We start from the raw sequence: 112,320 nt of genomic DNA, 5'->3' as shown, positions 1-112,320 counted from the left end.
GCGGGGGCCGGATTTGAACCGACGACCTTCGGGTTATGAGCCCGACGAGCTACCAGGCTGCTCCACCCCGCGTCCGTGGATGCGCACTATACTCCGCTGAGCTTTTGTTGCAACCCTTTTTTCATATAAATCGCTAATTTCTCATGAATTGCGCAAATACACCGCAGATAGCGCGATTTTTAAACGAATTTACATAATGAGATCGCGATCGCATTTCATTACTTCGGACGGTTTGTTATCTTCACCGGGCACTTTCGATTACGCAGAAGACGAGACACCATGAAAGGACGTTGGGCAAAATATGTGGCGACAGGCGTAATGCTGGCAATGCTGGCTGCCTGTTCATCAAAACCGACCGATCGCGGTCAGCAATATAAGGACGGGAAATTTACCCAGCCCTTCTCCCTGGTAAACCAGCCGGACGCGGTGGGCGCGCCGATTAATGCTGGTGACTTTGCCGAGCAGGTCGACCAGATCCGTTCCGCGTCGCCACGTTTATACACCAATCAAAGCAACGTCTATAACGCTGTCCAGAACTGGTTACGTTCCGGAGGCGATACGCGCACTATGCGCCAGTTTGGTATCGATGCCTGGCAGATGGAAGGCACCGACAACTACGGTAACGTCCAGTTCACGGGCTACTATACGCCCGTCGTTCAGGCTCGCCATACGCGGCAGGGCGCGTTCCAGTACCCTATCTATAGTATGCCGCCAAAACGCGGACGCTTACCGTCCCGCGCTCAGATCTACGCAGGCGCGCTGAGCGATAAGTACATCCTGGCCTGGAGTAATTCGCTGATGGATAACTTTATTATGGATGTCCAGGGCAGCGGTTATATTGATTTCGGTGATGGTAGTCCGCTGAACTTCTTTAGTTATGCTGGTAAAAACGGCTGGCCTTATCGCAGTATTGGTAAAGTACTTATCGATCGCGGTGAAGTGAAAAAAGAAGATATGTCGATGCAGGCTATACGCGAATGGGGAGAGAAGCACAGCGAAGCGGAAGTGCGTGAATTACTGGAGCAGAACCCGTCGTTCGTCTTCTTTAAGCCGCAATCTTTTGCGCCGGTCAAAGGCGCCAGCGCCGTACCGCTGATTGGGCGAGCATCCGTCGCTTCCGACCGCAGCATCATTCCGCCTGGCACGACCTTGTTGGCGGAAGTACCGTTGCTGGATAACAACGGTAAATTTAGCGGTCAGTATGAGCTACGTTTGATGGTCGCGCTGGATGTCGGCGGAGCGATTAAAGGCCAGCACTTTGATATTTACCAGGGGATTGGCCCGGATGCCGGGCATCGTGCCGGATGGTATAATCACTATGGTCGCGTCTGGGTGTTAAAAAGCGCGCCGGGCGCCGGTAACGTGTTTAGCGGCTGATTGTGGTATTCTGCGACAACCGGATTGCCCGATAACGCGATCGCTATCGGGCCTGAAAATAGTGAGCAGGGGTGAGGAATAACCTCACCTTTTTTTATTCTGAGGTCATATGTCAGTGGTGATAAGTGATGCCTGGCGCCAACGCTTTGGCGGCACCGCGCGTCTGTACGGTGAAAAAGCGCTGCAGCGGTTTGCTGAGGCGCATATCTGCGTCGTGGGAATCGGCGGGGTGGGATCATGGGCGGCAGAGGCGCTGGCGCGTACGGGCATCGGCGCGATTACGCTGATTGATATGGACGATGTCTGCGTGACCAATACGAACCGCCAGATCCATGCGTTGCGTGATAACGTTGGGTTGGCGAAAGCGGAAGTGATGGCCGAACGGATTCGTCAAATTAACCCGGAGTGCCGGGTAACGGTTATCGATGATTTCATCACGCCGGATAATGTGGCGGGTTATATGAACGCGGGTTTTACCTATGTCATTGACGCCATTGACAGCGTTCGTCCAAAAGCCGCGCTGATTGCGTACTGTCGCCGATATAAGGTTCCTTTAGTGACCACTGGCGGCGCAGGCGGGCAGATCGATCCGACGCAAATCCAGGTCGCTGATTTGGCGAAAACCATCCAGGATCCGCTGGCGGCAAAACTGCGTGAGAGATTGAAACATAATTTTGGCGTAGTGAAGAACAGTAAAGGTAAGCTGGGCGTGGACTGCGTTTTTTCCACTGAAGCGCTGGTTTACCCACAGGCGGACGGTTCCGTATGCGCGATGAAAGCTACCGCAGAAGGGCCAAAACGGATGGATTGCGCCTCTGGCTTCGGCGCGGCGACGATGGTGACGGCAACGTTCGGTTTTGTCGCCGTTTCCCATGCGCTGAAGAAGATCATGGCTAAAGCGGCGCGACAAGAATAAAAGGACGGGGTGGAGTGTCACGCAGACGCGTATCCGGCCCTGCGCTCTTTGTTAGCGAAAGAAGCGCTGTACCCTGCCGAACACCGGTTTCAGACGGGCGCGGAGATAATGGGAATATAAATTTTCAGATATGCATAGAAACAACCCGAACCATACTGCACAAAAGCAGAGCAGTTCCGCGTAATTAATGTGCTCGCCAAATATCATAATGGCAAGTAAGAACTGTAAAGACGGCTCTATATATTGCGCCAGTCCGGTGACAATCAACGAGGTATGATTTAACGCGATGGCAAATAATACCAGTGGAATGATTGTCACTGGCGCCGTCATAACATACAAAAAGAAAGGAGTATTAGCGGATATAATTGGTCCAGTGTCGCTAAAGAGAAAAATTAATAGTGAGACAGGCAATGCCCATAATGTTTCAATCGTTATCGATGTCATCACATCATAATGTATAAACTTTCGCGCCAGACCATATAGCGCAAATGATAATCCCATGGTTAGCGCCAGCGCCGGGAAATGCCGTAGCATGATAATTTGAAAAGTCAGGCCACAGACACCAGAAAAAACGGCGATGGCCTGAAACAACGACAGTTTTTCTTTAAGAAAAATGCATCCCAGCGCAATAACAAATAGCGGGTTGATAAAATAGCCGAGGCTGGCATCAAGTACCAGATGATGGGTTAGCGCATAAATAAAAGATGACCATGAGACAATCATCAAAAGTCCGGCGATCATGCAGAAGAAAAAAGATTTTTTATCTTTCCAGGCATCATGAAATCGCGTTCGCTGCCGAAATAACAATCTTACTGCCAGTAATAATGGAATTGACCAGAACACCCGGTATATCAATATTTGTGCGAGATTTCCCCCTGATAAATATTGATAATATAAAGGTGTTAACCCCCATAATATAAATGCCAGTACCACAAACATGGTACCGCTACGCAGATATTTTTCCACTTATCCATATCCTGTTATAACTTCACCCGATGCGTATGAATTTTCCAGTTCTCCTGCTACGCTACATCGAGTGGCTTTATTTACTCTAAAATCTTCACGCCGTTTTAACATGGATTCTAACATTGTAATTTCATTGTGATAGCTGATAAAAATCAAAAGAATGTTTATCAGGGAAATCTGACGCCGAAACTAATAAAGTGACTGGATTATTTTATCTGCATCGCCTGACCGCCGCGGACGGCGCTGTCAGGCGACAGAATATTTACGCTATTTCAACCCTTATGCGTTGCGGCAACAATCGCTTCGCTCAGCGCGTTCAGCCCCTGACTGCGTGAGGCGCTAAGCTGGGCGCGTAAACCCAGCTCATCAAACAGCGCCAGCGGTGAACGAGCCTGTAATTCGGCGGCGTTTTTTCCTTCCACCGCGGTGAGCAATACCGCCAGCAGGCCGCGGACAATCCGCCCCTCACTGTCGCCGAAAAAGTGCATCGTTCCGTTATCTGATCGGGTAAAGCCCAGCCAGACGCGGTTCTCGCAGCCGGCTATCTCTTTCGCCTGCGCTTTGCATTCATCCGGCAGAGCGGGGAGCTGTTTTCCTAACAGAATCAACTGACGATATTTATCCTCCCACTGGGTCAGTGGGAGAAAGATAGCGCGTAACGTCTCTTCCGTTACCGTTGTGCCGAACGGGTGTCCGGTATAAAGAGGGTTTGTCATTAATCCACCAGCAGTTCCAGCGCGCGGTCAACGGCGTTAACCAACGCATCCACATCATGTTGGGTATTATACGGCGCAAAAGAGGCGCGCAGAGTCCCTGTGACGCCAAGTTCCGCCAGCAATGGCTGGGCGCAATGTTGCCCAGCCCGGAGCGCAATACCGTATTCCGCCAGTAGTGTCACCATATCGCCGTGGTGCACGCCGACAAAATCAAAGGCCAGCAGGCTGGAGTCCTGGCTGCGGAACGAACGAAAGCCCGGGCGTTTCGCCAGTGCGTCTTCCGCCAGCGTCGCCAGCCCCCGGCTCCAGTTTTCGGCCTGTTCAATATCGATATCGGACAGCCATTCCAGCGCAGCGCTCAGGCCGATGACCCCGGCGACGTTCGGCGTCCCCGCTTCCAGCTTCCAGGGAGCGCTTTGAGTGGTGAAGCCTTCAAAGCTAACGTCACGGATCATCTTGCCGCCGCCGAGCCAGGGCGACATCGCCTCAAGAAGCTCCGGCTTACCGTACAGCACGCCGATACCGGTCGGGCCATACAGTTTGTGAGCGGAAAAAGCATAAAAATCGATATCAAGCTGCTGGACATCCGCCGGGAAGTGTACCGCGCCTTGCGCGCCATCTACCATCACTACCATTCCCGCTGCGTGAGCGGCGCTGATAGCGCTTGTGAGATCCGGACAGCCGCCCGTTACGTTCGACATTTGCCCCAGCGCCAGAATCCGGCTGCGCGACGTGATCAGTTCCGGCAGACGCTCAACATCAGGAAGACGCCGGTCATTAAGCGGCAGTTTTATGACCTGCGCGCCGGTTTGTTGCGCCACCATCAGCCAGGGCACAAGGTTGGCGTGATGCTCGGCGACGCTAACGATAATTTCATCGCCGGGGCGCAGACGAGGACGGGCGTAACACTGCGCCACCATGTTGATCGCTTCGGTGGTGCCGCGTGTCCAGACGATACTTTTTTCATCGGGCGCGTTTAACAGTCGCGCCGCTTTTGCTCTGGCCGCTTCATATTGCGCCGTCAGGCGCTGCGCCTGCGCAAACTGGCTACGATGAACGTTACCGGCGCTCAAACAATAAAACTGGTGCGTGGCGTCAATGACTGCCTGTGGCTTTAATGCCGTGGCGGCGCTATCGAGATAAACACCCGCATCGGCTAGCGCGGGAAACTGCGCGCGAAACTGCGTGGGATTAAAAGCGTTCATGATATTCCTCGGTTCAGTTTACCGATCGTGGCGTAAAAGCGCGGCTGATACAAGGTTTGTCCTAACCATCGGAATCGTCTGTATATCCTGGCGAATTATGTAAAGGAGGTTATGCTGAATAATGTTAGGCGAATGTTTAAGCCTGTTACGGAGTCCGCTTTAAATAGCACAAACAGCTTTAAGGAGAAGAAGATGAAAAAGACTGCCGCAATTATCTCTGCATGTATGCTGACTTTTGCCCTGAGCGCCTGTTCCGGTCCTAATTACGTTATGCACACCAATGATGGACGTAGCATTGTGACCGACGGTAAACCCCAGACCGATAACGATACCGGTATGATTTCGTATAAAGACGCTAATGGCAACAAACAGCAGATCAATCGTACTGACGTGAAAGAGATGGTGGCTCTGGAAAACTAACCGTTTGTTATACAAAAAAAAGCACCGCAATATGGCGGTGCTACATTAATCACTATGGACAGACAGGGTAAATGTACAGGAAGTGAAAAAGGGTAGTCTCGCTACCGTGGTCTGAATCGCAGACCAATTGCAAACACAACAACACAACATCACAACCGTAAGCCAAAAGCCCATCAGAACACGCATTCCGATAAAACTTTTCGTTCCGGCTCAGGAAGTGCCGCCACTATAGGTATTTGCTGGTAGAACCTCAACGGACAATTTATAATGTCTCAGATTAAAAAAACTAATAGGTTACATATTGTTACCTATTTGTTAAATTCATTCGACATTAAGTCCAGAGGCCATGTCAAAACGATTACCTCCTTTAAATGCGTTACGCGTTTTTGATGCTGCCGCGCGCCATTTGAGCTTTACGCGAGCAGCGGAAGAACTTTTTGTGACGCAGGCCGCAGTAAGCCACCAAATTAAGTCACTTGAGGATTTTTTGGGGCTAAAACTGTTCCGCCGCCGCAATCGTTCGCTGCTGCTGACGGAAGAAGGCCAAAGCTATTTTCTCGACATTAAAGAGATATTTTCCCAGCTCACGGAAGCAACGCGTAAGCTCCAGGCGCGCAGTGCCAAAGGGGCGCTGACGGTGAGTTTACCGCCCAGTTTTGCCATCCAGTGGCTGGTGCCCAGACTCTCCAGCTTTAACTCAGCTTATCCGGGAATTGACGTTCGGATACAAGCCGTTGACCGTCAGGAAGATAAACTGGCAGACGATGTCGATGTCGCGATTTTTTATGGCCGGGGAAACTGGCCGGGCTTGCGCGTCGAAAAATTATACGCAGAATATTTACTGCCCGTCTGTTCTCCTTTATTGCTCACAGGCGAAAAACCGTTAAAAACGCCGGAAGATCTGGCGAAACACACGTTATTGCACGATGCTTCCCGGCGTGACTGGCAGGCCTATACTCGTCAGTTAGGGCTCAACCATATTAACGTTCAGCAAGGGCCGATATTTAGCCACAGCGCGATGGTGTTACAGGCCGCTATTCACGGACAGGGGATCGCGCTGGCGAATAATGTTATGGCGCAGTCGGAAATTGAAGCCGGGCGACTGGTGTGTCCATTTAACGATGTTCTGGTGAGTAAGAATGCTTTTTATCTGGTTTGTCATGACAGCCAGGCAGAACTGGGTAAAATAGCCGCCTTCCGTCAGTGGATTTTGGCGAAGGCGGCGACGGAGCAAGAAAAATTCCGTTTTCGTTACGAACAATAATTAACTTAGGGTATGACCATGACCAGCCGTTTTATGCTGATTGTCGCCGCTATCAGCGGTTTTATTTACGTTGCTCTGGGCGCGTTCGGGGCGCATGTTTTGAGTAAAACCCTGGGCGTGGTTGAAATGGGCTGGATTCAGACCGGCCTGCAATATCAGGCGTTCCATACGCTGGCGATCTTTGGCCTGGCGGTGGCGATGCAGCGCCGTATCAGCATCTGGTTTTACTGGAGCAGCGTTTTTCTGGCGCTGGGCACGGTGCTGTTTAGCGGCAGTCTGTACTGCCTTGCGCTTTCGCATCTGCGCTTGTGGGCGTATATCACGCCTGTCGGCGGCGTCAGTTTCCTGGTGGGCTGGGCGCTATTACTGATTGGCGCCATTCGTATGAAACGTAAGGGCGCGAGCCATGAATAAAGTTGTATTGCTCTGCCGTCCGGGGTTTGAAAAAGAGTGCGCTGCAGAAATTACCGATAAGGCGGGAAAACGGGAAATATTTGGTTTTGCACGCGTAAAAGAGAACGCAGGCTATGTCATTTATGAATGCTATCAGCCGGAAGATGGCGAAAAGCTGATTTCAGAACTGCCGTTCAGTTCGTTGATTTTCGCCCGCCAGTGGTTTGTGGTGGGTGAACTGCTGCAACATTTACCGCCGGAAGACAGAATTACGCCGATTGTCGGCATGTTGCAGGGCGTAGTGGAAAAGGGCGGCGAGCTGCGGGTTGAAGTCGCCGACACCAATGAAAGTAAAGAACTGATGAAGTTCTGCCGCAAATTTACGGTGCCGCTGCGCGCGGCTTTGCGTGATGCGGGCGTATTGACGAATTATGAAACGCCGAAGCGTCCGGTCGTTCATGTCTTTTTTATCGCGCCAGGATGCTGCTATACCGGTTATTCGTTCGCGCATAACAATTCACCGTTTTATATGGGCATCCCGCGTTTGAAGTTTCCGTCTGATGCGCCGAGCCGCTCAACGCTGAAACTGGAAGAGGCGCTCCACGTTTTCATCCCGGAAGATGAGTGGGATGAACGTCTGGCGAACGGCATGTATGCGGTGGATTTGGGCGCCTGTCCCGGCGGATGGACGTACCAGTTAGTGAAGCGCAATATGTGGGTCTACTCCGTAGATAACGGCCCGATGGCGCAAAGCCTGATGGACACCGGACAGGTGACCTGGTTGCGTGAGGATGGCTTCAGGTACCGTCCGAACCGGAATAATATTTCATGGATGGTCTGCGATATGGTGGAGAAGCCGGCCAAAGTCACCGCGTTAATGGCGCAGTGGCTGGTGAACGGCTGGTGTCGGGAGACGATTTTTAACCTTAAACTGCCGATGAAAAAACGCTATGAAGAGGTGTCGCATAACCTGGCGTATCTTCAGGCGCAGTTGGATGAGCATGGCGTTAATGCGCAGATCCAGGCGCGTCAGCTTTATCACGATCGCGAAGAAGTGACGGTACACGTGCGTCGGTTGTGGGCGGCTGTTGGCGGACGTCGCGACGAGCGGTAAAAACGCGCTGCCGTCATCCGGCGCGTCATCAGCGCCGGATGGCGCACGCTTATCCGGCCTATGACTGCGGCGCATCTGAAACAATATGCGTCACGTCATCCAGATGGCCGATGCGCGCCTCTCCTGAACGATTAAATTTACTTTTATCAATCAATAATAAAGACTGCGAGGCGCGCCTGAGCAGGATAGATTTAAAATCGGCGTTGATCGCATTGGAGTCCCACAGATCGCCGCCGCCGTCGATCCCCTCGCAGGAAAAGATGAACAGATCGATATCAAGCGATTTTAGCTGTGAGATAAGCGACGGATTAACGTAACAGCCATATTTACGTTCAAGCTGGCCGCCGGAACTTATCAGCGCAATGCGTTCGCGTTTTCCCAGCTCCTGACAGATAGGATGGCTATTGGTAAAAACCTGAATGGGAATATCCGGCAACTGGCGGGCCAGATACCAGCAGGTTGAACTGGCATCCAGCGCAATCGTCATTCCTTCTTCTATCCACGCTAACGCTTCACGGGCAATATCGGCTTTATGCGCATAATGGCTTTTCAGGCGGATATGGAATGGATCGCCGCTGTCCTGATTTTCACGATGAATATATTTAGCTCGTCCGTGATTACGCAGCACTTTTCCCTGCGTCTGTAGTTCACTGAGATCGCGGCGGATGGTCTCTTTACTGACGTTAAGCCGGGTGGCCAGCGCTTCGGTGGTCAGACTTTTATGATTGATCAGCAGATCGACTATCGCTTGTTGGCGTGCCGCTTTCATTTTTCTCACCCCATCATTCGATGAACGCCCGCGTTATGCGGGCGCACCGGCAAGAGATTACGGCGTTACCCCTTTTTTTAAAAGAATATTTCCGTACTTCGCGCACTCACCTGTGATAACGATCGCAAACGCTTTTTGCGCCCGCTCATAAAACGCATAGCGGTCGATACGAACGATATCCGGGCACGGCGCTTCTAATGACAAGGCATCGCGATAGCGCGCTTCAACGCTGGGATCGAGCGTGTCGCCTTCCACGGCGGCCATCATCACCAGCGGCGGGGCGTAGCTATCCAGCTCAAAGAGCGGAATAATTGCCCGCAGTAGATCGCTGACGCTAAGACCATCGGCGCGAATCACCTGCGGGCCCAGGCTATGCGCGGGAAAGTGAGCGTCGGAAAAAATGATTTCGTCCCCGTGGCCCATCTCGGCCAGCACTTTGAGCAGTGTCGGGGAAATTAACGGTGAAATGGTTTTTAGCATTTCATACTCCCTCAATAATTTCAGGTTCGGTTTGCGGCCAGAAATAGCGATACTGATAATTGACCTGCGCACGCGCCTGTTCCGGGCTATTAAATTCGCCTACGCCGTACCAGCCAAACATGGCAGCGCCGGCCACGGTGGTTTCCGCGTCGTCCAGCACTTTGATAGGGATATCAAGCTGATTCGCTTTAATTTGATTCCATAAAGCGTTGCGACTGCCGCCGCCAACCAGTAACAGTTCTGTGGCGTTAAAATGGCCGATTTTCTCCAGCGTGCGCAGATTACGCTGAAGTTGCGCCGTCAGGCCTTCCAGCGCGGCGCGATAGAAATGGCCGCGGGTGGTATTGAGCGTCACGCCCTGCCAGCCTGCATTTTGGCAGGCGAGCAGATCGCACTGCATCCGCACGCCTTCCGCGCCAGCGGGAATAGCGCGCGCTTCGTCGATCAGCGTTTGCCATGGCGTTTCCGGCGTCCACAGCAGTTTTCGTACCCATTCGAGTACGCCGGAGGCCAGCCACTGCATTCCGGGGTTATAAAGCCCCGACTGACTGTCCAGTTCACAGGTCGAGCCTGGATACTGGCTGAGCAGCGAGGTATCCACCTGACCGCTGCGCACCATCAGAATCTCCCATGTTCCTGAGGAGAGCACCGGTTCACCTTGCTGCGCGCCAGCGCCGAATAACGCGAACTGAGTATCGTGTCCGGCAGAGATCACCGGCACACCCGCCGGGAGACCGAGTAGCCTGGCCGCGTCTGTCTGTAGCGTGCCTATCTGGGCGCCCGCTTCCACGATACGCGGGAACAGGCGGCGCGCCAGGCCCGTCGCCTGCAGGATTTCCGGACTAAAGTCGCGCTGATGGATATCCAGTAGCTGGCTGGTGCCTGCCATAGTGATATCGGTCGTAAACTCGCCGGTCAGACGGTGGTTAATCAGCGACGAGATAAACAGCCAGCAGTGAGCTTGTTCCAGCAGGCGCGGATGATTCTCTTTAAGCCAGACCAGTTTATACAGCGTGTTAAAGCTGAACGCGCCGACGCCGGAGAGCGTCTGCAATTGCCGGGGCGAGATAAAGCGCCCAATCGTTTCCATCACGGCAGCGGTTCGCGGGCATTTCCAACTGATGACCGGGTAGAGCAGCTCGCCCTGCGCATCGACCAGCGCGCCATCGACGCCGAACGTAGTCACCGTAATACCGCGAACAACACACTCCGACAGGGCGCTGGAAAGTGACCTGCAACAATCGGCGAAACGTTGCAGGATGGCGTCCAGCGACCACTGATGCCAGGTGCTATTTTCTGCGGCAATGTCGCTGGCGTTAGCGGTTGAGGCGCGGGCGACAATTTTCCCCAGGCGATCAACGGCGATCGCCCGAACGTTAGTCGCACCGCAGTCGAGAACCAGGATAACGTCTTGTTTCATAGATAACTCCATAAACGCCGCCCGATGGCGCTACGCTTATCCGGCCTACGGTTCACGCGTCCGTAGGCCCGGTAAGCCTGCGCCACCGGGCTAAGCCGCATTAACGTTTATACAGCGGGCCATAATTCTGGCAGGCACGATAATCCTGGCCTTCGATATCCATACCGTGAGCCGCCCAGGCGGAAGGACGGTAGATCTTCGCCTCCTCCACGTTGTGCATACATACCGGGATACGCAGCATCGCGGCGAGAGTAATAAAGTCCGCCCCTACATGGCCGATGGTGAGTACGCCGTGGTTAGCGCCCCAGTTCGCCATCACCGAATAGACATCGGTAAACGGGCCTTTGCCGGTAAGACGCGGCGCAAACCAGGTGGTAGGCCAGGTAGAGTTGGTGCGGGCATCGAGCTGATCGTGCATCGCTTTCGGCAGTTCGACGCTCCAGCCCTCGGCGATTTGCAGTACTGGTCCCAGGCCTTTGATGATATTCACGCGGGTCATGGTGAATGGCACGCCGCCTTCGGTCAGGAAACGGGATGAGTAGCCGCCGCCGCGGAAGTATTCGTGAATCGCCGGGCACCATTCAGTGGCCGCCAGACACGCATCCGCCTCTTGTTGGCTGATTTCCCAGTGCGGTTTCATGGTCGGCTTGCCTTCGCTGTCGCGCTGTTTACAGGCACCGTCCAGAGCGGCAGAACCGGAGTTAATCAGGTGAATAATGCCGTGCTCCGCCAGGCCGCTAAGCGCCTGGCCGGTGACGCGTTCTACGGCTTCCGGCGACCAGTAGGTTCGCACGTCGGCGAATATCTGCGCGGTACCGGTGAGTTGATGGCCAAACAGCATCGCTACGCCGTTCAGACTGTCATTTTCGGTGGCGACGACAAACGGTTCGCGTACGCCGTTCCAGTCAAAAGAACTATTGAGCAGCGCTTCGGCGGTATCGCCGTTCGGGTATTGATCGGTCCAGTGGCGCTGACCCTGGAAGCCGGCGGCAATGGCGTTGTAGCCCAGCGATTCTTCAACTAACCCTTTGTCCGCCAGCGTCTTGTTGCCCTGCATCATGTCGCGAATACACATCGCCATCAGCAGGCTCTCTTTTAACACCGCGCGGTTCTGGGCTTCATTGCGCTTATACTGCGAGGCGTTCTGATCTTCGCCGTAGCGGAAGTTTTTATCCGCCCACGCCAGCGCCATCTCCAGTTCGGCCTCATCATAAATTTTTTGATCGATACGGCGGCGCAGTTCGGTCATATCTACCGCTTGCACCTTCATGCCCAGCCAGGATTCGAAGAAGTTATGATCGACAATGGAACCCGCGATCCCCATCGACACGCCGCCGACGGAGAGGTAGCTTTTGCCTTTCATACTGGCAACCGCTAACCCTGCCCGCGCAAAACGCAGCAGTTTTTCTTCGACGTCGGCAGGAATGGAGGTATCGTCGGCATCCTGCACGTCATGGCCATAAATGGAGAACGCCGGAATGCCTTTCTGGCTGTGCGCCGCCAGCGCCGCGGCAAGGTAAACCGCCCCAGGACGCTCTGTGCCGTTAAAGCCCCAGATGGCTTTCGGACGCATCGGGTCCATATCAATGGTTTCGCTGCCATAGCACCAACACGGCGTAACGGTAATGGTCACGCCCACGTTCTGGCTACTGAATTTTTCTTCACAGGCGGCGGATTCCGCCATTCCGGCAATACAGGTATCCGCAATGACGCACTCCACCTGTGCCCCGCAGGCGTGGCGGATTTTCTCGGTGATGAGCGCCGCCGTCGCTTTCGCCATGTTCATGGTTTGCTCTTCGAGCGACTCGCGTACGCCCATACGACGTCCATCAATCACCGGGCGGATACCGATTTTCGGTAAGCTGATTTTTTTCATGACAGATTCCTCACGTTATTCGGATAAATGTTCAGTTTGTCGCCGCTTGTGAACGGAAACGGGCAAAAATGAAGATGACGGCAAAGCACAATGCCGGAACCAGTTCGGCGGTCGGGATTTTGCCTGCGGCGTCGCTAACGAAGCCCATTACTGGCGTGACAATACCGCCGCCAATGATGGTCATGACGATAAAAGACGAGCCGTACTTAGTGTCCTGTCCCAGATTTTTGATACCCAGCGAGAAGATGGTCGGGTACTGGATTGACATAAATGCGCTACACAACGTCAGCGCCAGCAGGCCGATATGTCCGCCGCTAAAGGCGGAAATCAGACACAGGAGCATGGCAAACAGGGCGTAGGCGGCCAGCACTTTATGCGGCGCGAAGCGGCTGATAAGCCAGGTCCCGGTGAAACGGCCGATAAAGAAGCACACCATAGTGCCGGTCAGGTAATTGGCGGCGAAACCGGGCGTCATTCCAGGGATCTCCTCAATGGCGTAGCGGATCAGATAGCTCCAGCAGGCGGTTTGCGCCCCCACGTAGCAGAACTGCGCCAGCACCGCCCAGCGCCAGTGGCGGATACGGATGAGTCGGGAGAGAGAAGATAAGAAAGAGCTTTGTTTAGCATCGCTATGATCGTCACTTTGCAGGGCCGGAAATTTGGTCAGCATAATCAGCAGCGCAACTACTAATACGATGGCGACGATAATCATGTATGGCGTTTGTACCGATAACACCAGGCTGTGTTTATAGGCGCTAAGCTGATCCGGCGTCATTTTATCAAGCGCTTCTTGCGATTGATGCGGCACGTTAGACAAAATAAGGCTTTGCCCAAACACAACGGCGATAATAGCGCCAAAGGAGTTAAAAGTTTGCGCCAGATTAAGCCGGAAATGTCCGCCGCTTTCTGGACCTAATACCGTAACAAAAGGGTTGGCTGCAGTTTCAAGGCAGCCTAAACCGGCGGCGATGATAAACAGGCCAATTAAAAATAATGTGTAATTCATTATCTCGGCGGCAGGCCAGAATAATGCGGCGCCAACAGCATACAAAAAAAGCCCGGTGATAATCCCTGCTTTATAACTGAGTTTTTTCATCAAAATCCCAGCGGGGATTGGAATGACGAAATAACCGAAATAAAACGCTGACTGAATAAGCCCAGCCTGAAAGTTAGTTAGCGTAAAAGCTTGTTGAAACTGCGGTAATAAAATGTCATTCAGATTATTGGCGACGGCCCACAGAAAAAATAGCGAGCAAAGTAAGGCGAATGGAATAATGTAGCGCTTGCTCTTGCTTTGCTCTGCATCCACAGCACGAAAACTCTGCGTTTGTATTGTTGTGTTTCCCATAGCATCCTCATCGGTTCAGAAGCTTTTGCGTGCGGTCGGTTCTGGTCACCAGACCGTAAAATTAGGTGAGTTCGCTTTTCTTTCCGGTAATAAATTGGCGTCCGGAATGAACTCATGGATTCATTTTCAAATAAAAAAGGCCTTTTAATATGATGGCGGTCACATTTATACCTGAGAGCAGATCGTTCTGTGATTATCATCACTTTAATTTTCATAAAAAAATGACCGTTTGAGATGTTTAATTTAAAAAACCACAGACTGAATGCCCGAATTAAATTATTGCCACGAAAACGGGCAGTAGTAACTTATTCTTCATTTTTGCCCGTTTAAAAAAATATTATTAAGAGCGGGCATTTATCGGCGAGAGAAACGGTAGTCGTCTGGTTTATCGTGGCGAATTAATTGATGTGAATCACAAAATATCGTTATTTAAATTCCCTTCTCTTTATTCAGTATGATGATAGTTGCTAACTATTCGATTATTTCAACAGGACAGCAGTGCGATGCGAAAGGCGGTTTTGTTGTCTCATTTTGAATCACAGAGAGAGGTAAATAATGGAACGAAATAGACTGGCGCGGCAGATTATTGATACCTGTCTGGAAATGACGCGGTTAGGGTTAAATCAGGGGACGGCAGGTAACGTGAGCGTACGTTATCAGGGCGGAATGCTGATTACGCCGACGGGGATCCCCTACGAGAAGCTGACAGAGTCGCACATTGTCTTTATTGATGCAGACGGTCAGCATGAGCAGGGCAAACTGCCTTCCAGCGAGTGGCGTTTTCATATGGCGGCATACCAGACGCGCCCTGACGCCAATGCCGTGGTACATAACCACGCTGTCCATTGTACGGCAGTCTCGATCCTGAATCGCCCGATTCCGGCAATTCACTACATGATTGCCGCCGCAGGGGGAAACTCTATTCCCTGCGCGCCCTACGCCACTTTTGGCACCCGCGAACTTTCTGACTATGTTGCCGTGGCGCTTAAAAATCGTAAAGCGACACTGTTACAGCATCACGGGCTTATCGCTTGTGAAGACAATTTAGACAAAGCATTATGGCTGGCGCATGAAGTGGAAGTGCTGGCGCAGCTCTATTTAAGTACGCTGGCCATTGTCGATCCGGTACCGGTACTGGATGACGAGGCGATCGCTATCGTACTGGAGAAATTTAAAACTTACGGATTACGTATTGAAGAGTGATGTCAGGAGACAGGCGATGGCGAACAGAATGATTCTGAATGAAACGGCATGGTTTGGCCGGGGAGCGGTGGACGCATTAACCGATGAGGTGACGCGCCGCGGTTATCATAAAGCGCTGATTGTTACGGATGAAACGCTGGTACAATGCGGTGTGGTCGATAAAGTGACAAGCAGAATGGATGCCGCAGGGCTGGCGTGGGAAATCTATGCGGGCGTGATCCCTAATCCTACGATTTCCGTTGTCCAGGAAGGGCTTAAGGTCTTTACCCAAAGCGGCGCGGACTATCTCATCGCCATTGGCGGCGGTTCTCCGCAGGATACCTGCAAAGCGATCGGTATTATCAGTAACAATCCGGAATTTGCCGATGTGCGCAGTCTGGAAGGGCTATCGCCGACCCGTAAACCCAGCGTGCCGATTATGGCGATCCCGACAACGGCGGGAACCGCGGCGGAAGTCACTATCAATTATGTGATTACCGATGAAGAGAAACGGCGCAAATTCGTTTGTGTCGATCCACATGATATTCCGCAGGCGGCATTTATCGATGCCGATATGATGGACGGTATGCCGCCCGCGCTGAAAGCGGCAACGGGCGTGGATGCGCTAACCCATGCTATTGAAGGCTATATTACCCGGGCCGCATGGGCGCTGACGGATGCATTACATATCAAAGCCATTGAGATTATTGCTGGCGCGCTGCGCGGCGCCGTAGCCGGAGAAAAAGAGGCCGGTGAGGCGATGGCGCTGGGGCAATACGTTGCCGGGATGGGGTTTTCCAATGTGGGGCTGGGACTGGTGCATGGGATGGCGCATCCGTTGGGCGCGTTTTACAACACGCCGCACGGCGTCGCGAATGCTATTTTGCTTCCGCATGTGATGCGTTTCAATGCCGGGTCTACCAACGAGAAATTCCGTGATATCGCCCGGGCGATGGGGGTGAAGGTAGAAGGATTGAGTCTTGAAGAGGCGCGTAATGCCGCAGTGGAAGCCGTATTTACGCTAAATCGCGATGTGGGAATTCCGCTGTATTTGCGTGATGTTGGCGTTCGAAAAGAGGATATCCCGGCGCTGGCGCAGGCGGCGTTCGATGATGTCTGTACGGGCGGCAATCCGCGTGAAGCGAGTCTGGCGGACATTGTCGAACTGTATCATCTCGCCTGGTAATTTTGCCGGATGGCGCTGCGCTTATCCGCTCTACATTTCGTGCAGTCCTGTAGGCAGGATAAGGCGTTCACGCCGCCATCCGGCAACAAAACTACCGCGCCAGCCGTAGCTGCTGTAAGTTTCCGTCAATATGTAAATCGGTTTGCAGGCGTGCAATATCGCGGCAGAGAAATGCCATTTCTTTATGCGTCTCAAGCTTTTTGCGCCACTTTTCCGGCACCTCGTCCAGATGGGCGTAAATTCCCTCCAGATTTTGAAACTGAATCAACAGCTGGGTCGCGCTTTTGGGGCCGATACCGGCAACGCCGGGGACTTTCGAACTGCTGATTCCTGCCAGACCCCAGTAATCCGGCAACTGCCGGGGAAGTACGCCAAACTCTTTTTCAATAAACGGCGCGTCCAGCCAGCGTTTCTGGAAGTAGTCGCGAATGCGCAATCCCGGAGAGAGCAACTGGCAATAGCCTTTATCGGTTGACACAATGGTTGCCTGGTGTCCGGCTTCGGTAACTTTTAGCGCCAGCGTCGCCGCCAGATCGTCCGCTTCGTTACCGTCTGATGCCCAACAGCGTACGCCGCGCTGTTCAAACGCGGCGCGTAGGGTGGGCATTTCATTATGTAAATCGTCAGGCATCGGCGGACGTCCTGCTTTGTAGTCCGGCAAACGCTGATGACGCCAGCCGCTGCTGCGCGCGTCGTCATCAAATACCGCTACGGCATGGGTTGGCTGGCTGTGGATAATCAATTGATCGAGCGCGTGTTGGCAGGTTTCCACACAGGGCGATCCCTGAACGGCGTGAATACGGCGAATCAAATTGAGCGCGTCGACGATAAGCAGATGAGCAGCCACGGTGTTCTCCCTTACAAACCTGCGCGTAGGGTAACATTCACGGCGGGGGGAGGCGAGCATTGCGAAATAGCACTATCCGTAGGCCTGACAAGCGAAGCGACATCAGGCAACAAAGCCGGATGGCGGCGAGCGCCTTATCCGGCCTACAGATCCTAAAATGTGCTGAGAATTAATCGCAGGTAACGATCTTCATCGCCAGGCCGCCGCGCGAAGTTTCGCGGTACTTAGCGTTCATGTCTTTACCGGTTTCGTACATGGTCTCAATCACTTTATCGAGGCATACACGCGGTTCGCTGGTACGGCGCAGCGCCATACGCGCGGCGTTGACCGCTTTGACTGAAGCAATTGCGTTACGCTCAATGCAGGGAACCTGTACCTGACCGGCAACCGGATCGCAAGTTAACCCCAGATTATGCTCCATGGCGATTTCTGCGGCGATACACACCTGCGCCGGACTACCGCCCAGCAGCTCGGCCAGACCCGCTGCCGCCATGGAACAGGCCACGCCGACCTCTCCCTGACAACCCACTTCGGCGCCGGAAATAGAGGCGTTCATCTTATACAGCGAGCCAATCGCGCTGGCGACCAGCATATAGCGAGCAAGTGAGTTAGCATTTACTTCGCGGATAAACTTGTCATAGTACGCCAGCACCGCCGGAACAATACCACATGCGCCGTTAGTCGGCGCAGTGACTACTCGTCCGCCTGCGGCATTCTCTTCGTTCACCGCCAGCGCGAACATATTGATCCAGTCGACGACCGCCATCGGATCGGTGGTGGTCTTATCCTGACTGACCAGCACCCGACGCAGCGCCGCCGCGCGACGCGGAACGCGCAGTTTGCCCGGCAATACGCCCTCGGTGGTGATACCGCGCTCAATACCGCTGCGCATTACCTCCCAGACCCTGGCGAAGTGCTGCTCCAGCGCTTCTTTACTGTGCAGGGCCAGTTCGTTTTGCATCATCAGACCGGAGAGCGACAGACCCGTCTCCTGGCAGTGGCGCTGTAAATCCGCGGCGGTTTTGTAAGGGTACGGCACGTTAACAGGTTCGCTATTCGTCAAACCAAAGTGCTCTTCATCGACGATAAAGCCGCCGCCAATGGAGTAGTAGGTTTGGCTGTAGAGCACCTTATCGCCCGCCAGCGCGGTAATACGCATCCCGTTTTCATGCAGAGACAGGTTGTCGGCGTGGAAATTCATGCACTTATCGACCGGAAATTCGACTTCATGCTGCCCATTGGCCAGTAGTAAACGCCCATGGGTGTTCACATCCTGGATAAAGGACGGAATGGCGTCGATATCGACGGTGTCCGGCAGATTCCCCGCCAGGCCCATAATAATGGCGATATCAGTGTGGTGGCCTTTACCCGTCAATGACAGAGAGCCGTAGACATCCACCACGACGCGGGTGACATCTGTAAGGATATGGCGGGCAATCAGATCATCCGTGAACTGCTTGCCTGCTTTCATTGGTCCGACGGTGTGAGAACTGGAAGGGCCAATGCCGATTTTAAAAATATCGAATACGCTAATCATAGGGCATCCATTGCGGTTGTATCATAGAGAAGCGCCGCAGTAAGCGGCGCTAAAGGACTTAGCTGAACAGTGAGTAGAAAATAGCGGAGATGGCAATCAGGCCCATAATCACAACGAATACGTTGCTGATATGACCGCTGTACTTACGCATTGCCGGTACTTTCTGGATGGCATACATCGGCATCAGGAACAGAATCATCGCGATGATCGGGCCGCCCAGGGTTTCAATCATGCCCAGGATGCTGGGGTTCAGCGTCGCCACAATCCAGGTGGTGACCAGCATGAACAGCGCGGTAATTTTATTCAGTTTGTTGATTTCGATGGATTTACCTTTACCACGCAGCGATTTAATCACCATACCGTTAAAGCCTTCACGCGCGCCCAGGTAGTGGCCGAGGAAGGATTTGGTGATAGCAATCATCGCAATAATCGGCGCCATCCAGGCGATGATCGGCGCGTTAAAGTGGTTCGCCAGGTAAGACAGAATAGAGATGTTCTGCTCTTTTGCCGCCGCCAGATCTGCCGGCGTCAGGCTCAGCACGCAGCTGAAGACGAAGAACATCACGGTCAGCACCATCATGATGTGGGCGAAGGCCAGAATTTTAGAACATTTCTTCTCAGCGCCTTCACCGTACTCTTCACGCTTCGCAACCGCGAAGGAGGAGATGATCGGGGAGTGGTTGAAAGAGAAAACCATCACCGGAATCGCCAGCCACAGCGTCATCCACAGACCGTTACCGGTAGACGCGGCGGAATCAAAGGACAGCGTTTCCAGCGCCGCGCCGTTCCACTGCGGGATCAGGTACAAGGCCAGCAGCATCAGCGCAGCGACGAACGGGAATACCAGGATACTCATCGCCTTAACGATCATTTGCTCGCCGAAGCGCACGATGGTCATCATGCCAACAATCAGGATCAGGGAAAGAATCGCCCGCGGCGGCGGATTAATCGCTAACTGGTGGGTCAGGAAGCTTTCCACGGTATTAGTAATCGCCACGCTGTAAACCAGCAGGATGGGGTAAATCGCGAAGAAGTAGAGCAGGGTAATCAGTTTACCTGCGCCGATACCGAAGTGTTCCTCAACGACTTCAGTGATGTCTTCACCCGGGTTTTTACCGGACAGCACGAAGCGGGTTAAACCACGGTGTGCGAAAAAGGTCATCGGGAAAGCGAGAATCGCCATGATGATGAGCGGAATCATGCCGCCGACGCCTGCGTTGATCGGCAGGAACAGAACGCCCGCGCCGATTGCCGTGCCGTAAAGGCCCAGCATCCACATGGTATCCGTTTTGCGCCATGCGCTTCGAGAGTCAATCGAAGCAATAGTGCTGGTCTGAGTGGTTTCCATCTATTTCTCCTGGAGGATGCTAAAAATCAGGTTGCTGGTCTAATCCAATGAAAAAAGACCTGATCGTAAAATGAAATCTGCTTAGGGACGCTTTTTATATAATTTTTCGCCGTAATAATTTTCGGGCGGAAAGATACATTTAAGTGATGAATCTATCAGTGATCCCGATCTCAAATGCAATAATCCGCTTCTTACATGGATAAATTTGGACCATTAATCTATTAAAAAAACGTCATAACGAATTTCCGGGCGCGAAGGCTACCATTAACGATATAAGGCCGGAAAGATTGGGGCGCAAGATACGGAGGTTTGACTATAAAAATCAAGGTTTTTAGTGAATTCTGACGAAGAATAAGAGTTTGGACCGATAAATCACGGTAAGAGGAGTGAGGTAAACGTTTGCCTGGCAATCTATTTATGATGAATTATAAATGGTGTTTATAAAACAATGCGGGCTATGCCTCTGATGATCATCATAAAAAATGAAGGCATACGTTAATCGCCATACCGCAATGAAAGGAATGGGAGAAGCGCCCGGCTGCTGGCGGCAACCGGGCATAAGCGCTAAGCGCAGATCTCGTAACAGGGGATGTAGGCGGAACCTGGCAATTTCATACGATGCTGCGCGACGAATCCCTGCAGCAGATCGTCCATGCGACGCATCATCTCTCGATCGCCGTGGATTTTATACGGACCATTAGCTTCAATGGCGCGTATCCCGACCTCCTTCACGTTCCCCGCGACAATACCGGAGAAGGCGCGCCGCAGATCCGCCGCCAGAATCTCAACCGGTTGATCCGGGTACAGTTTCAGGTTGGCCATATTCTCATGCGACGGCTCAAACGGCACCTGCAGATCCGGTGCAATACGCATCGACCAGTTAAAACTATAGGCGTCGCCGGTATCGCGGCGATTCTCTTTCACTTGCGGCATCGCTTTCTTCATCAGCCGCGCTACCTCCGCCGCATCGTCAATGATGATGCGGTAATGACGGCGGGCCGCTTCGCCCAGCGTATGGGTAATAAACTCATCCAGCACGCGGAAGTAATCGGCGCTCTCTTTTGGTCCGGTCAGGATCAGCGGCAGCACCTGATTTTTATTGGCTGGATTCATCAGAATCCCCAGCAAATAAAGCAGCTCTTCCGCCGTACCCACGCCGCCCGGGAAGATGATGATACCGTGTGCGATACGGACGAACGCTTCCAGGCGTTTTTCGATATCCGGCATGATGATCAGTTCGTTCACCAGCGGGTTAGGCGGTTCAGCCGCAATAATGGAAGGTTCAGTCATGCCGATAAAGCGGCTGTCTTTATAACGCTGCTGCGCGTGACCGACCGCCGCGCCCTTCATGGGGGCTTCCATCGCCCCAGGGCCGCAGCCGGTGCAGATGTTCAGCTCGCGTAATCCCAACTGTGTGCCGACGCGACGGGCATACAGGTACTCGTTTTCGTTAATTGAGTGGCCGCCCCAGCATACCACCATGTTTGGCGCTTCGCCGACGTGCAGCGCCCGGGCGTTGCGCAAAATGGAGAACACCAGATTGGTGATATGTGTTGAGCTTTCAAGATCCAGATGCTGGAAACGACCGGCATTATGGATCTGCCCATTCACAAAGAGAATGTCGCGCAGCACCGCGAACAGGTTAGCCTGTAGCGCACGAATAATCCGCCCGTCAACAAAGGCGTCTTCAGGCGGATTAATCAATTCCAGCTTCACGCCGCGCTCGCGGCGCAGCACGTTAATATCGAAATTTTCAAAGCGGGACAGCAGCTCTTTGCTGTTGTCGGTCAGGCTGCCGGAGTTAAGAACGGCAAGTGAACAGTTACGAAACAGTTGATACAGGTCGCTACTGGCCGTGCGTTTCAGCATGTCCACTTCCAGTTGCGACAACATATCCATTGAGCCAAGCGGGCTAATATGTGTAATCAAGTAAACTCCTTATGGGACGCAACACGCCATTCCCTGTTGATTACAATAGCCCTGGCTGATGACCTTTCACAACCTTACATGCGCAATCCGGCACGCAAAATTGACAAAAAAGATTACTGACGCGCCAGCCTGCCCGTGGCGGGCACAAAATCGGCATTGCTGCGCCAGGGATTAATGTCCAGCCCGCCGCGGCGGGTATAGCGCGCATAAACGCTTAACGTTTCCGGCTGGCAGAAGCGCAGAATGTCATTAAAAATACGCTCTACGCACTGCTCGTGAAATTCATTATGGTGACGGAAGGAGACCAGATAACGCAGCAGTTTTTCCCTGTCGATTTTGCGCCCGCGATACTGAATTTGTATTGAGCCCCAGTCCGGTTGGTGGGTGATCAGGCAGTTGGATTTCAGCAGATGACTGACCAGCGTCTCCTCTACTTGCTTCTCGCCGCTGACCGCATGTTGCAGATAGTCGGTAGTAAACTGGTAGTTGTCGATACTGATATCCTGATCGTCAATACAGGTGCCGTGGAAATGGGCGACAGGCTGTCCTTCCAGCTCATCAAGACGATGAAGCCTCACGCTAACGTTGCCCTGCGCGCAGGCGCGCAGATCGCGCTCCAGCGTCTGGCGCACCGTCTCCCAGGTGTCAAAGCGCGTCTGGTTAAAGCTGTTCAGATACAGTTTAAAGCTTTTGGATTCGATTAAATTAACGCTGGTGTAATCCAGTTCGACATGCCCGACGGCGACCTGCGGAAGACCACGGCTGTTAAGCCAGGAAAGTTCATACAACGTCCAGATATCCGCGCCGTGGAACGGCAAATTATCGGCTGTTAATCCGAGCGGGTCGCGATTCAAACTGCGCGGTACGCCCTGCAGCAGGCTGGCGTCATAATTGTCCCGGTAATCCGTTGATTTTCCGAGAGTCAGGCCATCGAGAGCCTGATGGTTTTCATAAGAAGACATGTTTCACCGTCATAAACCAGATACACTATGCGCCAAGTGTATCCTGGCTTTTATGAAGAGAGAAACTGGTGGACGAACTGACAGCGCAGGCATTGAAAGCCTTTACGACGCGTTACTGCGACGCGTGGCAAGAAAAACACGGTAGCTGGCCGTTGAGCGAAGAACTGTATGGCGTACCTTCTCCGTGCATTATTTCTTCAACCCGCGATGCCGTTTACTGGCAGCCGCAACCTTTTGAAGGCGAAGAAAATGTAAACGCGGTTGAACGCGCCTTCGATATTATGGTACAACCTGCGCTCCACGCGTTTTACACCACGCAGTTTGCTGGCGACATGCCCGCGCAGTTCGCGGATGAAAAGCTTACGCTACTGCAAACCTGGAGTCAGGATGACTTTCGGCGCGTGCAGGAAAATCTGATAGGCCACCTGGTCACGCAAAAGCGGCTCAAGCTTCCTCCCACGCTTTTTATTGCGACGCAGGAAAATGAGCTTGAGGTCATTTCGGTCTGTAATCTGTCCGGCGAGGTGATTAAAGAAACGCTGGGCACCCGCAATCGTACCGTTCTTGCCGCAACGCTTGCGGAATTCCTTACGCAACTTAATCCTCTTCTGTAATCGTTTGCCCTAACAGGTGTGAGAGATCTCTTACAAAGTCTGTAGGAGATCGCCAGGATATCAGCGGATACTGAGTCCCGTTTTCTTATGTAAGTCTATATAAAACAACCTGTTAAAATGTTTTTGCGCACTTTCATATGAAAATTTACTTAAGGTATTGTCTGTAGGTGTCTTGTAAGACAAGGTGAAACAGGCGATTCTATCTTCGTCGACAGGGAGTCGTACAACGAAGCGAACGTCAGGATGATGGCGCTTCAGCAGGACACGCCAGGATGGTGTTACAAGGAAAGGCTTCAGGATGAAGCAAAGTGGAAAGCGCAGGATGCGTTAAAGGACACCTCCAGGACGGAGAACGAGAGCCGATCAGGATGTTCGGCGGGTCTGGATGACCAGGGACGCTTCAGGAAGAAGCTATCACATCGGGCGATGTGCGCAGGATGCAAACGTTCAGGATGAACAGGCCGTAAGGTCACAGGAAAAGTTGTCACGGATGAGCAGGGAGCACGAAAAGTAGCTGGAATGCTGCGAAACGAACCGGGAGCACTGTTTATACAGTGCTCCCTTTTTTTTGTTATTCTTCGCGCCAGATTTTCATCATTGAGGTTTTTAACATGACGACTCATGACCGTGTGCGTCAGCAGTTACATGCGCTTGAAACGCTGCTGCGCGAGCATCGCCACTGGCGGCTGGATGCGCCGCAGGCGCACCTGTTTACCAGCACCCAACCATTTTTTATGGATACCATGGAACCGCTGGAATGGCTGCAATGGGTATTGATCCCTCGTATGCATACCCTACTTGATAATGCGCAGCCGCTGCCCGAGGCGTTCGCCGTCGCCCCTTATTATGAAATGGCGCTGGCGGCGGATCATCCGCAGAGGGAGGCGATCCTGGCGGTTTTGCAGGATTTGGATGCGCTATTCGTCCGCGATAAATCCTGATGCTGGAGATCCTCTATCAAGACCCGTGGCTGGTTGCCGTGAATAAACCCGCAGGCTGGCTTGTTCACCGGAGCTGGCTGGATCGCGACGAAAAAGTCGTGGTCATGCAAACGGTGCGCGACCAAATCGGCCAGCATGTTTTTACCGCCCACCGTCTCGACAGACCCACGTCGGGCGTACTGTTAATGGGGCTGTCCAGCGAAGCGGGACGCCGTCTGGCGCAGCAGTTCGAGCAGCACCACATCCGTAAACGCTACCATGCCATTGTGCGCGGCTGGCTGATGGATGACGCAGTACTGGATTATCCGCTGGTGGAAGAGCGCGATAAAATTGCTGATAAATTCGCCCGCGAGGATAAAGCGCCCCAGCCGGCTGTAACGCAGTATCGCGGACTGGCGACGGTCGAAATGGCGGTGCCGACCGGACGTTATCCCACCACGCGTTATGGTCTGGTTGAGCTGGAACCAAAAACGGGACGCAAGCACCAGCTTCGTCGTCATCTGGCGCATCTGCGTCATCCTATCATCGGCGACAGCAAGCATGGCGATTTGCGACAAAACCGCAGCGCCGCAGAGCATTTTGCCTGTCGTCGCCTGATGCTTCATGCCAGTCGGCTTGAACTGACGCACCCCTTCACCGGACAGCCGTTGATGATTCAGGCCGGGTTGGATGAAACCTGGATGCAGGCGCTGACACAGTTTGGCTGGCGTGGACTTCTCCCTGACAATGAAAGGGTTGAGTTTACGGCGGCGTCCCGGCAGGATGAGACTCATCAGGCATAATTCAGGGAGATACGCATAATGGCGGAAATTGGTATTTTTGTCGGGACCATGTATGGCAACTCACTGCTGGTGGCGGAAGAAGCGGAAGCGATCCTCGCCAGACAGGGCCACAGCGCGACCGTGTTTGAAGATCCTGAACTGTCCGACTGGCAGCAATATCAGGATAAGGTTGCGCTGGTCGTTACCTCGACGACCGGGCAGGGCGATCTACCGGATAGCATTGCGCCGCTCTTTCACGGCATTAAAGATACCGTCGGTTTTCAACCAAACCTGCGTTACGGGGTGATTGCGTTAGGTGATAGCAGCTACCCCAATTTCTGTAATGGCGGCAAACAGTTTGATGCCCTGTTGCAAGAGCAAAGCGCGCAGCGGGTGGGGGAGATATTATTCATTGACGCCAGCGAACATCCGGAGCCGGAGAGCCAATCCAATCCCTGGGTTGAAAACTGGGGAACTTTACTTTCCTGAGGTAAATCCCTCCCCCCTACGGGAGGGTACCTTTTCGTTTGCTTGCGTTGCCAGTAAGCAAAATCACGACCTGTATACAGTATAAAGTAACTGAATCGTGTTAGCTTTGGGCATATGCCCGCAAAAGCGGCAGTTTTTTACGGGCGTTTTCATGTAATCAAGCGACCTGTTTCACATTCTTCTCTTTTTATTCCTCCTGCGTCGACGCCTGACGCCTTCTGATTTCATTTCCGTGAAGTGGCTTCCACTGTCCTGGGCTTTTGCCATAAACAGGCGTAATTCATCGCCAAAATACTGTGTTGTTGCACGGTGAGTGTGTGTGGCGCGCTTTTTATACTTCTCCTGCCAGTGAATAAAAGCATGCAGCGTGCAAAGCAAACGACCTAATAAAAGCTGCAACAAGGAAACGTTATCTCTGATTCCCTACCGGTTGTGCAGTTCAGAGTGAGCGTAGCTAACGCGAAATTTCAGGAGTGCAACAATGAGTTCATTAAGTCACGCGGCGAGCAGTGCGGAGAAACGCACGAACGCCCGCTACTGGATAGTGGTGATGCTGTTTATCGTCACATCCTTCAACTACGGCGACCGCGCCACATTGTCCATTGCCGGCTCAGAAATGGCCAAAGATATCGGCCTTGATCCGGTAGGCATGGGCTATGTTTTTTCTGCTTTTTCATGGGCCTATGTTATCGGGCAGATCCCGGGCGGCTGGCTGCTGGACCGCTTTGGTTCCAAACGCGTCTATTTCTGGTCTATTTTCATTTGGTCAGTCTTCACCCTGTTGCAGGGTTTTGTCGATATCTTTAGTGGTTTCGGCATTATTGTTGCCCTCTTTACGCTTCGTTTCCTGGTTGGTCTGGCGGAATCGCCTTCTTTCCCGGGCAACAGTCGCATTGTTGCAGCCTGGTTCCCGGCGCAGGAGAGAGGAACGGCGGTGGCCATCTTTAACTCCGCGCAATACTTTGCCACGGTTATTTTCGCGCCGATTATGGGCTGGCTGACGCACGAAGTGGGCTGGTCGCATGTCTTCTTCTTTATGGGCGGGTTAGGGATCATCATCAGCTTTATCTGGTTGAAAGTTATTCATGAACCAAATAACCATCCGGGCGTAAATAAGAAAGAGTTGGAGTACATCGCAGAAGGCGGCGCGCTGATCAATATGGATCAGAAAGACACCAAAGCGAAAGTACCGTTTAGCGTCAAATGGGGCCAGATCAAACAGCTGCTGGGCTCTCGTATGATGATTGGCGTTTACATCGGTCAGTACTGTATTAACGCATTGACCTATTTCTTTATTACCTGGTTCCCGGTCTATTTGGTTCAGGCGCGCGGCATGTCGATTCTCAAAGCGGGCTTTGTCGCCTCGGTTCCTGCGGTCTGCGGCTTTATCGGCGGCGTGTTGGGCGGCATCATTTCCGACTGGCTGATGCGTCGTACTGGCTCCCTGAATATCGCGCGCAAGACGCCGATTGTGCTGGGGATGTTGCTGTCAATGGTTATGGTGTTCTGTAACTATGTGAACGTGGAATGGATGATCATCGGCTTTATGGCGTTGGCCTTCTTCGGTAAAGGTATCGGCGCGTTGGGCTGGGCAGTAATGGCGGATACCGCGCCGAAAGAGATCAGCGGTCTTTCCGGCGGCTTGTTTAATATGTTCGGCAATATTTCCGGTATTGTGACGCCAATCGCGATTGGTTACATCGTTGGCACCACCGGTTCCTTCAACGGCGCGTTGATCTATGTCGGCGTTCATGCCCTGGTGGCCATCATCAGCTATCTGGTGCTGGTAGGCGATATTAAGCGTATTGAACTGAAACCTGTCGCAGGACAATTATCATGACAACGCAATCCAGTCCCGTTATTACGGACATGAAGGTCATTCCGGTTGCCGGACATGACAGTATGCTACTCAACATCGGCGGCGCGCATAACGCGTACTTCACCCGTAACATCGTCGTCCTCACCGATAACGCCGGGCATACTGGCGTCGGTGAGGCGCCGGGCGGAGAAGTGATTTATCAGACGCTGGTCGATGCTATTCCGATGGTATTAGGCCAGGAAGTCGCCCGCCTGAACAAAGTGGTGCAGCAGGTGCATAAAGGCAACCAGGCCGCTGATTTTGACACCTTTGGTAAAGGCGCATGGACGTTTGAACTGCGGGTTAACGCGGTGGCGGCTTTGGAAGCGGCGCTGCTTGATCTACTGGGACAGGCGCTTAATGTGCCGGTCTGTGAACTGTTAGGACCCGGTAAACAGCGCGATGCCGTCACCGTGTTAGGCTATCTCTTCTATATTGGCGATCGTACTAAAACCGATCTGCCGTATCTGGAAAGCACGCCGGGCAGTCATGAATGGTACCGTCTGCGCCATCAGGAAGCGCTGAACAGCGACGCGGTCGTGCGGCTGGCGGAAGCGTCTCAGGATCGCTACGGTTTTAAAGATTTTAAACTCAAGGGTGGCGTGCTGCCGGGCGAACAAGAGATTGATACCGTTCGCGCGCTAAAAAAACGCTTCCCGGACGCGCGTATTACCGTGGATCCGAACGGCGCCTGGCTACTGGATGAAGCCATTGCGTTGTGCAAAGGGCTGAATGATGTACTGACCTACGCGGAAGATCCGTGCGGCGCGGAGCAAGGATTCTCTGGTCGTGAAGTCATGGCGGAGTTCCGCCGTGCTACAGGACTGCCGGTAGCGACCAATATGATTGCCACCAACTGGCGTGAAATGGGACACGCGGCGATGCTCAATGCGGTAGACATTCCTCTTGCCGACCCGCATTTCTGGACTCTCACCGGCGCCGTTCGCGTGGCGCAACTGTGCGATGACTGGGGGCTAACCTGGGGCTGCCATTCGAATAACCATTTTGATATTTCACTGGCGATGTTTACCCATGTCGGCGCGGCGGCGCCAGGCAAACCCACCGCTATTGATACGCACTGGATCTGGCAGGAGGGCGATTGCCGCCTGACTAAAAATCCGCTGGAAATTAAAAACGGCAAAATTGCCGTTCCGGATGCGCCAGGACTGGGCGTGGAGCTTGACTGGGAACAGGTGCGAAAAGCGCATGACGCGTATAAAACGCTGCCAGGCGGCGCGCGTAATGATGCAGGCCCGATGCAATACCTGATCCCCGGCTGGACTTTTGACCGCAAACGCCCTGTTTTTGGTCGTCACTAATTCTGAATAAGGACACAGTTATGAGTACTCAATTTACGACGCCTGTAGTGACTGAAATGCAGGTTATCCCGGTTGCGGGCCATGACAGTATGCTGATGAACCTGAGCGGCGCGCATGCCCCGTTCTTCACGCGCAACATCGTCATTATTAAAGATAACTCCGGTCATACCGGGGTCGGCGAGATTCCGGGCGGCGAAAAAATCCGCAAAACGCTGGAAGATGCGATCCCACTGGTGGTGGGAAAAACGCTGGGTGAATATAAAAATGTCCTGACCGCCGTTCGCAACCAGTTTGCCGATCGCGATGCGGGCGGACGCGGTTTACAAACGTTCGATCTCCGTACCACTATCCATGTGGTGACTGGTATTGAAGCGGCAATGCTTGACCTTTTAGGCCAACACCTGGGCGTCAACGTCGCTTCGCTGTTAGGCGACGGTCAGCAGCGCAGCGAAGTCGAAATGCTGGGTTATCTGTTCTTTGTCGGCAATCGCAAGGCCACGCCACTGCCGTATCAGAGCCAGCCGGATGAGCCATGCGACTGGTATCGTCTGCGCCATGAAGAGGCGATGACGCCGGAAACGGTAGTGCGTCTGGCGGAAGCCGCCTATGAAAAATACGGCTTCAACGACTTCAAACTGAAAGGCGGCGTGCTGGCGGGCGAAGAAGAGGCCGAGTCAATCGTAGCGCTGGCGAAACGTTTCCCACAAGCGCGCGTCACGCTCGATCCAAACGGTGCCTGGTCGCTGAACGAAGCGATCAGCATTGGTAAATACCTGAAAGGTTCTCTGGCCTATGCAGAAGATCCGTGCGGCGCGGAGCAGGGTTTTTCCGGACGTGAAGTGATGGCGGAATTCCGTCGCGCGACCGGATTACCGACGGCCACCAATATGATAGCGACCGACTGGCGTCAAATGGGGCATACGCTGTCGCTGCAATCCGTCGATATCCCGCTGGCGGACCCGCACTTCTGGACTATGCAAGGCTCTGTACGCGTGGCGCAAATGTGTCATGAGTTCGGTCTGACCTGGGGCTCGCACTCTAACAACCACTTTGATATTTCGTTGGCGATGTTTACCCATGTTGCCGCGGCGGCGCCGGGCAAGATCACCGCGATCGATACCCACTGGATCTGGCAGGAAGGCAACCAACGTCTGACTAAAGAACCGTTTGAAATTAAAGGCGGCATGGTGCAAGTACCGACCAAACCGGGGCTGGGCGTTGAGCTCGATATGGATCAGGTGATGAAAGCGCATGAGCTTTATCAAAAGCATGGCTTAGGCGCGCGTGACGACGCGATGGGAATGCAGTACTTAATTCCTGGCTGGACGTTTGATAATAAGCGTCCTTGCATGGTGCGTTAAGTCAGAGCCGGTTCCGTAAGGAACCGGTCCTTCTCTGGGTGTATGCTTAACAGGATCAACATGCGTAAGGACGACTTATGAAAATAGTGATCGCACCAGACTCGTATAAGGAAAGTTTGAGTGCTCTTGAGGTAGCGACCGCCATTGAACAAGGATTTCGCGAGATCTGGCCTGACGCCGATTACCTGAAATTACCGCTGGCTGATGGCGGAGAAGGTACTGTCGAAGCGATGGTTGAAGCGACGGCGGGTCGAATCGTGCATGTTGAGGTCACCGGGCCGTTGGGGCATCGCGTCAATGCGTTTTATGGGCTTTCCGGCGATGCGCGTTCCGCGTTCATTGAAATGGCGGCCGCCAGTGGGCTGGAGCAGGTACCGCCCGCGCAACGCGATCCGTTGAAGACCACATCATGGGGAACCGGCGAGCTGATCCGTCATGCGCTGGATGCGGGCGTTGAGCATATCATTATTGGTATCGGCGGTAGCGCCACCAACGATGGCGGCGCGGGGATGGTGCAGGCGCTGGGGGCCAGGCTACGGGATGCGCAGGGCAATGATATTGTGCAAGGCGGCATTGGGCTGGAAACACTCGCCAGCATTGATATCAGCGGCCTGGATAAGCGTTTGTCGGCGTGTCATATAGAGGTCGCCTGCGATGTCACGAATCCCCTTACCGGCAAAGAGGGCGCGTCTGCGGTTTTTGGTCCGCAAAAAGGGGCGACGCCGGAAATGATTGAACGCCTGGATACGGCATTGACTCGCTATGCGCATTTGATTGCCCGCGATCTGCATGTCGATGTGTTGGATCTGGCAGGCGGCGGCGCGGCAGGCGGCATGGGGGCGGCGTTATACGCGTTTTGCGGCGCGCAGCTACGGCGTGGTATTGAGATTGTCACCGATGCGCTTCATCTGGAAGCGTGTCTTGCGGATGCTGATTTAGTCATCACCGGCGAGGGGCGCATCGACAGCCAGACCATTCACGGTAAAGTCCCTATTGGCGTGGCAAACATCGCCAAACGGTATAACAAGCCGGTAATTGGTATTGCGGGTAGCCTGACGGCGGATGTTGGCGTGGTTCATGAACATGGGCTTGATGCCGTTTTCAGCGTGATTTATACCATCTGTACGCTGGAGGACGCGCTGAAGAATGCGAGTGAAAACGTACGAATGACCGCGCGCAACGTGGCTGCAACGCTGAAAGCGGGGCAACAGTTACGCTGAGTTATAGGCCGGATAAGGCGGTCATGCCGCCATCCGGCGAATATCAGCCCAATATCTTCTTCGCTTCACGCGCGACATTATCCATCTCATCCAGCAGCTCCAGAAACTCAGGCTCCAGCTCCTCTTCGTGGACGCCGCTGCGAAGCTGTTGCTCAATAAGCTGGCAAAGGTTCTTCATCCGCGGTACGCCGCTATAGCCGCAGCTCCCGTGTAGCTTATGGATCAGATCGACCAGACCGTTGGGGTTTTCTCCCACCAGTTGTTCTTCAATTTTGTTGCGCACTTCCGGCAGAAAATCAATCAGCATTTGCAGCATATCCCGTGCCAGATCGGGCTTACCGGCAGCCTGGCGGAGCGCAAGCTGCCAGTCGAGCGTCGCATTCGGATTGAAGATAAACTCAGCCGGTTCCGGCGCCATCAGGCGCGCTGCTACGTTGGCGCCGGGTTTATAGCGCAGCAACAGATTATGCAACTTCTCTTCTTCTATCGGTTTAGCCAGATAGTCGTTCATGCCCGCGCTGAGCAACTTCTCTTTTTGCCCGGCCATCGCATGTGCCGTAACGGCAATAACCGGTGTTTGCTGCTGATGAGGAAGCTGGTGAATTAACTCGCAGGCGCGTATGCCGTCCATATCCGGCATCTGAATATCCATCAAAATCAGATCAAACTGCATTTGTTTCGCCCGATCCACCGCCTGATGTCCGCTATCACAAAGCTCTACGTGCTGGACTTTATCTTCCAGTAACGCGCCGATAAGCTTCAGATTAGCGGGATTATCATCAACCGCCATAACCGTCATGGTGATTTTACTGGTATCCATTAGCAGCGGTTCAGGATGGTGATTCAACTGGCAATATTCCGTCAGCGCTGGCAACAGGCGCGTTGACGTCAATGGTTTTAACAGACAGGCCGCCGCGCCTCCTTGTTTCAGCTTTTCGGCGTTAATTTGCGCATGGCAAGGTAGCGCCAGCAGTAGAAAGTCCGTCATTGACGCCGCTTTCGCCAGACGTTCATGCTGCATGGTGAGCGGCTCGCGGAAGGTCACCGGAACGCTCAAAATCATAATATCGTAGTGCGCTAACGGCAGCGCGGAGAAGGTCGGGCTGTAAACCACCTCCACCGGCGTGTCGCTCAGTAGATCCAGGGTACATTGCGCGGCGGTAGCATTCGGTTCGACATAAGCCAGCCGTTTTCCGGCCAGACATGCGGTCGACGGCCCGTCAATAATAACATTTGGGTTAAGATCAAGATTAATATGAAACCAGAAGGTCGAGCCGCGATTAGGCTGGCTGTGGAAAGAGATATCCCCGCCCATTTCGTTGACCAGCTTTTGCGTAATCACCAGCCCAAGCCCGGTGCCGCCGTGACGGCGAGAAATACTGGCATCGGCCTGGCGAAACGCCTGAAACAGTCGCGACTGGTCGCGTTCTGGAATGCCGATCCCCGTATCGCGGATCTGCACTTCAATCTGTACTTTGGTGTTACTGAGCGCCCGCTTTTCTACCAGAATATCGATATTGCCACTCTCGGTGAACTTAATGGCATTACCCACCAGATTAGTAATGACCTGTTGCAGGCGCAGCGGGTCGCCAATCACATTATCCGGGACGTCGTTTTTAATATTTAACGTCAACTCCAGCCCTTTATCATGCGACGAGTGGGCCAGCAGCGTAACCACTTCATCCAGCGTGTTGCGCAGTGGAAAAGGGATACTTTCCAGAATGAGCTTACCGGCTTCCAGCTTGGAGAAATCGAGCACGTCATTAATGATTGCCAGCAGATTATTCGCGGAACGCTCAATGGTGTTCAGATGGTCACGCTGGGTGGGGTTCAGCTCCGTTTTTAATGTCAGGCGGGTAAAGCCAATGACGCCGTTCAGCGGCGTTCGCAGTTCGTGAGACATGTTCGCCAGGAACTCCGACTTAATACGCGCCGCTTCCTGGGCACGCTTTTTCGCCAGATCCAGCTCAACGTTTTGGATTTCCATCTGCTCAAGGGTTTCACGCAGGTCCGAAGTGGCCTGATCGATATTATGCTGCATCTCTTCGTGATAGGCGGCAAGCGACATCGCCATGGAATTAATGCCGTTTTTCAGCATATCCAGTTCGCCCAGCATAAATCCTTCCACACGGCTATCCAGTTGTCCGCGGCGAATGCGGTCAACGGTATTCACCATATTACGGATAGGCCCGGTGACATCGCGCATAAGCCGCCAGCCAAAGATCAGCGCAATGCCAATACAAAAAAGCATCATCACGCTGGAGATAAAAATCTCTTTGTATTGCTGTAGCCTTACCGACTTGAGATCCAGTTCAAGCGCCACATACCCCAGCATATTTTTGGTATTTTTCGCGTCGGCAATGGCTGACTCGTCCGGCGAATAGCTCTCCGAGATAATCGGAGTGCGCAGAATCATAATATCGCCGTGGCGATCGACGCTCAGACGACGTGGAAACGGCGCTCCGGCGGGAAGCTGCATCTGTGAGGGGTCCAGATGGAAATTAGACGTTACAAACAGACGGTTATGATCGTCATAAACGGAAATCGCCCGCACAATATCAGAGTGTCTGCGGTGCAGGACGCTGATAAGTTGGCCGATAGACTCCCGGTTTTGTAAGTTCATACCATATTCGCTGGAGACGGCGAGCGGTTCAATAATACTGGCGCCGGCATCTTCCAGTTGACGCTGCAGGTCGTTATAGCGGTGCACTACAAAAAAGATACTGAGCAGCAAACCTATCAGGACGGTCGGGGCCAGGATCAGAATCATCATGCGTGCGCGCAGGCTGTAGTTGGTCATGGAGTTCCGTTATGGGACAATTAGGGTCACACTGTTAAATTGAGAAAAAGCTGGTCGATGGCGCAATTCTACTCTGCAAAACGGCGCGTGACGACGCGTCAGATCATAACCGTTAAAGTCAATGACCTCGATTCATTTGGTCAGGGCGTAGCCCGTCATAACGGAAAGGCGCTGTTTATCCCCGGTTTATTGCCTGAGGAAAGCGCAGAAGTCATTATTACAGAAGATAAAAAGCAATTTGCCCGCGCACGCGTTTCGCGTCGTTTGAATGATAGCCCGGAACGAGAAACGCCGCGCTGCCCGCATTTTGGCGTCTGCGGTGGTTGTCAGCAACAGCATGTCAGCATCGCCCTGCAACAACGCAGCAAAAGCGCGGCGCTGGCGCGTTTGATGAAACACGAGGTGAATGACATCATTGCCGGCGCGTCCTGGGGTTATCGGCGTCGTGCGCGGTTAAGTCTGAATTGCCCGCCGGATAAACCGCTGCAAATGGGATTTCGCAAAGCGGGTTCCAGCGATATCGTCAATGTCGAACAGTGCCCCGTTTTGGCGCCCCAGCTTGCAGCATTGCTGCCCCGAATCAGGGCGTGTCTGGCGAGTTTACACGGCACCCGACATCTTGGGCATGTTGAGCTGGTACAGGCGGGAAGCGGTACGCTGATGATTCTGCGCCATACCGCGCCATTAAGTGCGGCGGATAAAGAAAAACTGGAACGCTTTTCGCATTCTGAGGGATTGTCTCTGTTTCTGGCGCCGTTTAGCGAGATACTGGAAACGGTATCTGGCGAGGCGCCCTGGTATGATTCGCACGGCTTACGTTTAGCCTTCAGTCCGCGAGATTTTATTCAGGTTAATGAGGCGGTAAACCAGCAAATGATCGCCCGCGCGCTGGAGTGGCTTGATGTGCGCGCCGAGGATCGTGTCCTGGATCTGTTCTGCGGAATGGGGAATTTTACGCTGCCGCTGGCAACGCGCGCGGCAAGCGTGGTAGGGGTTGAGGGCGTTCCGGCGCTGGTAGAAAAAGGCCGTGAAAACGCCATCCGCAATGGTTTACATAATGTGACATTCTTCCATGAGAACCTGGAGGAAGATGTCACGAAGCAGCCGTGGGCGAAAAACGGCTTTGACAAAGTCTTACTCGATCCTGCGCGTGCGGGGGCTACAGGAGTGATGCGACATATTATAAAATTAAAACCTATTCGCATTGTTTATGTATCCTGTAACCCGGCGACGCTGGCGCGCGATAGTGAAGCGCTAGTCAATGCGGGATATGAGGTTACGCGTTTAGCGATGCTCGACATGTTCCCGCACACAGGACATCTGGAATCAATGGTTCTGTTCGAGCGCATGTAATGATTACCGGCTTACCGACTTCGGTAGGCCTGGTCCCTTAAGGAGAGGACGATGGTCGCGGTAAGAAGTGCACATATTAATAAAGCTGGTGAATTTGATCCGAAGAAGTGGATCGCAAGCCTGGGAATTTCCAGCCAGCAGTCGTGTGAGCGCTTAGCCGAAACCTGGGCGTATTGCCTGCAACAGACACAAGGACATCCGGATGCGGATCTGTTGCTGTGGCGTGGCGTGGAGATGGTAGAAATTCTTTCCACGCTGAGTATGGATATCGACACGCTGCGGGCGGCGCTACTGTTCCCTCTGGCCGACGCCAACGTAGTCAGCGAAGATGTACTGCGCGAAAGCGTCGGCAAATCTATCGTTACCCTGATTCATGGCGTGCGCGATATGGCGGCGATCCGTCAGCTAAACGCCACTCATAACGACTCTGTTTCTTCGGAGCAGGTTGATAACGTCCGTCGAATGTTATTGGCGATGGTGGATGATTTCCGCTGCGTGGTCATCAAACTGGCCGAGCGAATCGCTCATTTGCGCGAAGTGAAAGAGGCGCCGGAAGATGAGCGCGTGCTGGCGGCGAAAGAATGTACCAACATCTATGCGCCGCTCGCTAATCGTCTGGGCATCGGGCAACTGAAGTGGGAACTGGAAGACTACTGTTTCCGCTACCTGCATCCGGCGGAATACAAACGCATCGCCAAACTGCTGCATGAGCGCCGTCTCGATCGCGAACATTACATCGAAGAGTTTGTTGGACATCTGCGCGCCGAAATGAAAAACGAAGGCGTGCAGGCGGAAGTCTACGGACGACCAAAACATATTTATAGCATCTGGCGCAAAATGCAGAAAAAGCATCTGGCGTTTGATGAACTCTTTGACGTGCGCGCCGTGCGTATCGTCGCTGAACGTCTGCAAGACTGCTACGCCGCGTTGGGGATAGTGCATACGCACTATCGCCACCTGCCGGATGAATTCGATGATTATGTCGCTAACCCGAAACCGAACGGTTACCAGTCTATCCACACCGTGGTCCTGGGGCCGGGCGGTAAAACCGTTGAGATCCAGATTCGTACCAAACAGATGCATGAAGACGCCGAACTGGGCGTGGCGGCGCACTGGAAGTATAAAGAAGGCGCCGCGTCCGGCGGCGTGCGTTCCGGTCATGAAGACAGAATTGCGTGGCTGCGTAAGCTGATCGCCTGGCAGGAAGAGATGGCCGATTCCGGCGAAATGCTGGATGAAGTGCGCAGCCAGGTGTTTGACGATCGGGTCTACGTTTTTACGCCAAAAGGCGACGTGGTTGACTTGCCTGCCGGTTCTACGCCGCTCGATTTTGCTTACCACATCCACAGCGATGTCGGGCACCGCTGCATTGGCGCTAAAATCGGCGGCCGTATTGTGCCATTCACCTATCAGTTGCAGATGGGCGATCAGGTTGAAATTATCACGCAGAAGCAGCCGAATCCCAGCCGCGACTGGCTGAATCCAAACCTGGGCTATGTGACGACCAGCCGCGGGCGCTCGAAAATTCACGCCTGGTTCCGTAAACAGGACCGTGACAAAAATATCCTGGCTGGACGGCAGATCCTCGACGATGAGCTGGCGCATTTAGGGATTAGCCTGAAAGAGGCCGAGAAACATCTGCTGCCGCGCTACAACTTTAATGAGCTGGAAGAGTTGCTGGCGGCGATAGGCGGCGGTGATATCCGTCTTAATCAGATGGTGAATTTCCTGCAATCGCAGTTCAATAAGCCGAGTGCAGAGGAGCAGGATGCAGCGGCGCTGAAACAGCTTCAGCAAAAAACATACGCGCCGCAAAATCGTCGTAAAGACGACGGGCGCGTGGTGGTAGAAGGCGTGGGTAATTTGATGCACCACATTGCCCGCTGCTGCCAGCCGATTCCGGGGGATGAAATTGTCGGCTTCATTACTCAGGGGCGGGGGATTTCCGTGCACCGGGCCGATTGTGAACAGTTGGCTGAGCTGCGCTCACATGCGCCGGAGCGGATCGTAGAGGCGGTATGGGGCGAAAGCTACTCGGCGGGATATTCGCTGGTGGTGCGCGTCCAGGCCAACGATCGCAGCGGCTTGCTACGCGATATCACCACCATTCTGGCTAACGAAAAAGTCAACGTGCTGGGCGTCGCCAGCCGCAGCGACATTAAGCAGCAGATCGCCACCATTGATATGACCATCGAGATCTACAACCTGCAGGTGCTGGGCCGGGTGCTCGGTAAGCTGAACCAGGTGCCGGATGTGATTGATGCCCGTCGTTTGCACGGGGGGTAAACCCCAGACAGTAATAATGTAGCGGCTTTGCTACTCGTTCAGCAAAGCCGCATTAGCCAACCCCATAAGCATGAGACATGGGGTATGTTTTTGACGTACATTTCATTTCCGGTGTACTCTTATGTAAGATTTATACTTACAGTGGAGGCTGTTATGGCCAGAACAATGACCGTTGATCTTGGCGATGAACTGCGCGAGTTTATTGAATCGCTCATAGAATCAGGTGATTACAGAACACAAAGTGAAGTGATCAGAGAGTCTCTTCGTCTGCTGAGGGAAAAACAGGCCGGGTCACGACTCCTGGCGTTACGTGAACTTCTGGCTGAAGGTCTGAACAGCGGAGAGCCCCAGGCCTGGGAAAAGGATGCCTTTTTACGGAAGGTCAAAACAGGGATGATCAAACCCGATGAGAACGGTAAAATTAACGCCAAAGGCCAGTGAAGATCTGGAAAATATCTGGCATTACGGCTGGCAGCATTTTGGCGAAATACAGGCCGATCGATATATTAATCATCTATCAGAAATATTCAGCATTATGAGTGCCAATAACATTTGGCACGCCTCGACCTGAACTGGGTGAATACATTTATGCCTTACCGTTTGAAAGGCATATTATCTATTTTATACAATCAGTTACGGAAGTTATCGTGATACGTATTCTGAGCCAGAATCAGGATGCTGGTAAGCATGTAAATTGGTTATAGCCTTTTTATCTAAAAAACAAGTGTGATAGAGCAGGGGGAATCAACAATATTACCAAGGAAAGTGACCTTTGCTGTGTTGCTACCCGCGGCTTGAGCGCCGGAGACAATTCCTATAACTAAAGATGCAGTTACTGCCAGTTTACAAAAATGAGATGACTTCATCGTGTTATCCTTAATTAACGTATTTTATGGCAGCATTTTGTACGCGTATACCAAGGGATATGCGGCATAGAGCCATGCTGCGGGCTTTGGGTAAAAAATAGGCCATAATAAAATATTATATTTCTACATTTTTATGAGTATATTCTTAAGGGCTGAATGATCGTACAGGCTCATAAAATATTATATGTAATACTTTCAATATGTTTATTTCATGTATGTTCCAGAAAAAACAAAAAAAGTGGTCTTTTTTGGATATTAAACTGGCGTGCATGCTACTCGTTTTTCCGTAAAAGTGAAATAATTTATTTTTTTGAAAGGGAAGGCTCTTTGGGTGGGGTGCTTATAGCGTTTGCTTAATTGATGTTATTTATAATGCCTGGTGCAAATATCTGTTTTTTTTAATAAGTTATTTATATGATTATTATATTGTTGTGTATCGATTAATAATTTTAAAATTATACGGGAGAGGTAGCGTTCAACACCTGTTAACAATATATTTTATTATATAGGCGTTGCCGTAGTGTCTCTGTGCGTGAATGGTTAAGAATAATACGTTACAATTGTCGCTAGTATTTACAACCGATTAAAAACCATGACAACTAACTATCAAATTGACCGTCTTCTCACCCTCATGCAGCGCCTGCGTGACCCGGAAAACGGCTGCCCGTGGGATAAAGAGCAGACCTTCGCCAGCATCGCGCCTTATACGCTGGAAGAAACCTATGAAGTACTGGATGCGATTGCGCGTGAGGATTTTGACGATTTGCGCGGCGAACTGGGCGACCTGTTGTTCCAGGTGGTGTTTTACGCGCAGATGGCGCAGGAAGAAGGCCGCTTCGATTTTAATGATATCTGCGCTGCCATTAGCGACAAGCTGGAGCGCCGCCATCCGCATGTTTTTGGCGAGCTTTCCGCGGATAATAGCGAAGAAGCATTAGTTCGCTGGGAGCAAATCAAAACGGAAGAGCGCGCGCAAAAAGCGCAGCATTCCGCGCTGGACGATATTCCGCGCAGCTTACCGGCCTTAATGCGCGCGCAAAAAATCCAGAAACGGTGTTCAAACGTGGGCTTTGACTGGACGACGCTGGGACCGGTCGTCGATAAGGTCTATGAAGAGATCGATGAGGTGATGTTCGAGGCGCGGCAGGCGGTTGTTGATCAGGCTAAACTGGAAGAGGAAATGGGCGATTTGCTCTTTGCCACGGTCAACATGGCGCGTCATTTAGGTACGAAAGCGGAGCTCGCTTTGCAAAAAGCGAACGATAAATTTGAACGTCGTTTTCGCGAAGTTGAACGTATTGTCGCAGCCAGAGGCCTGGAAATGACCGGGGTGGACCTGGAAACAATGGAAGAAGTTTGGCAGGAAGTAAAACGCCAGGAAATTGATCTCTAAAGGTTTTAGGCGGTCAAGAGCGATTTGTGTGATTTTTTAAATAACAAGCGCTTGATTTACGTCAAAAACATTTACCTCAAAGGGGCTATTTTCTCCCTCCCTGTGTGAATGTCAGCCTGACGAAGAGGAGGAATAATGAAAGTTTGTGGCGTAGGTCATGTTCGGGTATACTGCTTTCCCGTCCTGGTTATTCCATCGTCTTTTAAACCTAACTTCTCAGGTTCCGCATGACAACGAACTATATTTTTGTGACCGGCGGGGTCGTATCCTCTCTGGGTAAAGGCATTGCCGCAGCCTCCCTCGCAGCCATTCTGGAAGCCCGTGGTCTCAACGTGACCATCATGAAACTGGATCCGTACATCAACGTTGATCCGGGTACTATGAGCCCAATCCAACACGGGGAAGTGTTCGTTACTGAAGACGGCGCTGAAACCGACCTGGACCTGGGGCACTACGAGCGTTTCATCCGCACCAAGATGTCTCGCCGCAACAACTTCACGACTGGCCGTATCTACTCCGACGTTCTGCGTAAAGAACGCCGTGGCGACTATCTGGGCGCAACCGTACAGGTAATCCCTCACATCACTAACGCGATTAAAGAGCGCGTTCTGGAAGGCGGCGAAGGCCACGATGTGGTACTGGTGGAAATCGGTGGTACCGTTGGTGATATCGAATCGCTGCCGTTTCTTGAGGCGATTCGTCAATTGGCGGTAGATATCGGTCGTGAACACGCGCTGTTTATGCACCTGACGCTGGTACCTTACCTGGCGGCTGCGGGCGAAGTGAAAACTAAACCGACTCAGCACTCCGTGAAAGAGCTGCTGTCTATCGGTATTCAGCCCGATATTCTGATTTGTCGTTCCGATCGCGCGGTTCCTGCCAACGAGCGTGCAAAAATTGCATTGTTCTGTAATGTGCCGGAAAAAGCCGTTATTTCAATGAAAGATGTCGATTCCATTTATAAAATTCCAGGCCTGTTGAAATCTCAGGGGCTTGATGATTATATTTGTAAACGATTCAGCTTGAACTGTCCGGAAGCTAACCTGTCTGAATGGGAACAGGTCATTTACGAAGAAGCGAACCCGGCAGGCGAAGTGACTATCGGCATGGTCGGCAAATATATTGAACTGCCGGATGCCTATAAGTCGGTGATCGAAGCGCTGAAACACGGTGGTCTGAAAAACCGCGTTACCGTCAACATCAAATTGATCGATTCGCAAGATGTTGAAACGCGCGGCGTCGAAATTCTGAAAGATTTGGACGCTATCCTGATCCCCGGCGGCTTCGGCTATCGTGGCGTTGAAGGTAAAATCGCCACTGCGCGCTATGCGCGTGAAAACAATATTCCTTATCTGGGCATTTGCCTGGGGATGCAGGTTGCGTTGATTGAGTTCGCTCGTAACGTGGCCGGCATGGACAACGCCAACTCAACGGAATTTGTGCCAGACTGTAAGTACCCGGTTGTGGCGTTAATTACCGAGTGGCGCGATGAAGACGGTAACGTTGAAGTCCGTAGCGAGAAAAGCGATCTGGGCGGCACCATGCGCCTGGGCGCGCAGCAGTGCCAGCTTAGCGATGACAGTCTGGTACGTCAGTTGTACGGCGCGTCGACGATTGTTGAACGTCATCGCCATCGTTACGAAGTCAACAATATGTTGTTGAAACAAATTGAAGCAGCGGGTCTGCGTGTTGCAGGCCGTTCCGGTGATGATCAGTTAGTCGAGATCATTGAGGTACCGAATCATCCGTGGTTCGTGGCCTGTCAGTTCCATCCGGAATTTACTTCCACGCCGCGTGATGGACATCCGTTGTTCGCTGGCTTTGTTAAAGCTGCCAACGAGCATCAGAAACGTCAGGCGAAGTAAAAAAGTTAGAACGGCGGTGCACCCTCAGCGGTGCACCGTTTGTCTGAAGTTTTAGTTTAACTAGTGACTTGAGGAAAACCTAATGTCCAAAATCGTTAAAGTCATCGGTCGTGAAATCATCGACTCCCGTGGTAACCCGACTGTTGAAGCTGAAGTACACCTGGAAGGTGGTTTCGTAGGTATGGCGGCGGCTCCGTCAGGTGCTTCTACTGGTTCCCGCGAAGCGCTGGAACTGCGCGATGGCGACAAATCCCGTTTCCTGGGTAAAGGCGTAACCAAAGCTGTTGGCGCGGTTAACGGCCCGATCGCTCAGGCTATTCTTGGCAAAGACGCTAAAGACCAGGCTGGCATCGACAAAATCATGATCGACCTGGACGGTACTGAAAACAAATCTAACTTCGGTGCAAACGCCATTCTGGCTGTCTCTCTGGCTAACGCCAAAGCTGCTGCTGCCGCTAAAGGTATGCCGCTGTACGAGCACATTGCTGAACTGAACGGCACTCCGGGCAAATACTCCATGCCGGTTCCGATGATGAACATCATCAACGGTGGCGAGCACGCTGACAACAACGTCGACATCCAGGAATTCATGATCCAGCCGGTTGGCGCGAAAACGGTTAAAGAAGCCATCCGTATGGGTTCTGAAGTTTTCCATCACCTGGCAAAAGTGCTGAAAGGCAAAGGCATGAACACCGCTGTGGGTGACGAAGGCGGCTATGCGCCGAACCTGGGTTCCAACGCAGAAGCGCTGGCGGTAATCGCTGAAGCGGTTAAAGCGGCTGGTTACGAGCTGGGTAAAGACATCACCCTGGCGATGGACTGCGCAGCATCTGAATTCTACAAAGACGGTAAATACGTTCTGGCTGGCGAAGGCAACAAAGCGTTCACCTCCGAAGAATTCACCCACTTCCTGGAAGAACTGACCAAACAGTACCCTATCGTTTCCATCGAAGATGGTCTGGACGAGTCTGACTGGGACGGTTTTGCATACCAGACCAAAGTACTGGGCGACAAAATCCAGCTGGTTGGTGACGACCTGTTCGTAACCAACACCAAAATCCTGAAAGAAGGCATCGAGAAAGGCATCGCTAACTCCATCCTGATCAAATTCAACCAGATCGGTTCTCTGACCGAAACTCTGGCTGCAATCAAGATGGCGAAAGACGCTGGCTACACTGCTGTCATCTCTCACCGTTCTGGCGAAACTGAAGACGCTACCATCGCTGACCTGGCTGTTGGTACCGCTGCAGGCCAGATCAAAACCGGTTCTATGAGCCGTTCTGACCGTGTTGCTAAATACAACCAGCTGATTCGTATCGAAGAAGCTCTGGGCGAAAAAGCACCGTACAACGGTCGTAAAGAGATCAAAGGCCAGGCGTAATCCTGCTTTTACCTCTTAACGTAAAAACCCGCTTCGGCGGGTTTTTTTGTATCTGTTCAATAGCGCAGCCGCTGTGCATGACCGGGCAGACGAAATCTGCAATAATTAACGATTATCCCCTTAACAGAGAACGCTATGCAGTACCCGATTAACGAGATGTTCCAGACCCTACAAGGCGAGGGTTATTTTACCGGCGTCCCCGCTATTTTTATTCGTTTACAGGGATGTCCGGTCGGCTGTGCCTGGTGTGATACTAAGCATACCTGGGATAAACTGAGCGATCGGGAAGTGTCTCTGTTTAGCATTCTGGCAAAAACCAAAGAGAGCGACAAATGGGGTGCTGCGAGCAGTGAAGACTTGCTGGCAGTAATTAATCGTCAGGGCTATACCGCCCGTCACGTTGTCATCACCGGTGGCGAGCCCTGTATTCACGACCTCATGCCGCTCACCGATCTGCTTGAAAAGAGTGGTTTTAGTTGCCAGATTGAAACCAGTGGGACGCACGAAGTGTGCTGTACGCCTAACACCTGGGTAACGGTTTCACCAAAAGTGAATATGCGCGGAGGATATGACGTGCTTTCCCAGGCGCTGGAGCGCGCCAATGAAATCAAGCATCCCGTTGGGCGAGTTCGTGATATTGAGGCGCTGGATGAACTGTTAGCCACGCTGAGCGATGATAAACCGCGCGTGATTGCTTTGCAGCCCATTAGCCAGAAAGAAGACGCGACGCGTCTGTGTATTGAAACTTGTATTGCGCGTAACTGGCGGCTGTCTATGCAAACGCATAAATATTTAAATATCGCCTGATGCATTACTAATCTTACAGACGGCCTGCCGATGCCGTCTGTGACTCATCCATTACCTTGCATTGTTTATTTTCTCTATGCGAATTTCGATGAGTGTATAAAAGCGCTGATAAATTTTTCCATAGCGATGCACGGATCACGCTATTTTGGTAAATTTAAAGAAAAAATCATTCTATGAACTTTTTTGCATCATAATCAGCAAATTAGCTGTTCTTTAATAATTTAAATTGTTGCGATTATGTTGGTGGAATGTGGTGATGATAAAAAGTGCTTTATAAAGAACGATATACGTTTAGTGTGTTCCCCGCGCCAGCGGGGATAAACCGGGTCAGGCGATCATATTCGCGTGGATTGACGAGTGTTCCCCGCGCCAGCGGGGATAAACCGGTTCAGGTTTCGCGTCATCTGACGTTGGTAATGTGTTCCCCGCGCCAGCGGGGATAAACCGTGTCCGCAATTGAGCGTTTCTCGGCTGATATCGTGTTCCCCGCGCCAGCGGGGATAAACCGATCCGAGTAGCTCAACTGGGGGATATCCCCAAGTGTTCCCCGCGCCAGCGGGGATAAACCGGCGGTGCGGCAGGCGTTCCATGCCTCCATAGCGTGTTCCCCGCGCCAGCGGGGATAAACCATGCCATCGCCGAGGGAGGGCCTCCAGATCATCGTGTTCCCCGCGCCAGCGGGGATAAACCGCTGAATAATTCGCCGTAGGTAGCCAGCGCAATGTGTTCCCCGCGCCAGCGGGGATAAACCGCCGTCGCTGACGAACTGACTTTTCTTCATCTCGTGTTCCCCGCGCCAGCGGGGATAAACCGTTCACCTTTCCCCACAATGTCAGAGGTTATTTGTGTTCCCCGCGCCAGCGGGGATAAACCACATTGGGCACCGTACCGTTGCGAATACGTCGCGTGTTCCCCGCGCCAGCGGGGATAAACCGCCAGTAATCACAGACTTTCTCCGTGTCTTCACGTGTTCCCCGCGCCAGCGGGGATAAACCGACCACTGTCCGCAATCTGTCGGCGAACTACCGGTGTTCCCCGCGCCAGCGGGGATAAACCGGAGATCCCCCAGCGTGAATATCTGGGAGTGTCGTGTTCCCCGCGCCAGCGGGGATAAACCGGCTGAATTGCTAAATAAAGCGGCCTGCGCTGCCGTGTTCCCCGCGCCAGCGGGGATAAACCGACGATTTATGAAATCCACCCGGTAAAAATGAAGTGTTCCCCGCGCCAGCGGGGATAAACCGATGATCCGTGAGGGGGTGGCAACGCACGCGTTGTGTTCCCCGCGCCAGCGGGGATAAACCGGGACAGGTAACAGCGTGCTTGGTTCTGGTAACGTGTTCCCCGCGCCAGCGGGGATAAACCGAGTGAGTATCAACTCAACCTTATTGAAGATATGTGTTCCCCGCGCCAGCGGGGATAAACCGAAATAATTGCGCAGTTTTAAATGCCTGAATATGTGTTCCCCGCGCCAGCGGGGATAAACCGTCACAGTCACCGGTGATGACGGCGTCGTCGCTGTGTTCCCCGCGCCAGCGGGGATAAACCGCGCAAATGAGCCAGGCGGACAGGCATTTTAATGTGTTCCCCGCGCCAGCGGGGATAAACCGCCATACCATTTCCACTGGCGCAACGATTTTTGGTGTTCCCCGCGCCAACAAGGATAGCCGTTGCATAATCATAATCTGTGTACCAGTAATGGCAGCTACAAACCTGTAAAGTAAAAAGGCCGCGTTTTTCCGGGGAGGCTTTTATACAGGAGAAGGCCATGGCGTTAAGGATCAGGGTATTGCTCGAAAATCATAAGGGAGTTGGAGCGGATAAATCGTTGAAGGCCCGGCCAGGGTTAAGCCTGTTGGTCGAGGATGAGTCTACGTCTATCTTGTTCGATACCGGCCCTGATGGCAGTTTTATGCAAAACGCGTCGGCGATGGGGATCGACCTGTCCGATGTGTCTGCTGTGGTGCTTTCGCATGGTCATTACGATCATTGCGGCGGCGTGCCGTGGCTTCCTGATAACAGTCGAATCATCTGCCATCCCGATATTGCGCGTGAACGTTATGCGGCAATGACTTTTCTCGGTATTACCCGAAAAATAAAAAAATTGTCATGTGAGGTGGACTATTCACGCTACCGAATGATGTACACGCGTGACCCCCTGCCGATTGGCGAAAACTTTATCTGGTCAGGGGAAATACCGGTGGTCGCGCCTGAAGCCTACGGCATTTTTGGCGGTCACGATGCGGAGCCGGACTCTATTTTGGATGAGGGCGTACTGATTTACCAATCGGCAAAAGGATTAGTCATCATTACGGGATGCGGGCATCGGGGGATCGCAAATATTGTCCGGCACTGTCAGAACATTACCGGTATAAAGCGGATTTACGCGCTTGTCGGCGGATTTCATCTCCGCTGCGCATCACCGCTCACGCTGTGGCGAGTCAGGCGCTTTCTGCAAGAACAAAAACCTGAAAAACTATGCGGTTGTCACTGTACAGGGGCCTGGGGGCGGTTGTGGCTACCGGAAATAACCGCACCTGCAACCGGTGATGTGCTGCGCTTTTAACACCGCGCTGGACAATATTTTCACTGATAAAACGTCGTGTGGATAGGCTGGAATCAATTTGGCATCCAGCCCACGCGTTAATAAACCTTATTCGCCGCGATAGATGCAGCCGGCTGTACAGGTTTCTTTCACCATCACGGCGCTCAGTAGCGGCACGACGGGCTTAACCTGATCCCAAATCCATTTTGCCAGCACTTCGCTGGTGGGATTGGACAGTCCTGGAATATCATTCAGATAGTAGTGATCAAGACGATCGTAAGTAGGTTTAAACGCCGCTTTGAGATCCGCGAAATCCATAATCCAACCGGTATGCGGATCGACTTCACCGGTAATTTCGAGACGCACCATAAACGAGTGTCCGTGCAGGCGGCCGCACTTATGCCCTTCAGGCACGTGAGGCAGGCGGTGAGCGGCTTCAAAGGTGAAATCTTTATACAACGTGGTGGACATGATGAACTCTCAGGCAATAAAAAAACCGCCGTAGGGTACCGGAAAGCGCATTTTTTATCATTAACTAAAACCATTCTCCGCCTTGTGACGGGCAATTAATTTAAGAATTTCCAGAAAATTCAATAATTATCAATCAATTATGAAATCGATTTTGGCGTTAATAACGATAACTAAAACAGGTTAGTTCATTTGGTTATTTGTTATTTCCAACCCTTCTTTAATTGTTATTCCTCTCACCGTTAACCTTATCCTCAGTTTGGGATTTATCGCTTATACACTTCATCCTTCAAGCCGCATCTGTGTTGACTGCGTTTACTCGCCCCAGTCACGTATTTATGTACGCTCCTGGGGCGCGATCAGCTTACAGTCTGGGCTACAGCGAACTTGAATGATTTTGTGTATAGATCCGCTTTGCTTACTGGAACATAACGACGCATGACGACACCGGCTCCACTGACTGGGTTGCTTCCGCTTAATCCGGAGCAACTGGCGCGCCTTCAGGCCGCGACAACCGACCTTACTCCCGAACAGCTTGCCTGGGTCTCCGGCTATTTTTGGGGCGTACTGAACCCGCGCTCAGGCGCTGTTGCCGTCACGCCTGCTCCTGAGGGGAAGATGCCGGGGGTTACGCTTATCTCCGCTTCGCAAACCGGCAATGCGCGTCGTGTGGCGGAAGCGCTGCGTGATGATCTGCTGGCGGCCAACCTTAATGTGACACTGGTGAACGCCGGCGACTACAAATTCAAACAGATTGCCAGTGAAAAACGGCTGGTGATAGTGACGTCCACCCAGGGAGAAGGCGAGCCGCCGGAAGAGGCCGTCGCGCTGCATAAATTCCTGTTCTCCAAAAAAGCGCCGAAACTGGAAAACACCGCTTTTGCCGTGTTTAGCCTCGGCGACACCTCTTATGAATTTTTCTGCCAGGCCGGTAAAGATTTTGACAATAAGCTGGCGGAACTGGGTGGTGAACGTCTGCTCGACCGTGTCGATGCTGACGTTGAATATCAGGCAGCTGCCAGCGAATGGCGCGCCCGCGTGGTTGATGTTCTGAAGTCCCGCGCACCTGTCGCGGCACCTTCGCAATCCGTCGCTACTGGCGCGGTAAACGACATCCACACCAGCCCCTATACCAAAGACGCGCCGCTGACCGCGACCCTCGCCGTGAATCAGAAAATCACCGGTCGCGATTCAGAAAAAGATGTGCGCCATATTGAGATTGATTTAGGCGACTCCGGCCTGCGCTATCAGCCGGGCGATGCGCTGGGCGTCTGGTATCAGAACGATCCCGCGCTGGTCAAAGAGATCGTGGAATTGCTGTGGCTGAAGGGCGATGAGCCGGTGACGGTTGATGGTAAAACCCTGCCGCTCGCCGAAGCGCTGGAGTGGCACTTCGAGCTGACGGTGAATACCGCCAACATTGTTGAGAACTACGCGACCCTGACGCGCAGTGAGTCGCTGTTGCCGCTGGTGGGCGATAAAGCCCAGCTTCAACAGTATGCCGCCACCACGCCGATCGTTGATATGGTGCGTTTCTCTCCGGCGCAGCTGGATGCTCAGGCGCTAATCGACCTGCTGCGTCCGCTAACGCCGCGTCTGTACTCCATCGCCTCCGCACAGGCTGAAGTGGAGAGCGAAGTGCATATCACCGTTGGCGTGGTTCGTTATGACATTGAAGTCCGCGCCCGCGCGGGTGGCGCTTCCAGCTTCCTCGCCGACCGCGTGGAAGAAGAGGGCGAGGTGCGCGTGTTTATTGAACACAACGATAATTTCCGCCTGCCAGCTAACCCGGAAACGCCGGTGATTATGATTGGCCCAGGTACGGGTATCGCGCCGTTCCGCGCCTTTATGCAGCAACGCGCCGCCGACGGTGCGGAAGGCAAGAACTGGCTGTTCTTCGGTAACCCGCACTTCACCGAAGACTTCCTTTATCAGGTTGAATGGCAGCGTTACGTGAAAGAAGGCGTGCTGAACCGGATCGATCTGGCCTGGTCCCGCGATCAAAAAGAAAAAATCTACGTACAAGACAAACTGCGCGAACAGGGCGCGGAGCTGTGGCGCTGGATCAATGACGGTGCCCACATTTATGTCTGCGGCGACGCCAGGCGTATGGCCGCAGATGTCGAAAAAGCATTGCTGGAAGTGATCGCTGAATTCGGCGGTATGGACCTCGAATCGGCAGATGAATATTTAAGTGAGCTGCGCGTAGAGCGCCGTTATCAGCGAGATGTCTACTAATGAGCGAAAAACATCCAGGCCCACTGGTGGTCGAAGGTAAACTGTCCGATGCCGAGCGCATGAAGCTGGAAAGCAACTACCTGCGCGGTACCATTGCAGAAGATCTGAACGACGGTCTCACCGGCGGTTTTAAAGGCGACAACTTCCTGCTAATACGCTTTCATGGCATGTATCAGCAGGATGACCGCGATATTCGCGCCGAGCGTGCGGCGCAGAAGCTGGAGCCGCGTCATGCGATGCTGCTGCGCTGCCGCCTGCCGGGCGGGGTGATTACTACGACGCAATGGCAAGCGATCGACAAATTCGCGGCGGATAACACGACTTATGGCAGTATCCGTCTGACCAACCGCCAGACCTTCCAGTTTCACGGTATTCTGAAGAAGAACGTCAAGCCGGTGCACCAGATGCTGCATTCGGTCGGGCTGGACGCGCTGGCGACCGCCAACGACATGAACCGTAACGTGCTGTGTACCTCTAACCCGTACGAGTCTCAGCTGCATGCTGAAGCCTACGAATGGGCGAAGAAGATCTCCGAACATCTGCTGCCGCGCACTCGCGCCTATGCGGAGATCTGGCTCGATCAGGAGAAGGTGGCGACTACCGATGAGGAGCCGATCCTCGGTCAGACCTATCTGCCGCGTAAATTTAAAACCACGGTGGTGATCCCGCCGCAGAACGATATCGATCTGCACGCCAACGACATGAACTTCGTGGCGATTGCTGAAAACGGCAAGCTGGTGGGCTTTAACCTGCTGGTCGGCGGCGGTCTGTCTATTGAGCATGGTAATAAGAAAACGTATGCCCGTACCGCGAGCGAGTTTGGCTATCTACCGCTGGAGCACACCCTGGCGGTGGCAGAAGCGGTAGTGACGACGCAGCGCGACTGGGGTAACCGTACCGACAGGAAAAACGCCAAAACCAAATACACCCTTGAGCGCGTGGGACTGGAGACGTTTAAAGCGGAAGTCGAGCGTCGCGCGGGGATCACATTTGAACCCATTCGTCCGTATGAATTTACCGGGCGTGGCGACAGGATTGGCTGGGTGAAAGGCATTGATGATAAATGGCACCTGACGCTGTTTATCGAAAATGGTCGTATCCTGGATTATCCGGGGCGTCCGCTGAAAACCGGCCTGCTGGAGATCGCGAAGATTCATCAGGGCGAGTTCCGTATTACCGCTAACCAGAACCTGATTATTGCCAGCGTGCCGGAAAGCCAGAAAGCGAAGATCGAGACGCTGGCGCGCGATCATGGGCTGATGAATGCGGTGAGCGCGCAGCGTGAAAACTCAATGGCCTGCGTGTCGTTCCCGACCTGCCCGCTGGCAATGGCGGAAGCCGAGCGTTTCCTGCCGTCGTTCACGGACAAAGTCGAAGCGATTCTGGAAAAACACGGCATTCCTGATGAGCATATCGTGATGCGCGTGACCGGTTGCCCGAACGGCTGTGGCCGCGCGATGCTGGCGGAAATTGGCTTAGTAGGGAAAGCGCCGGGTCGCTACAACCTGCATCTTGGCGGCAACCGTATTGGGACACGTATCCCACGGATGTATAAAGAAAACATCACCGAGTCGGATATTCTGGCCTCGCTGGATGAACTGGTTGGGCGCTGGGCGAAAGAGCGTGAAGCGGGTGAAGGCTTCGGCGACTTTACGGTGCGTGCGGGCATCATTCGCCCGGTGCTCGATCCCGCGCGTGATTTCTGGGAATAACCTGAATTGCCGGATGGCGTCTGTGTAGGCCTGATAAGCGCAGCGCCATCAGGCAAGGCAAACAGTGAGGAACTTATGTCCCAACTCGATCTCAACGCATTGAATGAACTGCCAAAAGTCGATCGCGTACTGGCGTTGGCGGAAACCAGCGCCCAACTGGAAACGCTGACTGCCGAAGAACGCGTGGTCTGGGCGCTGAAAAATCTGCCCGGCGAATACGTGCTCTCCTCAAGCTTTGGTATCCAGGCGGCGGTGAGCCTGCACCTGGTGAACCAGATTCGCCCGGATATCCCGCTGATCCTCACCGATACCGGCTATTTGTTCCCGGAAACCTATCAGTTTATTGATGAGTTAACGGACAAACTCAAACTCAACCTGAAAGTTTACCGCGCGGGCGAAAGTCCGGCCTGGCAGGAAGCGCGCTACGGCAAACTGTGGGAGCAGGGCGTAGAAGGTATTGAGAAATACAATGAGATCAACAAAGTCGAGCCGATGAACCGGGCGCTCAAAGAGTTAAACGCGCAGACCTGGTTTGCCGGTCTGCGTCGCGAGCAGTCCGGTAGCCGCGCGCATTTACCCGTTCTCGCTATCCAGCGCGGCGTGTTTAAAGTGCTGCCGATTATCGACTGGGATAACCGCACGGTTTACCAGTATCTGCAAAAGCACGGTCTGAAATACCATCCGCTGTGGGATCAGGGCTATCTGTCGGTGGGCGATATACATACTACCCGCAAGTGGGAGCCGGGCATGGCGGAAGAAGAGACGCGGTTCTTCGGGCTGAAGCGCGAGTGCGGACTGCACGAAGGGTGATTGTCCTTACGCGGTATGATTATACTTGCTGCTATGAAAAATCCGGCAGGCAGCCGGATTTTAAATTGGTTATATTACTGACTATCTTTATGTCAGTAATATATTACGACTGCACCCATCTTTACCAATGTGCAAAGAACGTTCATGCGTTAGATATAGCTTTTCAAGAATTACATCAATAAACATTTTTTTTGCATGATAGTCGTTATAATCCTGATTAAGTTTTTTTAAAAAACCAGAATTTGTTGGTTTAAACTCTGCAAACGGTGAATAGCTGTGTAGTAAATAGGAGATGCACGGATGCATCATGCTAAAAGCGACTTCACCTTGTACCTCCTGATAACCTATTTTGCAAAACTGAGTTGTAGGCTCAAAGTTACCGGCATTAATACAGGCCAGCATCGATTTTTCATCTGCAGTAAGTAAGTCCTGCCATTCGACAAGCGGGTGGTCTGGAGCCTCTGCGGGACGCATCATCTCATAAACCGCCGTTTTGATTTGTGCATTGCCCGTCACTTCTTTTCGTAGAGTAGAAATCGACTCCTGAAGTAATTCCGGGTGCCAGGTCATCTTCGCACCAATCACCTCGCATATTTGTAAAAATAACTGTCTCTCCTCTCTACTCATAGATTCTATCACTGCATCATCTGATATATTGAGGATGTCCTTAATATTGCTTTGGCTGATCACCGTGTCGCCGACCATAAGTAAAAATTGTGTCTGAGAAGCGTCCAACTTGATAGTAAACAGATCCTGATGAGCCGGGCAGGCCAGATGTTGTAGCCGTTTAAAGGCGTAAATTTTATTTATATCCTCTACGTTAACTTCCATCTCTCCAGGTTCACCACGGCCCTGCCCGTGAATGATGGAGTGTAACACTTCCAGCGCATGGTCCTTTTTTTCCGCTCTAAAATGATCCTGGACTTTATCCCAGCCCCCCATATGGATTGCTTTTTCTTTATCTGCGCTTAACAGATGAGCAAGCCGACTTTCATTAAGCGTATAATTTTGATGATTACCGAAGCTTAAAGTGACTGGCATAATATTTTCCTTCAAATTTATATTATTTAATATCCGGAGTAAAATATATCGTTCAACTCCCTCTTTTTTATTAAACAGACAAGGTTTACTACAGGAGAGAATTTGAACGGCATTATCAATACAGCACATTTATGGTTGGTAATCCTTTGTGGTGACGATAATTCAGACAAAAGGTAGATGATTCGCCGCAAATGGTCGTTTTTTTAAATTTTGCCTCATGCAGGGGGCATTGGACGAAGCCTCTTTGATCGCTTCTTCCAGAAGAAAAAGGGCGGAAAAATTTATAATAATCATTCGTGAAATAAATATTTCCGAAGAATATATAAACTTGAGTGAGTATATTTAAATATAATCTCATGGTATGCGATTTTTGTGAGGTATATCAACAAAAAAGACCATTAAAAAGGCGTAGAGTGCTTTTATTATCCACATGCTGGAGTTTACGTGTCGATATATCACTATTGGGGAAAGTCTCGACGAGGAGAAATTGACGGCGGTGATGATTACCATTTGCTTTGCTGGCATTCTTTAGATGTTGCGGCTGTGGGTTACTGGATGGTGATAAATAATATTTATTTTATTGACCATTATCTAAAAAAATTAGGCATCCAGGATAAGGAGCAGGCGGCGCAATTTTTTGCCTGGATTTTATGTTGGCATGATATTGGAAAATTTGCTCATTCCTTCCAGCAACTATACCGTCATGAGGCTTTAAACATCTTTAATGAGCCTACACGGCATTATGAAAAAATCGCGCATACCACGCTGGGATACGTGTTGTGGAACTCCTGGCTAAGTGAATGCCCTGAATTGTTTCCTCCTTCTTCGCTTTCAGTTCGTAAAAGTAAGCGCGTTATGGCGCTTTGGATGCCAGTCACTACAGGTCATCATGGACGCCCTCCAGAGGCAATCCAGGAGCTGGACCATTTTCGCCAGCAGGATAAAGACGCGGCAAGAGATTTTCTTCTGAGAATAAAAGCGCTCTTTCCTTTAATTACTTTGCCTGAATCCTGGGATGAAGATGAGGGTATCGACCAATTTCAGCAACTTTCCTGGTTTATTTCCGCTGCGGTTGTACTGGCTGACTGGACTGGTTCTGCCAGCCGTTATTTTCCGCGTACTGCGGAAAAAATGCCTGTTGATACCTACTGGCAGCAAGCTCTCGCTAAAGCACAAACTGCCATCACGCTATTTCCCTCAGCGGCGAATGTGTCTGCCTTTACGGGCATAGAAACGCTTTTCCCTTTTATTCAGCATCCCACACCGTTACAACAAAAGGCGCTTGAGCTGGATATCAACGTGGGTGGCGCCTAACTCTTTATTCTTGAAGATGTCACCGGGGCCGGAAAAACAGAGGCGGCGCTCATATTAGCTCATCGACTGATGGCGGCAGGTAAAGCGCAGGGACTCTATTTTGGACTGCCGACAATGGCGACAGCCAACGCGATGTTTGAACGTATGGCGAACACCTGGCTGGCGCTGTATCAGCCGGACTCCCGTCCCAGCCTGATTCTGGCGCATAGCGCGCGTCGCTTAATGGATCGTTTCAATCAGTCAATATGGTCGGTCACTCTTTCCGGTACGGAAGAACCCGATGAAGCGCAGCCTGATAGTCAGGGATGCGCCGCCTGGTTTGCCGACAGCAATAAAAAAGCGTTGTTGGCGGAGGTTGGCGTAGGCACGTTGGATCAGGCGATGATGGCGGTAATGCCATTTAAACATAACAACCTGCGGTTATTGGGTCTTAGCAACAAGATTTTACTGGCTGATGAGATCCATGCCTGTGATGCATGGATGTCCCGAATACTTGAAGGTTTGATCGAACGGCAGGCCAGTAATGGCAACGCCACTATTCTCTTATCCGCGACGCTATCGCAGCAGCAGCGAGATAAGCTGGTGGCGGCATTTTCCCGTGGGGTGAGGCGTAGTGTGCAGGCGCCGTTGCTAGGCCATGACGATTATCCCTGGCTGACTCAGGTCACACAAACAGAGCTGATTTCTCAGCGGGTTGATACACGCAAAGAGGTTGAGCGCAGCGTAGATATTGGCTGGCTACATAGTGAAGAGGCGTGTCTTGAACGTATAGGTGAAGCAGTGGAAAAAGGAAACTGTATCGCCTGGATACGTAACTCCGTTGATGATGCGATTCGTATCTATCGCCAGCTTCAACTGAGTAAGGTCGTCGCCACGGAAAACCTTTTACTCTTCCATAGTCGCTTTGCTTTTCACGATCGTCAGCGGATTGAGTCGCAGACGCTGAATCTCTTTGGCAAACAGAGCGGCGCGCAACGTGCCGGTAAGGTCATTATCGCCACGCAGGTAATCGAACAAAGTCTGGATATTGACTGCGATGAGATGATCTCTGATTTAGCGCCGGTGGATTTATTAATTCAGCGGGCCGGTCGACTACAGCGTCATATTCGCGATCGTAACGGTCTGGTGAAAAAGAGTGGGCAGGATGAGCGAGAGACGCCAGTGCTGCGCATTCTTGCTCCGGAGTGGGATGACGCGCCGCGAGAGAACTGGTTATCCAGCGCCATGCGTAACAGCGCCTATGTCTATCCCGATCATGGGCGCATGTGGCTGACGCAGCGCATATTACGTGAGCAGGGGACGATTCGGATGCCGCAATCTGCCCGATTGTTGATTGAGTCGGTCTACGGCGAGGACGTCAACATGCCGGTTGGATTTGCAAAAACCGAGCAATTGCAGAAAGGCAAATTTTATTGCGACCGGGCATTTGCCAGACAGATGCTGCTTAACTTTGCGCCGGGCTATTGTGCTGAAATTAGCGATTCTCTACCGGAGAAAATGTCAACGCGGTTGGCGGAAGAGTCTGTCACGCTGTGGCTGGCGAAAATCGTGGATGGCGTCGTAACCCCTTATGCCAGCGGTGAACATGCCTGGGAGATGAGCGTGCTGCGGGTACGTCAGAGCTGGTGGGATAAACATAAAGGCGAGTTTGAACGGTTAGATGGTGAACCGCTACGCAAGTGGTGTGCGCAACAGCATCAGGATAAGGATTTTGCCACGGTGATTGTGGTGACGGACTTTGCCGTTTGTGGTTATTCGGCGAATGAGGGATTGATTGGCATGATGGGGGAATAACGAATACAGATATGGACAATTTTTCACTTTTAACAACGCCCTGGCTCCCCGTCCGTTTCAAAGATGGCTCGACGGGTAAGTTGGCCCCCGTCGATCTGGCAGATGAAAACGTGGTGGATATCGCCGCAACGCGAGCAGATTTGCAGGGAGCGGCCTGGCAGTTTCTGTTGGGATTGCTGCAATGCAGTATCGCGCCAAAAAGATACAAAAACTGGGAGGATATCTGGTTTGATGGATTGCATGCCGATGCGCTCCATAAGGCATTAGCACCGTTAGAACACGCTTTTCAGTTTGGCGCGGAAACGCCGTCTTTTATGCAGGATTTTGAAGAATTACCCGACAATAAAATAACTATAGCTTCGCTATTACCGGAAACACCAGGTATTCAAACTACTGAGTTAAATACAGATCATTTTATCAAACGTGGCGTAATGGAATGTTTTTGCCCGCATTGTGCCGCGTTGGCGTTGTTTTCAATGCAGCTTAACGCTCCTTCCGGCGGACAAGGCTACCGCACTGGGCTGCGCGGCGGCGGGCCGCTGACTACATTGATTGAATTGCAGGAATATCAGGGAGAGCGGCAAACGCCGCTCTGGCGCAAGCTGTGGCTCAACGTGATGCCGCAGGATGCTGCGGATCTGCCTTTGCCTGTCGTCTATGATGCGGCTGTATTTCCCTGGCTTGCCGCAACACGTACCAGCGAGCCACCAGCTCATACTATTACAACAGATGAGCAGGTAAATAAATTACAAGCATACTGGGGGATGCCACGCCGTATCCGTCTGGATTTCGCGACAATACGTCAGGGAGTGTGCAATATCTGCGGTAATAATGGCGATGAGCTGCTAATCCAGATGTTGGTCAAGAATTATGGCGTTAATTATGACCGCTGGCGGCACCCATTAACACCACATCGCCTGCAAATAAAGAATAGTAAGGGATTTGAACCTGTTATAACCCAACCTGGTGGACTTCTTTGGCGAGATTGGCTGGGACTAAGTCAAGAAAACCCGACGGAAAAGAATACCGAATATCCGGCACAGGTGATCAAAGTGTTTAATGCCCGAGAGCTCAGGAATATCAAAGTAGGCTTGTGGGGATTTGGTGCCGATTTCAAAAAAATGAAAATTCGCTGCTGGTATGAGCATCACTTTCCGTTGCTGATGACGGAAGGTCTGATCCCTGATTTACGTAAAGCAACACAAACTGCTACCCGCCTCCTCAGCCTGCTGCGCGGTGCGCTAAAAGAAGCGTGGTTCGCCAATGCGAAGGATGCCCGCGGTGATTTCAGTTTTATCGATATTGATTTCTGGAACCTGACGCAGGGGCGCTTTCTCAATCTGATCCACGATCTGGAAAACGGCCACAAGCCGGACGAAAGGCTGAATAAATGGCAAAGAGAACTTTGGCTGTTTACCCGTTGTTACTTCGATGATCACGTCTTTACCAACCCCTACGAGAGCAGCGATCTGGAGCGCATCATGAAGGCGCGCAAAAAATATTTTACTTCATCGGCGGAAAAGCAAAGCGCGAAAGCCGCCAAAGCAAAGAAGCAGGAGGCTGCTGAATGAGTATTGTGCAAGAGGATCACAAAGCCACGCTGCGCAAATGGCATGAGGATTTGCAGGAGAAGCGGGGTGCACGGGCCAGTCTGCGGCGCAGTAAAACGGTGAATGAGGCCTGCTTGTCTGAGGGATTTCATTTGCTGTTAATGCAGACGCATTCGTTGTGGAAAAACAAGGCAGCCTGGCATGTTACTGCATTGGCAATTACTGCGGTACTGGCTGCGCATATCAAATTTATTGATGAGCGACAGAGTTTTGCTACGCAGCTTGGACAGAAGAAGAGTGGTGACAATCCGGTAATGTCAAAACTACGCTTCTCCCACCTATTAGCGGTAAAAACGCCGGATGAACTGCTGCGCCAGTTACGGCGTGCGGTGAAGCTGTTAGATGGTTCGGTCAACCTGTTTTCTCTTGCAGACGATATTTTCTGCTGGTGCCAGGAGCAGAATGACTTGCTGAACCACCATCGCCGCCAGCAGCGGCCAACCGAATTTCTCCGTATCCGCTGGGCGCTGGAATACTACCAGGCTGGCGATAACGAACAAGATTAACAGGGATATCTTTATGACAACGTTTATTCAACTCCATTTATTAACCGCTTATCCTGCCGCCAACCTCAACCGTGACGATACCGGCGCGCCAAAAACCGTGGTGCTTGGCGGCGCGACGCGTCTGCGTATCTCCTCTCAGAGCCTGAAACGTGCCTGGCGTACCTCGGAACTGTTTGAGCAGGCGCTTGCCGGGAATATCGGTATTCGTAGCGGACGTATTGCGCGCGAAGCGGCGCAGATCCTCGTTGAAAGCGGCATTGACGCCAAAAAAGCGGTTGAGTACGTCAAGAACATCGCTAACTATTTTGGCAAGGTAAAGGCGGAAAAGAAACCCAAAGATGAGTTGACGAATGCTGAAACCGGGCAACTGGTGCATATCAGCCCAGCTGAGTTTGAGGCTGTGAAAGCGCTGGCGCACCGTCTGGCAGAAGAAAAACGCGCGCCAAAAGAGGAAGAGCTTGCACTGCTACGTAAAGATCGCATGGCCGTCGATATTGCCATGTTTGGCCGGATGTTAGCGAAGAAAACTGATTTTAACGTTGAAGCCGCCTGCCAGGTCGCCCACGCCTTCGGCGTCAGCGAAACGATCGTCGAAGACGATTTCTTTACTGCTGTGGATGACCTACGCCAGGCATCGGCAGAAGATGCAGGCGCAGGCCATCTCGGCGAAACCGGCTTTGGCTCCGCGCTGTTTTACACCTATATCTGCATCAACAAAGATCTGCTGGTGAAAAACCTGAACGACAATGAAGAACTGGCAAACAAAACGCTGCGCGCCTTTACTGAAGCGGCGCTGAAAGTGTCGCCGACCGGCAAACAGAACAGCTTTGCCAGCCGTGCCTATGCCTCGTGGGCGCTGGCCGAAAAAGGCACCGACCAACCACGTTCACTGGCGGCCGCGTTTTATGAACCGATCAACGGTACAGACCAATTGAACGTTGCGGTTAAGCGTATTACATCGCTGCATAAGAATATGAATAAGGTTTATGGCCAGCGGACTGATACCGCCAGTTTCGACGTGATGAATCAGCAGGGAAGCATGAAAGACGTGCTTGACTTCATCTGCGCGTAAGGGGCGGCTTATGAGCCAATATCTGGTTTTTCAGCTTCATGGGCCGATGGCCTCCTGGGGCGTGGATGCGCCAGGCGAAGTGCGCCACAGCCATGAGCTACCCTCGCGCTCGGCGCTGTTGGGGTTATTAGCTGCGGCGCTGGGAATTCGCCGCGATGAGGAGGAACGGCTAAACGCCTTCAATCGTCATTACCAATTTTTGCTGTGCGCCAGTGGCAACCCGCGCTGGGCGCGGGATTATCACACGGTGCAGATGCCGAAAGAGGTACGTAAGGCACGTTACTTCAGCCGCCGTGAAGAGTTGCAGGATCCTGAATTACTGAGCGCGCTGATTTCCCGACGCGACTACTACACCGACGCTTGGTGGATGATTGCTGTCAGCGCGACGCCGGACGCGCCTTACACGTTGGCGCAGCTTCAGGCGGCGTTACAACATCCTGTGTTCCCGCTGTATCTGGGGCGCAAAAGTCACCCTCTGGCGTTGCCGCTTGCGCCGCAACTGCTGGAAGGACGCGCGCCGGATGCCCTGCGCGAAGCGTATCGTCAGTACCAGGATAAATTTAATGCGCTGAGACTACCTCTTCCCAGGCTACAGAACGAATGCTGGTGGGAAGGTGAACACGATGGCTTAACGGCGAACAAAATTTTACGTCGTCGCGACATGCCATTGAGCCGCCAGCAATGGCTGTTCGGTGAACGTAGCGTGAATCAGGGGCCGTGGCTCAGCAAGGAGGACGCGTGTATCTCTCAAGAATAACGCTGCACACCAGCGAGCTTTCGCCAGCACAACTCTTGCATCTGGTGGAGCGCGGTGAGTACGTGATGCACCAGTGGTTATGGGATCTCTTTCCCGGCGGCAAGGAACGGCAGTTTCTGTATCGCCGCGAAGAGTTACAGGGCGCGTTTCGCTTTTTTGTCCTCTCGCAGGAACAGCCTGCCGCCAGCGCGATTTTTGACGTGCAGACTCGCCCGTTTGCGCCAACGCTGAGCGCGGGGCAGACGCTGCGGTTTAACCTGCGCGCCAATCCGACAATTTGCAAAAACGGTAAGCGTCACGATTTGCTGATGGAGGCGAAACGCCAGCGTAAAACGCAGGGCGATAGCCAGGATATTTGGTCTTATCAGCAGCAGGCGGCGTTGGAATGGCTGGTGCGCCAGGGGGAGCAAAATGGCTTTACCCTACGCGAGGCGAGCGTTGATGCTTACCGGCAGCAGCAGATACGTCGCGAGAAATCCCGGCAGATGATTCAGTTTAGCAGCGTGGACTATACCGGCGTGCTGGTGATTAACGATCCCGCGCTTTTCCTGCAACGTCTGGCGCAGGGGTACGGTAAAAGCCGGGCGTTTGGCTGCGGAATGATGATGATCAAACCCGGAGAGGACGCGTGACGTTCGTACCGCTCAACCCGATCCCGTTAAAAGATCGAACCTCGATGATCTTCCTCCAGTACGGTCAAATTGACGTGCTGGATGGGGCATTCGTGCTGATCGATAAAACAGGAATCCGCACGCATATTCCTGTTGGTTCGGTTGCCTGCATCATGCTGGAACCGGGAACGCGGGTTTCCCATGCGGCTGTGCGTCTGGCATCGACGGTAGGAACGCTGCTGGTATGGGTGGGCGAGGCGGGAGTGCGGGTCTATTCCTCCGGACAACCCGGCGGCGCACGAGCCGATAAGTTGCTTTATCAGGCAAAGCTGGCGTTAGATGACGATCTGCGGCTGAAGGTGGTGCGCAAAATGTATGAACTGCGTTTTCGCGAACCGCCGCCCGCCCGTCGCTCCGTTGAGCAACTGCGCGGTATTGAAGGTTCTCGCGTGCGGGCGACCTACGCATTACTGGCGAAGCAATACGGCGTGAAGTGGCATGGTCGTAACTATGATCCGAAAGACTGGGAGAAGGGGGATGTCGTCAACCGATGTATTAGCGCGGCAACATCGTGCCTGTACGGGATTTCAGAAGCGGCTATCCTGGCGGCGGGATATGCGCCGGCTATCGGTTTTATCCATAGCGGTAAGCCGCTTTCTTTTGTTTATGACATTGCCGATATCATCAAATTTGAATCGGTGGTGCCCAAAGCATTTGAGATCGCCGCTCGTCACCCGGCGGAACCAGATAAAGAAGTGCGCCTGGCCTGCCGTGATATTTTTCGCAGTTCGAAGCTGACCGGAAAATTGATCCCACTGATCGAAGAGGTGCTCGCTGCCGGTGAAATTGAACCGCCTCAGCCTGCGCCGGATATGCTGCCGCCAGCAATACCGGAACCTGAATCCTTGGGGGATAGCGGCCATCGGGGGCATGGTTGATGAGTATGGTGGTTGTGGTCACGGAAAACGTACCGCCGCGCCTGCGGGGACGTCTTGCCGTCTGGTTACTCGAGGTTCGTGCAGGTGTTTATGTTGGTGATACCTCGAAGCGTATTCGGGAAATGATTTGGCAACAGATCACACAGCTTGGCGGAGTCGGAAACGTAGTAATGGCCTGGGCAACAAATACTGAGTCTGGTTTTGAGTTCCAGACCTGGGGTGAAAACAGACGTATTCCGGTAGATTTGGATGGACTGCGTTTGGTTTCTTTCCTTCCTGTTGAAAATCAATAAGTTGAATGTTCTTTAATAATAAGGAATTGTTATCTTACCGTTGGTAGTTTGTTAGGTAGTAAAAAAGGGCTTTTAGAACAAATATATAGTTTTAGTGTGTTCCCCGCGCCAGCGGGGATAAACCGTGTCCAGGCGATTTCCTGGAACCTGGCATTGCGTGTTCCCCGCGCCAGCGGGGATAAACCGGTCGCGGTGTGAGCGGAAAGCCTGGCGAACAGGTGTTCCCCGCGCCAGCGGGGATAAACCGCGAGCTCGTCAGGGAGGGAAAGGTTATCCGGGGTGTTCCCCGCGCCAGCGGGGATAAACCGGTAGGTAGCGCCCAATGGATGTTGGGGGAAATGTGTTCCCCGCGCCAGCGGGGATAAACCGGTTTATCTCTCCGTTATGTGTCGGACACCAAAGTGTTCCCCGCGCCAGCGGGGATAAACCGCAAACAGTGCATAATTCGCAAAATTTGCGCTAGTGTTCCCCGCGCCAGCGGGGATAAACCGGTTCCACAGGACGTTGAGAACGGCTTTATACAGTGTTCCCCGCGCCAGCGGGGATAAACCGACGAGCACTGCAACGGCGAACTGGCAATGGCAGTGTTCCCCGCGCCAGCGGGGATAAACCGGAATTATTTAGTTGATCTGAAGAATTCAGGAAGTGTTCCCCGCGCCAGCGGGGATAAACCGAACAGTGCAACCAGAAAGTATTAAAAAACCAAGTGTTCCCCGCGCCAGCGGGGATAAACCGCAAAAGGCCGACGGTGTGTACACCTCTAAAAAATGTTCCCCGCGTCAGCGGGGATAAACACGTTTCACCAGCATATCAGGACGTTTTTTCCGCCTTCGCCAGCTCTTTTACCAACGGCAGCATTATCCGCACTACATCGCGGCTACGGCGCTCAATTCGCCCTGGCAGCGCCTTGTCAATATGCTGTTGATTATCAAGCCGTACGTCGTGCCAGCTATTGCCGTTCGGGAAGGAGGCATTTTTCACGCGTTGCTGGTATCCGTCTTTTTTACCCAGATTCCAGTTCGTCGCCTCAACAGAAAGCACCGATATTCCCGCTTTATCGAAAACCTCCGCATCATTACAGCAACCCGTTCCTTTGGGGTAGGATGGATTGCGTCCCGGATTGGTGTTGGCGGCGATACCATAACGGCGCGCAATCACTAATGCCCGATCGCGGGTCAGTGTACGCACCGCTTCCGGCGTATTTTTCCCGCTATTAAAATAGAGCTTGTCGCCAACAATCAGGTTATCGAGATTAATGACCAGCAGCGTATTTTTCTTCTCAGCGTCACTCATTCGTTTGAGTAAATTTTCCGCGCCTAGCTTTCCCTCTTCTTCCCCGCTGGTGGCGATAAAACGAATCCCGTAATGGGTCGGTATATCTTTCAGGCGCGCCGCCAGTTCCAGCATAACGCCTAATCCCGCGGCATTATCATCCATTCCCTGTAACGTTAAACCGCCCAGATTGGCATCGACATCAGCGTCGCTCTGCGGAGCGTAGGTATCCAGATGCGCCATAATGATGATCTGCTGCGGCACGCGCCCTTCATGGGCGGCGATGACCGTACTGCCCGTCACGTTATGCCAGTTTTTGCGATTATCCTTCGTGGTATAAATAAATCGGCTATTAAACGTTCGAATATCGCTTTGGTATCCCATCTGGGTAAATTGTTGGCGTAAATAATCGGCAGACAACATCTCGGCGGGGGAGCCAGTCATTCTCCCGGGAAAAAAGGTGGCGATATGTCGTGCCTGAGTATTCGCTATTTCACCAGGCCCTGGTGATGCTGCTTGTGCAGGAAGGATAAAGCCTACGCCGAGCGCCAGAATGACGGCAAAGCGGCGCGTTGCGGAAAACATAATGAGTCCTTAAATACAGAACAAAATTTTACGTGGCTAGTATGAAACCGCGATCGTGTTAATACAATTTCATTTGCTCCTAAATGCTGGCAATCCGGTACGTTAAGCATTTTTTGATATTGGTTTTTGGGCCGCGTTATTCCTTTGAGGAACTACTCATTCCAATTCGTCATTTCATTCACTCTCCTGCGCTCCCTATAGTCGTGTAATCGAAATGTTTAGCAAAAAACGGTATTGCAAAGGAACGGTTATGGATCAAAAACGACTCACCCACCTGCGGCAACTGGAGGCGGAAAGTATCCACATTATCCGTGAAGTGGCAGCGGAATTCGCTAATCCGGTCATGCTGTACTCCATTGGTAAAGACTCCAGCGTCATGCTGCATTTGGCGCGTAAGGCGTTTTATCCGGGTACGTTACCGTTCCCGCTATTGCACGTTGATACCGGTTGGAAATTCCGTGAGATGTACGCCTTTCGCGATCGTACCGCCAACGCATACGGCTGCGAATTGCTGGTACATAAAAATCCGGAAGGTGTGGCGATGGGCATCAATCCGTTCGTTCACGGTAGCGCTAAACACACCGACATTATGAAAACCGAAGGGTTAAAGCAGGCGCTGAATAAGTACGGTTTTGATGCCGCGTTCGGCGGCGCACGGCGCGATGAGGAAAAATCCCGCGCGAAAGAACGTATTTACTCCTTTCGTGACCGTTTCCATCGCTGGGACCCGAAAAATCAGCGGCCAGAGTTGTGGCGTAACTATAACGGTCAGATTAATAAAGGCGAAAGTATACGCGTCTTCCCGCTCTCCAACTGGACAGAGCAGGATATCTGGCAATACATCTGGCTGGAAAACATCGACATCGTGCCGCTGTATTTGGCTGCTGAACGCCCGGTTCTGGAACGTGACGGCATGTTGATGATGGTGGATGACGATCGTATCGACCTCCAGCCTGGCGAAGTCATCAAAAAAAGGATGGTGCGCTTCCGTACACTTGGCTGTTGGCCGCTCACCGGGGCGGTGGAATCCCACGCGCAAACGCTGCCGGAAATTATCGAAGAGATGCTGGTTTCTACCACCAGCGAGCGCCAGGGAAGGATGATTGACCGCGATCAGGCGGGGTCGATGGAGCTTAAAAAACGTCAGGGGTATTTCTAAGGAGCCGCCATGAACACCATACTTGCACAACAAATCGCCAATGAAGGCGGCGTCGAAGCCTGGATGATTGCCCAACAGCACAAAAGCCTGCTGCGTTTTTTAACCTGTGGCAGCGTTGATGACGGTAAAAGTACGCTGATAGGTCGTTTGCTACACGATACCCTGCAAATTTATGAAGATCAGCTCTCTTCTCTGCATAATGACAGTAAACGTCATGGCACGCAGGGAGAAAAACTCGATCTGGCGCTGCTGGTAGATGGGCTACAGGCCGAGCGTGAGCAGGGCATTACTATTGACGTCGCGTACCGCTATTTCTCCACGGAAAAACGAAAATTTATTATCGCCGACACGCCGGGCCATGAACAATATACTCGTAATATGGCGACCGGGGCGTCCACCTGCGATCTGGCGATCCTACTGATCGACGCGCGTAAAGGCGTGCTGGATCAGACGCGTCGCCATAGCTTTATCTCCACTCTGTTGGGGATCAAACACCTGGTGGTGGCAATCAACAAAATGGATCTCGTTGACTACCGCGAAGAGACCTTCGCCCGTATTCGTGAAGATTACCTGACCTTTGCTGAACAGTTGCCGGGCGATCTGGATATTCGCTTTGTCCCGCTTTCGGCGCTGGAAGGGGATAATGTCGCCGCGCAGAGCGCGAATATGCGCTGGTACAGCGGTCCGACGCTGCTGGAAGTCCTGGAAACGGTAGACATACAGCGTGCGGTAGACCGTCAGCCGATGCGCTTTCCGGTACAGTACGTCAATCGCCCGAATCTTGATTTTCGGGGGTATGCCGGCACTCTGGCGTCTGGTAGCGTCAAAGTCGGAGAGCGCATTAAAGTGCTGCCGTCTGGCGTGGAATCCAGCGTGGCGCGTATCGTCACTTTTGATGGCGATAAAGAAGAAGCCTATGCGGGCGAAGCCATTACCCTGGTACTCAACGACGACATTGATATTAGCCGCGGCGATCTGCTGCTGGCGGCAAACGAGACGCTGGCACCTGCGCGGCACGCCGCGATCGATGTGGTATGGATGGCGGAACAGCCGCTGGCACCGGGCCAAAGCTACGACGTTAAACTTGCGGGTAAGAAAACCCGCGCGCGTATCGAGGCTATTCGCTATCAGATTGATATCAACAATCTGACCCAACGAGACGTCGAGAGCCTGCCGTTAAACGGTATTGGTCTGGTGGAGATGACATTCGATGAGCCGCTCGCGCTGGATATTTATCAGCAAAATCCGGTGACGGGCGGGCTGATTTTTATCGACCGACTTTCTAACGTCACCGTGGGCGCAGGCATGGTGCGGGAACTGGATGAACGCGGAGCGACGCCGCCCGTGGAATACAGTGCGTTTGAGCTGGAGCTGAATGCGCTGGTACGCCGTCATTTTCCGCACTGGGACGCCCGCGATTTGCTGGGAGATAAACATGGCGCTGCATGATGAGAACGTGGTCTGGCACTCTCATCCCGTTACTGTCGCCGCCCGTGAACAGCTCCACGGCCACCGTGGCGTGGTGCTGTGGTTTACCGGGCTCTCCGGTTCGGGAAAATCAACGGTGGCCGGCGCGCTGGAAGAGGCGTTACATCAGCGTGGCGTCAGTACCTACCTGTTGGATGGCGATAATGTGCGCCACGGTTTGTGCTGTGATTTAGGCTTTAGCGATGCCGATCGCCAGGAGAATATCCGGCGGGTAGGCGAAGTGGCCAGTCTGATGGCGGACGCCGGTCTGATTGTTTTGACGGCATTTATTTCTCCGCACCGCGCCGAGCGGCAACTGGTAAAAGAGCGCGTCGGCCACGATCGTTTTATCGAGATTTATGTCAATACGCCGCTGGCTATCTGTGAACAGCGCGATCCTAAAGGGTTGTATAAAAAAGCGCGCGCGGGCGAGTTGCGTAACTTTACCGGCATCGACGCCATTTACGAAGCGCCTGACTCGCCCCAGGTTCATCTTAATGGTGAACAATTAGTAACAAATTTGGTTTCCCAATTATTAGACCTGCTGAGACGGCGCGATATTATCAGATCCTGAGACACCACCGGGCTTGTATGCCCGGTATGGTCAAGGTTACAGGATTTAATATGCGTAATAGCCATAACATTACTTTCACAAGGTCAGACGCCTTCATGGTCGACGATGACGCCACCAGTGCATTTCCGGGGGCGGTGGTCGGCTTTGTGTCATGGCTGCTGGCGTTGGGGATGCCTTTTCTGCTTTATGGCCCTAACACGCTGTTTTTTTTCCTCTATACCTGGCCCTTTTTCCTCGCGTTAATGCCGGTATCGGTGATTATCGGCATTGCGTTGCATCTGCTGGTAAAGGGCAAAATACTTTTTAGCATCATGTTTACTCTACTGGCGGTAGGCGCGCTGTTCGGCGCGTTATTCATATGGCTATTAGGGTAGACGGGTTATCACTGCGCCTCCGGTCATAATTCAAACCGTAACCAACAATGAGATTATGTTCTCCTTACTCGGGTATACGTAACATCCGGCAAATGTGGTACATTTGCCGGCGTTGTCGCGGCAATCCCGTCCTGAATGTGGAGTCACAGAGGACGTTATGGGATGATGATGCCGTTTTTCAGGGGGCAGGATGGGTAAACTAACGCTGCTGTTGCTGGCTTTACTGGTCTGGCTACAGTACTCGCTGTGGTTCGGTAAGAACGGCATACATGACTATAGCCGCGTCAACGATGATGTGGTCGCGCAGCAGGCGACAAACGCCAAACTTAAAGCGCGTAACGATCAGCTTTTTGCCGAAATTGACGATCTCAATGGCGGCCAGGAAGCGATTGAGGAGCGCGCGCGCAACGAACTTAGCATGACCAAACCGGGCGAAACCTTCTATCGTCTGGTGCCTGACGCCTCAAAACGCGCGGCAACGGCGGGGCAAACTCATCGATAAACCATCCAGGGATTTAACATGGCAGCCACTTTATTGGACGTTTGCGCCGTGGTGCCGGCTGCCGGATTTGGCCGCCGAATGCAAACAGAATGTCCTAAGCAGTATCTCTCAATCGGTAATAAAACCATTCTGGAGCACTCAGTTCATGCGCTGCTGGCGCATCCTCGGGTGACACGCGTTGTTATTGCTATCAGTCCTGGCGATCATCGCTTTGCCCAACTTCCGCTGGCGAATCATCCGCAAATCACCGTTGTGGATGGCGGCAACGAACGCGCTGATTCCGTTTTGGCCGGGTTACAGGCCGTTGCAAAGGCGCAGTGGGTGCTGGTGCACGACGCGGCAAGACCCTGTTTGCATCAGGATGACCTTGCGCGGTTGCTGGCTATCAGCGAAAACAGCCGGGTCGGCGGTATCCTCGCCAGTCCGGTGCGCGACACCATGAAACGCGGCGAACCAGGGAAAAACGCTATTGCCCATACCGTAGAGCGCGCCGATTTATGGCACGCGCTCACCCCGCAGTTTTTCCCCCGCGAACTCTTGCATGATTGTCTGACGCGTGCGCTGAATGAAGGCGCGACCATCACCGACGAAGCGTCAGCGCTGGAGTATTGTGGTTTTCATCCGGCGCTGGTAGAAGGTCGCGCGGATAACATCAAGGTCACCCGTCCGGAAGATCTGGCGCTGGCGGAATTTTATCTGACCCGAACCATCCACCAGGAGAAAGCATAATGCGAATTGGACACGGTTTTGACGTACACGCGTTTGGCGGAGAAGGGCCGATTATCATTGGCGGCGTGCGTATCCCTTATGAAAAAGGGCTATTGGCGCATTCCGATGGCGATGTGGCGTTACATGCGCTGACCGATGCGCTGCTGGGCGCGGCGGCGCTTGGCGATATCGGCAAGCTCTTCCCGGATACCGATCCGGCATTTAAGGGAGCGGATAGCCGCGAACTACTGCGTGAAGCCTGGCGTCGTATTCAGGCGAAGGGGTACACCCTCGGCAACGTGGATGTCACCATTATTGCGCAGGCGCCGAAAATGCTGCCGCATATTCCTCAAATGCGTGTCTTTATCGCCGAAGATCTCGGCTGCCATATGGATGACGTTAACGTGAAGGCGACGACGACGGAAAAGCTCGGATTTACCGGACGCGGAGAAGGCATTGCCTGCGAAGCGGTCGCGTTGCTGATGAAGGCGGCGAAATGACAGAGTTTGACAATCTCACCTGGCTGCACGGAAAACCACAAGGTAGCGGATTGCTGAAAGCGAATCCGGAAGATTTTGTGGTGGTTGAAGATTTAGGCTTTACGCCGGATGGTGAAGGCGAGCACATTCTGCTGCGTATTTTGAAAAACGGTTGCAATACCCGTTTTGTCGCTGACGCGCTGGCGAAATTCCTGAAAATTCACGCTCGCGAAGTGAGCTTTGCCGGGCAAAAAGATAAACACGCCGTTACCGAGCAGTGGCTGTGCGCGCGCGTGCCGGGGAAAGAGATGCCCGATTTCAGCGCCTTTCAGCTGGAAGGTTGTAAAGTGCTGGAATACGCGCGTCACAAGCGTAAGCTGCGTTTAGGCGCGCTGAAAGGCAATGCCTTTACGCTGGTGTTGCGTGAAATAAGCGATCGCCGCGATGTCGAAACGCGATTGCAGGCGATTCGCGATGGCGGCGTGCCGAACTATTTTGGCGCACAGCGATTCGGCATTGGTGGCAGCAACTTGCAGGGCGCGCTGCGCTGGGCGCAAAGTAACGCGCCGGTGCGCGATCGCAATAAACGCAGTTTTTGGTTGTCGGCGGCGCGTAGCGCGTTGTTTAATCAAATTGTTCACCAGCGGCTGAAGAAACCAGACTTTAATCAAGTTGTTGACGGCGATGCGCTACAATTAGCGGGGCGTGGAAGCTGGTTCGTCGCGACATCTGAAGAACTGCCTGAATTGCAGCGCCGGGTAGACGAAAAAGAGCTGATGATTACAGCATCGTTGCCGGGCAGCGGAGAGTGGGGAACACAGCGTGCGGCGCTGGCGTTTGAGCAAGATGCCATTGCCCAGGAAACGGTGTTGCAATCGCTGTTGCTGCGCGAAAAAGTAGAGGCGTCGCGCAGAGCGATGCTGCTTTATCCGCAACAATTAAGCTGGAACTGGTGGGATGACGTTACCGTCGAGTTACGTTTCTGGCTGCCCGCAGGCAGTTTTGCCACCAGCGTAGTAAGGGAACTGATCAACACAATGGGTGATTATGCGCATATTGCTGAGTAACGATGACGGGGTTCACGCGCCCGGTATACAAACGCTGGCGAAAGCGCTGCGTGAGTTTGCTGATGTACAGGTCGTAGCCCCGGATCGTAACCGCAGCGGCGCGTCTAATTCCCTCACGCTGGAATCTTCGCTTCGTACTTTTACCTTTGATAATGGCGATATCGCCGTACAGATGGGGACGCCGACCGATTGCGTCTATCTGGGCGTTAATGCCTTAATGCGTCCGCGTCCGGATATTGTCGTTTCCGGTATTAACGCGGGTCCGAATCTGGGTGATGATGTGATCTATTCCGGTACTGTCGCCGCGGCGATGGAAGGTCGTCATCTCGGCTTTCCGGCATTAGCGGTCTCCCTTAACGGCTATCAACATTATGATACGGCTGCAGCCGTGACTTGCGCGCTTTTGCGAGGGTTAAGCCGGGAGCCGTTGCGTACCGGGCGTATTCTCAACGTGAATGTCCCGGATCTACCGTTAGCGCAGGTTAAAGGCATCCGCGTGACTCGCTGTGGTAGCCGCCATCCAGCGGATAAAGTGATCCCGCAGGAAGATCCGCGCGGTAATACATTGTACTGGATTGGCCCGCCGGGCGATAAATACGATGCCGGGCCGGATACCGATTTCGCGGCGGTGGATGAAGGCTACGTCTCCGTCACGCCGTTGCATGTGGATTTAACCGCGCACAGCGCGCATGATGTGGTTTCAGACTGGTTAGACAGCGTGGGAGTTGGCACGCAATGGTAAGTGGACGTGTACAGGCTCTTCTTGAACAATTGCGCGCGCAGGGTATCAGAGATGAGCAGGTGCTTAATGCGCTTGCTGCAGTGCCGCGCGAGAAATTTATTGATGAAGCGTTTGAACATAAGGCCTGGGAAAATATCGCTTTGCCGATAGGCCAGGGTCAGACGATTTCGCAGCCCTATATGGTGGCGCGAATGACGGAGCTGCTCGAACTGACACCGCAATCCAGGGTGCTGGAAATTGGCACCGGTTCCGGCTATCAGACGGCGATTCTGGCGCATCTGGTACATCACGTTTGCTCCGTTGAGCGGATTAAGGGGCTGCAATGGCAGGCGCGTCGCCGCCTGAAGCAGCTCGATTTACATAATGTTTCTACCCGTCATGGCGATGGCTGGCAAGGCTGGCAGGCGCGTGCGCCGTTTGACGCTATCATTGTGACGGCCGCGCCGCCGGAAATTCCTACCGCGCTCATGGCACAGTTGGATGAAGGCGGCATTCTTGTTCTGCCCGTGGGCGATGAGCAGCAGTTTTTGAAACGCGTGCGTCGCCGGGGCGGCGAATTTATTATCGATACCGTGGAGGCCGTTCGCTTCGTCCCGTTAGTCAAGGGAGAGCTGGCCTAGTTTGCCCTGCAAACACCCACTATTACGCCTGATGAAGCCGAAACGAATACCTGGAGTTTTCCTGGTTATTCCCGGTGGGTTAAGCGTATCGTGAACACATTTTCCCGTGTTCACTTAATGCGTTGCACGGTTCTTACGTCACTGGTTGTTAACCAAATTTTTTCCTGGGGGATAAATGAGCGCGGGAAGCCCAAAATTCACCGTTAGTCGCATTGCGGCACTATCACTGGTTTCACTATGGCTGGCAGGTTGTACCAGTTCGTCAAACCCTCCGGCGCCGGTTACGTCTGTGGACAGTGGTTCGTCATCAAATACCAATTCCGGGATGTTGATCACACCGCCGCCAAAAATGGGCGCGACGACGCAACAAACGCCGCAACAAGCGCCGCAAATTCAACCCGTTCAGCGTCCTGTAACGCAGCCCATGCAAACTCAACCGGTCGCGGAACAGCCCGTGCAGATGGAAAATGGGCGAATCGTATACAATCGCCAGTATGGGAATATTCCGAAAGGTAGCTATACGGGTGGCAGTACTTACACCGTGAAAAAGGGTGATACGCTTTTTTACATCGCCTGGATTACCGGGAACGATTTCCGCGATCTGGCCCAGAGAAACAGTATTCCTGCCCCGTATAGCCTGAATGTAGGGCAAACTTTGCAAGTTGGTAACGCATCCGGTACGCCAATTACTGGCGGAAATGCGATCACCCAGGCGGATGCAGCACAGCAAGGAGTTGTGACCAGGTCTGCACAAAATTCCACCGTTGCAGTTGCGTCTCAACCAACAATTACGTATTCTGAGGGCTCAGGTGAACAAAGTGCTAACAAAATGTTGCCAAACAACAAGCCTGCTGGGACGGTTGTCACAGCGCCTGTAACGGCACCAACGGTAAGCACGACCGAACCAAATGCAAGCAGTACGTCAACCAGCGCGCCGATTTCCGCATGGCGCTGGCCGACGGATGGCAAAGTGATCGAAAACTTTGGCGCTTCCGAAGGGGGCAATAAAGGGATCGACATTGCAGGCAGTAAGGGACAGGCTATCGTCGCAACCGCTGATGGGCGCGTCGTATATGCCGGTAACGCGCTGCGTGGTTACGGTAATCTTATTATCATCAAACATAACGATGATTACCTGAGTGCCTACGCCCATAATGATACGATGCTGGTCCGGGAACAACAGGAAGTTAAGGCGGGGCAAAAAATCGCTACTATGGGTAGCACCGGCACCAGCTCTACACGCTTGCATTTTGAAATTCGTTACAAGGGGAAATCCGTAAACCCGCTGCGTTATTTACCGCAGCGATAAAGCGGCGGAACCAGGCTTTGACTTGCTAGTTCCGTCAAGGGATCACGGGTAGGAGCCACCTTATGAGTCAGAATACGCTGAAAGTTCATGATTTAAATGAAGACGCGGAATTTGATGAGAACGGAGTAGAGGCTTTTGACGAAAAAGCCTTGAGTGAAGAGGAACCCAGTGATAACGACCTGGCTGAAGAAGAGCTGTTATCGCAAGGGGCCACACAGCGTGTGTTGGACGCGACTCAGCTTTACCTTGGTGAGATTGGGTATTCACCACTGTTAACAGCCGAAGAAGAAGTCTATTTTGCGCGTCGCGCACTGCGTGGAGATGTCGCTTCTCGCCGTCGCATGATTGAGAGTAACCTGCGTCTGGTGGTAAAAATTGCCCGCCGTTATGGCAATCGTGGACTGGCGTTGCTGGACCTGATTGAAGAGGGCAACCTGGGGCTTATCCGTGCAGTCGAGAAGTTTGACCCGGAACGCGGGTTCCGCTTCTCAACATACGCAACCTGGTGGATTCGCCAGACAATCGAACGGGCGATTATGAACCAAACCCGTACGATTCGCTTGCCGATTCACATTGTTAAAGAGCTGAACGTATACCTGCGCACCGCACGTGAGTTGTCGCATAAACTGGACCACGAACCGAGTGCGGAAGAAATTGCAGAGCAACTGGATAAACCGGTTGATGACGTCAGCCGTATGCTTCGTCTCAACGAGCGCATTACCTCGGTAGACACCCCGCTGGGCGGTGATTCCGAAAAAGCGTTGCTGGACATCCTGGCCGATGAAAAAGAGAACGGTCCGGAAGACACCACGCAAGATGACGATATGAAACAGAGCATCGTCAAATGGTTGTTCGAACTGAACGCCAAACAGCGTGAAGTGCTGGCGCGCCGTTTCGGTCTGCTGGGATATGAAGCTGCGACACTGGAAGATGTAGGTCGTGAAATCGGTCTTACGCGTGAACGTGTTCGTCAGATTCAGGTTGAAGGCCTGCGCCGTCTGCGCGAAATTCTGCAGACGCAGGGGCTGAATATCGAAGCGCTGTTCCGCGAGTAAGTACCCTTGTCAAAAAAAGGCCAGTCGACAGACTGGCCTTTTTTTTACCGTTTGTCTTCTGCCAGCAACGGCGGGATACTCGGCACCATTGGCGCGTTATCAATATCTTTTTGCGTCATGCGAAACGCTTGTGGATAGTGTTCGCGGCTGGTACGACGTAACGGTTCGGTATCGCGCCAGGTATACAGACAATGCTGACACTGATATACCGTCCAGACTCCTTTTACCGGCGAAGTCGCCATGAGTTCAATATGTGCATCGGCACAGCGTGGACAAATCATCGGTTACTCCTTATTTACGGTTGGCCAGCATGGCGGTCAGCTTTTCAGCCCAGGCTTTAGTTTCCGGTAAATCAAAAACCGGCTGGCTATAGTGACCACGGTTATCTGGCGCAACCGGCGTGGTGGCGTCAATGATCAGCTTGTCGGTAATCCCCGCCGGGCTTGAGCCCGGATCCAGTTCCAGGACGGACATATTCGGTAGCTGTACCAGATCGCCTGCCGGATTCACTTTCGACGACAACGCCCACATCACCTGTGGCAGATTGAATGGATCGACATCTTCATCGACCATGATCACCATCTTCACATATCCCAGACCGTGCGGCGTCGTCATCGCTCGCAGGCCCACCGCACGGGCAAAGCCGCCGTAGCGTTTTTTGGTTGAGATGATGGCCAGCAGGCCGTGGGTGTACATGGCGTTTACCGCCTGCACTTCCGGAAATTCGGCTTTCAGCTGTTGATACAGTGGCACGCAGGTCGCCGGCCCCATCAGGTAGTCGATTTCCGTCCACGGCATACCTAAATAGAGCGATTCAAAAATGGGTTTGCTGCGGTAAGAGACCTTATCGATACGCACCACGGTCATGTTGCGACCGCCGGAATAGTGGCCGGTAAATTCGCCGAACGGTCCTTCAATTTCACGTTTACGGCTTTCGATGACCCCTTCAAGAATGACTTCAGATCCCCACGGCACATCAAAACCGGTCAGCGGCGCGGTGGCGATAGGATAGGGGCTTTCACGCAGCGCGCCTGCCATTTCATACTCTGACTGATCGTATTTCAGCGGCGTTGCGCCCATCAGGGTAATGATCGGATCGTTACCCAACGTGATCGCAATCGGCAGATCTTCGCCACGCTCTTCAGCTTTGTGCAGGTGCAATGCGATATCATGCATCGGCACTGGTTGCAGACCCAGCTTACGCTTGCCTTTAACTTCCATACGGTAGATGCCGACATTCTGCTTGCCGAAGTTATCGGGATCGAGCGGATCGCGTGATACCACACAGGCTTTATCCAGATAGAATCCGCCGTCGCCGTCGTTCAGACGAAACAGCGGCAGGATATCAAACAGGTTGATCGCGTCGCCGTCGACGGTATTTTCCGCCCAGCCCGGATTCGCCCGTCGTTCCGGCGCTACCGGAAAATTGTCCCAGCGGCGAATAAATTCATCGATCTGTTTTTTAACCGGCGTGTTAGGCGGCAAACCCAGTGAGATGGCATGGTTCTGCCAGGAACCGATGGTATTCATCGCCACGCGGGCGTCGGTAAAACCACGAATATTGTCAAACCACAGCGCGGGCGCGCCATCGCCGATGCGTCCCGTTGCGTTGGCAGCGGCGGCGAGATCCGGCTCCGCATTCACTTCCTCGCTGATTTTCAGCAGTTGTCCCTGCTGATCCAGCGCATGTAAAAAACTGCGCAAATCATCAAATGCCATTATCCATTCTCCTGTGAAAAATTTGCTGCCTGTCGCAGTCCTTGCCAGCGGCGCGCGCGCGTATGCTCCAGACCAAACTGGTCGAGAACGCGCGCTACGATGTGCTGGATAATATCGTCAACGGTTTGCGGCAGGTTATAGAACGCGGGCATGGGCGGCACTATCGCCACCCCCATACGAGAAAGCGCAAGCATGTTTTCCAGATGAATCGTGCTGAGCGGCATTTCCCGCGGCACAAGCACCAGCTTGCGACCCTCTTTCAACACGACATCGGCAGCGCGTCCCACCAGCCCCTCGGCATAGCCGGCGCGAACCCCCGCCAGTGTTTTCATACTGCAGGGGATAATAATCATGCCGTCGGTACGAAATGAGCCGGAGGAAATGGTCGCCGCCTGATCGGCCGGGCTATGACAATAATCTGCCAGGGCGGCTACCTCAGCGGGCGTGTAGGGCGTCTCCAGTTCAATAGTGGTTTTCGCCCACTTTGACATTACCAGATGCGTTTCAACATCAGGTATCGCCCGCAATGCCTGGAGTAGCTCGACGCCAAGCGGCGCGCCGGTCGCACCGGTCATCCCCACAATCAATCTCATTTCTTACCTCAAATATCGTTCGTATACGAACATTTTGATCAAAATACGCCCACACGGCCTTTGCGACAAGATCGCTCCCGACGCCTGCGCACGTTTAGCTAAAGCATTCGTCATTAAAAAACCGTGCATAAGTCGTTATGATAGAAAAAGTTAATTTATCCGGAGCGCTCATGGAGTTACGAAACACCGCGTTTCATCTGTTACGCCAACTTTTTCAGCAACATACCGCACGCTGGCAGCATGAACTACCGGAGCTCACCAAACCTCAATATGCGGTGATGCGCGTTATTGCTGAACATCCGGGTATTGAACAGGTCGATCTGACCGAAGCGGCGGTCAGCACTAAAGCGACGCTGGCGGAGATGTTAAGCCGGATGGAAAATCGTGGGCTGGTAAAGCGAGAAAACGATCCGCTGGATAAACGTCGGCGTTTTGTCTATCTCACCGTTCAGGGCCAAACGTTGCTCGCCGCCGCGATACCACTGGGGGATCGCGTTGACGATGAGTTTTTGGGGCGACTGAGCGCTGAAGAACGCGAACAGTTTACGCAACTGGTACGCAAGATGATGACGTAAGCGGCTTGCGCCGCTTCGCTATTGTTTGGCCATCAGCAGTGAGATATCCACTTTGGCCAGCGCCCGAATTGCGCTTTCCGGCAGGCCGTCATCGGTGACGATTTGGTTGAATTCCGCCAGCGGTAACGCCAGCCATGTAGCGACCTGGCCGTATTTGGTCGCGTCGCACACCAGAATTTTTTGGCGGCTGGCGCTGGCGACGGCCCGTTTCACCGTGACTTTATCTTCTGCCGGCGTTGAAATACCGCGCACGCTCCAGGAAGAGGCGGAAATAAAGGCCTGGTCAATCATCAGCCCGCGCAAAAGCGTCGCTGCGGCTTCACCGACGCACGACCGGTTTTCCCGACATACCGCCCCGCCAGTGTGAATAATTGTGCAATCGCTATTGTCCATCAGGTAATCGGCGATAACGAAATCATTCGTCACCACCGTAAGTTTATTCATCGTAACCAGCTGCCTGGCAATCGCCAGCGTGGTAGTACCTGCATCAAGGTAGATACAGCTTTCTGGCTGTACCAGGCTGGCGGCCAGTTTGCCAATCGCCGCTTTCTGCGGCGTCGCCAGTTCGGTTTTGATCTGATGCGAGGGTTCGTGCGCCACGCGAGTCGATGATTGCACGCCGCCAGAGACCTGGATTACCGCGCCTTGCTGCTCCAGTTTTTGTAAATCACGGCGGATAGTCATGTGGGATACATGCATGCGCTCGGTCAGTTCAGCGATACTGACGATGCCTTTCTCCGCCACCATATCAAGAATGATTTGTCGACGCTCAGTAGGTATCAACGTCTGCTCCTTTCTTTAGTCCTGTCGCGATTTTACGCGATTTCTCGTCACAGCGTGTGAAGTTCTATGAGGATTGCCTTCACAAAAAACAACACATTTTGTTATTTTTTGTGAAACAACTCACCGCAATTGTTTACAAAAACTCCTATATTCACATAACAAAACATAATATCACGTAAATTAACATGGAGTGATAATGACAACAGGAACTGATTTTCATGTCGGCATTGTGGGGCTTGGCTCAATGGGAATGGGCGCTGCGCGTTCATGCCTGCGCGCCGGGCTTTCCACATGGGGGGCCGATCTTAACCCGCAAGCGTGCGCGAATCTTCTCGCTGAAGGGGCTTGTGGGGCTGCCGCCAGCGCCAGGGAGTTCGCCAGCGTCGTGGATGCGTTAGTCATTCTGGTCGTCAATGCCGCCCAGGTCAGACAGGTGTTATTCGGTGAGGATGGCGTCGCCCATCTGATGAAACCCGGAAGCGCGGTGATGGTTTCGTCTACGATCTCAAGCGCCGACGCGCAAGAGATCGCCGCGGCGTTGACGGCATTGAATCTTAACATGCTGGATGCGCCGGTTTCCGGCGGCGCGGTAAAAGCGGCGCAGGGCGAAATGACGGTGATGGCCTCCGGGAGCGAGGCGGCGTTTACCCGCCTGAAGCCTGTGCTGGACGCCGTTGCCAGCAACGTTTATCGCATCAGCGATACGCCGGGCGCAGGCTCAACCGTCAAAATCATTCATCAACTGCTGGCTGGCGTGCATATTGCGGCGGCGGCCGAAGCGATGGCGCTGGCCGCGCGGGCCGGTATTCCTCTGGACGTGATGTATGACGTCGTGACCCATGCCGCCGGCAACTCCTGGATGTTCGAAAACCGTATGCAGCATGTCGTTGACGGCGACTATACCCCGCGTTCGGCCGTCGACATTTTTGTCAAAGATTTGGGGCTGGTTGCCGACACGGCGAAAGCGCTGCGCTTCCCCTTACCGCTGGCCTCTACGGCGTTAAATATGTTCACCAGCGCCAGTAACGCCGGTTATGGCAAAGAGGATGACAGCGCTGTGATCAAAATTTTCTCAGGGATTACTCTGCCTGGCGTCACGCCTGAGGAGCCGTCATGTTAAAAATTGGCGTCATTGCCGACGATTTTACCGGCGCGACCGACATCGCCAGTTTTCTGGTCGAAAACGGGATGCCGACAGTGCAGATCAATGATGTCCCAACCGGGACGCAACCGGAAGGGTGCGACGCGGTGGTTATCAGCCTGAAAACCCGCTCATGCCCGGCGCAAGAGGCGATAAAACAATCGCTGGCGGCGCTGGTATGGCTGAAAAAACAGGGCTGCCAGCAAGTCTATTTCAAATATTGCTCGACTTTCGATAGTACCGCCGAAGGCAATATCGGCCCGGTCACCGATGCGCTGATGGTGGCGCTGGATACCTCATTTACCGTGATTTCTCCCGCGCTGCCGGTTAACGGACGCACGGTTTATCAGGGCTATCTGTTTGTCATGAACCACTTGCTGGCGGAGTCCGGTATGCGCCACCACCCTATCAATCCGATGACCGACAGCTACCTGCCGCGTCTGATGGAAGCGCAGGCGCAAGGGCGCTGCGGCGTTATTCCGGCTCAGACGCTTGATGAAGGCGTTGCCGCGACCCGTGCGGCGCTGTCGCGTTTACAGCAGGAAGGATATCGCTACGCGGTACTTGACGCGCTCAATGAGCGGCACCTGGAAATTCAGGGCGAGGTTTTGCGTGATGCCCCGCTGGTGACTGGCGGTTCCGGGTTGGCAATGGGGCTGGCGCGTCAGTGGGCGAAGCACGGCGTTTCTCAGGCCCGTTCCGCAGGCTATCCGCTGAGCGGTCGCGCGGTGGTGCTTTCCGGTTCCTGTTCGCAAATGACGAATCAGCAGGTGGCCTTCTATCGACAACATGCTCCCACACGCGACGTTGACGTGGCGCGCTGCCTGTCATCCGAGACGCGCGAGGCCTACGCTGAAGCGCTGGCGCAGTGGGTGCTCAGTCAGGACAGCGAACTGGCGCCAATGATTAGCGCCACCGCCTCCACGCAGGCGCTGGCCGCCATCCAGCAGCAATATGGCGCTACCGAAGCCAGCCATGCGGTAGAGGCGCTCTTTTCCCTGCTGGCCGCTCGCTTAGCGGAAGGCGGTATCACCCGGTTTATCGTGGCGGGCGGCGAAACCTCGGGCGTGGTGACGCAAAGCCTCGGTATTACCGGTTTTCACATTGGACCGTGCATTTCACCCGGCGTGCCGTGGGTCAACGCGCTCCATGCGCCAGTCTCACTGGCGCTAAAGTCAGGCAATTTTGGCGATGAATCCTTTTTCATCCGCGCTCAAAGGGAGTTTCAGATATGACGACACTGGCAAAAGAAGAGCACGCTTTGCGAGAAGAGATGGTCAGGATAGCCGCCTCGTTTTTCCAGCGCGGCTATGCCACCGGCTCGGCAGGCAACCTCTCGCTGTTACTGCCGGACGGCAATATTCTGGCGACGCCCACCGGTTCGTGTCTGGGTAATCTCGACCCGCAGCGGCTATCCAAAGTGGACCCGCAGGGCGAATGGCTCAGCGGCGATAAACCGTCTAAAGAGGTGCGTTTTCATCTGGCATTGTATCGCAATAACCCTTGCTGCAAGGCCGTGGTACATCTGCACAGCACCTGGTCAACGGCGCTTTCCTGTCTCGAAGGGCTGGACCCGCAAAATGTGATTCGCCCGTTTACCCCCTATGTGGTGATGCGGATGGGAGACATTCCGCTGGTTCCCTACTATCGCCCGGGGGATGACCGAATTGCCCGCGATTTGGCAGCGCTGGCGGCCCGGCATCAGGCCTTTTTACTGGCTAATCATGGGCCGGTCGTGTGCGGGGAGAATTTGCAGGAAGCCGCTAATAATACCGAGGAGCTGGAAGAGACGGCAAAGCTGATTTTTATCCTTGGCGAACGCCCGATTCGTTATTTAACCACCGAAGAAATTGCGCAGTTAAGGAGATAACCCGATGCCGCGTTTTGCCGCCAATTTGTCGATGATGTTTACCGAAGTGCCGTTTATCGAGCGTTTTGCCGCTGCTGCCGAAGCCGGTTTTCAGGCTGTTGAGTTTCTGTTCCCCTACGGCTTTGCCGCCAGCGAGATTAAAGCCCAGCTATCGCGTCATGATCTGACGCTGGCGCTGTTTAATACTTCGGCGGGCGATACCGCGGCGGGCGAGTGGGGACGTGCCGCGCTACCGGGGCGCGAACACGACGCGCGCGCCGATATCGATCTGGCTCTGGAATACGCTCTGGCGCTGGAATGTGAGCAGGTTCACATCATGGCGGGCGTAGTGCCGGATGGCGCTGATGGCGCACGTTATCGCGCCACGTTTATCGATAATTTGCGTTATGCCGCCGACCGGTTTGCCGCCCACGATAAACGTATTTTGATCGAAGCGCTGAGTCCCGGCGTTAAACCCGGCTACCTCTTTTCCAGCCAATATCAGGCGCTGGGCATCGCAGAAGAGGTTGACCGCCCGAATGTGTTCATCCAGCTCGACACTTTCCATGCGCAAAAAGTGGATGGCAATTTGAGTCACCTGATTCGCGAGTACGCGGGCCGCTATGCCCATGTACAAATCGCCTCGCTACCGGACAGACATGAACCGGATGATGGCGAGATCAACTACCCGTGGCTGTTCCGGCTGTTCGATGACGTAGGTTATCGCGGCTGGATAGGCTGCGAATACCAACCACGGAATACCACTCAGGACGGGCTTGGCTGGTTTAACGCCTGGCGCTAACCCTGAACTACCCTACACAACAATAAAGAGGACATCCGGATGCAGATTATCATTACCGGCGGGGGCGGCTTTTTAGGCCAGAAACTCGCAAGCGCCTTATTAAACTCATCGCTGGCGTTTAACGAACTGCTTCTTGTTGATTTAAAAATGCCTGCACGGTTATCAGATTCCCCTCGTTTACGCTGCCTGGAAGCTGACTTAACCCAGCCGGGCGTGTTGGAGAGTGTGATTACCGCTAATACCTCTGTTGTTTATCATCTCGCTGCGATTGTCAGCAGTCATGCGGAAGACGATTTCGATCTGGGATGGAAAGTTAACCTGGATCTTACACGCCTGTTACTTGAGGCGTGTCGTCGACAACCGCAGAAAATTCGTTTTGTCTTCTCCAGCTCGCTTGCCGTTTATGGCGGTACGCTGCCGGAATGCGTCACCGATACCACCGCGCTCACGCCGCGCTCGTCTTATGGCGCGCAGAAAGCCGCCTGTGAACTGTTGGTCAACGATTATACCCGCAAAGGCTATGTGGATGGGCTGGCGCTGCGTTTGCCGACGATCTGTGTTCGCCCGGGTAAACCAAACCGCGCCGCTTCTTCTTTTGTCAGCGCGATTATTCGTGAACCGTTGCAGGGCGAGACGACCGTCTGCCCGGTGTCGGAAAGTTTGCGGCTGTGGATTTCCAGCCCGGCGACGGTGATCCATAACCTGTCGCTGGCCGCAACGTTACCCGCGCCTGGCGAGGCGAGCAGCATCAACTTACCCGGGATCAGCGTAACCGTGGGCGAGATGCTGGAAACGTTGCGTCAGGCGGGCGGCCAGGCGGCGCGCGATCGGGTTACGCATCAGCGCGACGAAGGCGTCGAGAAAATTGTCGCCTCCTGGCCGGGACGTATCGATAACCAGCGTGCGCTGGCGTTAGGTTTTGTCGCCGATAAACGCTTCGATGACATTATCGAACGCTTTCGACAAGATGATATGGAGGGGAGGTCATGACAAGTTTACCGACCCCAATTATCGGCCTGATCGTTGCCGTTTTCGTTCTGGTATGGCTGGTGTTACGCACCCGTGTTCATGCGCTGATCGCGATGCTGGCGGCGGCCTGTATTGCCGGTCTGTTGGGGGGAATGGGCATTGATAAAACGCTCTCTGTCATCACCAGCGGATTCGGTACGACGCTGGGCAGCATTGGCCTGGTGATTGGTCTCGGCGTAATGATGGGGCGCTTGCTGGAGGTTTCCGGCGCGGCGGAGCGTATCGCCTGGAGCTTTATCAAATGGCTGGGGAAACGCCGTGAAGAGTGGGCGCTGGCGATCACGGGTTATATTGTCAGCATCCCCATTTTCGTCGATTCCGCTTTTGTCATTCTTTATCCGGTGGCGAAAGCGCTGGCGAAAAGCGGTAAACGTTCGCTACTGACGCTGGGCGTCGCGCTGGCGGGCGGGCTGGTGGTCACTCACCATACGGTACCTCCGACGCCCGGTCCGCTGGGGGTAGCCGGGATTTTTAACGTCGACATCGGCGCAATGTTATTGACCGGGATGGCGCTGGCGGTGCCCTGTGTGATCGGCATTGTGTTCTATGCGCAGTGGCTGGATAAACGCTACCCTGATTTCGTGCCGCGCACGCTGAACGCCGATGAAGTCAATGCCGCGCTGGAGCAGTACAACAAAGAGAAAGAGCAAAAGGATCTGCCGAGCCTGACGCTCTCTCTGCTGCCTATTGTGGTGCCGATCGTGCTGATCTTCCTGAAGGCTATCTGTTCCACCCTCGCCACTGTAGAAGGATGGTCCGGCCTGGCGACGCATCCGGTGGTACAGGCAATCAACTTTGTGGGAAGTCCGGTGATCGCGTTGGCCATCAGCGTTCTGCTGGCGGTGTATACGCTGGTGCCGCGCATGGATAAACATACCACCGCAGAGCGTCTGGAAGAGGGCTTGCAAAGCGCCGGGATTATCTTACTGGTCACGGGCGCTGGCGGCGCGTTGGGCGCGATCCTGCGCGACAGCGGCGCGGGACAACAGCTGGCGGAGCAGGTTGCCAACCTGCCGATCTCGCCGATCCTGATCCCGTTTATCGTGGCGACGCTGGTACGCCTGATTCAGGGATCGGGGACGGTGGCGATGATCACTGCCGCCTCGATTTCCGCGCCGATCCTGGCGCAGATCCCCGGCATCAATATGTTGCTTGCCGCTCAGGCCGCAACGATGGGGTCGCTGTTCTTCGGCTACTTCAACGATAGCCTGTTCTGGGTGGTTAACCGCATGATGGGCGTCTCTGATGTCAAACAGCAGATGGTGGTTTGGTCTGTACCGACGACCATTGCCTGGGCGATTGGCGGCACCGGCGTGGCGCTGATTAACCTGCTGTTTGGTTCCGGCGGCAGTTGGCTCGATCCGTTACTGCCGATTGTCGTTCTGGCGGCAATTATGCTGTGGGTGCGTTGGCAGGCGCAGGGGATCAAAGACAAGCTGGTAGTTAAGGATTAAGACGGTATTATCCGTCCGGGAGCGCAATGCTCCCGGACTGGCTACAATGATGGGGCGTGCTCCCCGCAATCCCATTGCGAACGTAAAAAATCAATAAATGTGCGTACTTTTGTCGATACATGGCGGGCGTCCGGATAAACGGCATAAATGCCCTGACGGGGAAAATGATAGTCGGGTAACAGGTGAATTAACGTTCCATCCTCCAGTGCGGTGTTGACTAACCATTGCGGCAGTAATGCGACGCCGCTTCCCGCAAGAGCGAAGGCCATCAGCGAGCGCGCGCTGTCGACAGAAATTTTGCCGGCTTTGCTTATCTCCAGGCGTGAGTGTTGGCCATGATTATTCGTTACTGTCCACCGTAGCGGCGTAGGTAATCGCTCATGAATAATCCATTCCGCCTGAGCCAACGACTCCAGCGACGACACGGGGTTGCGGGCGAGCCACTGCGGCGCGGCGACCGGCAGAATGGTAAAGCGGGATATCAGCGCGGCGCGATAGCGGGAGTCGGCCAGCGAGCCAAGCCGAATCGCCACATCAAAGCGCTCGGCAATTAAATCGGCATGATGTGATGAGGACATATGCCGAATACGGAGATCGGGATGGCGCTGACTAAACTGCGCCAGTACCGGAATGACCACCTGTTCGCCAAACTCGGGCGTAGTGGTAATACGTAACTCGCCGCCCAGCCCACTATGGCTGGCACGCACTTCATCCTGCAAATTTTTCGCTGCGTTGAGTAAATTCACGCCTTTTTGGTAAAAGAGGACGCCGGCGTCTGTGAGCGTCAGTCGTCGGGTGGAACGTAGCAGTAACGTTACGCCAAGCTCTTTTTCAAGCTGCCGAATATTAAAACTCACTACCGCTTTTGTTTGGCCCGATGCGGCGGCGGCCGCCGTGAAGCTGCCGCTATCTACCACGGCGACAAACAGCGACATACGCTGCAAATTGAGCATGGCGAGCTCCTTTACTGTCAAAATTATTTTGACAGTATATCGTTGAAGCGCGGACTTATCTGGCTTTCTCCGGACGGCTACATTAGCGCCTCTGACGGAGGATGCATAATGACGTATCGCAGTAAAGTGGCAGTGGTTTACCTGCTCGGCTTCTTTCTTGATCTGATTAATCTGTTTATTGCCAGCGTGGCTTTTCCTGCGATGTCCGTGGATCTGCATACGTCCATATCGGCGCTGGCATGGGTGAGTAATGGTTATATCGCAGGATTAACGCTGATCGTTCCGTTTAGCGCGTTTCTTTCGCGTTATCTCGGCGCTCGACGGCTGATCATATTTTCGCTCATCCTGTTTAGCGTTGCCGCCGCTGCCGCAGGTTTTGCCGATTCCTTACACAGCCTTGTTTTCTGGCGTATTGTGCAGGGGGCGGGCGGTGGCTTATTGATCCCGGTTGGTCAGGCGTTAACCTGGCAACAGTTTAAACCGCATGAACGCGCTGGCGTGTCATCGGTCGTCATGATGGTGGCGCTACTGGCGCCGGCATGTTCGCCTGCGATTGGCGGGCTGCTGGTGGAAACGTGCGGCTGGCGCTGGATATTCTTTGCCACGCTGCCGATGGCCGTTCTCACTTTATTGCTCGCTTATCGTTGGCTGAACGCCGCGTCGACGACAATGGCGTCAGCAAGATTGCTCCATCTGCCGTTGTTGACGGACAGGCTGCTGCGTTTTGCCATGATCGTCTATCTGTGCGTACCGGGTATGTTCATTGGTATCAGCGTGGTCGGGATGTTTTATCTACAGAACGTCGCGCAGCTATCGCCTGCGGCGGCGGGGTCGCTGATGCTTCCCTGGTCGATCGCTTCATTTGTCGCCATTATGCTTACCGCACGTTACTTCAATCGGCTTGGGCCGCGTCCGCTGATTATCGTCGGCTGTCTTCTTCAGGCCGCAGGGATACTGCTTTTAACTAACGTTACGCCTGCGACATCGCACCGTGTACTGATGATGATATTCGCCTTAATGGGCGCTGGCGGCAGTTTGTGCAGCAGTACCGCGCAGAGTGGCGCTTTCCTGACTATTGCTCGCCGGGACATGCCTGACGCCAGCGCGCTATGGAATCTTAATCGTCAGCTCAGCTTTTTCCTTGGCGCGACGCTGTTGACGCTGCTGTTAAATGCGCTCCAGCGCGTTATGTCGCTTGAGGTTGCTTATCGCTGGACCTTTATTGCTGCCGCCGGTATCACCCTGCTGCCCCTTATTTACGCTGTCTGTCTAAACAATAGACAGGCGCTTCTGTGCCTGAAAAAGGAAAGATCATGAATCCATATAAAGATGAAATTATTCACGCCCATGCGGCGATTGAGAGCTGGCTTAGTAAGGGGATAGGTAGCCTGGAGGCGTTGATAGCGCGTTTCGCTGCTGATTTTACGATGATAACGCCAGGCGGTGTTTGTCTGGATTATCCGGCGCTCGGCGCTTTTTTCCAGGCGCAGCGCGGGTGTCGCCCGGGGCTGGTTATCGTGGTTGAGCATATTGACCTTGTGGCGGAGTGGCCGGAAGGCGCCGCGCTGCGTTATCGTGAGCGACAGCAACTGCCGGGCCAGGCCGAGACGGTACGCTGGTCGACGGTTATTTTAAAAAGGGAAAGAGGACGGATAGTCTGGCGTCATTTACACGAAACGACAGTCACAGCCTGAAAAGCCTGTTCCGGCGCGTGGGCCCGATAACGCGCCGCTATCGGGCCCGACACGTTTACACCAGACTTTTCAGCCGATAGATCCACTCCAGCGCCTGGCGTGGCGTCAGGGAGTCCGGATCGAGATTCTCCAGCGCTTCAACGGCAGGCGATGTCTCCTCCGGGGCCGCAAGCAACGACATTTGCGTGCCGTCCACCTGCGTTGCCGCCGCATTGGGCGAGATGCTTTCCAGCTCGCGGAGTTTTTGGCGCGCGCGTTTGATGACTTCTTTAGGGACGCCCGCAAGCGCCGCGACCGCCAGGCCATAGCTCTTACTTGCCGCGCCGTCCTGCACGCTGTGCATAAACGCGATAGTATCGCCGTGTTCCAGCGCATCCAGGTGGACGTTCGCCACGCCTTCCATTTTCTCCGGTAATTGGGTCAGCTCGAAGTAGTGGGTAGCGAACAGCGTTAACGCTTTAATCTTATTCGCGAGATTCTCCGCGCAGGCCCAGGCCAACGACAGCCCGTCATACGTGGAGGTACCGCGCCCGATTTCATCCATCAATACCAGACTGTTTTCCGTGGCATTATGCAGAATGTTCGCGGTTTCGGTCATCTCCACCATAAAGGTCGAACGCCCGGAAGCCAGGTCGTCCGCTGCGCCGACGCGGGTAAAAATACGGTCGATGGGGCCGATTTCCACGTTTTGCGCCGGAACGTAACTGCCGATATAGGCCAGCAGGGCGATCAATGCTGTTTGCCGCATATAGGTACTTTTACCGCCCATATTGGGGCCGGTAATGATCAACATCCGGCGCTGCGGCGACAGGTTGAGCGGGTTAGCGATAAACGGCTCATTCAGTACCTGTTCAACCACCGGGTGGCGACCTTCGGTAATACGGATACCGGGTTTATCGGTAAATGTCGGGCAGGTGTAATTCAGCGTCCAGGCGCGTTCGGCCAGGTTAACCAGCACATCCAGCTCCGCCAGCGCGTTGGCGCTCTGCTGTAAATCGGCCAGATGCGGCAACAGCAGATCAAACAATTCGTCATATAGCTGTTTTTCCAGCGCCAGCGCTTTGCCTTTCGAGGTCAGAACTTTATCTTCGTACTCTTTTAGCTCAGGAATAATGTAGCGTTCGGCATTTTTCAGCGTCTGGCGACGCACATAATTGATGGGTGCCAGATGGCTTTGACCACGGCTAATCTGAATGTAATAACCATGTACCGCGTTATAGCCGACTTTCAGCGTATCCAGCCCGGTACGCTCGCGCTCGCGAATTTCCAGACGATCGAGATAATCGGTGGCGCCGTCCGCCAGCGCGCGCCATTCGTCCAGCTCTTCATGGTAGCCGGGCGCAATAACGCCGCCGTCGCGGACCAGTACCGGCGGCGCGTCAATAATGGCGCGTTCCAGGAGGTCGCGCAGCTCGGCGAAATCGCCCATTTTTTTACGCAACGCCTGTACCGGCGCGCTGTCAACGGTTTCAAGCTGAGCGTGCAATTCCGGCAGTTGCTGAAAGGCGTGACGCATTCGGGCGAGATCGCGCGGACGCGCGGTGCGCAGCGCCAGACGCGCAAGGATACGCTCCAGATCGCCGACCTGACGCAGCACCGGTTGCAGCTCGCTGACGGTGTCCTGCAAGGCGCCGATGGTCTGCTGGCGTTCACGCAATATGTCGGTATTTCGTACCGGCATATGCAGCCAGCGTTTAAGCATTCGGCTACCCATTGGCGTCACGGTACAGTCAAGCACCGCGGCGAGGGTATTTTCGACACCGCCGGCCAGGTTCTGGGTAATTTCCAGATTGCGGCGGGTGGCGGCATCCATAATGATGCTGTCCTGCTGGCGTTCCATCGTAATGGAACGAATATGCGGCAGGGAGGTGCGCTGGGTATCTTTTACGTACTGTAACAGGCAGCCTGCCGCACATAATCCACGCGAGGCATTTTCGACGCCGAAACCGACCAGATCCCGCGTACCGAATTGCAGATTTAACTGCTGGCGGGCGGTATCAATCTCAAACTCCCACAGCGGGCGACGGCGCAGACCCCGGCGTCCCTCTATTAACGCCATTTCAGCAAAATCTTCGGCATACAACAGTTCGGCGGGATTGGTGCGCTGCAACTCTGCGGCCATCGTTTCACGGTCGGCGGGTTCGCTCAGACGAAAGCGCCCGGAGCTGATATCCAGCGTGGCGTAACCGTAGCCTTTACCATCCTGCCAGATAGCCGCCAGCAGGTTATCCTGACGCTCCTGTAACAGGGCTTCATCGCTGATGGTGCCAGGCGTAACGATACGCACGACCTTACGTTCAACGGGACCTTTGCTGGTGGCCGGATCGCCAATCTGTTCGCAAATAGCGACGGATTCGCCCTGATTGACCAGTTTCGCGAGGTAGTTTTCTACGGCATGGTGCGGGATACCCGCCATAGGGATAGGTTCGCCAGCCGATGCGCCGCGTTTGGTCAGCGAAATATCGAGCAACTGCGACGCACGCTTTGCGTCGTCATAAAACAGCTCGTAAAAGTCTCCCATACGATAAAAGAGCAGGATCTCCGGATGCTGGGCTTTCAGCTTGAGATACTGCTGCATCATTGGTGTGTGGTTGGAGAAGTCCTTATCAAATGACTCATTCATATTGATTTTACTCGTTTTTTTATTCTTTCAAGTGCTCATGTGGCCCCGGGGAAAACCCTTATAAACTCACATAAACCCATAAATTTGTAGCTCACCTGTAGCCTAAAATGTGACAGGTTACATTCTCATCATTCCTGGACTACAACAGGGGTGATACTTTGAAAACAACTCTCAGCCAGCCTTTCATTATCAACAAGTTAAGTATCAATGTTAAGTCTGCGCTCAGTCGCTCTGGAAAAATCGTTTTCGAAGCTAACCCAGCTCAAAAACTCTACATTGTTTTCGATGACCACAGAGAAGCTCCTGTTGGTTTCGGGGTAAAAGCCAGTTTGACGAAAAAAACCTACGTAATCCAGCGAAGAGTAGCCTCGTCAGATCGTAATGTCAGTGAGGGTAGGAAGCCAAGTTCTGTCTTGAAAGTAAAAGTTGGAAATGTGTTCGATTTTCCAAATATTGACGAAACAAGGCAAGTAACCAGGCAATTAGTTCAGACCATGCTCGCAACAAAGAGAAATCCCAACAAAATTAAGAGGGAAACGGATGCTTCCGAACTCAAAATGAGACTGTAATTAAAATTGTGTAATTGCCTGATTTTGATATGTTCGATTCAACATCAAAAGCTGGTTGCTTTATGGACGAAAACAGTTGCAGGATCTGGCTAATGCACTGGCCAAAATCTCAAAATACCTGAAGATCTCAGCCCGTTCGATCGTCTGCTGAAGAAAAACCAGACTCGCATTTCCTGCATAGATAACCAACATGCTATCAAAAGCGTACAGTGTTTCCGACGGACGAGTCAGTGAAAAAGGTCGTGTGACTGGCAATTCAGGCCGACATCCGAAAATGGACAATGTCGCTAAGGGACTGGCTCATGACAACGAGTCGCTTTATTATCACGCTCGGGTTCGGTAGCCGCCTGGACGTTCACTTCTGAGAAAGGCATTTACACCGAATGGTGTATAGGCTCGTGGTTGGTCTTCGGTGAGAGGCAGGATGTCTCTCATTAATCTCCGGGAGCGTACAATAGTTGCTCCGGCAGCCTGAAGGATGAAGTGTATATAACTTAAAACATAACGGATATAGCTTCCTTACTCAACCTGACGTAATACGCCGACAGTAAAATCAGGGATACCATACCATCATGGAAAGTCGTCAATACACCCGGCATCTTTCGCTTTCGGAGCTGAAATGGTTTGCTATCGGGATCGGTTTTTTTATTCTCAGCATAGCAACAGCCACCGTGAATTATCGGCTTTCCGGTATATCGCTACTGGTGGGCCTGTTGTTTATCATCTGGAAATTCAGCGTCACAGTTCTGTTTCTGTTTACGCCACGCAGGATGACGTTAACCGAAACCGCGTTGCAGGCCGGGCATCGGGTTATCCATTACGATGCGCTTGAATCAATGCGTCTGCTCCACCAATCCGACAAACTCATCTTGCGCCACAGTGGCGGCAAGAAGTACGTCATCTACCTTGATTTCTGGAACGATGGCAACGGAATTTACGACCGACTGGCTGCTGAACTTGTCCGGCGACACGGTTCTGCGCTGGGTGCGCGCCTCGCCGCCGATGGACGTCTTAAATTCGGCAAAGTGACCGCGCTGGCGGATCGGCTTGAACACAAAAACCGGGCGGTGCCGTATGCGCAGATCGCCAGTATTCGCACCCAGCGCGAGGAGGGTGCTGGCAGTTCAATGAGCTATCTGATGATTAGCACCGCTACGGGCCGGATCTGCAAAATCGACCGCTCCACTATCGTCAATGAGCCGCTGCTGCTCAACTTTCTTTCCCAGCGTTTACCCGCCTGACGACATTTTTATACAAGGATGAATCAATGGAACTGTATGTATCAAAAACCAGCCAGCAAAACATGCCTGTGGAGTTCAATATCTATTATTCCAGATCTAAAATGTTGGTTGGTATTGTGTTCTGGATTTGTATGATGGGAGTTTTTATTGCGCTGGCGGTGAGTATGGCCACCGATCCCGAGGAGCCCAAAACTGGCGGTGCCGTCTTTATGGGACTTATTTGTTGCGGCAGTCTGTTATTTATTGTGCGCCTGGCTCGCACATTTTTAAGCGCGGCAAAGCCGGCAGTCACCATCAGTCGTGAAGGTATTCGCTTCTGTAATGGCAAATTCGCGGCCTGGACAAATATCGCCGAAAACACCTGGCATTCACAGAGCATTAACTTCATCCCGGCCGCCGCCGGTATTAAGATTGTGTTGCATGAAGGCAAGCCGATCCATTTCGCCACCACGGTTATTGCGCTTTCTTCCGATAGGTATCTTGAGATGTGCGATCTTTACTCGTCTCAGGCGATCGAGTAACTACCTGCGTCGGATTACGGCTTCGTTTTTTGGTCAGCGATCTTAATGATGAAATCGGCAGAAAAACGCGAAATTTAGACGCTATTACGAATGGGCAATGGTACTTATTGAAGGCTATATCATTGCCCATAATGCAGGGAGGGTTGATATTATATAATTCTATTTCCAGATTACTTTATTTTAAAAAAAGACAGATTGCCTGAACAGAAAGAACCGGTGTCAATGTAGATTTGATTGGCGAATGTTGTTGTGTAGTCAACAATCATATGGCCGAAGATAAAAGTATCCGCACCGCGTATTGGATGGATATTCCCCTGTAACGAACCAAGCAGACGATCGCGTGACCATAGAACGCTATCAATATCAACTTGCTTCCCATAATCGTAGCTGTCATCTGGATAATCGGCATGGGCAATCACGTACTTCTTTGAGGACGTTTCAACTTCTATGATGTGAGGACGCTGCTTAAAAGTTAGTAATAGCTCAGTGGCTTCTTGCCTGTCTTTTTCGGTGACCGAGTCGTACCAGTAACCACCGTTTATATACCAGAAATTGCCATCCTGTGTTTCAAAAGCGTCAAGTGCCATAGCTTCATGATTACCCACTACAGAAATAAACCATGAGGTATTTAACAGTCTCAGTGTTTCAAGGTTTTCTTTTCCTCGATCAATGTTATCTCCAGTGGAGATCAAGAGATCGGTATCAGGAGAGAAATTTAATTGAGCCAGTCTGGTTAACAATAAGGAGTAACATCCATGAATATCACCAACGACCCAAATGTGGCGATAGAGATCGCTGTTGATGTCAGCATAACGAATTAATTCCATGATGTTCCTATAGCACAATTTTGGAGGCTGGTATTATAACAAAGAAGTAGGGTGATATTAATTTTTATTCTTTAAAATACACAGTTATTAAAATAGCCTACAAGCTAGAAATGAACAGAGAATATATATTTTATGAATCGGTTAATTAAAGTAGACGATGTGCTTGAAAGATGCACGATTTCTCGCGCAACACTTTACTGATTAATTGCAAAGGCATACTTTCTCGCTCAGCGGAAGCTCTATCCCGAAGGGGCTTTGTTGAATAAAGAAATTGGCGGATCTGATCGTTACTGTCGTTTCAGCATCGGGTTCCCATGGCAAAGCAAAAGTTTAAAATCAACATCGGAGCGGCAGCAATGAGGTCTGGAAAAGAAAGTGGGCTATCACCGTCGTTCAGTAGTGGAAACAGCGATGTTCCGTATCAAAACCTTGCTGGGCGGTTATCTGAGCCTGCGGAACTATGGTGCGCAGGTGGGTGAAGCGATGGCGATGGTCAAAGCGCTGAACTGGATGACGTTGTTGGCAATGCCGACCAGCGTCAGGCTCGTATAACGAGTGCTCCGGTGGGAGTCCTGTATCCTTATCGTTGGCCGATTCTGAATTATTCAACAAAGCCTCATGTTGTCATAACCTACCAGATGCAGATAAAGCAGCATAAAGCGTTTTAAACGACAGCAACAAGGAAAGGGGTTGATCGTTTAATGGTACTGCGCCAAATCCTTTGTACCAGTCGCAGACCTGTTTATTTTTGGCATCAATCAGCAGGGCTACGCCACCGACCTGCAAAGCCGCCTGTATGCAACGCTTTCCGGCAGATAACAAAAGTTGTGCTCCCAGCCCTTGCCCCTGCATAGATTTGTCTACGGCTAAACGACCCAGACGAAACACTGGCACATCGTATCTCCCTAATCCTTTGCTGATTGCGCCAGGAACCTGTGCATATATCAGTGATGCAGGACTGACTGAGTAAAAGCCGTGGATACGTGTAACATCCGAATTATCAAGCGCAACATAGGTTTTCGTTGTCCCTTTCTCATGATTTTGTCGTGCATGGCGTTGCAGGAATTGGTTCAGATCGGCATCCCCACAATCAAAATTCATTCGATTGTGGGTTTTCCCTATCGCGGCCTCATGCCAGTCTGTAAACATCATTTCTTCATGTCCGGCAGGGCGAAAGCAGCGGCAAGAAGCTTTTCATTCGGCGCTGGCGGGTTATCTAAAATTTCCATGATCATTTGAGTATCGCGCTCCGTCAGATATACCCGTTCGGCGGCATCAACAATCTTCTGTGCGACAGGTAGTACGTTACTGACCACAAAATCCGTCAGGTTGGTTTGCTGGATTGCCGCAGCGCGGACTATCAACTTTTTGGCATCCGTCGATACACGCAACGACAGCCTTTCGTTAGATTCTATAGCTATCTGAGGCATGGTTTTCATCCTCCTGTTTATGAACAATATGTACAATTATAATACATATATGTACGCTTTCAAGGCGTACATATGAGGCTGATATGGTCCAGGCATGGCAAGAAGGTCGTTCACTGTCTTTAAACAGGGGATTAACTTCGGTTTATCGCGATTGCATTACTTTAATCTCACTGATTACGTATCATCAGGGAGTTTGCTAAATATATTCATGATTCTCTTTTTTGCCGTAACTGCTTGATTGATCCTACCCGCGTAATAGGGACACAACCCTAAGCGGCGGACATCTCCTGCTCACGTTCAGAAGAAGAGAGCTGAGTTTGCTGTTTGCTTCGCCAGCTGTAGATCTATGGTTTATACAGGTTAAGCTCGCGGGCGGCAGCGTCCACCCCAATGCGTTCCGCCAGTTTCAGGGCTTCCTGACGAAATTCAGGCGTGTGCTGCTTGCGTAGCTTTTTGGTGGTTGATGCTGGTTTTGTCATGTGAGTCACCTCTTGCTTGAGCGTTTACTCACTTAGTTGCATGTCCACTATTGCTGGGTAAGATCAGATGGTTAAAAATCAACAAAGGCTCAACGGCGTGCATTAGGCCCTGGTGATGAAGGTGGCATATGGGAGGATGTATATCCTACGCTTTCATCCGGATGATGTAACAAAAATACAGATATCGGTAATGAAAGGATCATCACCGTTTAATAGAGGCCCATATATTGAGGTTCCATAATGGAAGAAGTTAACTCTGAATTCACAATCGTTGTTGAGTCTGATCTGGATAAATATGAGTTAATTGATTTTTTATCCCAAGGGATTCCAGACATAATAAAAGTGAACTTATTATATTTAAGATACGAAAATACAATGATTACAATAGAAAGAAATTATGACTGTAATCCTAAGTTGATAAATGAGAATGATGGTTGGCTATATTATAACTATGAATTAACGGTATTTTCCATGGAGAATACCTCGTATGAATATCAGTATGAATTAGCGAATAAAATTATGAATGCTCTACGTGAGGCGGGATATCTGGCAGAATCAATTTGGTAATATTACCGGTACCTATGTAACAGCATCGTCGCCGCCATACACGCAGGCTAAAAAAGAGTGAATAGTCAAGCACTTCAGAAATATCTACTCGCGATATACCACCAGAACAAAATAGTCAATTTAAAACGGATGGCGTCAAAGTTACTGGTGGTCGAAAAGTAGATACAACAAATTATTTTAATTTGAAAAGCATATGAAATTTACTACTTTTAATTTTAACCGATTAACAAAATTCATAGTAATTAACTCCTGATTAATTCGACATATTTTTCATTAATCATAAAGCCATTTCCCAGCTTTCGCTGATTCAGAAAACATTCTGATTGTTAAAGGCTTACGAGTTCGTTCTACATCTTCCCGTTTTAATTTAAACCATCGTGTAAGCAGTGGAGTATTCTCCCAGGGAAAATAACACGACCATTTAACTTGTGATAAATCTACATTAAATTTTTTTTCAAATTTATCCAAAGCTTCATGCAGGTCATCGCCTGGAGCTTCAAATAAATCAGAATCAAGTTCTAAAGGGATTTCTTTCCAATTGCTGTCTAAATATCCGGGAATCTCTTCACGGAAGAGTGTTAACACCTCTTGCTGAATTGTGTCCATCAAAAGGATGTCCATTGTATACGATCTTTAGGGCGTGCTATTAGGTTGTATTTTGCCTGAGTTCTCCTTGATACCTGGTAAATTGAATTCACAAGACCAACCCAACCTAACCATGGAACATATCGTGCTATGACTGCGGCAAGATTATTTGTTTTTCGCATTCTTATACCAACGGGTGTAGGAACTCTAATACCGAAAGGAGTTTGTGCATTTCGTAAAAGCATTCTCCCATACCTGGAGATAACACTTGTCCCTTTGATTGCCTCTCCCGGTTTCGTTCTGGTTTTTAACCACGGTTGCCCGGCGAGGATAGCAGCACCTGACTCAATGCCAATCCCAGGTTCATCACAAAATTGCTCAAGGAAAATTACATCAAATAGTTCACCTGCTGACAGGTTCGATTGTCCGTGGTAGAAGTAGGTTCCGTTTAGTTCTTCTGTCGTATCCATTCAATCACCTTATAGACTGTTTGCCATTCATTCCAGACATCGGGACGTTTCTGCCGCTATACTAGCCTGGTAGTCAATACGCTGTCACAGGTAAAAAGAACGTTATTCGCGAAAAGTGGATGGGGTATCGTAAGAATGCCAACATGTGGGGCAAGAGGGGGATGTTAGTTTACCGCGATATACGAGATGATAGTTTGTCAGTATAAGTTTCGGCTATTTCCCAAGTCTGGGAGGCCGTTCTTTATCACAAATAAAAAAAAGCAGCAGCGAGGTGCTGCTGTATCAAAAAGCAGATTGATAAATGCAACGTAAGAGACAAATGGCCAACCGTAAAAGTGACCATAGCTATAATAATTATATTGATATTAAGTGGCAATGCAAAATATGGTCTTAATTATATCATGATGAGTTCAGCCAACGGTGATATGGCCTTATAAGGCTTGCAGTCTTTCATGGGCAGCAAGTAACGTCTGATATATGCTTAAATTCTTACTTCCGGGTTCAAGCAAAACTTTTTTAAATTCGGTCATGAGTTGCTCTTCATCTTCTTTCGAACGCATGTATTGTGGATGTTCCTGGAAGAAGGTGAGCGCCTGCTCTTTGGTTTGTTTATATTTTTCGCAAAAAATGCTTGAGCTGATTGCGCTATTTTTTGATGCGGAATTATCAGCGTTCTGGTTTGATAATGATTTATTCTTCGCAAGGTCTGACGGCACATACGGAAGAGACTGACACTCATCAATACTATTTGCGTTGGCCAGTTGCTCTTTCTGAGCGCCAGGTTGCTGTACCGGTTTGCTCACGGAGGAAGGGAGGGGCACCTGGGCACAGCCAATCAGTAAAAAGACAGGAAGGCAGCTATAAAATTTTTTCATATTAACTCCAACTACAGAAGAATGAGGCACAATGTTTTTACACAACCGTCAGAACGTTATCTGACAATAGTTATAAGGGGGCGAATGCGTTTCAGGAATGCTAGCAAAAAAAACTCCTGATATAAATAATTAATTCTCCATTCCGATGACAATATTTGAATTTTTGCTGCTGCAGAATAATAAGCCAGAATTTATACACTATGAGCTGATTTTCTATTTTAAATTATCAAGCGCTGTGCAAGTGGGCCAATTTAATTAGCGGGTGGCATCAGTTTCATAATGATTGCATCAGGATTTTGCCACCAGCTCCCGGTATTGTTTACATATTAAAATGATTTTTAACTGGTGCTGACAACTATGCTAAATACGCAGGAAGTACTTAAAGAAGGAGAGAAGCGGAAAATCCGCAGCCCGGAAGCATGGTTTATACAGACGTGTTCCGCGCAAAAGCTGCATATGTCATTTTCTGAAGGCCGACACAATGAAAACTGCCTGATTCAGGAAGGCGCGCTGCTTTTTTGCGAGCAGGCTGTTGTCACACCAGTATCAGGAGACCTGGTTTTTCAACCGTTAAAAATTGAAGTACTCAGCAAATTACTGGCATTTATCGATGGCGCAGGATTAGTGGACACGACATATGCTGAATCCGATAAATGGGTTTTGCTGAGTCCTGAGTTTCGCGCTATTTGGCAAGATCGTAAACGCTGCGAGTACTGGTTTTTGCAGCAAATTATTACGCCTTCTCCGGCCTTCAATAAGGTACTGGCGCTGTTACGAAAAAGCGAGAGTTACTGGTTAGTTGGCTATTTACTTGCTCAGTCAACCAGCGGTAACACGATGAGAATGCTGGGAGAAGACTATGGCGTTTCTTATACCCATTTTCGTCGTTTGTGCAGCAGAGCGTTGGGCGGAAAAGCGAAGAGTGAATTACGAAACTGGCGTATGGCGCAATCGCTGCTGAATAGTGTAGAAGGCCACGAGAACATCACCCAATTAGCCGTTAATCATGGTTACTCATCGCCTTCACATTTTTCTAGTGAGATCAAAGAGCTGATCGGCGTTTCGCCGCGGAAATTATCAAATATTATTCAATTGGCAGACAAATGAAGACACATATTCTTTTGGCCAGAGTGCTGGCATGTGCCGCGCTTGTTCTGGTTGCACCTGGTTATTCTAGTGAAAAAATACCTGTAACGGGAAGTGGGTTTGTTGCGAAAGACGATAGCCTGCGGACATTTTTCGATGCAATGGCGCTACAGCTAAAGGAGCCTGTCATTGTTAGCAAAATGGCGGCACGAAAAAAAATTACGGGCAACTTTGAGTTTCACGATCCTAACGCATTACTGGAGAAGCTTTCCCTACAACTGGGGCTGATTTGGTATTTCGATGGGCAGGCTATCTATATTTATGACGCCAGTGAAATGCGCAATGCCGTGGTTTCTTTACGCAACGTCTCACTCAATGAGTTCAACAATTTTCTAAAACGCTCAGGTTTATATAACAAAAATTACCCGCTACGTGGCGATAACCGTAAAGGAACATTCTATGTTTCAGGGCCACCCGTCTATGTTGATATGGTGGTCAACGCCGCCACCATGATGGACAAGCAAAACGATGGTATTGAGCTGGGACGCCAGAAAATAGGGGTGATGCGTCTGAACAATACCTTCGTGGGCGATCGTACCTACAATCTGCGCGATCAGAAAATGGTTATCCCCGGTATTGCTACGGCGATTGAAAGGTTATTGCAGGGAGAAGAGCAACCCTTAGGTAATATTGTCAGTAGCGAACCTCCGGCGATGCCAGCGTTTTCAGCGAATGGAGAAAAAGGTAAAGCAGCAAATTATGCCGGTGGCATGAGTCTGCAGGAAGCTTTAAAGCAAAATGCCGCGGCGGGCAATATTAAAATCGTGGCCTATCCGGATACCAACAGTTTGTTAGTAAAAGGAACGGCTGAGCAGGTGCATTTTATCGAAATGCTGGTTAAAGCGCTGGATGTCGCCAAACGTCACGTAGAATTATCCCTGTGGATTGTCGATCTTAATAAAAGCGATCTGGAGCGTTTGGGCACTTCATGGAGCGGCAGCATTACTATTGGGGACAAACTTGGCGTGTCATTAAACCAGGCTTCAATAAGTACCCTCGATGGCAGTCGATTCATCGCCGCGGTAAATGCGTTAGAAGAGAAGAAACAGGCGACGGTGGTTTCGCGCCCGGTATTACTGACTCAGGAAAATGTTCCCGCTATTTTTGATAACAACAGAACGTTTTACACCAAGCTGATTGGGGAACGTAATGTGGCGCTTGAGCATGTAACATACGGAACAATGATCCGAGTGCTGCCCCGTTTTTCCGCAGATGGTCAGATAGAAATGTCGCTGGACATTGAAGATGGTAACGATAAGACGCCGCAATCCGATACTACCACCTCCGTAGATGCGTTACCCGAAGTCGGACGAACGTTAATTAGCACTATTGCGAGAGTTCCGCACGGAAAAAGTTTGCTGGTCGGTGGTTATACACGGGATGCAAATACCGATACTGTCCAAAGTATTCCGTTTTTAGGCAAATTACCGCTTATTGGTAGCCTGTTCCGTTATTCCAGTAAGAATAAAAGTAATGTTGTTCGTGTATTCATGATTGAACCAAAAGAAATTGTCGACCCGTTAACGCCGGATGCCAGCGAATCGGTAAACAATATTCTGAAACAAAGCGGTGCCTGGAGTGGGGACGATAAGTTACAGAAATGGGTTCGTGTTTATCTGGATAGAGGTCAGGAGGCAATTAAATGATTCCTGGCTCAACCTCCGGTATTTCATTTTCCAGAATATTGTCCCGGCAGACATCTCACCAGGATGCGACCCAGCATACTGATGCGCAACAGGCGGAAATACAACAGGCCGCAGAGGATTCGTCTCCAGGGGCGGAAGTACAAAAATTTGTCCAGTCGACGGACGAAATGTCAGCGGCGCTGGCGCAATTTCGTAACCGTCGCGATTATGAAAAAAAATCCAGTAATTTATCTAATAGTTTTGAACGCGTGCTGGAGGATGAGGCTTTACCGAAGGCGAAGCAAATATTAAAGCTAATTAGCGTACATGGCGGCGCGTTAGAAGATTTTTTACGTCAGGCGCGTAGCTTATTTCCTGACCCCAGTGATTTAGTCCTTGTGTTACGCGAATTGCTTCGTCGTAAAGATCTGGAAGAGATCGTGCGGAAAAAGCTGGAGTCGTTACTTAAGCACGTTGAAGAGCAAACCGATCCGAAGACCCTCAAGGCAGGGATTAATTGTGCGTTGAAGGCCCGGCTTTTTGGGAAAACATTATCGTTAAAACCAGGCTTATTGCGCGCCAGCTATCGGCAATTTATCCAGAGTGAATCACATGAAGTGGAGATTTACTCTGACTGGATAGCCAGTTATGGCTATCAACGTCGACTGGTGGTACTGGATTTTATCGAGGGTTCGCTATTAACCGATATTGACGCGAATGACGCCAGCTGTTCGCGTCTGGAGTTTGGCCAGCTTTTACGACGCCTGACGCAACTTAAAATGTTGCGCTCCGCTGACCTACTGTTTGTGAGTACATTGTTGTCGTATTCGTTTACCAAAGCGTTTAATGCGGAGGAGTCGTCGTGGCTACTACTGATGCTTTCACTATTGCAACAGCCACATGAAGTGGATTCGCTGTTAGCCGATATTATAGGTTTGAATGCGTTATTGCTTAGTCATAAAGAACATGCATCCTTTTTGCAGATATTTTATCAAGTATGTAAAGCCATACCCTCTTCACTCTTTTATGAAGAATATTGGCAGGAAGAATTGTTAATGGCGTTACGTAGTATGACCGATATTGCCTACAAGCATGAAATGGCAGAACAGCGTCGTACTATTGAAAAGCTGTCTTAATTTAATATTAACAGGATACCTATAGTGCTGCTTTCTCTACTTAACAGTGCTCGTTTACGACCTGAATTACTGATTCTGGTACTAATGGTGATGATCATTTCTATGTTCGTCATTCCATTACCTACCTATCTGGTTGATTTCCTGATCGCACTGAATATCGTACTGGCGATATTGGTGTTTATGGGGTCGTTCTACATTGACAGAATCCTCAGTTTTTCAACGTTTCCTGCGGTACTGTTAATTACCACGCTCTTTCGTCTGGCATTATCGATCAGTACCAGCCGTCTTATCTTGATTGAAGCCGATGCTGGTGAAATTATCGCCACGTTCGGGCAATTCGTTATTGGCGATAGCCTGGCGGTGGGTTTTGTTGTCTTCTCTATTGTCACCGTGGTCCAGTTTATCGTTATTACCAAAGGTTCAGAACGCGTCGCGGAAGTCGCGGCCCGATTTTCTCTGGATGGTATGCCCGGTAAACAGATGAGTATTGATGCCGATTTGAAGGCCGGTATTATTGATGCGGATGCCGCGCGCGAACGGCGAAGTGTACTGGAAAGGGAAAGCCAGCTTTACGGTTCCTTTGACGGTGCGATGAAGTTTATCAAAGGTGACGCTATTGCCGGCATCATTATTATCTTTGTGAACTTTATTGGCGGTATTTCGGTGGGGATGACCCGCCATGGTATGGATTTGTCCTCCGCCCTGTCTACTTATACCATGCTGACCATTGGTGATGGTCTTGTCGCCCAGATCCCCGCATTGTTGATTGCGATTAGTGCCGGTTTTATCGTGACTCGCGTAAATGGCGATAGCGATAATATGGGGCGGAATATCATGACGCAGCTGTTGAACAACCCATTTGTATTGGTTGTTACGGCTATTTTGACCATTTCAATGGGAACTCTGCCGGGATTCCCGCTGCCGGTATTTGTTATTTTATCGGTGGTTTTAAGCGTACTCTTCTATTTTAAATTCCGTGAAGCAAAACGTAGCGCCGCCAAACCTAAAACCAGCAAAGGCGAGCAGCCGCTCAGTATTGAGGAAAAAGAAGGGTCGTCGTTGGGACTGATTGGCGATCTCGATAAAGTCTCTACAGAAACCGTACCGTTGATATTACTTGTGCCGAAGAGCCGGCGTGAAGATCTGGAAAAAGCTCAACTTGCGGAGCGTCTACGTAGTCAGTTCTTTATTGATTATGGCGTGCGCCTGCCGGAAGTATTGTTACGCGATGGCGAGGGTCTGGACGATAACAGCATCGTATTGTTGATTAATGAGATCCGTGTTGAACAATTTACGGTCTATTTTGATTTGATGCGAGTGGTAAATTATTCCGATGAAGTTGTTTCCTTTGGCATTAATCCAACAATCCATCAGCAAGGTAGCAGTCAGTATTTCTGGGTAACGCATGAAGAGGGGGAGAAACTGCGGGAGCTTGGCTATGTGTTGCGGAACGCGCTTGATGAGCTTTACCACTGTCTGGCGGTGACGCTGGCGCGCAACGTCAATGAATATTTCGGTATTCAGGAAACAAAACATATGCTGGACCAACTGGAAGCGAAATTTCCTGATTTACTTAAAGAAGTGCTCAGACATGCCACGGTACAACGTATATCTGAAGTTTTGCAGCGTTTGTTAAGCGAACGTGTTTCCGTGCGTAATATGAAATTAATTATGGAAGCGCTCGCATTGTGGGCGCCAAGAGAAAAAGATGTCATTAACCTTGTGGAGCATATTCGTGGGGCAATGGCGCGTTATATTTGCCATAAATTCGCCAATGGCGGCGAATTACGAGCAGTAATGGTATCTGCTGAAGTTGAGGATGTTATTCGCAAAGGGATCCGTCAGACCTCTGGCAGTACCTTCCTCAGCCTTGACCCGGAAGCCTCCGCTAATTTGATGGATCTCATTACACTTAAGTTGGATGATTTATTGATTGCACATAAAGATCTTGTCCTCCTTACGTCTGTCGATGTCCGTCGATTTATTAAGAAAATGATTGAAGGTCGTTTTCCGGATCTGGAGGTTTTATCTTTCGGTGAGATAGCAGATAGCAAGTCAGTGAATGTTATAAAAACAATATAAGGGCTTAATTAAGGAAAAGATCTATGCAACATTTGGATATCGCTGAATTAGTTCGTTCCGCACTGGAAGTAAGTGGTTGCGATCCTTCATTAATTGGAGGAATAGATAGCCATTCAACAATTGTTCTGGATTTATTTGCATTGCCAAGTATCTGTATCAGCGTCAAGGACGATGATGTATGGATCTGGGCGCAATTGGGTGCTGACAGCATGGTGGTATTACAACAGCGGGCTTATGAAATCTTAATGACCATAATGGAAGGATGCCATTTTGCCCGCGGCGGGCAATTACTACTGGGGGAGCAGAATGGGGAGCTAACGCTTAAAGCCTTAGTGCATCCGGATTTTTTATCTGACGGTGAAAAGTTCTCTACTGCCTTGAATGGGTTTTACAACTATCTGGAAGTTTTTAGTCGGTCGCTAATGAGATGAAAACACCTCGTTTACTGCAATATCTGGCCTACCCACAAAAAATAACCGGCCCAATTATTGAGGCGGAATTGCGCGATGTAGCCATTGGCGAACTGTGTGAAATACGCCGTGGCTGGCACCAAAAACAGGTTGTTGCACGTGCGCAGGTGGTTGGCTTACAGCGGGAACGCACCGTGCTGAGCCTTATCGGCAATGCCCAGGGGCTGAGCCGCGATGTCGTGCTTTATCCCACTGGACGCGCGTTATCGGCGTGGGTGGGATACTCGGTATTAGGCGCGGTGTTGGATCCGACAGGGAAAATCGTTGAGCGTTTTACCCCTGAAGTGGCGCCAATTAGCGAAGAACGCGTTATTGATGTCGCACCGCCTTCTTACGCTTCGCGCGTTGGCGTCCGTGAACCACTGATTACCGGTGTGCGCGCGATTGACGGGTTATTGACCTGTGGCGTAGGCCAGCGAATGGGCATTTTTGCCTCCGCAGGATGCGGTAAGACCATGCTGATGCATATGCTGATCGAGCAAACGGAGGCGGATGTCTTTGTTATCGGTCTTATCGGTGAACGAGGCCGCGAGGTCACTGAATTCGTGGATATGTTGCGCGCTTCGCATAAGAAAGAAAAATGCGTGCTGGTTTTTGCCACTTCCGATTTCCCCTCGGTCGATCGCTGTAATGCGGCGCAACTGGCGACAACCGTAGCGGAATATTTTCGCGACCAGGGAAAACGGGTCGTGCTTTTTATCGATTCCATGACCCGTTATGCGCGTGCTTTGCGAGATGTGGCACTGGCGTCGGGAGAGCGTCCGGCCCGTCGAGGTTATCCAGCCTCCGTATTCGATAATTTGCCCCGCTTGCTGGAACGCCCCGGGGCGACCAGCGAGGGAAGCATTACTGCCTTTTATACGGTACTGCTGGAAAGCGAGGAAGAGGCGGACCCGATGGCGGATGAAATTCGCTCTATCCTTGACGGTCACCTGTATCTGAGCAGAAAGCTGGCCGGGCAGGGACATTACCCGGCAATCGATGTACTGAAAAGCGTAAGCCGCGTTTTTGGACAAGTCACGACGCCGACACATGCTGAACAGGCATCTGCCGTGCGTAAATTAATGACGCGTCTGGAAGAGCTCCAGCTTTTCATTGACTTGGGAGAATATCGTCCTGGCGAAAATATCGATAACGATCGGGCGATGCAGATGCGGGATAGCCTGAAAGCCTGGTTATGCCAGCCGGTAGCGCAATATTCATCCTTTGATGACACGTTGAGCGGTATGAATGCATTCGCTGACCAGAATTAAAGTATTGCAGCGGCGCTGTACGGTATTTCATTCACAGTGTGAGTCGATATTACTTCGCTATCAGGATGAGGACCGCGGGCTGCAGGCCGAGGAGGAGGCGATCCTTGAACAAATAGCGGGTCTGAAATTGTTATTAGATACGCTGCGTGCAGAAAACAGACAGCTCAGTCGTGAGGAAATTTATACGTTATTACGTAAGCAGTCTATTGTTCGCCGGCAGATAAAAGATTTAGAACTCCAGATTATACAAATTCAGGAAAAACGGAGCGAGCTGGAAAAGAAAAGGGAAGAGTTTCAGAAAAAAAGTAAATATTGGTTGCGCAAAGAAGGGAACTATCAACGCTGGATAATCCGTCAGAAAAGACACTATATCCAGCGAGAGATACAGCAGGAAGAGGCCGAGTCAGAGGAGATAATTTAATGGGCGATGTGTCAGCTGTCAGTTCATCCGGGAACATTTTACTGCCGCAGCAGGATGAGGTTGGCGGTTTATCAGAAGCATTAAAAAAAGCGGTGGAAAAACATAAGACAGAATATTCCGATCATAAAAAAGATCGCGACTATGGCGATGCTTTCGTAATGCATAAAGAAACGGCTTTACCGGTATTGCTGGCGGCATGGCGACATGGCGCGCCAGCGAAATCAGAACATCACAATGGCAACGTTTCTGGTCTGCATCATAACGGAAAAGGCGAACTCAGGATTGCTGAAAAACTGTTGAAAGTCACTGCTGAAAAATCTGTCGGTTTGATCTCTGCGGAGGCCAAAGTAGATAAATCCGCAGCGTTGCTATCGTCTAAAAATAGGCCGTTAGAAAGCGTAAGTGGTAAAAAATTATCTGCTGATTTAAAAGCTGTGGAATCCGTTAGTGAAGTAACCGATAACGCCACGGGAGTCTCTGACGATAATATCAAGGCATTGCCTGGGGATAATAAAGCCATCGCGGGTGAAGGCGTTCGTAAAGAGGGCGCGCCGCTGGCGCGGGATGTCGCACCTGCCCGAATGGCCGCAGCCAATACCGGTAAGCCTGACGATAAAGATCATAAAAAGGTTAAAGATGTTTCTCAGCTTCCGCTGCAACCAACCACTATCGCCGATCTTAGCCAATTAACTGGCGGCGATGAAAAAATGCCTTTAGCGGCGCAATCAAAGCCGATGATGACTATTTTTCCCACTGCCGATGGCGTGAAAGGAGAGGATAGCTCGCTGACTTACCGTTTTCAGCGCTGGGGAAATGACTATTCCGTCAATATTCAGGCGCGGCAAGCAGGGGAGTTTTCGTTAATACCGTCAAATACGCAGGTTGAACATCGTTTGCATGATCAATGGCAAAACGGTAATCCCCAGCGCTGGCACCTGACGCGAGACGATCAACAAAATCCGCAGCAGCAACAGCACAGACAGCAATCTGGCGAGGAGGATGACGCCTGATGTCATTGCGTGTGAGACAGATTGATCGTCGCGAATGGCTATTGGCGCAAACCGCGACAGAATGCCAGCGCCATGGCCAGGAAGCTACGCTGGAATATCCGACGCGACAGGGAATGTGGGTTCGGTTGAGCGATGCAGAAAAACGGTGGTCGGCGTGGATTAAACCTGGGGACTGGCTTGAGCATGTCTCTCCCGCTCTGGCGGGGGCGGCGGTTTCTGCCGGTGCTGAGCACCTGGTCGTTCCCTGGCTTGCTGCAACAGAGCGACCGTTTGAGCTGCCCGTGCCGCATTTGTCCTGTCGGCGTTTATGCGTAGAGAACCCCGTGCCGGGAAGCGCGCTGCCGGAAGGGAAATTGTTGCACATTATGAGCGATCGGGGCGGCCTGTGGTTTGAATATCTTCCTGAACTGCCTGCAGTCGGGGGCGGCAGGCCGAAAATGCTGCGTTGGCCGTTGCGCTTTGTAATCGGTAGCAGTGATACGCAGCGTTCGTTGCTGGGCCGAATCGGGATCGGAGATGTTCTCCTGATTCGTACTTCCCGTGCGGAAGTTTATTGCTACGCAAAAAAGTTAGGTCATTTCAACCGTGTTGAAGGGGGAATTATTGTGGAAACGTTAGATATTCAACATATCGAAGAAGAAAATAATACAACTGAAACTGCAGAAACTCTGCCTGGCTTGAACCAATTGCCCGTCAAACTGGAATTTGTTTTGTATCGTAAGAACGTTACCCTCGCCGAACTCGAAACCATGGGGCAGCAGCAGCTATTATCACTGCCGACCAATGCTGAACTTAACGTTGAAATTATGGCGAATGGTGTTTTGCTGGGTAATGGCGAACTGGTACAGATGAATGACACCTTAGGCGTTGAGATCCATGAATGGCTGAGCGAGTCTGGTAATGGGGAATGATATCTCATTAATTGCCTTACTGGCATTTTCCACCCTGTTGCCATTTATTATTGCGTCAGGAACCTGTTTCGTTAAATTTTCTATTGTATTTGTCATGGTGCGTAACGCCCTGGGATTGCAGCAGATACCTTCAAATATGACGCTTAACGGCGTCGCATTGCTGCTTTCTATGTTTGTTATGTGGCCCATAATGCATGATGCCTACGTCTATTTTGAGGACGAAGATGTCACCTTTAATGATATTTCGTCATTAAGTAAACACGTTGATGAAGGTCTGGATGGTTATCGCGATTATCTGATCAAATATTCAGATCGCGAGTTAGTTCAGTTTTTTGAAAACGCGCAACTGAAGCGTCAGTATGGAGAAGAGACCGAGACGGTAAAGCGTGACAAAGATGAAATTGAAAAACCATCAATATTTGCGTTATTACCTGCTTATGCGCTGAGCGAAATAAAAAGCGCGTTTAAAATTGGTTTTTATCTCTATTTGCCCTTTGTTGTCGTCGACCTGGTGGTATCCAGCGTGCTACTGGCGCTGGGGATGATGATGATGAGTCCGGTGACGATATCTACACCTATTAAGCTGGTGCTTTTTGTCGCGCTTGATGGCTGGACATTACTGTCTAAAGGATTGATTTTACAGTATATGGACATTGCAACATGACATCATTACGAGACGGGATAGTTAAATGGATGATTTAGTGTTTGCAGGTAATAAGGCGCTCTATCTTGTTTTGATCCTGTCAGGGTGGCCGACGATTGTCGCAACGATTATCGGCCTCCTGGTAGGGTTATTCCAGACGGTAACGCAATTACAGGAACAGACGCTGCCTTTTGGCATTAAATTACTTGGCGTGTGTTTGTGCTTGTTTTTACTGTCTGGCTGGTATGGCGAAGTTTTACTCTCTTACGGGCGTCAGGTGATATTCCTGGCGTTGGCTAAGGGGTAAAAAATGTTTTACGCGTTGTACTTTGAAATTCATCACCTGGTTGCGTCTGCGGCACTAGGGTTTGCTCGCGTGGCGCCGATTTTTTTCTTCCTGCCGTTTTTGAATAGCGGGGTATTAAGCGGCGCGCCGAGAAACGCCATTATCATCCTGGTGGCATTGGGAGTATGGCCGCATGCATTGAACGAGGCGCCGCCGTTTTTATCGGTGGCGATGATCCCGTTAGTTCTGCAAGAAGCGGCGGTAGGCGTCATGCTGGGCTATCTGCTGTCATGGCCTTTTTGGGTTATGCATGCGCTGGGTTGTATTATCGATAACCAGCGAGGGGCAACGCTAAGTAGCAGTATCGATCCGGCAAACGGTATTGATACCTCGGAAATGGCTAATTTCCTGAATATGTTTGCCGCTGTCGTTTATTTACAAAACGGCGGTCTGGTCACGATGGTTGACGTGTTAAATAAAAGCTATCAGCTATGCGATCCGATGAACGAGTGCACGCCTTCATTACCGCCGCTATTAACGTTTATTAATCAGGTGGCTCAAAACGCCTTGGTTCTGGCCAGTCCGGTGGTATTAGTGCTGTTGCTGTCAGAAGTATTCCTGGGTTTATTGTCGCGCTTTGCTCCGCAAATGAACGCCTTTGCGATTTCACTGACGGTAAAAAGCGGCATTGCCGTTTTAATTATGCTGCTTTATTTCTCTCCGGTGCTACCGGACAATGTACTGCGACTCTCTTTCCAGGCCACAGGATTAAGCAGTTGGTTTTACGAGCGAGGGGCGACGCATGTCCTCGAATAAAACAGAAAAACCGACTAAAAAACGGCTGGAAGACTCCGCTAAAAAAGGCCAGTCATTTAAAAGTAAAGATCTCATTATCGCCTGCCTGACGCTGGGAGGAATTGCCTATCTGGTGTCGTATGGCTCATTTAATGAGTTTATGGGGATAATTAAGATCATTATTGCGGATAATTTTGATCAGAGCATGGCTGACTACAGTTTGGCCGTTTTTGGGATAGGGTTAAAATATCTGATTCCATTTATGCTGCTCTGCTTAGTGTGTTCCGCATTACCGGCGTTATTACAGGCCGGTTTTGTGCTGGCGACAGAAGCATTAAAACCTAATTTATCGGCGTTAAACCCGGTAGAAGGGGCGAAAAAACTTTTTAGTATGCGAACGGTTAAAGATACGGTCAAAACCCTACTGTATCTCTCATCCTTTGTGGTGGCCGCCATCATTTGCTGGAAGAAATATAAGGTTGAAATCTTTTCTCAGCTAAATGGCAATATTGTAGGTATTGCCGTCATTTGGCGTGAGCTTCTTCTCGCGTTGGTATTAACTTGCCTTGCTTGCGCATTGATTGTCTTATTATTGGATGCTATTGCGGAATATTTCCTGACCATGAAAGATATGAAAATGGATAAGGAAGAAGTGAAGCGTGAAATGAAGGAGCAGGAAGGGAACCCAGAGGTTAAATCTAAAAGACGTGAAGTTCATATGGAAATTCTGTCTGAACAGGTGAAATCCGATATTGAAAACTCACGCCTGATTGTTGCCAACCCCACGCATATTACGATCGGGATTTATTTTAAACCCGAACTGATGCCGATTCCGATGATCTCGGTGTATGAAACGAATCAGCGCGCACTGGCCGTCCGCGCCTATGCGGAGAAGGTTGGCGTACCTGTGATCGTCGATATCAAACTGGCGCGCAGTCTTTTCAAAACCCATCGCCGTTATGATCTGGTGAGTCTGGAAGAAATTGATGAAGTTTTACGTCTTCTGGTTTGGCTGGAAGAGGTAGAAAACGCGGGCAAAGACGTTATTCAGCCACAAGAAAACGAGGTACGGCATTGAGCCGCGTAAAGCAGTAGCGATGTATTCATTGGGCGTTTTTTGAATGTTCACTAACCACCGTCGGGGTTTAATAACTGCATCAGATAAACGCAGTAGTTAAGTTCTACAAAGTCGGTGACAGATAACAGGAGTAAGTAATGGATTATCAAAATAATGTCAGCGAAGAACGTGTTGCGGAAATGATTTGGGATGCCGTTAGTGAAGGCGCCACGCTAAAAGACGTTCATGGGATCCCTCAAGATATGATGGACGGTTTATATGCTCATGCTTATGAGTTTTATAACCAGGGACGACTGGATGAAGCTGAGACATTCTTTCGTTTCTTATGCATTTATGATTTTTACAATCCCGATTACACCATGGGACTGGCGGCAGTATGCCAACTGAAAAAACAATTTCAGAAAGCATGTGACCTTTATGCAGTAGCGTTTACGTTACTTAAAAATGATTATCGCCCCGTTTTTTTTACCGGGCAGTGTCAATTATTAATGCGTAAGGCGGCAAAAGCCAGGCAGTGTTTTGAACTTGTCAATGAACGTACTGAAGATGAGTCTCTGCGGGCAAAAGCGTTGGTCTATCTGGAGGCGCTAAAAACGGCGGAGACAGAGCAGCACAGTGAACAAGAAAAGGAATAATTATGGTAAATGACGCAAGTAGCATTAGCCGTAGCGGATATACCCAAAATCCGCGCCTCGCTGAGGCGGCTTTTGAAGGCGTTCGTAAGAACACGGACTTTTTAAAAGCGGCGGATAAAGCTTTTAAAGATGTGGTGGCAACGAAAGCGGGCGACCTTAAAGCCGGAACAAAGTCCGGCGAGAGCGCTATTAATACGGTGGGTCTGAAGCCGCCTACGGACGCCGCCCGGGAAAAACTCTCCAGCGAAGGGCAATTGACATTACTGCTTGGCAAGTTAATGACCCTACTGGGCGATGTTTCGCTGTCTCAACTGGAGTCTCGTCTGGCGGTATGGCAGGCGATGATTGAGTCACAAAAAGAGATGGGGATTCAGGTATCGAAAGAATTCCAGACAGCTCTGGGAGAGGCTCAGGAGGCGACGGATCTCTATGAAGCCAGCATCAAAAAGACGGATACCGCCAAGAGTGTTTATGACGCTGCGGCCAAAAAACTGACGCAGGCGCAAAATAAATTGCAATCGCTGGACCCGGCTGACCCCGGCTATGCACAAGCTGAAGCCGCGGTAGAACAGGCCGGAAAAGAAGCGACAGAGGCGAAAGAGGCATTAGATAAGGCCACGGATGCGACGGTTAAAGCAGGCACAGACGCCAAAGCGAAAGCCGAGAAAGCGGATAACATTCTGACCAAATTCCAGGGAACGGCTAATGCCGCCTCTCAGAATCAGGTTTCCCAGGGTGAGCAGGATAATCTGTCAAATGTCGCCCGCCTCACTATGCTCATGGCCATGTTTATTGAGATTGTGGGCAAAAATACGGAAGAAAGCCTGCAAAACGATCTTGCGCTTTTCAACGCCTTGCAGGAAGGGCGTCAGGCGGAGATGGAAAAGAAATCGGCTGAATTCCAGGAAGAGACGCGCAAAGCCGAGGAAACGAACCGCATTATGGGATGTATCGGGAAAGTCCTCGGCGCGCTGCTAACCATTGTCAGCGTTGTGGCCGCTGTTTTTACCGGTGGGGCGAGTCTGGCGCTGGCTGCGGTGGGACTTGCGGTAATGGTGGCCGATGAAATTGTGAAGGCGGCGACGGGGGTGTCGTTTATTCAGCAGGCGCTGAACCCGATTATGGAGCATGTGCTGAAGCCGTTAATGGAGCTGATTGGCAAGGCGATTACCAAAGCGCTGGAAGGATTAGGCGTCGATAAGAAAACGGCAGAGATGGCCGGCAGCATTGTTGGTGCGATTGTCGCCGCTATTGCGATGGTAGCGGTCATTGTGGTGGTCGCAGTTGTCGGGAAAGGCGCGGCGGCGAAACTGGGTAACGCGCTGAGCAAAATGATGGGCGAAACGATTAAGAAGTTGGTGCCTAACGTGCTGAAACAGTTGGCGCAAAACGGCAGCAAACTCTTTACCCAGGGGATGCAACGTATTACTAGCGGCCTGGGTAATGTGGGTAGCAAGATGGGCCTGCAAACGAATGCCTTAAGTAAAGAGCTGGTAGGTAATACCCTAAATAAAGTGGCGTTGGGCATGGAAGTCACGAATACCGCAGCCCAGTCAGCCGGTGGTGTTGCCGAGGGCGTATTTATTAAAAATGCCAGCGAGGCGCTTGCTGATTTTATGCTCGCCCGTTTTGCCATGGATCAGATTCAGCAGTGGCTTAAACAATCCGTAGAAATATTTGGTGAAAACCAGAAGGTAACGGCGGAACTACAAAAAGCCATGTCTTCTGCGGTACAGCAAAATGCGGATGCTTCGCGTTTTATTCTGCGCCAGAGTCGCGCATAAAAACTGCCAAAATAAAGGGAGAAAAATATGTTAATTAGTAATGTGGGAGTAAATCCCGCCGCTTATTTAAATAATCAT

104 protein-coding genes, 6 pseudogenes and 2 CRISPR repeat arrays (1 of these 112 cut by a window edge) are annotated in these 112,320 nt (G+C 51.8%); of the genes and pseudogenes, 78 read left to right on the top strand and 32 right to left on the bottom strand.

Annotated features, from left to right (window positions below):
* Nucleotides 1-279 precede the first annotated feature (279 nt).
* Nucleotides 280-1,377, top strand: coding sequence for a murein transglycosylase A (gene mltA, locus NA624_RS14600; RefSeq protein ID WP_000678621.1), 1,098 nt, complete (start codon nucleotides 280-282; stop codon nucleotides 1,375-1,377).
* Nucleotides 1,378-1,486: 109 nt separating this feature from the next.
* A complete protein-coding gene (gene tcdA, locus NA624_RS14595) occupies nucleotides 1,487-2,293 on the top strand; it encodes a tRNA cyclic N6-threonylcarbamoyladenosine(37) synthase TcdA (protein WP_000117748.1) in 807 nt (268 codons plus the stop codon).
* Nucleotides 2,294-2,344: 51 nt separating this feature from the next.
* Here tcdA and rarD read toward each other — a convergent pair whose 3' ends face one another.
* From rarD to csdA, 3 genes are all read right to left on the bottom strand, one after another.
* Nucleotides 2,345-3,232: an EamA family transporter RarD gene (gene rarD / locus NA624_RS14590; RefSeq protein WP_014343890.1), complete on the bottom strand. Its 888-nt coding sequence runs from the start codon at nucleotides 3,230-3,232 to the stop codon at nucleotides 2,345-2,347.
* A gap of 299 nt (nucleotides 3,233-3,531) precedes the next feature.
* A complete protein-coding gene (csdE, locus tag NA624_RS14585) occupies nucleotides 3,532-3,975 on the bottom strand; it encodes a cysteine desulfurase sulfur acceptor subunit CsdE (protein ID WP_000184198.1) in 444 nt (147 codons plus the stop codon).
* On the bottom strand, nucleotides 3,975-5,180 hold the full coding sequence (gene csdA, locus NA624_RS14580; protein ID WP_000991060.1) for a cysteine desulfurase CsdA: 1,206 nt from the start codon (nucleotides 5,178-5,180) through the stop codon (nucleotides 3,975-3,977). Before csdA ends, csdE begins: the two co-directional genes overlap by 1 nt.
* 192 nt (nucleotides 5,181-5,372) lie before the next feature.
* On the opposite strand from csdA, the gene NA624_RS14575 reads away from it, so the two are divergent.
* The 4 genes from NA624_RS14575 (at nucleotide 5,373) to rlmM (ending at nucleotide 8,371) form a co-directional block, all read left to right on the top strand.
* Nucleotides 5,373-5,600, top strand: a complete 228-nt coding sequence (locus NA624_RS14575; RefSeq protein ID WP_000750393.1) for a YgdI/YgdR family lipoprotein — start codon at nucleotides 5,373-5,375, stop codon at nucleotides 5,598-5,600.
* Nucleotides 5,601-5,946: 346 nt separating this feature from the next.
* On the top strand, nucleotides 5,947-6,864 hold the full coding sequence (gene gcvA / locus NA624_RS14570; protein WP_000044409.1) for a glycine cleavage system transcriptional regulator GcvA: 918 nt from the start codon (nucleotides 5,947-5,949) through the stop codon (nucleotides 6,862-6,864).
* An 18-nt stretch (nucleotides 6,865-6,882) separates the two neighbouring features.
* The gene (locus tag NA624_RS14565) at nucleotides 6,883-7,278 is read left to right on the top strand and encodes a DUF423 domain-containing protein (protein WP_000203913.1); all 396 of its coding nucleotides are present in this window, start codon (nucleotides 6,883-6,885) and stop codon (nucleotides 7,276-7,278) included.
* Nucleotides 7,271-8,371: a 23S rRNA (cytidine(2498)-2'-O)-methyltransferase RlmM gene (gene rlmM, locus NA624_RS14560; RefSeq protein ID WP_001045494.1), complete on the top strand. Its 1,101-nt coding sequence runs from the start codon at nucleotides 7,271-7,273 to the stop codon at nucleotides 8,369-8,371. The genes NA624_RS14565 and rlmM overlap by 8 nt, the downstream gene beginning before the upstream one ends.
* Nucleotides 8,372-8,429: 58 nt before the next feature.
* On the opposite strand, the gene fucR is transcribed toward rlmM, so the two are convergent.
* From fucR to fucP, 5 genes are all read right to left on the bottom strand, one after another.
* Nucleotides 8,430-9,140, bottom strand: coding sequence for an L-fucose operon activator (gene fucR, locus NA624_RS14555; RefSeq protein WP_000642330.1), 711 nt, complete (start codon nucleotides 9,138-9,140; stop codon nucleotides 8,430-8,432).
* A 57-nt stretch (nucleotides 9,141-9,197) separates the two neighbouring features.
* Nucleotides 9,198-9,620: an L-fucose mutarotase gene (fucU, locus tag NA624_RS14550; protein ID WP_000920848.1), complete on the bottom strand. Its 423-nt coding sequence runs from the start codon at nucleotides 9,618-9,620 to the stop codon at nucleotides 9,198-9,200.
* A gap of 1 nt (nucleotide 9,621) precedes the next feature.
* Nucleotides 9,622-11,040, bottom strand: coding sequence for an L-fuculokinase (gene fucK / locus NA624_RS14545; RefSeq protein ID WP_000806772.1), 1,419 nt, complete (start codon nucleotides 11,038-11,040; stop codon nucleotides 9,622-9,624).
* Between the two features lie 100 nt (nucleotides 11,041-11,140).
* On the bottom strand, nucleotides 11,141-12,916 hold the full coding sequence (gene fucI / locus NA624_RS14540) for an L-fucose isomerase (protein WP_000724126.1): 1,776 nt from the start codon (nucleotides 12,914-12,916) through the stop codon (nucleotides 11,141-11,143).
* 31 nt (nucleotides 12,917-12,947) lie between these two features.
* Nucleotides 12,948-14,264 (bottom strand): L-fucose:H+ symporter permease, encoded by a 1,317-nt coding sequence (fucP, locus tag NA624_RS14535; RefSeq protein ID WP_000528622.1) that lies wholly within the window; start codon nucleotides 14,262-14,264, stop codon nucleotides 12,948-12,950.
* 555 nt (nucleotides 14,265-14,819) lie between these two features.
* On the opposite strand from fucP, the gene fucA reads away from it, so the two are divergent.
* Entirely contained in the window at nucleotides 14,820-15,467 is a 648-nt protein-coding gene (gene fucA, locus NA624_RS14530; RefSeq protein ID WP_000440830.1) for an L-fuculose-phosphate aldolase, read from the top strand.
* A 16-nt stretch (nucleotides 15,468-15,483) separates the two neighbouring features.
* On the top strand, nucleotides 15,484-16,632 hold the full coding sequence (gene fucO / locus NA624_RS14525; RefSeq protein WP_000013550.1) for a lactaldehyde reductase: 1,149 nt from the start codon (nucleotides 15,484-15,486) through the stop codon (nucleotides 16,630-16,632).
* 91 nt (nucleotides 16,633-16,723) lie between these two features.
* On the opposite strand, the gene xni is transcribed toward fucO, so the two are convergent.
* The 5 genes from xni to queF form a co-directional block, all read right to left on the bottom strand.
* Nucleotides 16,724-17,479, bottom strand: a complete 756-nt coding sequence (gene xni / locus NA624_RS14520; protein ID WP_001528011.1) for a flap endonuclease Xni — start codon at nucleotides 17,477-17,479, stop codon at nucleotides 16,724-16,726.
* A 169-nt stretch (nucleotides 17,480-17,648) separates the two neighbouring features.
* Nucleotides 17,649-19,016, bottom strand: coding sequence for an L-serine ammonia-lyase II (gene sdaB, locus NA624_RS14515; protein ID WP_000626384.1), 1,368 nt, complete (start codon nucleotides 19,014-19,016; stop codon nucleotides 17,649-17,651).
* A 58-nt stretch (nucleotides 19,017-19,074) separates the two neighbouring features.
* A complete protein-coding gene (gene sdaC, locus NA624_RS14510; RefSeq protein ID WP_000450462.1) occupies nucleotides 19,075-20,364 on the bottom strand; it encodes an HAAAP family serine/threonine permease SdaC in 1,290 nt (429 codons plus the stop codon).
* A gap of 564 nt (nucleotides 20,365-20,928) precedes the next feature.
* Entirely contained in the window at nucleotides 20,929-22,293 is a 1,365-nt protein-coding gene (gene ppnN, locus NA624_RS14505) for a nucleotide 5'-monophosphate nucleosidase PpnN (RefSeq protein WP_000627973.1), read from the bottom strand.
* Nucleotides 22,294-22,406: 113 nt separating this feature from the next.
* Nucleotides 22,407-23,255 carry an NADPH-dependent 7-cyano-7-deazaguanine reductase QueF gene (queF, locus tag NA624_RS14500; protein ID WP_000100465.1) on the bottom strand — a complete coding sequence of 283 codons (849 nt, stop codon included), beginning with the start codon at nucleotides 23,253-23,255 and terminating at the stop codon, nucleotides 22,407-22,409.
* Between the two features lie 68 nt (nucleotides 23,256-23,323).
* On the opposite strand from queF, the gene syd reads away from it, so the two are divergent.
* The 8 genes from syd (at nucleotide 23,324) to NA624_RS14460 (ending at nucleotide 31,818) form a co-directional block, all read left to right on the top strand.
* Nucleotides 23,324-23,869 carry a SecY-interacting protein gene (syd, locus tag NA624_RS14495; RefSeq protein WP_000343990.1) on the top strand — a complete coding sequence of 182 codons (546 nt, stop codon included), beginning with the start codon at nucleotides 23,324-23,326 and terminating at the stop codon, nucleotides 23,867-23,869.
* 611 nt (nucleotides 23,870-24,480) lie between these two features.
* Nucleotides 24,481-24,810: a YqcC family protein gene (locus NA624_RS14490; RefSeq protein WP_000207010.1), complete on the top strand. Its 330-nt coding sequence runs from the start codon at nucleotides 24,481-24,483 to the stop codon at nucleotides 24,808-24,810.
* The gene (gene truC, locus NA624_RS14485; RefSeq protein ID WP_000890030.1) at nucleotides 24,810-25,592 is read left to right on the top strand and encodes a tRNA pseudouridine(65) synthase TruC; all 783 of its coding nucleotides are present in this window, start codon (nucleotides 24,810-24,812) and stop codon (nucleotides 25,590-25,592) included. The genes NA624_RS14490 and truC overlap by 1 nt, the downstream gene beginning before the upstream one ends.
* Before the next feature lie 18 nt (nucleotides 25,593-25,610).
* A complete protein-coding gene (locus NA624_RS14480) occupies nucleotides 25,611-26,060 on the top strand; it encodes a flavodoxin (RefSeq protein WP_000807738.1) in 450 nt (149 codons plus the stop codon).
* A gap of 481 nt (nucleotides 26,061-26,541) precedes the next feature.
* Entirely contained in the window at nucleotides 26,542-27,900 is a 1,359-nt protein-coding gene (gudP, locus tag NA624_RS14475; protein ID WP_000097015.1) for a galactarate/glucarate/glycerate transporter GudP, read from the top strand.
* Nucleotides 27,897-29,237 (top strand): enolase C-terminal domain-like protein, encoded by a 1,341-nt coding sequence (locus NA624_RS14470; RefSeq protein WP_000211804.1) that lies wholly within the window; start codon nucleotides 27,897-27,899, stop codon nucleotides 29,235-29,237. The genes gudP and NA624_RS14470 overlap by 4 nt, the downstream gene beginning before the upstream one ends.
* 20 nt (nucleotides 29,238-29,257) lie before the next feature.
* Nucleotides 29,258-30,598 (top strand): glucarate dehydratase, encoded by a 1,341-nt coding sequence (gene gudD, locus NA624_RS14465; RefSeq protein ID WP_000107109.1) that lies wholly within the window; start codon nucleotides 29,258-29,260, stop codon nucleotides 30,596-30,598.
* A gap of 77 nt (nucleotides 30,599-30,675) precedes the next feature.
* Nucleotides 30,676-31,818 (top strand): glycerate kinase, encoded by a 1,143-nt coding sequence (locus NA624_RS14460; RefSeq protein WP_000706486.1) that lies wholly within the window; start codon nucleotides 30,676-30,678, stop codon nucleotides 31,816-31,818.
* Nucleotides 31,819-31,861: 43 nt separating this feature from the next.
* On the opposite strand, the gene barA is transcribed toward NA624_RS14460, so the two are convergent.
* A complete protein-coding gene (barA, locus tag NA624_RS14455; RefSeq protein WP_000186399.1) occupies nucleotides 31,862-34,618 on the bottom strand; it encodes a two-component sensor histidine kinase BarA in 2,757 nt (918 codons plus the stop codon).
* Between the two features lie 57 nt (nucleotides 34,619-34,675).
* Between barA and rlmD the strand changes: the two genes are divergently transcribed.
* From rlmD to NA624_RS14435, 4 genes and pseudogenes are all read left to right on the top strand, one after another.
* Nucleotides 34,676-35,971: a 23S rRNA (uracil(1939)-C(5))-methyltransferase RlmD gene (gene rlmD / locus NA624_RS14450; protein WP_000046859.1), complete on the top strand. Its 1,296-nt coding sequence runs from the start codon at nucleotides 34,676-34,678 to the stop codon at nucleotides 35,969-35,971.
* A 51-nt stretch (nucleotides 35,972-36,022) separates the two neighbouring features.
* Nucleotides 36,023-38,257 (top strand): GTP diphosphokinase, encoded by a 2,235-nt coding sequence (relA, locus tag NA624_RS14445; protein ID WP_000226841.1) that lies wholly within the window; start codon nucleotides 36,023-36,025, stop codon nucleotides 38,255-38,257.
* 84 nt (nucleotides 38,258-38,341) lie between these two features.
* Nucleotides 38,342-38,698, top strand: coding sequence for a type II toxin-antitoxin system ParD family antitoxin (locus NA624_RS14440; protein ID WP_072105920.1), 357 nt, complete (start codon nucleotides 38,342-38,344; stop codon nucleotides 38,696-38,698).
* A pseudogene (locus NA624_RS14435) lies at nucleotides 38,664-38,961 on the top strand (type II toxin-antitoxin system RelE/ParE family toxin). Before NA624_RS14440 ends, NA624_RS14435 begins: the two are co-directional and overlap by 35 nt.
* Before the next feature lie 18 nt (nucleotides 38,962-38,979).
* Here NA624_RS14435 and NA624_RS14430 read toward each other — a convergent pair.
* Nucleotides 38,980-39,123 (bottom strand): annotated as a pseudogene (locus NA624_RS14430) (fimbrial protein); the annotation flags it as partial.
* A gap of 592 nt (nucleotides 39,124-39,715) precedes the next feature.
* Here NA624_RS14430 and mazG point away from each other — a divergent pair.
* The 5 genes from mazG to NA624_RS14405 all read left to right on the top strand — a co-directional run bounded on the left by mazG (nucleotide 39,716) and on the right by NA624_RS14405 (nucleotide 47,132).
* Entirely contained in the window at nucleotides 39,716-40,516 is an 801-nt protein-coding gene (gene mazG / locus NA624_RS14425; protein ID WP_000210897.1) for a nucleoside triphosphate pyrophosphohydrolase, read from the top strand.
* 227 nt (nucleotides 40,517-40,743) lie between these two features.
* Nucleotides 40,744-42,381 (top strand): glutamine hydrolyzing CTP synthase, encoded by a 1,638-nt coding sequence (gene pyrG, locus NA624_RS14420; protein ID WP_000210863.1) that lies wholly within the window; start codon nucleotides 40,744-40,746, stop codon nucleotides 42,379-42,381.
* A gap of 82 nt (nucleotides 42,382-42,463) precedes the next feature.
* Nucleotides 42,464-43,762, top strand: a complete 1,299-nt coding sequence (eno, locus tag NA624_RS14415) for a phosphopyruvate hydratase (RefSeq protein ID WP_000036734.1) — start codon at nucleotides 42,464-42,466, stop codon at nucleotides 43,760-43,762.
* Nucleotides 43,763-43,897: 135 nt separating this feature from the next.
* Nucleotides 43,898-44,569: a 7-carboxy-7-deazaguanine synthase QueE gene (gene queE, locus NA624_RS14410; RefSeq protein WP_001199958.1), complete on the top strand. Its 672-nt coding sequence runs from the start codon at nucleotides 43,898-43,900 to the stop codon at nucleotides 44,567-44,569.
* Nucleotides 44,570-44,865: 296 nt separating this feature from the next.
* Nucleotides 44,866-46,176: a CRISPR direct-repeat array (repeat unit 29 nt; unit sequence GTGTTCCCCGCGCCAGCGGGGATAAACCG).
* A 158-nt stretch (nucleotides 46,177-46,334) separates the two neighbouring features.
* Nucleotides 46,335-47,132: an MBL fold metallo-hydrolase gene (locus NA624_RS14405; protein WP_001208018.1), complete on the top strand. Its 798-nt coding sequence runs from the start codon at nucleotides 46,335-46,337 to the stop codon at nucleotides 47,130-47,132.
* An 87-nt stretch (nucleotides 47,133-47,219) separates the two neighbouring features.
* On the opposite strand, the gene queD is transcribed toward NA624_RS14405, so the two are convergent.
* On the bottom strand, nucleotides 47,220-47,582 hold the full coding sequence (queD, locus tag NA624_RS14400; RefSeq protein WP_000108312.1) for a 6-carboxytetrahydropterin synthase QueD: 363 nt from the start codon (nucleotides 47,580-47,582) through the stop codon (nucleotides 47,220-47,222).
* A gap of 435 nt (nucleotides 47,583-48,017) precedes the next feature.
* Here queD and cysJ point away from each other — a divergent pair, with 435 nt between their 5' ends.
* The 3 genes from cysJ to cysH all read left to right on the top strand — a co-directional run bounded on the left by cysJ (nucleotide 48,018) and on the right by cysH (nucleotide 52,339).
* On the top strand, nucleotides 48,018-49,817 hold the full coding sequence (gene cysJ, locus NA624_RS14395) for an NADPH-dependent assimilatory sulfite reductase flavoprotein subunit (protein WP_439040274.1): 1,800 nt from the start codon (nucleotides 48,018-48,020) through the stop codon (nucleotides 49,815-49,817).
* Nucleotides 49,817-51,529: an assimilatory sulfite reductase (NADPH) hemoprotein subunit gene (cysI, locus tag NA624_RS14390; RefSeq protein ID WP_001290667.1), complete on the top strand. Its 1,713-nt coding sequence runs from the start codon at nucleotides 49,817-49,819 to the stop codon at nucleotides 51,527-51,529. The genes cysJ and cysI overlap by 1 nt, the downstream gene beginning before the upstream one ends.
* A 75-nt stretch (nucleotides 51,530-51,604) precedes the next feature.
* On the top strand, nucleotides 51,605-52,339 hold the full coding sequence (gene cysH, locus NA624_RS14385; protein ID WP_439040273.1) for a phosphoadenosine phosphosulfate reductase: 735 nt from the start codon (nucleotides 51,605-51,607) through the stop codon (nucleotides 52,337-52,339).
* Between the two features lie 87 nt (nucleotides 52,340-52,426).
* Here cysH and sopD read toward each other — a convergent pair whose 3' ends face one another.
* On the bottom strand, nucleotides 52,427-53,380 hold the full coding sequence (sopD, locus tag NA624_RS14380) for an SPI-1 type III secretion system effector SopD (protein ID WP_001145535.1): 954 nt from the start codon (nucleotides 53,378-53,380) through the stop codon (nucleotides 52,427-52,429).
* A gap of 444 nt (nucleotides 53,381-53,824) precedes the next feature.
* On the opposite strand from sopD, the pseudogene cas3 reads away from it, so the two are divergent.
* The 8 genes and pseudogenes from cas3 to cas2e all read left to right on the top strand — a co-directional run bounded on the left by cas3 (nucleotide 53,825) and on the right by cas2e (nucleotide 62,275).
* Nucleotides 53,825-56,488: pseudogene (gene cas3 / locus NA624_RS14375) on the top strand (CRISPR-associated helicase Cas3').
* A gap of 11 nt (nucleotides 56,489-56,499) precedes the next feature.
* Complete coding sequence (gene casA / locus NA624_RS14370; RefSeq protein ID WP_000368577.1) at nucleotides 56,500-58,059, top strand: type I-E CRISPR-associated protein Cse1/CasA; 1,560 nt, start codon at nucleotides 56,500-56,502, stop codon at nucleotides 58,057-58,059.
* Nucleotides 58,056-58,604, top strand: a complete 549-nt coding sequence (gene casB / locus NA624_RS14365; RefSeq protein WP_000029524.1) for a type I-E CRISPR-associated protein Cse2/CasB — start codon at nucleotides 58,056-58,058, stop codon at nucleotides 58,602-58,604. Before casA ends, casB begins: the two co-directional genes overlap by 4 nt.
* 13 nt (nucleotides 58,605-58,617) lie before the next feature.
* Complete coding sequence (gene cas7e, locus NA624_RS14360) at nucleotides 58,618-59,676, top strand: type I-E CRISPR-associated protein Cas7/Cse4/CasC (protein ID WP_000206423.1); 1,059 nt, start codon at nucleotides 58,618-58,620, stop codon at nucleotides 59,674-59,676.
* A gap of 10 nt (nucleotides 59,677-59,686) precedes the next feature.
* Nucleotides 59,687-60,433: a type I-E CRISPR-associated protein Cas5/CasD gene (cas5e, locus tag NA624_RS14355; protein ID WP_000085108.1), complete on the top strand. Its 747-nt coding sequence runs from the start codon at nucleotides 59,687-59,689 to the stop codon at nucleotides 60,431-60,433.
* Complete coding sequence (cas6e, locus tag NA624_RS14350) at nucleotides 60,415-61,065, top strand: type I-E CRISPR-associated protein Cas6/Cse3/CasE (RefSeq protein ID WP_000281480.1); 651 nt, start codon at nucleotides 60,415-60,417, stop codon at nucleotides 61,063-61,065. The genes cas5e and cas6e overlap by 19 nt, the downstream gene beginning before the upstream one ends.
* Entirely contained in the window at nucleotides 61,062-61,982 is a 921-nt protein-coding gene (gene cas1e / locus NA624_RS14345; protein WP_000144832.1) for a type I-E CRISPR-associated endonuclease Cas1e, read from the top strand. The genes cas6e and cas1e overlap by 4 nt, the downstream gene beginning before the upstream one ends.
* On the top strand, nucleotides 61,982-62,275 hold the full coding sequence (cas2e, locus tag NA624_RS14340; protein ID WP_001518648.1) for a type I-E CRISPR-associated endoribonuclease Cas2e: 294 nt from the start codon (nucleotides 61,982-61,984) through the stop codon (nucleotides 62,273-62,275). Before cas1e ends, cas2e begins: the two co-directional genes overlap by 1 nt.
* A 96-nt stretch (nucleotides 62,276-62,371) precedes the next feature.
* Nucleotides 62,372-63,071: a CRISPR direct-repeat array (repeat unit 29 nt; unit sequence GTGTTCCCCGCGCCAGCGGGGATAAACCG).
* A 14-nt stretch (nucleotides 63,072-63,085) separates the two neighbouring features.
* Here the strand turns inward: cas2e and NA624_RS14335 are convergent.
* Nucleotides 63,086-64,132, bottom strand: a complete 1,047-nt coding sequence (locus tag NA624_RS14335) for an aminopeptidase (RefSeq protein ID WP_000490483.1) — start codon at nucleotides 64,130-64,132, stop codon at nucleotides 63,086-63,088.
* A gap of 250 nt (nucleotides 64,133-64,382) precedes the next feature.
* Between NA624_RS14335 and cysD the strand changes: the two genes are divergently transcribed.
* The 10 genes from cysD (at nucleotide 64,383) to NA624_RS14285 (ending at nucleotide 71,824) form a co-directional block, all read left to right on the top strand.
* Nucleotides 64,383-65,291, top strand: coding sequence for a sulfate adenylyltransferase subunit CysD (gene cysD, locus NA624_RS14330; RefSeq protein WP_000372384.1), 909 nt, complete (start codon nucleotides 64,383-64,385; stop codon nucleotides 65,289-65,291).
* Between the two features lie 9 nt (nucleotides 65,292-65,300).
* Nucleotides 65,301-66,740 carry a sulfate adenylyltransferase subunit CysN gene (cysN, locus tag NA624_RS14325; protein WP_001092259.1) on the top strand — a complete coding sequence of 480 codons (1,440 nt, stop codon included), beginning with the start codon at nucleotides 65,301-65,303 and terminating at the stop codon, nucleotides 66,738-66,740.
* On the top strand, nucleotides 66,727-67,332 hold the full coding sequence (gene cysC, locus NA624_RS14320) for an adenylyl-sulfate kinase (protein ID WP_001173661.1): 606 nt from the start codon (nucleotides 66,727-66,729) through the stop codon (nucleotides 67,330-67,332). Before cysN ends, cysC begins: the two co-directional genes overlap by 14 nt.
* Before the next feature lie 50 nt (nucleotides 67,333-67,382).
* Nucleotides 67,383-67,706, top strand: coding sequence for a DUF3561 family protein (locus NA624_RS14315; RefSeq protein ID WP_001543221.1), 324 nt, complete (start codon nucleotides 67,383-67,385; stop codon nucleotides 67,704-67,706).
* A 190-nt stretch (nucleotides 67,707-67,896) separates the two neighbouring features.
* Entirely contained in the window at nucleotides 67,897-68,208 is a 312-nt protein-coding gene (gene ftsB, locus NA624_RS14310) for a cell division protein FtsB (protein WP_000517480.1), read from the top strand.
* A gap of 18 nt (nucleotides 68,209-68,226) precedes the next feature.
* Nucleotides 68,227-68,937 (top strand): 2-C-methyl-D-erythritol 4-phosphate cytidylyltransferase, encoded by a 711-nt coding sequence (ispD, locus tag NA624_RS14305; protein WP_000741649.1) that lies wholly within the window; start codon nucleotides 68,227-68,229, stop codon nucleotides 68,935-68,937.
* Nucleotides 68,937-69,416, top strand: a complete 480-nt coding sequence (ispF, locus tag NA624_RS14300; protein WP_001219244.1) for a 2-C-methyl-D-erythritol 2,4-cyclodiphosphate synthase — start codon at nucleotides 68,937-68,939, stop codon at nucleotides 69,414-69,416. The genes ispD and ispF overlap by 1 nt, the downstream gene beginning before the upstream one ends.
* Complete coding sequence (truD, locus tag NA624_RS14295; protein WP_000134246.1) at nucleotides 69,413-70,462, top strand: tRNA pseudouridine(13) synthase TruD; 1,050 nt, start codon at nucleotides 69,413-69,415, stop codon at nucleotides 70,460-70,462. The genes ispF and truD overlap by 4 nt, the downstream gene beginning before the upstream one ends.
* On the top strand, nucleotides 70,443-71,204 hold the full coding sequence (surE, locus tag NA624_RS14290; protein WP_001221538.1) for a 5'/3'-nucleotidase SurE: 762 nt from the start codon (nucleotides 70,443-70,445) through the stop codon (nucleotides 71,202-71,204). The genes truD and surE overlap by 20 nt, the downstream gene beginning before the upstream one ends.
* Entirely contained in the window at nucleotides 71,198-71,824 is a 627-nt protein-coding gene (locus NA624_RS14285) for a protein-L-isoaspartate(D-aspartate) O-methyltransferase (protein ID WP_000253545.1), read from the top strand. The genes surE and NA624_RS14285 overlap by 7 nt, the downstream gene beginning before the upstream one ends.
* Nucleotides 71,825-71,962: 138 nt before the next feature.
* On the opposite strand, the gene NA624_RS14280 is transcribed toward NA624_RS14285, so the two are convergent.
* Complete coding sequence (locus tag NA624_RS14280; protein WP_223148970.1) at nucleotides 71,963-72,121, bottom strand: peptidase; 159 nt, start codon at nucleotides 72,119-72,121, stop codon at nucleotides 71,963-71,965.
* Between NA624_RS14280 and nlpD the strand changes: the two genes are divergently transcribed.
* Together nlpD and rpoS are read left to right on the top strand one after the other, a co-directional pair.
* A complete protein-coding gene (nlpD, locus tag NA624_RS14275; protein WP_223163312.1) occupies nucleotides 72,051-73,133 on the top strand; it encodes a murein hydrolase activator NlpD in 1,083 nt (360 codons plus the stop codon). The genes NA624_RS14280 and nlpD overlap by 71 nt on opposite strands.
* A 62-nt stretch (nucleotides 73,134-73,195) precedes the next feature.
* On the top strand, nucleotides 73,196-74,188 hold the full coding sequence (gene rpoS / locus NA624_RS14270) for an RNA polymerase sigma factor RpoS (protein WP_000081498.1): 993 nt from the start codon (nucleotides 73,196-73,198) through the stop codon (nucleotides 74,186-74,188).
* A 44-nt stretch (nucleotides 74,189-74,232) separates the two neighbouring features.
* Here the strand turns inward: rpoS and NA624_RS14265 are convergent, their stop codons facing one another.
* The 3 genes from NA624_RS14265 to NA624_RS14255 are packed head-to-tail and all read right to left on the bottom strand — an operon-like array spanning nucleotide 74,233 to nucleotide 76,500.
* Nucleotides 74,233-74,469, bottom strand: coding sequence for a non-oxidative hydroxyarylic acid decarboxylases subunit D (locus tag NA624_RS14265; RefSeq protein WP_000562967.1), 237 nt, complete (start codon nucleotides 74,467-74,469; stop codon nucleotides 74,233-74,235).
* 10 nt (nucleotides 74,470-74,479) lie between these two features.
* Complete coding sequence (locus NA624_RS14260) at nucleotides 74,480-75,907, bottom strand: non-oxidative hydroxyarylic acid decarboxylases subunit C (RefSeq protein WP_000863167.1); 1,428 nt, start codon at nucleotides 75,905-75,907, stop codon at nucleotides 74,480-74,482.
* Entirely contained in the window at nucleotides 75,907-76,500 is a 594-nt protein-coding gene (locus NA624_RS14255; RefSeq protein WP_001237180.1) for a non-oxidative hydroxyarylic acid decarboxylases subunit B, read from the bottom strand. The genes NA624_RS14260 and NA624_RS14255 overlap by 1 nt, the downstream gene beginning before the upstream one ends.
* A 170-nt stretch (nucleotides 76,501-76,670) precedes the next feature.
* Here NA624_RS14255 and NA624_RS14250 point away from each other — a divergent pair, with 170 nt between their 5' ends.
* A complete protein-coding gene (locus NA624_RS14250; protein ID WP_000423338.1) occupies nucleotides 76,671-77,075 on the top strand; it encodes a MarR family winged helix-turn-helix transcriptional regulator in 405 nt (134 codons plus the stop codon).
* Nucleotides 77,076-77,093: 18 nt separating this feature from the next.
* Here NA624_RS14250 and ygbI read toward each other — a convergent pair whose 3' ends face one another.
* Nucleotides 77,094-77,858, bottom strand: a complete 765-nt coding sequence (ygbI, locus tag NA624_RS14245) for a DNA-binding transcriptional repressor YgbI (RefSeq protein ID WP_000613179.1) — start codon at nucleotides 77,856-77,858, stop codon at nucleotides 77,094-77,096.
* 196 nt (nucleotides 77,859-78,054) lie between these two features.
* Between ygbI and ltnD the strand changes: the two genes are divergently transcribed.
* From ltnD to NA624_RS14215, 6 genes are read left to right on the top strand one after another with little or no spacing between them, the layout of a single operon-like run.
* A complete protein-coding gene (ltnD, locus tag NA624_RS14240) occupies nucleotides 78,055-78,978 on the top strand; it encodes an L-threonate dehydrogenase (RefSeq protein ID WP_000206964.1) in 924 nt (307 codons plus the stop codon).
* On the top strand, nucleotides 78,972-80,234 hold the full coding sequence (gene otnK, locus NA624_RS14235; protein WP_000912487.1) for a 3-oxo-tetronate kinase: 1,263 nt from the start codon (nucleotides 78,972-78,974) through the stop codon (nucleotides 80,232-80,234). The genes ltnD and otnK overlap by 7 nt, the downstream gene beginning before the upstream one ends.
* The gene (gene otnC / locus NA624_RS14230) at nucleotides 80,231-80,869 is read left to right on the top strand and encodes a 3-oxo-tetronate 4-phosphate decarboxylase (protein ID WP_000209068.1); all 639 of its coding nucleotides are present in this window, start codon (nucleotides 80,231-80,233) and stop codon (nucleotides 80,867-80,869) included. Before otnK ends, otnC begins: the two co-directional genes overlap by 4 nt.
* Nucleotides 80,870-80,873: 4 nt before the next feature.
* Complete coding sequence (locus NA624_RS14225) at nucleotides 80,874-81,650, top strand: HPr family phosphocarrier protein (RefSeq protein ID WP_001136899.1); 777 nt, start codon at nucleotides 80,874-80,876, stop codon at nucleotides 81,648-81,650.
* Between the two features lie 39 nt (nucleotides 81,651-81,689).
* Nucleotides 81,690-82,640, top strand: a complete 951-nt coding sequence (gene denD / locus NA624_RS14220; protein ID WP_001165738.1) for a D-erythronate dehydrogenase — start codon at nucleotides 81,690-81,692, stop codon at nucleotides 82,638-82,640.
* On the top strand, nucleotides 82,637-84,133 hold the full coding sequence (locus NA624_RS14215) for a GntP family permease (RefSeq protein ID WP_000202725.1): 1,497 nt from the start codon (nucleotides 82,637-82,639) through the stop codon (nucleotides 84,131-84,133). Before denD ends, NA624_RS14215 begins: the two co-directional genes overlap by 4 nt.
* A 41-nt stretch (nucleotides 84,134-84,174) precedes the next feature.
* Here NA624_RS14215 and NA624_RS14210 read toward each other — a convergent pair whose 3' ends face one another.
* On the bottom strand, nucleotides 84,175-85,107 hold the full coding sequence (locus tag NA624_RS14210; protein WP_000216319.1) for a LysR family transcriptional regulator: 933 nt from the start codon (nucleotides 85,105-85,107) through the stop codon (nucleotides 84,175-84,177).
* Nucleotides 85,108-85,194: 87 nt separating this feature from the next.
* Between NA624_RS14210 and NA624_RS14205 the strand changes: the two genes are divergently transcribed.
* Both NA624_RS14205 and NA624_RS14200 read left to right on the top strand, forming a co-directional pair.
* Nucleotides 85,195-86,403 (top strand): MFS transporter, encoded by a 1,209-nt coding sequence (locus NA624_RS14205; protein ID WP_000222397.1) that lies wholly within the window; start codon nucleotides 85,195-85,197, stop codon nucleotides 86,401-86,403.
* Nucleotides 86,400-86,780: a DUF4440 domain-containing protein gene (locus NA624_RS14200; protein ID WP_001070465.1), complete on the top strand. Its 381-nt coding sequence runs from the start codon at nucleotides 86,400-86,402 to the stop codon at nucleotides 86,778-86,780. Before NA624_RS14205 ends, NA624_RS14200 begins: the two co-directional genes overlap by 4 nt.
* Before the next feature lie 55 nt (nucleotides 86,781-86,835).
* On the opposite strand, the gene mutS is transcribed toward NA624_RS14200, so the two are convergent.
* On the bottom strand, nucleotides 86,836-89,403 hold the full coding sequence (gene mutS / locus NA624_RS14195) for a DNA mismatch repair protein MutS (protein ID WP_001005807.1): 2,568 nt from the start codon (nucleotides 89,401-89,403) through the stop codon (nucleotides 86,836-86,838).
* Nucleotides 89,404-89,561: 158 nt separating this feature from the next.
* On the opposite strand from mutS, the pseudogene NA624_RS14190 reads away from it, so the two are divergent.
* The 3 genes and pseudogenes from NA624_RS14190 to NA624_RS14180 form a co-directional block, all read left to right on the top strand.
* Nucleotides 89,562-89,960: pseudogene (locus NA624_RS14190) on the top strand (cytoplasmic protein); the annotation flags it as partial.
* A 584-nt stretch (nucleotides 89,961-90,544) separates the two neighbouring features.
* A complete protein-coding gene (locus tag NA624_RS14185; RefSeq protein WP_000445914.1) occupies nucleotides 90,545-91,213 on the top strand; it encodes a hypothetical protein in 669 nt (222 codons plus the stop codon).
* A gap of 26 nt (nucleotides 91,214-91,239) precedes the next feature.
* On the top strand, nucleotides 91,240-91,734 hold the full coding sequence (locus tag NA624_RS14180) for a hypothetical protein (RefSeq protein WP_000424939.1): 495 nt from the start codon (nucleotides 91,240-91,242) through the stop codon (nucleotides 91,732-91,734).
* A 170-nt stretch (nucleotides 91,735-91,904) separates the two neighbouring features.
* Here NA624_RS14180 and pphB read toward each other — a convergent pair whose 3' ends face one another.
* Complete coding sequence (pphB, locus tag NA624_RS14175) at nucleotides 91,905-92,561, bottom strand: protein-serine/threonine phosphatase (protein WP_000420456.1); 657 nt, start codon at nucleotides 92,559-92,561, stop codon at nucleotides 91,905-91,907.
* Between the two features lie 337 nt (nucleotides 92,562-92,898).
* On the opposite strand from pphB, the pseudogene NA624_RS14170 reads away from it, so the two are divergent.
* Nucleotides 92,899-93,113, top strand: a pseudogene (locus NA624_RS14170) (IS5/IS1182 family transposase); the annotation flags it as partial.
* Between the two features lie 72 nt (nucleotides 93,114-93,185).
* On the opposite strand, the gene NA624_RS14165 reads toward NA624_RS14170, so the two are convergent.
* From NA624_RS14165 to NA624_RS14155, 3 genes and pseudogenes are all read right to left on the bottom strand, one after another.
* Nucleotides 93,186-93,713, bottom strand: coding sequence for a GNAT family N-acetyltransferase (locus tag NA624_RS14165; RefSeq protein ID WP_000971655.1), 528 nt, complete (start codon nucleotides 93,711-93,713; stop codon nucleotides 93,186-93,188).
* Nucleotides 93,710-94,000: a DUF1778 domain-containing protein gene (locus tag NA624_RS14160; protein ID WP_000855694.1), complete on the bottom strand. Its 291-nt coding sequence runs from the start codon at nucleotides 93,998-94,000 to the stop codon at nucleotides 93,710-93,712. Before NA624_RS14160 ends, NA624_RS14165 begins: the two co-directional genes overlap by 4 nt.
* A 269-nt stretch (nucleotides 94,001-94,269) precedes the next feature.
* Nucleotides 94,270-94,470, bottom strand: a pseudogene (locus tag NA624_RS14155) (IS3 family transposase); the annotation flags it as partial.
* A 240-nt stretch (nucleotides 94,471-94,710) separates the two neighbouring features.
* On the opposite strand from NA624_RS14155, the gene NA624_RS14150 reads away from it, so the two are divergent.
* Nucleotides 94,711-95,037: a hypothetical protein gene (locus tag NA624_RS14150; protein WP_000393304.1), complete on the top strand. Its 327-nt coding sequence runs from the start codon at nucleotides 94,711-94,713 to the stop codon at nucleotides 95,035-95,037.
* Nucleotides 95,038-95,310: 273 nt separating this feature from the next.
* Here the strand turns inward: NA624_RS14150 and NA624_RS14145 are convergent, their stop codons facing one another.
* The 3 genes from NA624_RS14145 to invH all read right to left on the bottom strand — a co-directional run bounded on the left by NA624_RS14145 (nucleotide 95,311) and on the right by invH (nucleotide 96,967).
* The gene (locus tag NA624_RS14145; RefSeq protein WP_001543246.1) at nucleotides 95,311-95,658 is read right to left on the bottom strand and encodes a DUF1493 family protein; all 348 of its coding nucleotides are present in this window, start codon (nucleotides 95,656-95,658) and stop codon (nucleotides 95,311-95,313) included.
* Nucleotides 95,643-96,092 carry an STM2901 family protein gene (locus NA624_RS14140; RefSeq protein WP_000381614.1) on the bottom strand — a complete coding sequence of 150 codons (450 nt, stop codon included), beginning with the start codon at nucleotides 96,090-96,092 and terminating at the stop codon, nucleotides 95,643-95,645. The genes NA624_RS14145 and NA624_RS14140 overlap by 16 nt, the downstream gene beginning before the upstream one ends.
* Nucleotides 96,093-96,523: 431 nt before the next feature.
* Entirely contained in the window at nucleotides 96,524-96,967 is a 444-nt protein-coding gene (gene invH, locus NA624_RS14135) for an SPI-1 type III secretion system invasion lipoprotein InvH (RefSeq protein WP_000715096.1), read from the bottom strand.
* A gap of 456 nt (nucleotides 96,968-97,423) precedes the next feature.
* Between invH and invF the strand changes: the two genes are divergently transcribed.
* The 16 genes from invF to sipC form a co-directional block, all read left to right on the top strand.
* Nucleotides 97,424-98,074 carry a type III secretion system transcriptional activator InvF gene (gene invF / locus NA624_RS14130; RefSeq protein ID WP_023197265.1) on the top strand — a complete coding sequence of 217 codons (651 nt, stop codon included), beginning with the start codon at nucleotides 97,424-97,426 and terminating at the stop codon, nucleotides 98,072-98,074.
* Entirely contained in the window at nucleotides 98,071-99,759 is a 1,689-nt protein-coding gene (gene invG, locus NA624_RS14125; RefSeq protein ID WP_000848099.1) for a type III secretion system outer membrane ring protein InvG, read from the top strand. The genes invF and invG overlap by 4 nt, the downstream gene beginning before the upstream one ends.
* Entirely contained in the window at nucleotides 99,756-100,874 is a 1,119-nt protein-coding gene (gene invE / locus NA624_RS14120) for a type III secretion system gatekeeper InvE (RefSeq protein ID WP_000612171.1), read from the top strand. The genes invG and invE overlap by 4 nt, the downstream gene beginning before the upstream one ends.
* Nucleotides 100,875-100,898: 24 nt before the next feature.
* Nucleotides 100,899-102,956 carry a type III secretion system export apparatus protein InvA gene (invA, locus tag NA624_RS14115; protein WP_000927219.1) on the top strand — a complete coding sequence of 686 codons (2,058 nt, stop codon included), beginning with the start codon at nucleotides 100,899-100,901 and terminating at the stop codon, nucleotides 102,954-102,956.
* A 23-nt stretch (nucleotides 102,957-102,979) separates the two neighbouring features.
* Nucleotides 102,980-103,387, top strand: coding sequence for an SPI-1 type III secretion system chaperone SpaK (gene spaK, locus NA624_RS14110; protein WP_001164066.1), 408 nt, complete (start codon nucleotides 102,980-102,982; stop codon nucleotides 103,385-103,387).
* A complete protein-coding gene (invC, locus tag NA624_RS14105) occupies nucleotides 103,384-104,679 on the top strand; it encodes a SctN family type III secretion system ATPase InvC (RefSeq protein WP_000856766.1) in 1,296 nt (431 codons plus the stop codon). The genes spaK and invC overlap by 4 nt, the downstream gene beginning before the upstream one ends.
* Complete coding sequence (spaM, locus tag NA624_RS14100) at nucleotides 104,657-105,100, top strand: SPI-1 type III secretion system protein SpaM (RefSeq protein ID WP_000555884.1); 444 nt, start codon at nucleotides 104,657-104,659, stop codon at nucleotides 105,098-105,100. The genes invC and spaM overlap by 23 nt, the downstream gene beginning before the upstream one ends.
* Complete coding sequence (spaN, locus tag NA624_RS14095) at nucleotides 105,100-106,110, top strand: SPI-1 type III secretion system protein SpaN (protein ID WP_000503097.1); 1,011 nt, start codon at nucleotides 105,100-105,102, stop codon at nucleotides 106,108-106,110. The genes spaM and spaN overlap by 1 nt, the downstream gene beginning before the upstream one ends.
* Entirely contained in the window at nucleotides 106,110-107,021 is a 912-nt protein-coding gene (gene spaO / locus NA624_RS14090) for an SPI-1 type III secretion system protein SpaO (RefSeq protein WP_000058727.1), read from the top strand. The genes spaN and spaO overlap by 1 nt, the downstream gene beginning before the upstream one ends.
* A complete protein-coding gene (gene spaP / locus NA624_RS14085) occupies nucleotides 107,011-107,685 on the top strand; it encodes an SPI-1 type III secretion system export apparatus protein SpaP (RefSeq protein ID WP_000526016.1) in 675 nt (224 codons plus the stop codon). Before spaO ends, spaP begins: the two co-directional genes overlap by 11 nt.
* A 25-nt stretch (nucleotides 107,686-107,710) precedes the next feature.
* A complete protein-coding gene (gene spaQ, locus NA624_RS14080) occupies nucleotides 107,711-107,971 on the top strand; it encodes an SPI-1 type III secretion system export apparatus protein SpaQ (RefSeq protein ID WP_000342503.1) in 261 nt (86 codons plus the stop codon).
* A 3-nt stretch (nucleotides 107,972-107,974) separates the two neighbouring features.
* Nucleotides 107,975-108,766, top strand: a complete 792-nt coding sequence (spaR, locus tag NA624_RS14075) for an SPI-1 type III secretion system export apparatus protein SpaR (protein ID WP_000498966.1) — start codon at nucleotides 107,975-107,977, stop codon at nucleotides 108,764-108,766.
* The gene (gene spaS, locus NA624_RS14070; RefSeq protein ID WP_000097719.1) at nucleotides 108,753-109,823 is read left to right on the top strand and encodes an SPI-1 type III secretion system export apparatus protein SpaS; all 1,071 of its coding nucleotides are present in this window, start codon (nucleotides 108,753-108,755) and stop codon (nucleotides 109,821-109,823) included. Before spaR ends, spaS begins: the two co-directional genes overlap by 14 nt.
* A 137-nt stretch (nucleotides 109,824-109,960) precedes the next feature.
* Entirely contained in the window at nucleotides 109,961-110,458 is a 498-nt protein-coding gene (gene sicA, locus NA624_RS14065) for a SycD/LcrH family type III secretion system chaperone SicA (RefSeq protein ID WP_000386309.1), read from the top strand.
* Between the two features lie 2 nt (nucleotides 110,459-110,460).
* Entirely contained in the window at nucleotides 110,461-112,242 is a 1,782-nt protein-coding gene (sipB, locus tag NA624_RS14060; RefSeq protein WP_000245782.1) for an SPI-1 type III secretion system needle tip complex protein SipB, read from the top strand.
* 27 nt (nucleotides 112,243-112,269) lie between these two features.
* Nucleotides 112,270-112,320 carry the start of an SPI-1 type III secretion system needle tip complex protein SipC gene (gene sipC / locus NA624_RS14055; RefSeq protein WP_000909028.1) on the top strand. Its footprint extends 1,179 nt past the window's final position, so the window shows 51 of its 1,230 coding nt (coding positions 1-51); the start codon lies at nucleotides 112,270-112,272; the stop codon falls past the right edge of the window.

Source organism: Salmonella sp. NW38 (assembly GCF_051807745.1).
GTDB lineage: Bacteria > Pseudomonadota > Gammaproteobacteria > Enterobacterales > Enterobacteriaceae > Salmonella > Salmonella enterica.
The sequence above is the reverse complement of the archived record's forward strand: the minus strand, read 5'-3'. Positions and strand labels throughout refer to the sequence as shown.

Excerpts from the sequence above, each read along its gene's own strand:
- fucK (WP_000806772.1), bottom strand. The coding sequence starts at position 11,040 with ATGAAACAAGACGTTATCCTGGTTCTCGACTGCGGTGCGACTAACGTT.
- NA624_RS14490 (WP_000207010.1), top strand. The coding sequence starts at position 24,481 with ATGACGACTCATGACCGTGTGCGTCAGCAGTTACATGCGCTTGAAACG.
- sipB (WP_000245782.1), top strand. The coding sequence starts at position 110,461 with ATGGTAAATGACGCAAGTAGCATTAGCCGTAGCGGATATACCCAAAAT.
- cas7e (WP_000206423.1), top strand. The coding sequence starts at position 58,618 with ATGACAACGTTTATTCAACTCCATTTATTAACCGCTTATCCTGCCGCC.
- mltA (WP_000678621.1), top strand. The coding sequence starts at position 280 with ATGAAAGGACGTTGGGCAAAATATGTGGCGACAGGCGTAATGCTGGCA.
- NA624_RS14205 (WP_000222397.1), top strand. The coding sequence starts at position 85,195 with ATGACGTATCGCAGTAAAGTGGCAGTGGTTTACCTGCTCGGCTTCTTT.
- otnC (WP_000209068.1), top strand. The coding sequence starts at position 80,231 with ATGACGACACTGGCAAAAGAAGAGCACGCTTTGCGAGAAGAGATGGTC.
- NA624_RS14200 (WP_001070465.1), top strand. The coding sequence starts at position 86,400 with ATGAATCCATATAAAGATGAAATTATTCACGCCCATGCGGCGATTGAG.
- truC (WP_000890030.1), top strand. The coding sequence starts at position 24,810 with ATGCTGGAGATCCTCTATCAAGACCCGTGGCTGGTTGCCGTGAATAAA.
- NA624_RS14565 (WP_000203913.1), top strand. The coding sequence starts at position 6,883 with ATGACCAGCCGTTTTATGCTGATTGTCGCCGCTATCAGCGGTTTTATT.
- invG (WP_000848099.1), top strand. The coding sequence starts at position 98,071 with ATGAAGACACATATTCTTTTGGCCAGAGTGCTGGCATGTGCCGCGCTT.
- pphB (WP_000420456.1), bottom strand. The coding sequence starts at position 92,561 with ATGGAATTAATTCGTTATGCTGACATCAACAGCGATCTCTATCGCCAC.
- cysC (WP_001173661.1), top strand. The coding sequence starts at position 66,727 with ATGGCGCTGCATGATGAGAACGTGGTCTGGCACTCTCATCCCGTTACT.
- NA624_RS14260 (WP_000863167.1), bottom strand. The coding sequence starts at position 75,907 with ATGGCATTTGATGATTTGCGCAGTTTTTTACATGCGCTGGATCAGCAG.
- sicA (WP_000386309.1), top strand. The coding sequence starts at position 109,961 with ATGGATTATCAAAATAATGTCAGCGAAGAACGTGTTGCGGAAATGATT.
- fucU (WP_000920848.1), bottom strand. The coding sequence starts at position 9,620 with ATGCTAAAAACCATTTCACCGTTAATTTCCCCGACACTGCTCAAAGTG.
- rpoS (WP_000081498.1), top strand. The coding sequence starts at position 73,196 with ATGAGTCAGAATACGCTGAAAGTTCATGATTTAAATGAAGACGCGGAA.
- gudD (WP_000107109.1), top strand. The coding sequence starts at position 29,258 with ATGAGTACTCAATTTACGACGCCTGTAGTGACTGAAATGCAGGTTATC.
- NA624_RS14145 (WP_001543246.1), bottom strand. The coding sequence starts at position 95,658 with ATGGACATCCTTTTGATGGACACAATTCAGCAAGAGGTGTTAACACTC.
- sdaB (WP_000626384.1), bottom strand. The coding sequence starts at position 19,016 with ATGATTAGCGTATTCGATATTTTTAAAATCGGCATTGGCCCTTCCAGT.
- queD (WP_000108312.1), bottom strand. The coding sequence starts at position 47,582 with ATGTCCACCACGTTGTATAAAGATTTCACCTTTGAAGCCGCTCACCGC.
- NA624_RS14185 (WP_000445914.1), top strand. The coding sequence starts at position 90,545 with ATGGAAAGTCGTCAATACACCCGGCATCTTTCGCTTTCGGAGCTGAAA.
- spaP (WP_000526016.1), top strand. The coding sequence starts at position 107,011 with ATGGGGAATGATATCTCATTAATTGCCTTACTGGCATTTTCCACCCTG.
- NA624_RS14265 (WP_000562967.1), bottom strand. The coding sequence starts at position 74,469 with ATGATTTGTCCACGCTGTGCCGATGCACATATTGAACTCATGGCGACT.
- NA624_RS14250 (WP_000423338.1), top strand. The coding sequence starts at position 76,671 with ATGGAGTTACGAAACACCGCGTTTCATCTGTTACGCCAACTTTTTCAG.
- truD (WP_000134246.1), top strand. The coding sequence starts at position 69,413 with ATGACAGAGTTTGACAATCTCACCTGGCTGCACGGAAAACCACAAGGT.
- invH (WP_000715096.1), bottom strand. The coding sequence starts at position 96,967 with ATGAAAAAATTTTATAGCTGCCTTCCTGTCTTTTTACTGATTGGCTGT.
- NA624_RS14470 (WP_000211804.1), top strand. The coding sequence starts at position 27,897 with ATGACAACGCAATCCAGTCCCGTTATTACGGACATGAAGGTCATTCCG.
- invC (WP_000856766.1), top strand. The coding sequence starts at position 103,384 with ATGAAAACACCTCGTTTACTGCAATATCTGGCCTACCCACAAAAAATA.
- ftsB (WP_000517480.1), top strand. The coding sequence starts at position 67,897 with ATGGGTAAACTAACGCTGCTGTTGCTGGCTTTACTGGTCTGGCTACAG.
- cysD (WP_000372384.1), top strand. The coding sequence starts at position 64,383 with ATGGATCAAAAACGACTCACCCACCTGCGGCAACTGGAGGCGGAAAGT.
- mutS (WP_001005807.1), bottom strand. The coding sequence starts at position 89,403 with ATGAATGAGTCATTTGATAAGGACTTCTCCAACCACACACCAATGATG.
- rlmD (WP_000046859.1), top strand. The coding sequence starts at position 34,676 with ATGGCGCAATTCTACTCTGCAAAACGGCGCGTGACGACGCGTCAGATC.
- NA624_RS14160 (WP_000855694.1), bottom strand. The coding sequence starts at position 94,000 with ATGAAAACCATGCCTCAGATAGCTATAGAATCTAACGAAAGGCTGTCG.
- NA624_RS14460 (WP_000706486.1), top strand. The coding sequence starts at position 30,676 with ATGAAAATAGTGATCGCACCAGACTCGTATAAGGAAAGTTTGAGTGCT.
- spaS (WP_000097719.1), top strand. The coding sequence starts at position 108,753 with ATGTCCTCGAATAAAACAGAAAAACCGACTAAAAAACGGCTGGAAGAC.
- invE (WP_000612171.1), top strand. The coding sequence starts at position 99,756 with ATGATTCCTGGCTCAACCTCCGGTATTTCATTTTCCAGAATATTGTCC.
- sopD (WP_001145535.1), bottom strand. The coding sequence starts at position 53,380 with ATGCCAGTCACTTTAAGCTTCGGTAATCATCAAAATTATACGCTTAAT.
- barA (WP_000186399.1), bottom strand. The coding sequence starts at position 34,618 with ATGACCAACTACAGCCTGCGCGCACGCATGATGATTCTGATCCTGGCC.
- casB (WP_000029524.1), top strand. The coding sequence starts at position 58,056 with ATGAGTATTGTGCAAGAGGATCACAAAGCCACGCTGCGCAAATGGCAT.
- spaK (WP_001164066.1), top strand. The coding sequence starts at position 102,980 with ATGCAACATTTGGATATCGCTGAATTAGTTCGTTCCGCACTGGAAGTA.
- ispD (WP_000741649.1), top strand. The coding sequence starts at position 68,227 with ATGGCAGCCACTTTATTGGACGTTTGCGCCGTGGTGCCGGCTGCCGGA.
- gudP (WP_000097015.1), top strand. The coding sequence starts at position 26,542 with ATGAGTTCATTAAGTCACGCGGCGAGCAGTGCGGAGAAACGCACGAAC.
- tcdA (WP_000117748.1), top strand. The coding sequence starts at position 1,487 with ATGTCAGTGGTGATAAGTGATGCCTGGCGCCAACGCTTTGGCGGCACC.
- spaR (WP_000498966.1), top strand. The coding sequence starts at position 107,975 with ATGTTTTACGCGTTGTACTTTGAAATTCATCACCTGGTTGCGTCTGCG.
- invF (WP_023197265.1), top strand. The coding sequence starts at position 97,424 with ATGTCATTTTCTGAAGGCCGACACAATGAAAACTGCCTGATTCAGGAA.
- ispF (WP_001219244.1), top strand. The coding sequence starts at position 68,937 with ATGCGAATTGGACACGGTTTTGACGTACACGCGTTTGGCGGAGAAGGG.
- pyrG (WP_000210863.1), top strand. The coding sequence starts at position 40,744 with ATGACAACGAACTATATTTTTGTGACCGGCGGGGTCGTATCCTCTCTG.
- cysI (WP_001290667.1), top strand. The coding sequence starts at position 49,817 with ATGAGCGAAAAACATCCAGGCCCACTGGTGGTCGAAGGTAAACTGTCC.
- fucP (WP_000528622.1), bottom strand. The coding sequence starts at position 14,264 with ATGGGAAACACAACAATACAAACGCAGAGTTTTCGTGCTGTGGATGCA.
- NA624_RS14575 (WP_000750393.1), top strand. The coding sequence starts at position 5,373 with ATGAAAAAGACTGCCGCAATTATCTCTGCATGTATGCTGACTTTTGCC.
- NA624_RS14225 (WP_001136899.1), top strand. The coding sequence starts at position 80,874 with ATGCCGCGTTTTGCCGCCAATTTGTCGATGATGTTTACCGAAGTGCCG.
- surE (WP_001221538.1), top strand. The coding sequence starts at position 70,443 with ATGCGCATATTGCTGAGTAACGATGACGGGGTTCACGCGCCCGGTATA.
- NA624_RS14440 (WP_072105920.1), top strand. The coding sequence starts at position 38,342 with ATGTTTTTGACGTACATTTCATTTCCGGTGTACTCTTATGTAAGATTT.
- cysH (WP_439040273.1), top strand. The coding sequence starts at position 51,605 with ATGTCCCAACTCGATCTCAACGCATTGAATGAACTGCCAAAAGTCGAT.
- rarD (WP_014343890.1), bottom strand. The coding sequence starts at position 3,232 with ATGTTTGTGGTACTGGCATTTATATTATGGGGGTTAACACCTTTATAT.
- rlmM (WP_001045494.1), top strand. The coding sequence starts at position 7,271 with ATGAATAAAGTTGTATTGCTCTGCCGTCCGGGGTTTGAAAAAGAGTGC.
- NA624_RS14180 (WP_000424939.1), top strand. The coding sequence starts at position 91,240 with ATGGAACTGTATGTATCAAAAACCAGCCAGCAAAACATGCCTGTGGAG.
- cas2e (WP_001518648.1), top strand. The coding sequence starts at position 61,982 with ATGAGTATGGTGGTTGTGGTCACGGAAAACGTACCGCCGCGCCTGCGG.
- NA624_RS14285 (WP_000253545.1), top strand. The coding sequence starts at position 71,198 with ATGGTAAGTGGACGTGTACAGGCTCTTCTTGAACAATTGCGCGCGCAG.
- sdaC (WP_000450462.1), bottom strand. The coding sequence starts at position 20,364 with ATGGAAACCACTCAGACCAGCACTATTGCTTCGATTGACTCTCGAAGC.
- ltnD (WP_000206964.1), top strand. The coding sequence starts at position 78,055 with ATGACAACAGGAACTGATTTTCATGTCGGCATTGTGGGGCTTGGCTCA.
- queF (WP_000100465.1), bottom strand. The coding sequence starts at position 23,255 with ATGTCTTCTTATGAAAACCATCAGGCTCTCGATGGCCTGACTCTCGGA.
- spaO (WP_000058727.1), top strand. The coding sequence starts at position 106,110 with ATGTCATTGCGTGTGAGACAGATTGATCGTCGCGAATGGCTATTGGCG.
- fucR (WP_000642330.1), bottom strand. The coding sequence starts at position 9,140 with ATGAAAGCGGCACGCCAACAAGCGATAGTCGATCTGCTGATCAATCAT.
- NA624_RS14315 (WP_001543221.1), top strand. The coding sequence starts at position 67,383 with ATGCGTAATAGCCATAACATTACTTTCACAAGGTCAGACGCCTTCATG.
- cysJ (WP_439040274.1), top strand. The coding sequence starts at position 48,018 with ATGACGACACCGGCTCCACTGACTGGGTTGCTTCCGCTTAATCCGGAG.
- NA624_RS14405 (WP_001208018.1), top strand. The coding sequence starts at position 46,335 with ATGGCGTTAAGGATCAGGGTATTGCTCGAAAATCATAAGGGAGTTGGA.
- fucO (WP_000013550.1), top strand. The coding sequence starts at position 15,484 with ATGGCGAACAGAATGATTCTGAATGAAACGGCATGGTTTGGCCGGGGA.
- csdE (WP_000184198.1), bottom strand. The coding sequence starts at position 3,975 with ATGACAAACCCTCTTTATACCGGACACCCGTTCGGCACAACGGTAACG.
- eno (WP_000036734.1), top strand. The coding sequence starts at position 42,464 with ATGTCCAAAATCGTTAAAGTCATCGGTCGTGAAATCATCGACTCCCGT.
- fucA (WP_000440830.1), top strand. The coding sequence starts at position 14,820 with ATGGAACGAAATAGACTGGCGCGGCAGATTATTGATACCTGTCTGGAA.
- NA624_RS14480 (WP_000807738.1), top strand. The coding sequence starts at position 25,611 with ATGGCGGAAATTGGTATTTTTGTCGGGACCATGTATGGCAACTCACTG.
- mazG (WP_000210897.1), top strand. The coding sequence starts at position 39,716 with ATGACAACTAACTATCAAATTGACCGTCTTCTCACCCTCATGCAGCGC.
- fucI (WP_000724126.1), bottom strand. The coding sequence starts at position 12,916 with ATGAAAAAAATCAGCTTACCGAAAATCGGTATCCGCCCGGTGATTGAT.
- gcvA (WP_000044409.1), top strand. The coding sequence starts at position 5,947 with ATGTCAAAACGATTACCTCCTTTAAATGCGTTACGCGTTTTTGATGCT.
- spaM (WP_000555884.1), top strand. The coding sequence starts at position 104,657 with ATGCATTCGCTGACCAGAATTAAAGTATTGCAGCGGCGCTGTACGGTA.
- spaN (WP_000503097.1), top strand. The coding sequence starts at position 105,100 with ATGGGCGATGTGTCAGCTGTCAGTTCATCCGGGAACATTTTACTGCCG.
- NA624_RS14165 (WP_000971655.1), bottom strand. The coding sequence starts at position 93,713 with ATGATGTTTACAGACTGGCATGAGGCCGCGATAGGGAAAACCCACAAT.
- denD (WP_001165738.1), top strand. The coding sequence starts at position 81,690 with ATGCAGATTATCATTACCGGCGGGGGCGGCTTTTTAGGCCAGAAACTC.
- spaQ (WP_000342503.1), top strand. The coding sequence starts at position 107,711 with ATGGATGATTTAGTGTTTGCAGGTAATAAGGCGCTCTATCTTGTTTTG.
- NA624_RS14150 (WP_000393304.1), top strand. The coding sequence starts at position 94,711 with ATGGAAGAAGTTAACTCTGAATTCACAATCGTTGTTGAGTCTGATCTG.
- cas5e (WP_000085108.1), top strand. The coding sequence starts at position 59,687 with ATGAGCCAATATCTGGTTTTTCAGCTTCATGGGCCGATGGCCTCCTGG.
- otnK (WP_000912487.1), top strand. The coding sequence starts at position 78,972 with ATGTTAAAAATTGGCGTCATTGCCGACGATTTTACCGGCGCGACCGAC.
- NA624_RS14335 (WP_000490483.1), bottom strand. The coding sequence starts at position 64,132 with ATGTTTTCCGCAACGCGCCGCTTTGCCGTCATTCTGGCGCTCGGCGTA.
- cysN (WP_001092259.1), top strand. The coding sequence starts at position 65,301 with ATGAACACCATACTTGCACAACAAATCGCCAATGAAGGCGGCGTCGAA.
- relA (WP_000226841.1), top strand. The coding sequence starts at position 36,023 with ATGGTCGCGGTAAGAAGTGCACATATTAATAAAGCTGGTGAATTTGAT.
- casA (WP_000368577.1), top strand. The coding sequence starts at position 56,500 with ATGGACAATTTTTCACTTTTAACAACGCCCTGGCTCCCCGTCCGTTTC.
- NA624_RS14140 (WP_000381614.1), bottom strand. The coding sequence starts at position 96,092 with ATGGATACGACAGAAGAACTAAACGGAACCTACTTCTACCACGGACAA.
- NA624_RS14255 (WP_001237180.1), bottom strand. The coding sequence starts at position 76,500 with ATGAGATTGATTGTGGGGATGACCGGTGCGACCGGCGCGCCGCTTGGC.
- queE (WP_001199958.1), top strand. The coding sequence starts at position 43,898 with ATGCAGTACCCGATTAACGAGATGTTCCAGACCCTACAAGGCGAGGGT.
- NA624_RS14215 (WP_000202725.1), top strand. The coding sequence starts at position 82,637 with ATGACAAGTTTACCGACCCCAATTATCGGCCTGATCGTTGCCGTTTTC.
- csdA (WP_000991060.1), bottom strand. The coding sequence starts at position 5,180 with ATGAACGCTTTTAATCCCACGCAGTTTCGCGCGCAGTTTCCCGCGCTA.